The organism is Rhodococcus sp. NBC_00294 (assembly GCF_036163995.1).
In the GTDB taxonomy this organism is placed as follows: domain Bacteria; phylum Actinomycetota; class Actinomycetes; order Mycobacteriales; family Mycobacteriaceae; genus Rhodococcoides.
On the sequence record NZ_CP108043.1, the window covers coordinates 1,437,656 to 1,547,850 of the forward strand.

Below are 110,195 nucleotides of genomic sequence, written 5' to 3' on the forward strand. Positions count from 1 at the left end.
AGCGCGGAGGGCGGCGGTGCGATCGAGGGGGGACGAGGTGGAACGGTCACGGTCTGTCCTGAGGGCGGAAGGTCGACCGCGGCACCCCCGGAACCGCGTGGCCGGTGAGTCCGGACCGAGTGTCGTCTGTCGGCACCGATTCTAGCCCCCGGCGGGCGAGCACCTACCCTCGAATCATGGCACCGACGTACGCAACAGCCGACCGAGTCGATCTCGATGCCCTGCATCGCTTCGTCGCCGAGCGGCATCACGCCACCCTGGTCACCACGAAGCAGTCCGGTGGACTGCAGATCTCACCCGTGACCTGCGGGCTCGACGCGCAGGGGCGCATCGTCGTCTCGACGTACCCGCAGCGCGCGAAGACCGTGAACATCCGTCGGTCCTCGGCCGTCACGCTCTGCATCCACTCCGACGACTGGAACGGCCCCTACGTGCAGATCGACGGCACCGCGGAGGTCATCGACCTGCCCGACTCCGTCGAGCCGCTCGTGGACTACTACCGGGCGATCGCGGGCGAGCACCCCGACTGGGACGAGTACCGGCAGGCGATGGTGTCGCAGGGCAAGTCGATCATCCGGATCGCCATCGACACGTGGGGACCGATCGCGACCGGCGGATTCCCGCCGCCCGCGCAGGATCAGCCGGCCGACGAGTCGAACGGCTGACCCCGGCTCACTCGGCCGCGTCGAGAGCGGTGACGGCCTGGACCACGGCCTCGCAGAACGCGGGGATGTCGTCCGGGTTGCGGCTGGAGATCAGGTTGCCGTCCACGACGACCTCCTCGTCCACCACCGTGCCGCCGGCGTTCCTGATGTCGGTACGCACGCTCGGGTACGAGGTCAGCGTGCGACCGCGTACGACATCGGCCTCGACGAGCGTCCACGGGCCGTGGCAGATCACCCCCACCGGCTTGCCGGAGTTCACGAAGTCGCGGACGAACGACACCGCGTCGGTGTCGAGGCGCAGCGTGTCGGGGTTGGTCGTTCCACCCGGCAGGACCAGCGCGTCGAAGTCGTCGACGGAGGCCTCGGCGACCAACTGGTCGACGGCGAAGGTGTCGGCAGGTTCGGTGTCGTTCTCGAAGGCCTGGATCTCACCGTGGGTCAGCGAGAGCAGCACCGTGGTCGCTCCGGCCTGATCGAGTGCCTCGCGGGGAGCGGTGAGCTCGATCTGCTCGACACCGTCCGTCGCGAGGAACGCCACGGTGCGGCGGGCCGACCCGGAGTCGGTGTTCGGGGTGTCAGTCATCGTGAACCTCTCTCGTTCTCGCCGTGTCGCGGGACGCGATGCGGCTGTCCCGATCTACCCGGCACCCGGTGGTGGGAAACGGCACACCCTCGGCGGGTTGGATCGGCCCGGGCGCGGGTATCTGCCCTTCGACCGGATGGTGAGCACGTCCGATCGAGGCACCGCTGCGTTCACCGAGAGGTGACGCGGGAGAGGGGAACACCAGTGAGCACACCGACAGTGGACGCGGCCGGAGCGGTCGTGCCCGACACCGCCGGCGATGCCGCCGAGGCACCCGTGATGACCTGCCTCTTCGAGCACACCACGGCGGGAATCGTCCTGATGGTCGCTCTGTGCGCCGGGATGGCGGCCTTCGTGGCGGCCGCGGTGAACTCCTTCGCCCTGGGAGCCCTGGTCGGTGTCCTCATGATCGGTATGGCCGGTATGGCCGTGGTGTTGGTTCCGGTCGAGCGCCGGTAACCTCGGAACGGCCCACGCAGACTCACCGAGGGAGGGAACGACAGATGCCCGATTTCACGAGCCCGGAACTTCCCGTCGAGGACGCTCTCGAGCAGGAGCGGGACACGGTGCGGGACGACGACACCGACGCGGTCACGCCCACGGTCGCCGTGACGTACGACGCCTCCGACGCGGACCTGCTCGAGCAGGGTCGCGACGTCCCGCTCGACGACGAGCACGACCGCTAGGCGCCTCTATTCGTCGACGAGTGGGTGGTCGACCGCGTTGAAGCGTGAGGGCGAACCGCCCGCTTCCGCGACACCGTGGATGCCGCCCCACACCATCATGGTGAGGTAGTCGATGAGGTCCGCTGCCGACATCGACCGGTTCGAGATCCACCAGTGCGTGGCCAACTGGACGCCGCCCACGATCCCGTACGACCAGGGCAGCGAGCCGCCCGAGTCCATCTCCATCCGGCGCAGGCGCTCACCGAGCACCGTCGCCAGCAGTTCGGCGATCATGCGCTCCGACTCGGCGACCACGTCGCGGTTCGGCCCCGAGCTGTTCGACATCGCGTACAGGTAGACCTCGGGGTCGTCCGCGACGGTCTCCACGTACGCGGCGACCACCTGGCGGGTGAGGTTGTACTCGTCGAGCTCGACGCTGATCGCGTCATAGATCCGCGGTGCGAGAGTCGTCTCCACATATCGCTCGAGCGTCGCGTTGGTCAGATCGTTCTTGTCGTGGAAGTAGCGGTACAGGACGGTCTTCGAGATACCGATCTCGGTGGCGATCTCGTCCATGCCGATGTTGCGGCCGCGCAGCCGGATGGCGGCGAGAGTGCCGTCCACCAGTTCCTCGCGACGGGCGATCTTGTGCTCGCGCCAGCGTCTCTTGCGGCCGTCCGGCTTGTCCGTGCGGGCGTCGGTCGCGGTGTCGTCGGAATCCGGCTTCACCGTCTCGGCCTTGGCGGAACGGGTTCGCCCGGCCTTCCGGGCCCCGGTCTCGTCGGCGTCCTGGTCGGCGGTGTCCCCGTCGCTCTTCCTCGCTGCCGATCTGCTCGCCACGCGCGTGTACTCCGTCCCGATGTCCGACTGCGCTTCTGGCGCACTCGTGTGCGGCGGCGCATGTCACGTCGCCCACTCCAACAGTAGTGCCCGGCGCCGTCGGACCCGCGTCCGGGCGAGACGTCGTCGCCGGTCGGGGCACGAGTCGCACGCCGACCCTGCACAATGGAGTCGGTGCAGCTCATGACATTCGACGAGGACGTCAAACGACGCGACCTCCGCAAGATGAAGATCGTCGCCACCGGCTTCCTGGTGTTCGCCTCCATCGTCTATCTCTTCTGCCGGTGGCAGGAGTCCCGCGGCGCCGGCGGCTGGGTCGGTTTCGTCCGGGCGGCGTCGGAGGCGGGCATGGTCGGCGCGCTCGCCGACTGGTTCGCCGTCACCGCTCTCTTCAAGCACCCCATGGGTCTGAAGATCCCGCACACCGCGATCATCAAGCGGAAGAAGGACCAGCTCGGCACCAGCCTCGGATCGTTCGTCGGGCAGAACTTCCTCGCCGTCGACGTCGTGTCGCAGAAGGTCGAGTCCGCGCGCATCCCGCTGCGCCTCGGCACCTGGCTCGCCGACCCGGCCCACGCCGACCGTGTCGCGGAGGAGACGGCGACCGTGCTGCGCGGCTTCCTCGACGTGCTCGACGACGAGGACATCCAGCAGGTCATCGACAACACCATCGTCAAGCGCCTCGGTGATCCGCAGTGGGGGCCGCCGATCGGACGCGTCCTGGGCTCGCTGCTCGAGGACAACCGGCAGAAGCCACTGATCGACCTGCTCGCCGAGCGCGCACACGAATGGGCCCAGAACAGCCTGCCGACCATCGACCGGATCGTGTCGAGGGACTCTCCGTCCTGGTCGCCGAAGTTCGTCGATGTGCTTCTCGGAGAACGCATCCACCGCGAACTCGTGGAGTTCACGTGGAAGGTCCGGTCGAACCCGCAGCACGAGTTGCGGCTCGCGGCCGACAAGTTCCTCACCGACTTCGCCGACGACCTGCAGAACGACCCCGACACCATCGCCAAGGCCGAGTCGATCAAGTCGGAGATCATGGGCCGCGACGAGGTCACCGGCCTCGCGGCGGCATCGTGGAAGGTGGCCAAGCGGCTCATCGTCGACTCGGTGGACGACCCGAAGAGCACCCTGCGCGCCAAGATCAGCGAGAACGTGCAGAAGTTCGGGCTCCGCCTGCGCGACGACGACGCGATGCGCGGCAAGGCGGACGGCTGGCTGATGGCCGGCGTGCGCTACATCGTCGAGAACTACACCGACGAGATCACCACCGTCATCACCGACACCGTCGCCCGATGGGACGCCGACGAGGCCAGCCGCAAGATCGAGCTGCAGGTGGGACGGGACCTGCAGTTCATCCGCATCAACGGCACGGTGGTCGGCTCGCTCGCGGGTCTGGCGATCTACTCGATCTCGCACCTGTTGTTCGGGTAGCCGCCGCGGCCGTGCACGGGGTGCGTGAGGTGCCCACCCCTTTCCGCCGACTGGTCGGGGTGCGCAGCGCCGAGCAGGGTGTGTGGCTGGTCGACACCACCACCGCGTGCCCTCGGGTGTGGGTGCTAGCACAGTGCTTGCAATTGCTAGCACCCTTGGTTATCGTCGTTGGCGAGGCGCATTCGACATGAGTCAGGAGTGTTCGAGATGGCATCCGAGGAGAAGGAAGGCGACGACACCACAGTGGTGTCGGCAGCCGGAGATCTCGCCGCCCGCGTCGTCAGCACGGCGACACAGGACATCGGGAGTTTCATTCGGGCACAGCGAGAGTCGGCCCAGGTGTCCCTGCGGCAACTCGCACTCTCCGCCGGCGTCAGCAATCCCTACCTCAGCCAGATCGAGCGGGGCCTGCGCAAGCCGTCGGCAGAGGTTCTGAGTCAGATCGCCAAGGGTCTTCGTGTGTCCTCGGAGGTCCTGTACGTGCAAGCCGGTCTGCTCGAGGAACGGCCGCACAGTCCCATCATCGACGCGGTGCACGGTGACGACTCCATCACGGAGCGTCAGAAGCAGGTGCTCCTCGAGATCTACTACTCGTTCCGCCGCGAGAACGAGACCGGCACCCCCACGCTGCGATCAGAGATCAACCACGAAACGACATCAGGAGATCACACATGACCGACCCGAAGTTCGACACCGTCAAGACCCCGCTGTTCGCCGCCGTCGGCGCCGGTGACGCCGTGGTCCAGGCCGTGGCCGACGTCGTCGCCCAGGTCCGCCACCGCGCCGAGAGCACGCAGGCCGACGTCAACGACCGCGTCGACACCGCCCGCGCCCGCCTCGCCGACCTGCAGGAAGACGTCACCGAGAGCGTCGAGACGCTCCGCGGACGCCTGAACGCGCTGCCGCAGGAGCTGCCGGACGAGATCGCCGATCTCCGCGAGCGTTTCACCCCCGAGGAGCTCCGCAAGGTCGCCGAGGCCTACCTCAAGGTGGCGTCGGACCTCTACACCGCACTCGCCGAGCGCGGCGAGGAGACGGTCGAGCGCATCCGCAAGAACCCGGCGGTCGAGGACGGTCTCGAGCGCGCCAACGCCGTCGCCAACGACGCTGTCGACCTCACCGAGCAGACCCTCGGCACCGTCGCCTCGCAGACCCGCGCCGTCGGTGAGCGCGCCGCAGCCCTCGCGGGCCGCGCGTCCGATCGTGTGCAGGAAGGTGCCGACGAGGCCACCGACGCGATCAAGGAAGGCGCCGAGGACGCCGTCGACAATGTCGACGAGGCTGCCGACGAGCTGAGCGAGAAGATCGACGAGCTCGGCCAGAAGGCGAAGACCGCAGGCCAGAAGGCGTCGGATCGCGCCTCGGGTGCAGCAGGCACGGTCGAGGGCAAGACGCGCAACAACGCGGGCTCGCCCATCAAGAAGACCCCGGCCACGAAGTCGGCTCCCGCCAAGGCCGCCCCGGCCAAGGCCTCGACTCCCGCCCCCGCCAAGAAGGCCACCCCGGCCAAGAAGGCTCCGGCCAAGAAGTCGACCAGCTAGTCGATCGCGACAATTCCGACCCCCGCGCTGACGAAGCGCGGGGGTCGGTGTCGTTTAGGATGACCGCATGCCCATGGCGTACAGCGCGACCAGCGCGATCATGAACATCCTGCAACTCATCGCTCTGGTGGGTGTGGCGTTCGCGCTCTTCCACGCCATCCGCCAGCGCCCCGACGCCTTCACCGCCGCGGACAAGCTGAACAAGCCGGGGTGGGTGGCCATTCTCGCGGTCGCGCTGCTGATCCTGCTCGTCTTCCCGGTGGTGGGCTTCGTCGGCATCATCGCCGTCGTCGCCATCGGTGTGTACCTCGTGGACGTGCGGCCCAAGGTCGACGACATCCAGCGCGGACCGCGCTGGTAGCTACCCCTGGCCGGTGACCGTGAGCCAGAGCAGTGCCGCGTTGAGCGCCACGATCAGGCCGGTGGTGACGACGGCGAGGACCACGGTGGTCCGTGAGTTGATGCGGGCGCCCATCACCGCGCTGCTGGAGGTCATGCGCACCAGCGGGATCAGCGCGAACGGAATGCACAGGCTCAGCACCACCTGACTCAGCACCAGCGCCAGCGTCGGATCGACGCCGATACCCAGGACCACCAGCGCGGGAATCAACGTGACGACGCGGCGCACCTGGATCGGGATCCGCTTCTGCAGCAGTCCCTTCATGATCTCGGCACCGGCGGCGCAGCCCACCGAGGTCGACGCGAGACCCGAGGCGAGCAGGCCGACGGCGAAGATCGCGGCGACCGCGGGCCCGAGATTGTTCTCGATGGCCGCGTGCGCGCCGTCGATGGTGTCGGTGCCCTCCTCGCCGCGGAACGCCGATGCGGCGAGCAGCAGCATGCCGATGTTGACGCTGCCGGCGATGATGAGCGCGAACGTGACGTCCCACTTGGTCGCGCGCAGCAGGCGGTCGAGCTTGCCGGAGTCCTTCTCGACGCCGTGGCGGTCGCGGGCGAGCGCGGAGTGCAGGTAGATGGCGTGCGGCATGACCGTCGCGCCCAGCATGCTGGCCGCGAGCAGGACCGATCCGGAGCCGTCGAACCCCGGTACGAGACCGCCGGCGACACCGCCCGCGTCGATGTCGGTGAACAGCAGGCCGGTGAGGAAGCCGATCGTGATGATGGCGAGCATGCCGATGACGACGAACTCGAAGGTGCGCTGACCCCGCCGTGACTGGACGGCCAGGATCACCATCGACACGACGCCGGTGATGAGACCGCCGACGAAGAGCGGAACGCCGAACAGGAGGTTGAGCGCGATGGCGCCGCCGATCACCTCGGCGAGGTCCGTCGCGATCGCCACGGCCTCGGCCTGCACCCAGAACGCCCGGCGGGGCCAGGGACGCATGCGGTCGCCGAGCATCTCCGGCAGTGATCGTCCGGAGACCAGGCCCAGCTTGGCCGAGAGGTACTGGATCAGTACCGCCATCGCATTGGCGGCCACGAGTACCCACACGAGGAGGTAGCCGTAGCGCGCGCCCGCGGTGAGATTCGCGGCGACGTTGCCCGGGTCGACGTAGGCGATGGCGGCGACGAACGCGGGGCCGAGCAGCGTGAACAGCCGGACGGGAGTGATGCCTCCGGATGTGGGTGGACGAGTTCCGATGCGGTCGACCATGACGGAAGTGTAGGGCACCCGGCGCGATCGTGTTCGCCGGGCCGTACCAATAAGTTAGGGCACCCGCATCATGTCTCGTCGTCCACCCATTCGAGCAGGTCACCCGGCTGGCACTCCAGCACCCGGCACATGGTCTCCAGGGTGCTGAACCGCACCGCGCGGGCCCGCCCGTTCTTGAGTACGGCGACGTTGGCGGGGGTCAGTCCGACGCGCTCGGCGAACTCGCCGACGCTCATCTTGCGCTTGGCCAGCTCCACGTCGATGCGGACGACGATGGGCATCAGATGACGCCCTCGAGGTCGGCGCGCAGGTCGCTCGCCTTCCGCAGCAGGGCACGCATGACCATCATCAGCAGTGCGGCGACGCCGACGATCATGCAGAGCAGGAACAGCAGGAGCACGGGCCCCGGATCGTCCGCGCGGAACCCGACGACGAGGAACACGACACCGAGCGACACACCGGCGGCCACGATCGCGCGGACGATCGCGTCGACCCACACGAACGCGGCACCGGAGAAGATGCGATCCCGGCGGACGAGAGTGAGCAGCTTCCAGGTGGCGATGACGACGATCTGCACGCACACCACCCAGAAGATGGTGAGCGCGGTGAGGGGCCATCGGAGGTACGCGGATTCCGGGTTCTCGCGGGCCATGTGCGCGAACTGTCCCGGCAGCGACATGACCTGGAACAGGACGAGCAGGGCGAACAGGCCGGCGAGGAACACCCTGAGTGTTGCGACGACGCGTCTTTCCGTGATCATGCATCGAGTATCGGTCAGGATCTATCGAAAATCAATAGGTACTGGTGCGGGAGGGCGGCAGGGTTAAGGTCTGAGGGTGCCGGACTCCCCACTCGACGATGCTCGCTCGCGTGATCCCCGGGATCTCCGCCGAGTCGGCCTGACCGAGTACCGGATCGACGACCTCGCCAGGGAAGCCGGCGTGAGCGTCCGCAACGTGCGCGTCTATCAGGACCGCGGTCTGCTCCCGCCCCCGCGCAAGGTGGGTCGGACGGGCTGGTACGACGAGTCGCACCTCGCTCGGCTGCAGATGATCTCGCGCATGCTCGACCGTGGCTACACCTTCGTCACCATCAGCGAACTCCTCACCGCGGCGCAGTACGGACTCCGCGTCGAGGACGTCCTGGGCACCGAGGATCCCGACGGCGCCGCCAACGTCGACCACCCGGCGCGGCTGACCCGCGACGAGATCGACACCATGTTCGACGGACGGATCAGCGACGACGATCTGACGCGTGCCGAAGCGCTCGACGTCTTCTCCCGCGACGGGGACGGCTACCGCATCGAGAACCCCGCCCTGGTCCGCGCGGCCAAGGTGCTGTTCGACGCGGGTCTCGCGCTGCCGGACATCCTGTCCCGCACCGAGCGCGTCCACCAGGACCTGACGAGCGTGTCCCAGCAGTTCGTGCGTCTGGTGGTCGACAGGTTCGTTCCGGGCGGCGCCGATCCGTTCACGCTCGACCCCAGCGAGCTCTCGGCCATGGCGGACCTCATCACCACCCTGCGTCCGCTGGCAAGCCGTGCCGTGCAGGCGCTCTTCTCCGAGACCATGGACGCCGAGATCGTGCACGCGATGGAGAAGGCGCTCAGCGGCGACGCCGCCACAGCGTTCAGCGGCGACGCCGCCACGGCGGACACCGACGACAGTGACGGCAACGGCGCGAGCACCAGCTCGAGCAGCAGGACAGGAGACCGATGAACACTCGTGGTGCAGTGGTGACCGCTGCCGTGGCCGCGGTCGCGGTGGCCGGTGCAGCCTGGATCCGGGCGACTCGACGGGCGTCACCGCCCTCGGCGCGGATGGCGGACACCGATGTACTGCTGGCGCGTCCGGAGCTCACCCCACGGGTGCGCACGGTCGTCGCCGAGGACGGTGCCGCGCTGCACGTGCGCGAGTACGGCGACCCGGACGCCGCCCCGATCGTCCTCAGTCACGGATGGACCTGCTCCGCCGACTTCTGGGCGCCGCAGATCAACGACCTCGCCGGACGGTACCGCGTCGTCGTGTACGACCAGCGCGGGCACGGAGCCAGTGAGGTGGGGACCCGGCCACTCGGTGCCGACGTCCTGGGGGACGACCTCGCCGCGGTGCTCGACGCGACGGTCGACTCGGACACCAAGGCCGTCGTCGCCGGACACAGCATGGGCGGCATGTCCGTGATGAGTTGGGCGGCACAGTATCCCGCGCAGGTGCGCCACTACGTGAAGGCGATATTGCTGGCCAACACGGCCACCGACAGTCTGGTCCGCGAGACCACTGTCATCCCGTTGCCACCCGGTGTCGCTCAGGTGCCGGCGCGGGTGGCGTCGAGCGTGCTCGGATCGGCACTGCCCATCCCGTCGAGTCCGTTCTCCGCTCGTGCTCTGAAGTACGTGACGATGGGCGCCGAGTCCACTCCGGCGCAGGTGGCGTTCTGCGAACGCATCGTGCGCGAGTGCTCCCCTCGAACGCGGGGCATGTGGGGATCGGCGCTGTCCGCGTTGGACATTCACGACGCGCTGGAGAACATCGACGTCCCGACGTCGGTGATCGTCGGTACTCGCGACCGCCTGACGCCGCCGGTGCACGCCCGCAAGCTCGCCGATCGACTCTCCCGCGCCGGAGTGCTAGGCCGGTTCCTCGAACTCGACGGTGTCGGACACATGAGCTCGGTGGAATCGATCGCGGAGTTCGACGCCGAGCTGGTCCGGCTGGCGGAGCTGCCGGCATGAGCGACGACACCAGAGGGGACGCCTACACCGAGCGGCTGCGCGAGCTGCAGGGTGCGCGGTGGAAACGCGTTCTGCGCGTGCAGGCTCCGTACCAGTGGAACATCCGACGCCATCTCGCTGGGCGGCGCGTTCTCGACGTCGGCTGCGGGATCGGCCGGAATCTGCGCAACCTTCCCGCGGGTAGCGTCGGTGTCGATCACAACGTCGCGTCCGTCGAGTTCTGCCGCTCGCAGGGCATGACCGCGTACACACCCGAGGAGTTCCACGCCCTCGGCGACACGGGCTTCGACGGCATGCTCATGGCCCACCTGCTCGAGCACCTGCCGCCGGGCGCGGAGGGTGAGGTGCTGACGGAGTACCTGCCGTGTCTGCAGCCGGACTCCGTCGTCATGATCGTGTGCCCACAGGAAGTCGGGTTCGCCAGCGACCCGACGCACACGAGCTGGTTGGACGCCGCCGACCTGCTCGCCCTCTGCGCTGCCGCCGGCATCGAGCGCACGACGTCCGCCTCGTTCCCGTTCCCGCGTCCGGTGGGAAAGCTGTTCGTCTACAACGAGACCGTCGTGGTGGGTCGAACCCCAGCTGCCTGATACGACCAGCCGTCTAGTCGAACACCACGGTCTTGCGGCCGTGCACCAGCACACGGTCCTCGAGGTGCCAGCGCAGTCCGCGCGCGAGCACCATCTTCTCGATGTCCCGGCCCTGACGGACCATGTCGGCGACCGCGTCCGCATGGTCGATGCGGATGACGTCCTGCTCGATGATGGGTCCGGCATCGAGCTCGGCGGTGACGAAGTGGCACGTCGCGCCGATGAGCTTGACCCCTCGTGCGAACGCCTGGTGATACGGCCGGGCGCCGACGAACGACGGCAGGAAGCTGTGGTGGATGTTGATCGCGCGCCCGGACCAGTGCTCGCACAACGACTCCGGCAGCACCTGCATGAAGCGCGCCAGCACCACCGCGTCGGGGGAGTAGCCGTCGACGAGGTCGCGGAGCGCGTCGAAGGAGGGCCCGCGCTCGCTGGGGTCCTCGGGGAACGGAACATGGTGGAACTGCACACCGTGTGCGCGCGTGACGGATTCGAGATCGGGGTGGTTGCCGATGACCGCTTCGATGGTCGCCGGCAGTTCTCCGCCGGCGGCGCGCCCGAGCAGATCGTGGAGGCAGTGTCCCTCCTTGCTCACCAGGAGCACGACCTTCTTGCGCTCTCCGGAATCGTGCAGCGACCACTCGGATTCCGGGCCGATCTCCGCGGCGACCGCCGCGAACCGTGCGCGCAGCTCGTCGACTCCGATGTCGATCGACGAGGCCGCGACGGCCTGACGGGTGAAGAACCAGCCACTGTCCGCGTCGGCGTGATAGGCGGCCTCGACGATCGAGCCCCCGAGATCGGCCAGGAAGGTCGAGATGCGCGCGACGATGCCCGTGCGGTCGGGGCAGCCCAGGGTGAGGACGTAGCGGCGAGAGTCGGAGCGTGGAGATTCGGGCGGCATGGGCGCCATTGTCTCACTGACACCCGTCCCTTCCTGACCGATCCCGACCGGCCTCCGTCTGGAAAGGTGGAGCGCATGACAACCCTCACGCGCACCGACGTCGCCCGCATGGTCGATCACACTCTGCTCAAGCCCGAGGCGACGGTCGCCGACGTCCGGGCGCTCGTCGCGGAGGCGAAGGATCTGGGCGTCCTCGCGGTCTGCGTGTCGCCGTCGATGCTCCCGGTTCGTGACACGGGTGACCTGGTGGTCGCCGCGGTGGCGGGGTTCCCGTCCGGAAAGCACCACTCGTTGATCAAGGGTTCGGAGGCGCGTCTGGCGGTGCAGCACGGGGCGCGCGAGGTCGACATGGTGATCGACGTCGGCGCCGCGGTGGAGGGTGACTTCAACGCCGTCCTGGCGGACATCATCACCGTCCGGGAGGCGATGGGCGAGAACGCCGTCCTGAAGGTGATCATCGAGTCGGCGGCGCTGCTCGCGTCGGCGGACGGGGAGCGCGCGGTGATCGAGTGCTGCCGGGCGGCGGAGCGGGCCGGCGCGAACTACGTCAAGACGTCCACGGGGTTCCATCCCGCGGGTGGAGCGTCGACGGAGGCAGTGAGTCTGATGGCCCGCACCGTCGGTGGCCGCCTGGGTGTCAAGGCGTCGGGCGGCATCCGCGATGCGGACACCGCCCGAGCGATGATCGAGGCCGGCGCCACCCGACTGGGCCTGTCCGGGACCCGCAGCGTGTTGGACGGCTTCGCCGACTAGCAGGTGACCTGCTGCTGACCGCCCTGCGCGGCGGGGATCGTGTACTGGCCGCCGCTGAGGGTCATGTGGATCCCGGTGTCGGTCACCTCGAGGGCGTCCGGCGTCATGCCGAGCGGGTACGCCTGCAGGCTGTCCGTGAGCACCGAGACGACGCTGTCCGCGAGGTCGGTGGGAATGCCGATGCCGAGGATCGACGCGTCCGTGGTCTGGACCTCGATCGTGTCGCCCTGCACCACGGGCTTCACGGTGAGTTCCGCGAGTCCACCGACGATGGCGAACTTCAGCGTTCCGGCGGCGGGATCGCTGGTCACACCGGACACGACGCTGCCGACGCCCTGCTCCTGCAGGGTCGCGAGGATGCCGCCGGTCGACCACGTGACGTCGGCCGAACTGCTGCCGATCTGACCGGACGTGGTGTCCGTGGAGGTGAGGTCGACGTCGTTCACGGTCGCCTGGACCTGCATGTCCTGTGCGGGCCCGAACTTCGTGTCGTCGCTCGAGATGTCGACGGACGAGAACTTCTCGGTCGCGAGGGAGAACAGGACGGGCTGCAGGCCGAGGCCGACGTCGATCTGTGAGCCGAGTTCGCTCTCGAACTGGGTCGTGAGGCAGTTCTCGACGCGGTTGCGGGCATAGAACTCGCCGCCGACGAGTGCCGCGATGACGACGATGACCAGCACTCCGGCGATGAGAGGCACCCGGGAGCGTCGTCTGGGTGCGGTGTCGTGAGTCATGAGAGACAGTGTGGACGACATCTCTGAGGTTCCTCTGTGGACCGGCCGATCGGGTGCACGGCGACAGCGCCATTTCTCTGTGACGCGTGACACAAACACGTAGGCTCTTCGAGCATGGCGGGCGACGATGTGGCGGAACGTCTGGACGGCGTGGTCGCCGAACAGGACGGGTACTTCACCGCAGCTCACGCGCTCGATGCCGGGTATCTGCCGTCCGAGATCGAGGCGCACGTCGCCGACGGATCCTGGACGCGGGTCGAGACCGATCTGCTGCGGTTGTCGGACTGGCCGAGCCACGATCTCGAGGAGTACTCGAAGTGGTGCGTGTGGCTGGGCGCCACCGCGGTGATCTCCCACCAGAGTGCGGCCGAGTTGCACGGCATGGGCAGCCTGCACCCGCAGTTCGTCCACGTCCGGGTCAGCGGGACGGCGCGAGCGCACGACCAGCGCCTCGCGATCCATCGGGGACGCCTGACGGGCGCGGATATCGAGCTCTCCGGTGCCTTCCGCATGACCACGCCGGTCCGCACCGTGCTGGATCTCGCGGCGGGCGGCATCTCGCAGTTCACCCTCGACGAAGTGGTCGCCGACGGTCTGGTGCTCGGACGACTGGTCGTCGACGATCTCTTCGAGCAGGCTGTGGAGTGCGGTGACCGGGTGGCCGAGCGGGTGGAGACGGCGCTGCGCTGAGAGGATGTTCCCCTCATGCGCACGCTGCTGATCGACAACTACGACTCGTTCACCCACAACCTGGCCCAGTACCTGGAGCAGGTGTCCGGCACCGCCCCCATCGTCGTGCACAACGACGTCCCGTGGTCCTCCCTCCCGCTGGACCGGGTGGACGCCGTCGTCGTCTCGCCAGGCCCGGGCCGCCCGAGTCGCCCGGCCGACATGGGCGTCAGCAGCAGGGTGATCCGGGACGGTGGTCTGCCGCTTCTCGGGGTGTGTCTGGGGCATCAGGGCATCGCGGACAGCTGTGGTGGCGTCGTCGATCTGGCACCCGAGCCCATGCACGGCCGGATGTCCGACGTGCGGCACGACGGCACCGATCTCTTCGCCGGCCTGCCGTCGCCCCTGCGCGTGGTGCGGTATCACTCCCTCACCGTCACGGCCCTGCCCGACGAGCTCGAGGCGACGGCGTGGACCGACGACGGGGTGATGATGGCGCTGCGTCATCGGTCACGGCCGCTGTGGGGAGTGCAGTTCCATCCCGAGTCGATCGGCACGGAACGTGGACTGCAGGTGATCGCCAACTTTCTCGACCTCGCGCGGGACGCCCGCCCGAGCACCCACACCTCCGCGCCGACCGTGGCGCCGCGTGACCCGGTCGTGCGCGACCCCCGCTACCGGGTGCTCGTGCGCCGTCTCGACGTTCTGCCGGACCCCGAGGAGGTGGCGCGCCCACTCCGCGGACGGTCCACGTTCTGGCTCGACTCGAGCGCCGAGCTCGACGGAAGTGCTCGGTTCTCCTACCTCGGACCCGGTGACGGCCCACTGGCGGAGGACGTGTCGTACGACGTCGCCACCTCGTGCGTGACGACGACGACCGCCGACGGCACGACCGAGGAGACGGTCACGTCGTTCCTCGACCACCTCGGGGAACAGATCGCGGCGCGGGCCGTCGACCGGGTGCCCGCGGTGCCGTTCGACTTCGCCCTCGGCTACGTCGGTCACCTCGGCTACGAACTCAAGGCCGAGACGGGCGGAGCGGCGGCGCATGCGTCGCCGACGGCCGATGCGCGAATGATGTTCGCGGACAGGCTCATCGCGCTCGACCACCGCGATCGGTGCACCTATCTGCTCACCCTCACACTCGTCGGTGGCGACGACACCGCGGCGCTCGGATGGTTGAACGAGACCGCTGCGGCCGTGACCGCGATGCCCCGCTCGGAGCGCGGTCGCCCGGCCGTGTCCGACACCCCCCTCGGCGCGCTGCCGTCGGTGATCGACACCCGGCACGACGACGGGGCGTATCGCGCGGCGATCGCGGACTGCCTGGAGCAGATCACGATGGGGGAGAGCTACGAGATCTGTCTGACCAACGAGATGAGCGTGCCGTTCGACGGCGACGCCGCCGACCTCTACCTCGCGGTGCGGCGCGCCAGTCCCGCCCCGTACGCGGCGTTCCTGCGTTTCCCCGGGCTGGCGATACTCAGCGCGTCACCGGAGCGCTTCCTGCGGATCACGGCGTCGGGCGTCGTGGACTCCAAGCCCATCAAGGGAACTCGGGCTCGCGGGCGCTCGCCGGCGGAGGACGCGGCCGCGCGCCTCGACCTGGCGACGAGCGAGAAGGACCGCGCCGAGAACATCATGATCGTCGATCTGGTCCGCAACGACCTGAATCAGGTGTGCGTGCCCGGGTCGGTGCACGTGCCGGTGCTCTTCGACGTGGAGAGCCACACCCATGTGCACCAACTGGTCTCGACGGTCGAGGGTCGGGTGCGCCCGGGGCTCTCGGCCGTCGACTGTGTGCGCGCGGCGTTCCCGGGCGGATCGATGACCGGCGCCCCGAAGCGCCGCACGATGGAGATCATCGACCGCCTCGAGGGCGGGCCGCGCGGCGTGTACTCCGGTGCGCTGGGCTGGTTCTCGCTCACCGGCGCGGCGGACCTGTCCATCGTCATCCGGACCGTGGTGCTCGCGGACGGCCGGGCGTCGGTGGGAGCGGGCGGCGCCGTCGTCTCGCTGTCCGACCCGCAGGACGAGGTGGACGAGATGCACCTCAAGGCCGACGCGCTACTGCGTGTCCTCGGCGGGAGCGACGGCCGACCACGGTAACGCGAGCACGTTGTCCCGCAGTCGTCGGCGCGGCACGGTGACCGGAAGTCCCTGCGCCGCCAGGGCTGTCAGCGCCGCACGCCACCGCACGCGGGGTCCGAACGGTGCCAGCGGCGCCGCCACGTCCCACGCCCGATCGGCCGCCCGCAGCACCTCGTGCACGCGCTCGCCCGCGACGTTGCGGTGGATCAGGACCTTCGGCAGCCGCTCCGCGATGTCCGACGGCCGCTCCACCGTGAACGGATCCCACGCGATGGTCAGACTGCGCGGTCCCGACGCGTCCACGGTGACCCACGTGGCCCGACGCCCCAGTTCGTCGCACGTGCCGTCGACGAGGAGGCCGCCGTCCGCGAGAGCGGAGGTGATGCGTGCCCACGCACCCGGTACCGCGTCCTCGGGATACTGACGCAGCACGTTGAACGCGCGCACCAGGTGTGGCCGCAGTCCTGCGAGTTCGAAGCCGCCGCGGCGGAAGGAGACACCGTCCCGATCGGGGACGACGCGGGACGGCTCGATCTCCAGCCCGACGACGGCGACGTCCGCACGGACGGTGCGCAGTCGCGCGGCCAACTCCAGAGTGGTGACCGGACTGGCGCCGTAGCCCAGGTCGACGACCAGGGGACGCGCCGCGCCGCAGAGCAACGCTCGGACGTCGGGATCGTGCACCAGTCGGCGATCACTGCGCCGCAGCCGGTTGATGTTGGTCGTCCCGCGAGTGACCACACCCTCCGGACCGATCCGGGAGATCACAGTGCCCAGCAGTTCGTTCCGCTCATCCCGACCGGCCTCCGGCCCACCCGCCGGTCAGGCGTTCTTCGTGAGCCAGTCGTGCGTGACCTCGCCCTCGCCCCGCCACAGATCGACGAGGTTGACGAGCATCAACTGTTCGAGCTTGCCGCCGATGAAGGGGATGTACACCTTGGCCTCGGACGTGGTGCGCAACGTGGAGCCGGCCTCGGTGGCGAAGAGGGACGTCGTGCCGGTGAGGCTGCCCGGGCCGGCGGGAATCGACGCGTCGTACTTCCCGGCGGTGGTCTCCGAGTACGCGTCGTGATGGATGTTGCGAGTGATGACCATGTCCTTCTTCATCACCGCCTGCGCGACGTCGGGCAGCGTGTCGCGCGGAATGATGTGCCGCATGACCACGTCGACACCGTCTGCCGTGACCTCGAAGCGCGTGAGCTCGTTCTCCGAGTACTTGCGCAGCTCCTCGATCACCGCGTCCCAGTAGTCACGCGTCGTCAGCGCCCCGTACACCTGCTCTGTGGTGAACGGGAGACGAGCCGAGTAGTTCATGCGACGTGCCATGGTCGATGAGGTTACCGGTGAGTCAGAGGTGCTCCGGCGCCCAGGTGTCGGTGAACTCCTGCTCGGCGTCGATCAGCGCGAGAACCTGCTCGATGACGGCCTGCTCGATCTTGCCGCCGAAGATCGGCACCTTGACCTCGGCCTGACCCGTCGCCGTCAGGCTCGAGGCGGAGCCCTTCGAGCGCAGTGCCAGGGTGCCCGTGATGGACGCCGGGGCGCCCTCGACCTTGGCCTCGAATGTGCCCGAGGCACCCTGCGCGTCGAGGGAACCCCACGACTCGGTCCGGTGGATGATCAGATCGCCCGGGCGGATGCTGGTGATGGCGCCGGGCAGGAACTCCTCCGCGATGGCCTGGGTCATCGACACCGACACCGTGCGGCTGTCCGCGTCGTCGCCTGCGACGGTCACGTCGTTCAGCTGTGCCTTGGGGCCGCCGACGGCCTCGAGCCGATCGGTCCAGTACTGCTCGGTGGTGAGGGCGGCGTGGACGTCGGACGCGGCGAGCGTGGACGGGACCGTGTGATCGAACCTGCGTGGCATGAGCTGAGATTAACTCTGTGCGGCGCGCTCGGACCGCAGCGGGTGGCCCTTCGACGTGAGGCACTTGCCCGTCTCGAGGTTCCAGTCCCAGCCGTGCAGATTGCACGTGAGCGTGTTCCCCTCGATCACTCCGAACTTCGACAGATCCGCCTTGAGGTGCGGGCACCGTCGCTGTATCTCCCAGCCGTCCTTGACGATGGTCGCCGTGTCGTCGTGCGCCTCGGCGAACCAGCCGTCCGCGTAAGCGATGCGCTCGTCGGTGAGGCACTTGAAGAACGTGTACAGGAACTCGTTGTAGCCACCGACCCGCTTCGCGCGGAACCGCGTCGACAGGAAGATCGAGTTGACCCAGTCGGACTCGCCGTCCCGCAGCACCGTGCGGACCAGCTCGGCCGGGATCTCGAACGTGTAGCGGAACTTCTCGTCCTGGATCGGTTCGCGGACGATCCGCTTCGGGAAGTCGAGCACGACCCTGTCGGCAGCCACCGGAGGTCGACCGGCCTCCGGCCTGCCCGTCAGATTCAGCTCCACCGGGTAGCCGATGCCGTCGGAGATCTGGTCGGTCTGCGCCATGATCGGCTCGAACAGTGCGCGCAACGGCCCTAGCAGCGGCTCGCCCGCCGCGGTCGCCCACGATGCCTTCTCGGCCGCGATGACGTCGGCCTGGCGCTGCGCGTACGCCTCGATGTAGTCGGCCTTGCCGGTGGTGAAGATGGCCTCCACCTCGTCGGTGGGCAGCGGGTGCGCCAGCTCGTTCAGTTCGGAACCCGAGAAGTCCGCCGTGGTTCCCGGCATCATCAGCAGGCCCTTGTCGTGGCCGTGGCGGCGCATCTGGTCGAGGAACACCATCTGGTCGGGGAAGATGTTCGCCGGATCGCCGTAGACGTCGTTGAGCGAGCGCAGCTCGTCGTCGAGGAAGCACGGGGGACCTGCGGACGGAATGACCCACGTGGCGCCGACCTGCTCGATGTACTGCCGACACCGGTCCATCTGACGCTGCCGCTTCTGCGTCCCGAACGCGTCCTTGGCGCGCTGCGGCATGTCGTAGACCATCGGGTACCAGATGGCGCCGGAGTACTGCAGCATATGGACGTCGATGTGGCCGAAGGCTTCGGTCATCATGTCCAGGTCGACCGGCCGGGCGTCGTTCATGTTGAACGCGGTGGTCTCACCGTCGCTCACCACCAGACCCGAGTCGCCGATGGGTCCGTCGGCAGGAGCGCGCAGCGCCACGATCATGACGTCGAGGTCGCCCTTGGGGCCGGACACCGTGTGCTTGACCGAGTCGGTCGTCTCGAAGAACGTGGTGAAACCGAGCTTCTCCAGCTCCGTGCGCAGGTCCGGCACCGGGTAGTCGGGGAGCAGCACGACCGCGTCCTTGTTGACGTGCTTCGCCAGGTGCTTCGGATCGAAGTGGTCTTTGTGCAGATGCGAGACGTACAGGTAGTCGCAGTTGCCGAGCTCGTCCCAGTCGAGCTGGGAGTTGTCGGGGAACGGGAACCACGACGTGAAGTACGCCGGGTTGACCCACGGATCGCACAGGATGGACCCCGCAGACGTCTGGATGTGAAATCCCGCGTGTCCGACACTGGTGACCTGCACGTGAATCCTCCCGAAATATGGAACCTGGTTCGGTGACCATGGTAGGCGTGCACACCCGGTGCTCACGACGAGGCGGGGGCAGCGCCGGGTAGCGTTCACCCCCGTGACGAGCAGTCCCCTCCAGTCCGCGACGGCTCCGGAGACCGGCGATCCCGGCTCCGTGACGGCCGCGCACCGCCCCGTGTCCTTCGCCGACCTCACCACGATCCACGTCGGTGGCCCCGTCGGACGTCTCGTCGAGGCGACCACCTCGCAGGAGCTCGTCGACGCCGTACGCAGCGCCGACGCGGCCGGAACTCCGGTGCTCGTCATCGGCGGCGGCTCGAACCTGCTGGTCGGAGACGACGGTTTCGACGGCACCGTCGTCCGCGTCGCGACGTCCGGGCTCCGGGTCGAGGGCACCAGGATGCACGTGGACGCCGGAGTCGAGTGGGATCTGGTCGTCCGCACCGCGCTCGATCACGGGCTCGCCGGCATCGAGGCACTCTCCGGCATCCCGGGCAGCACCGGCGGAACGCCCGTGCAGAACGTCGGCGCGTACGGCGCCTCCACCTCGGACTGGCTCGAGTCGGTGACGGTGCTCGACCGGGAGAGCGGGGAGGTCGAGGTGTGGGACAACGCACGCTGCGGCTTCGGCTCGCACCGGTCGTCGGCCTTCAAGTACACCGATCGCTACGTCGTGGTGGATGTCACGTTCGCGCTCCGACGCAGCGACGAGTCGGCGCCGGTGCGCTACGCGGCGCTCGCCGAGCGGCTCGGCGTGCGCATCGGAGAGAGCGTCTCGGCGCGCGAGGTGCGCGATGCCGTGATCGCTCTGCGGACCGATCGCGGCATGGTGTGGGACGAGGCGGAGCACGACTCGTGGAGTGTCGGGTCCTTCTTCCTGAACCCGATCGTGTCGTCCGTACCGCCCGAGGCGCTCGGATCGCCGCAGTTCACGGACCCGAAGGGCATCAAGCTCAGTGCTGCCTGGCTCATCGAGCACGCCGGGTTCTCCCGCGGGTACGGCGAGCGCGTCGGCACCGGACGGGCCACCCTCTCCACCCGCCACGTCCTGGCCGTCACCAACCGGGGCGGCGCGAGTGCAGCGGACGTCACCGCCCTCGCGTCGCACGTGCGCGCGGGTGTGCAGGAGAAGTACGGAATCACGCTGATCCCCGAGTGCCGCCTGGTGAACTGCACGCTCGACTGATCGGTCTGTTGCCACAGGTAACGTCGTCCCCGTGAAGATGCAGGGGAGAACACCGTACGCAGCCGTCCTGGCCGTGCTGGCACTCGTGATCGCGCTGGTCGCGGGGTGCTCCGGCACACCCGGGTCCTCGGAGAGCGCCGCGCCGACCACCGAGGCCGCGCCCGTGGCGGCGGTGACCTACGCACCGGCGGCCGGTGCGACCGACGTCTCACCCACCGCTCCGATCTCCGTCTCGGTCGCGAACGGCACCTTCGAGGCCGTGTCGCTCACCACCGCCGACGGCCGCGCCGTCGCGGGAACGCTGGACCCGGCGAAGACGACGTTCACCGTCACCGAGCCCCTCGGGTACGACGCGGTCTACACGTGGGCAGGGACGGCAGTCGGCAGCGACGGCAAGCCGGTGCCGGTCGAGGGCACTCTCGGCACGGTGGCACCGCAGTCGATCACGTCGGTCTCCACCAACATCGGTGACGGCCAGGAGGTCGGTGTCGCGGCGCCGATCATCCTGAAGTTCGACGACGCGATCGTCGACAAGAAGGCGGTCGAGAAGGCGCTGACGGTGACCACGAACCCGCCGACGGCCGGCTCGTGGGCCTGGCTGCCCGACGACGGCGGGTCCCGCGTGCACTGGCGTCCGCAGAACTACTGGGCCCCCGGCACCACCGTCGACGTGTCGGCGAAGCTCTACGGCGTGAACTACGGCGGCGGCGCCTACGGCGACTCGGACGTCACGGTGAACTTCACCATCGGTCGGAGCCAGGTCGTCGTCGCCGATGCGACCAGCCACCGCATGCAGGTGGTCCGCGACGGCCAGACCGTCATGGACATCCCGGTGAGTTACGGCGAGGGCAACGAGGACCGCAACGTCACGCGCAGCGGCATCCACGTCGTCACCGAGAAGTACGAGGACTTCCTGATGTCCAACCCGCCGTACTACGAGAACGTGCGGGAACGGTGGGCCACCCGCATCTCGAACAACGGCGAGTTCATCCACGCCAACCCGCTGACCACGGGAGTGCAGGGCTCGTCCAACGTGACCAACGGCTGTATCAACCTCTCCACCGAGGACGCGCAGACGTACTTCCAGATGGCCGTCTACGGTGACCCCGTCGAGGTCACCGGCACGCGCATCGATCTCTCGGCGGCGGACGGCGACATCTACGACTGGGCGATCGACTGGCCCACATGGCAGAGCATGAGCGCCCTGACTGCCGCGTGAGAGTCGGACTGCCGCGTGAGAATCAGGTCCGACGGCTGAAACGGCCGTTCGGGGCCTGATCGCGCGGGCGCACGACGATGGTGTCGAGGTTCACGTGCGAGGGGCGGGACGCCACGAAGCCGATGACCTCGGCGATGTCGGCGGCCACCAACGGGTCGATGCCCTCGTAGACCTTCGCGGCCTTGTCCTCGTCCCCGTCGAAGCGGACGAGAGAGAATTCCGTCTCCACCGCGCCCGGAGCGATCTCGGTCAGACGGACGGGCGTGCCCAGCAGTTCGCCGCGGAGCGTCCGGTGCAGCACGCCCTGTGCGTGCTTGGCCGTGGTGTATCCGGCGCCGTTGTCGTACGTCTCGAACGCGGCGATGGACGTGATGGTCACGACGAGACCGTTGCCGGACTCGATCAGTTTGGGTAGCAGCGCCTTGGTCATGCGCAGCGTGCCGACGACGTTGGTCTCCCACATCCACTGCCAGTCGTCGAGGTCCGCCTCGAGGATCGGGGCGAGGCCCTTCGCGCCGCCCGCGTTGTTCACCAGGACGTCCACACGCGGCAGCACCGAGGTGAAGGCCGCGACGGAGTCCTCGTCGGTCACGTCGAGGGCGAGGGCGGTGCCGTCGATCTCCTCGGCCAGTGCCTCGAGGCGGTCGACGCGGCGGGCGCCCACGACCACGTGATAGCCGCCGGCGGCGAGTGTCCGCGCGGTGGCGGCGCCGATCCCGGAGCTGGCTCCGGTGACGACGGCGGTGGGGCGGTCGGTCTGGGTCGACGGTGTCGTCGGAACGCTGGTCATGGGAACCAGGCTAGATCGCGTCAGCTCGCGATCGCGCTGTAGCCCGACGCGTCGCCGGCGACGACGCGCGAGTACTCGCCCTGCACGCTGACGGGAACGTCGCCCGCGAGGGTGATGCGCTCGAGGCGGCGGTACTGATCGTCGTAGTCGGAGACGGCGTAGTGCTGGGTCGACCGGTTGTCCCAGATGGCGATGTCGCCGAGCTCCCACGACCACCGGATGGTGTTCTCCAGGCGGGTCACCCGGTCCTGCAGCAGCTCGAAGAGTGCGCGGAACTCCTTGGAGGAGAGGCCCGGGAACGACTTGGCGAAGTGGCCCAGCAGGATCGCGCGCTTCCCCGTCTCGGGATGCACGCGCACCACGGGATGCTCGACCTCGAAGTACTCGCTGCGGAACTCCGCGCGGTAGCGCTCGGCCGTCGACGTGACGGACTTCTCGGCAGCGGTCGCCGCGTAGTCGTAGATGTTGGTGTGCACGGCCCACAGCGACTCCGCGAGGGCCTTCATCGCGGGCGGCAGCTGCTCGTAGCCGGCGGTCGCCGACGCCCAGGTGGTGGTGCCGCCGTACGGGGGCAGGTGCACGGCCCGCAGGATCGACGCCTTCGGCACGCGGTCGACGAACGTCACGTCCGTGTGCCAGCTGTCCGCCTTGTCGTACGTGGAATCGATGGCGAGAGTGCGGGTTCCGCGCGACCGGACCGTGGGGTGCGGGGTGGTGGGGATCCCGAGCCGCTCGGCGAACGCGTACTGCACCTTCTCGTCCACGTGATGCTGGCCGCGGAAGAACACGACCTCGTGCTCGAGCAGCGCCTCGTTGATCTCGTGCACGATCTCGTCCGGGAGATCGCCGCCGATCCGCACGTCGTCGATGCGTGCGCCGATGTTGGCGCCCAGTTTCACGGTCTTCATGGGCTCACTGTGATGCCGAAGTCGCAGGTTGTCCACCCTTCGAATCACCTCGAGCGAAAGAGGCGATTCTGCAGCGCGGCGACATCGGTGCTACTTTTCGGTCATGGCACCAGCGAGGAAGTCCGCACCGCGGGTCACGTATGTGACCGCCGCGCTCGGTTCCCGTCTGCCTCTCGCTCGCGAACTCTGTTGTCGACGCGGTCTCTCACGAGTCTGATCGCGCGTCGACGGACGACCTCCATGTGAGGTCTGACGATCGGGTGTGACCGGCCTCGTTCCCAGGCTCCCGGCCCATCCGTCTCGCTCTCGAGGGATTCCCATGTCTGCCCCCACCGTTCTCGCCCAGAGTTCTGCTCCTCGTCCGCCGGGTTCCGCCACGCGGTCCCCGTACGGACGTCCCCACCGGCCGAGGCCGGCGCGCGTCGTCGCGCCCGAACTGCGCGTCAGCGACACTCCGGCCGCCGTCGTCCTGCGCGCCGTGGTGCAGCGCGGCCCCGTGTCGCGCGACGTCATCGTCTCGGCCACCGGCATCAGCACCGCCACCGTCAACCGCCACGTCAGTGCGCTCATCGCCGCAGGGCTGCTGCGTGAGCGTGCCGATCTGTCCACGTCCGGCGCCGTCGGGCGTCCCCGCGTTCCGGTGGAGGTGGACCACGAGGGGCAGTGCACCCTCGGGGTGCACATCGGCGCGACCACCACGCGCGTCGTCGCCGTCGACCTGCGCGGCACCGTGCTCGGCGGCGTCGAGATCGCCACACCCTCCGGCCCGCACGCCGGCGCACTGCGCTCCATCGCGGAGAGTGCCGCGTCCTTCGCCGCACGGTGGCACCGGCGCCGCATCCTGTTCGTGGGTGTCGCCATCGGTGGCCGCGTGAACGTGCAGAAGGGCACCGTCGATCACCCTCGCCTCGCCTGGTCCGACGCCCCGGTGGGCGCGGTCCTGGGCGAGCGGCTCGGTGCCGTGGTGGCCGTGGCGCCCCACGTCGAGGCGATGGCAGCGTCGGAGTTGCTGCTCGCGACGGAGTCGGCCCCCGAGGATGCGGGAAGGCCGGAGGCCGGTGGGTCTGTCGGCGGCCGGCCGGGTACGTCGCTGTACTTCTATGCGCGGGAGATGACGGGGTTGGCGCTGACCATCGACGGTCGGGTGCACACCCCCGCGGGCGGCCCGGGGTCGATCGCTCATCTACCGACCGGCTCGGACGCCGTGTGCGACTGCGGGCGTACGGGATGCCTCGAGGCGACCGTGAGCGATCGGGCCGTCGTGGCCGCGGCGCAGCGCGCCGGACTGCTGGACGAGTCGGAGCGTTCCATCGCTGCGGTGTACCTGGCGGCGCGCACGGGTTCCACTGTGGCACAGGGACTTCTGAATGACCGCGCCGATGCGCTGGGTCGCGCACTGGCGTTGGTGCACGATGTCGTCAACCCCGACAGCGTGCAGGTGGGCGGTCAGGCGTTCACCGCGTATCCGGCGGCGATGGAGCGCGTCGAGGCCGCGTTCGAGTCCTCCAGTTCGGTCGCGACGTCGCGGCGAGTGCGGGTCACCAGCTTCGGCAAGCGCGTGCAGGACCACGCTGCGGCGGCGGTGTCCCTCGGCTCGCTCTACGCCGATCCCGTGGTGACGATGCGGAAGATCGACGCTCAGCGCTGATCGCACGGGGAATACTGCGGACATGACAGCACCCGATCTCCGGTTCTACTTCGACCCGGTGTGCCCGTTCGCCTGGATGACCAGCAGGTGGGTCCGCCTCGTCCAGGCGCAACGGGACTACACCGTCGACTGGAGTTTCATCTCCCTGCGACAACTCAACGCGCACATCGACTACGCGACGCACTTCCCGCCGGAGTACGAGGCGGGACACACTGCGGGACTCCGGCTGCTCCGGGCTGCCGCGAGCGTGCGGGCCGAGCACGGCCGGGAGGCGATGGGCCCGCTGTACGCCGCGCTCGGCGCGCGGATCTTCGATGCAAAACCGGTGCCCGACGAGGCCGGTGCTCACGCGCACCGCGGAACGGCCGAGTTCCTCGCACCGATCCTCGCCGGCCTCGGGCTGCCCGAGCATCACGTCCGGGCACTGGACGACACGTCGTTCGACGAGGAGATCCAGGCGTCGACCGACGAGGCGCTGTCGCTCACGGGCAAGGACGTCGGAACACCGATCATCCACGTCGAGCCGCCCGAGGGCGTGGCATTCTTCGGCCCGGTCATCAGCCGGCTCCCGTCGGACGACGACGCGGTCGAGTTGTGGGACCACGTCGTGGGACTGGCACGGTTCCCGGGCTTCGCGGAACTGAAGCGCAGTCTGCGGGAGCTACCCCAGCTGCGGGCTCTCGGTGTGAGCGAGGACGAGGCGGGCGTGCAGCAGGACTGGCACGGCGGTAGTCGGCGCCGGAAGAAGTAGCTACCGCGTCGGCGCGGGGTACTTCGCGAGGTACTTCTTCCGCTTCGCGGGCTGGATGTTGGAGCGCCGGAGGTCGCCGTCGTAGTGCGCGACCACGCGCTTGTCCATCAGCGCCCGCCACAGGAACGGGAAGTACGACACGAGGATCAGGGGCGCGTAACCCGCTGGGAGCTGCGGAGATTCGGGCATGCTCCGCAGCACCTGGTACCGGCGCGTGGGGTTGGCGTGATGGTCGCTGTGTCGCTGCAGGTGGTAGAGGAAGATGTCGGAGACGGCGTAGTCGCTGTTCCAGCTGTGTTCCGGAGTGCAGCGCTCGTAGCGTCCGTTCTCCTTGGTGCGCCGCAGCAGCCCGTAGTGCTCGAGGTAGTTGACGGCCTCGAGCAGCGAGATCCCGTACACCGCCTGCAGAACCAGGAACGGCAGCAGTTCGACACCGAACACGCCGACCAGCGCACCCCACAGGGCGAGGCTCATGAGCCAGGCGGTGAGATTCGCGTTCGAGAAGGAGAAGGTGCGCTTCCCGGTGCGGTGCAGACGATCACGCTCGAGTGCCCACCCGGAACGGAATCCGCCGAGAACGCTGCGGGGGTAGAACTGCCACAGGGTCTCACCGAGACGCGAGCTCGCCGGATCCTCCGGAGTGGCGACCCGGACGTGATGCCCGCGATTGTGTTCGACGTAGAAGTGCCCGTAGAAGCTCTGCGCGAGCACGATGCGCGAGAGCCACTGTTCGTACTCGACCCTCTTGTGACCGAGCTCGTGGGCCGTGTTGATGCCGATGCCGCCGACGAGTCCGATGGTCAGCGCCACGCCGATCTTCGAGGCGAGTGACAGGCCGTTCTCGAGCCCGAGCCACGAGAGGTCGTCGGCCGTCAGTAGATGGGACGACAGCCCGATGCCGAAGAACTGCATGGGGATGTAGGCGTAGACGCAGCCGCGATACCAGAAGTCGGCCTCGAGAGACTCGACCAGATCCTCGGGCGGATTCTCGTCGAACGGGACGACGATGCGATCCGCGATGGGGACCACGACGTAGAGGAACAGGGGACCCGACCACCACGCGACCTGTGACACTCCCGGTGCCCACCACTGCAGTCCGAAGACGATGCCCACGGAGATGAGCGGAAGCATCGGAGCGATGAGAGCCCACGGCCAGTAGTACCGGTTGAGGTCACGCCATTCGCCCGTCTTCGGCGAGATGGAGCGCTGGTGTGTTTCGGTCACGACGGAACTTTACCGACGAGTCGACGCTGCTCAGGCCGCTGCACGAGCCCTTCTGACATCCCACAACGTGCGCCCAATATGTTGGTGGCATGGCAATACGAGAGGCGCTCGGGCGCGACGGAACATCCCTGGTCTACCGCGTCACGGGAGACGTCTCGGCTCGACCGTTGGTGCTGCTGCACGGCTGGGCCCAGACCGGAGCCTGCTGGGGCGACGACCTCCTCGCCGACCTGTCCGAGCGGTACCGCGTCATCGCGGTGGACCTGCGCGGGCACGGCATGTCCGGTGCCCCCGACGTCGGTTACGACCGGTCCGCGCTGTGGGCCGGGGACGTGCACGCCGTTCTCGAGCAGGAGGGCATCCGCTCGGGTGCGGTCCTGCTGGGCTGGTCCTACGGCGGTCTGGTGCTGTGCGACTACCTGTCGGTGTACGGCACCGGTGCGGTGGCGGGTGTCGTGTTCGTCGCGGCGATCACCGCGATCGGTCCGGACCGACCCGGCGGCGCCGTCGGCACGGCGATGCGTGCGGCGATCCCCGGCGCGATGAGCGAGGACTCGCGCGTGGCCATCAGGGCGCTCGCGAGTTTCGGCAACGCCCTCACCGGACCCGGCGAAGGACACGGCGCCGCAGCTCAGGCACTGTTCGGCGCCAGCCTGGCGACGCGTCCACGCGTGCGGTCCGCGGTGTTCCGGCGCGACGTGGGACACGACGAGACGCTGGCGGCGCTGGACGTCCCCACCCTGGTGATGCACGGCACGGCGGACACGGTGGTGGACGTCGGCGCGGGTCGGCACACCGCCTCCGTCGTGCCCGGTGCGTCGACCTCGTGGTGGGAGGGCGTCGATCACGGTCCGTTCGTCGCGGACCCGGCCCGCTTCCTGTCCGAGCTGGCGGGTTTCGTCGACTCTCTGGGTTAGTCCACACACGTGATGCATGTCAGAACGGTGGGGGGTCGTCGGTGTCGGCGACTTCGCGGGCCCGTCGGTTGCGGTTGCGTTCGTTCCTCCGGCGGGCATGTTTGTCCGCCAGACGTGTGCGGCGTCTGCTGGGGGGAGTGCGGGGCGGACTCGGTGGTGGAGGATCGGGCGTCTCGAAGGTGACGTCGGCGAGTCCGGGGTGGATGTCGTATCCGTTGTGCGCCGGCCCCGGGACGACGAGGCCCTCGGGCGTGGTGACGGTGGAGACGACGCGTCCCGTGTCGTCCTCGGTGTACTGATCGTCGACGAAGTCGCCGAACGTCTTCAAGTTGTGGTGGAACCTGCATTTGCCGCCGAGGTTGACGTCGGTCGTCTGGCCGCCGCCGTCGGGATTCTCATGGTCGTGCTCCGCGATGTGGTCGAGATCGCCGGTCCACACCCCACGGTTGCAGCCGGGCCAGGTGCAGTACTGGTCGCGAATGCGCACGAACGTGTCGAGGGCGCTGGAGGGGCGGTACGGATCGGTGGGCTGTGATGCGGGGTTGGTGGTCGAGACGGGGCGGATAACGGCGTCGGCACGATCGGCGAGGTCGGCGACGTGGTCGGGCGAGATGACGCCGTGGCCGACGAGGAAACCTGGATTGCCGTCGGCGGCGGTGTCGCCGGCCATGGTGGTGGAGTCTGTGACGACGTGCACGATGAATGACGTGAGCAGGCCGTCCTCACCGGTCCACCCGGGCGCGGAGCAGTCCGGATCGTCGCACTGGCACTCGTACGCTGTGCGGGTGGCGAGGGCGAACAGGGCGTCGCTGGAACGGGCGCCCTTGCTGCGAGGATCCTTGCGACACACGCGTCCGGCCAACTCCTCCACCGCGGCAGCGACGACGACGGCATTGTCGGCTGTCATGGTTGCGCCCAGGTATGCCATGCCGTCGGGTCCCGCGTCGATCCAGAAGCTGCGGTTGTTCTCGGCGAGCACACGTCGTTCCCTGACGGCGTCGGGATCGTGGCGGTAGACGATGCGGTCGATCATGTCCCGCATGCGTTTGTCCGACCACGAGCCGCGTCGCTGTAGGGCCGCGGCGATCTCGGTGTCGACTTCCCGCACGTACGTGGTGCCGTCGACGAGGTCGGTTCGGCCGATGATGGTGTGGACGTGTTTGGGGGCGATGAGGCCGTCGCGGAGGCACTCGGCTACGCGGGGAAGCCGGTCTCGGAGTGCAATTGCGCGGGTCAGGATGCCTTCTCCGGCACCCTGGCTGACGGACAGGACGGCCGAGATGCGGGCGGCGCAGTGAGTCGTCGCATCCATCCGGCGGTGATCGGACATCTCGTGAGGAACGACGAGTTGAGTGTGCAGTTCCGCTGCGGCCCGGTATCGGGTCCATTCGAGATAGGACAGTCCGGCCGAGGCGTAGGACATCGTGGACAGGAGGGTGTTCACGGGTGCGTCGAGGAGCGTTCCGGGTAGGCCCATGGCCTCCGGATCCTGCGTCGCCCACCCCTGTTCGAACATGTGTGCGAAGTTAGCAGGGTCCTCCGACATGTTTCCATGACTCCCGCGGGGCAGTGGCGTACGTGTTCCCGGCGCTGTGAATGTCGGCGGGTTCCCGCGCATGTGTCGGCACGCTCGTAGGGGGATGGCCGGGTAGGCGGGGGCCTGCGGCGCAATCGGACAGGGCACACTGGGTGTGTGGTCCGCCGTCACAGCCCGCATCGGGTAGCCGTGTTGTCGCTGCACACGTCTCCGCTGGCGCAGCCCGGCACGGGGGACGCGGGCGGCATGAACGTGTACGTCCTGCAGACCGCCGTGCAGATGGCGGCGCGCGGAGTCGAGGTGGAGATCTTCACCCGGGCCACGTCCTCCCGTGACGAACCCGTGGTCGAGGCCGCGCCCGGCGTACTGGTGCGCAGCATCGCGGCCGGCCCGTTCGAGGGTCTCGACAAGCACGACCTGCCCACCCAGCTCTGCGCCTTCGCCGCGGGCGTCCTGCGCGAGGAGGCACGGCACGAGCCGGGCCACTACGACATGATCCACTCGCACTACTGGTTGTCGGGGCAGGTCGGCTGGCTCGCCCGCGACCGGTGGAAGGTCCCCCTGGTGCACACCGCGCACACGCTCGCCGCGGTGAAGAACCTGTCGGTGGCGGCGGGGGACAAGCCGGAACCGGCGGCCCGCCGCATCGGTGAGAAGCAGGTCGTCGAGGAAGCCGATCGGCTCACGGCCAACACCCTCGACGAGGCCCGGGCCCTCGTCGATCTGTACGACGCGGCCGAGGACAAGATCGACGTCGTCGCGCCGGGAGCGGACCTGAGCATGTTCCGGCCGGGCGATCGCGCCGCCGCTCGACGCTCCCTGGGGCTGGACGCCGACGACCCTCTCGTGACGTTCGTGGGACGGATCCAACCTCTCAAGGCGCCGGACGTCCTCGTCGCGGCCGTCGCCGAGATCCACCGGCGGGACCCGTCGTCGCGCGTGCGCGTGCTGGTGGTCGGTGGCCCGTCGGGCACCGGTCTGGAACGGCCCGACTCCCTCATCGAGCTGAGTCGCCGGCTGGGCATCGAGGATCGGGTGACGTTCCTCCCGCCGCAACCTCCGGACAGGCTGGCGGACGTCTACCGCGCGTCGGATCTCGTTGCGGTGCCCAGTTATTCGGAGTCCTTCGGTCTCGTGGCCATCGAGGCCCAGGCGTGCGGTGTCCCGGTGGTCGCCGCGGACGTCGGGGGCCTCGGTGTGGCCGTGCGGGACGGGGAGACCGGCGTGCTGGTGCAGGGCCACGATCCGGCCGACTGGGCCACCGCGGTGCAGTCGTTGCTCGCCGACGACCGTCTGCGCACCGTGATGGCGTCGAATGCCTCACGACATGCGGAGAACTTCTCGTGGGAACACACCTCGGACGCGTTGCTGGACACCTACGCCCGCGCGGCGTGGAGATTCGGCCGTACCGCGGGTGTCGAGAGACCGACGGGTGAGTTCTCGCCTCGCAGACCCCGTGGTCTGTGGCGACTACGACGGACAGGACCGGTGAGAGCGCTGTGACGACGACCGACCAGGTGACGGAACTGATCGACTCGGTGTTGGCCGACCGGGAGTTGGACTACTCCCGGGCCACCGACACGCAGTTCGTCGTGGACCTTCCCGGTGAGAAGAAGCTCAAGACCTCGACGATGCTGACGGTCGGCAACCACGGCGTGCGCATCGAGGCCTTCGTGTGCCGCAAGCCCGACGAGAACTTCGAGGGCGTGTACCGATACCTGTTGCGGCGCAACCGCCGTCTGTACGGAGTGCACTACACGATCGACAAGATCGGTGACATCTACCTCGTCGGCAAGATGTCGACGCACGCGGTCACGGGAGACGAGATCGACCGCATCCTCGGGCAGGTGCTCGAGGCGGCCGACGGCGATTTCAACGTGCTGCTCGAACTGGGCTTCGCCGAGTCCATCCGCCGCGAGTGGGCGTGGCGCGTCTCGCGCGGCGAGTCGCTGAACAACCTGAAGGCGTTCGAGCATCTGGTGAACGGCAGGCCGGACGACGGGCCCACGTCCTGGGTGCAGCCGGCGGACCGAGCGGACGACGACGACCGGGACTGATTCGGACACCGTGCAGGTAGGCTCCTTCGTGTGATGGCTGTCACCCGGAATGTCCGAAGGATGTTTATGTGACCACCCGACACATTAAGGTTGCCTTTCTGTCGTCCCTGCTGTGCCGATGAGGAGTTCCATGAGTTTCCGCAGCCCGTACCCCGACGTCGAGATTCCCGAGCAGAGCGTCTACGAGTTCCTCTTCGGTGACCTCACCGAGGACGACCTCGCGCGCCCCGCCCTGATCGACGGCCCCAGCGGCGCCGTCACCGACTACCGCACTCTCGTCGGTCAGATCAACGGTGTCGCAGGCGCACTCGCCTCGCGCGGAGTGAAGGTCGGCGACGTGGTCGCGGTGCACTCGCCCAACGTGCCGGCGTTCGCGTCGGTGTTCCACGGCATCCTGCGCGCCGGTGCGATCGCCACGACGATCAATGCTCTGTACAACGCCGAGGACATCGCGAAGCAGCTCACGGACTCGTCCGCGACCATGATCTTCACGGTCTCGCCGCTGCTCCCGCAGGCGAAGGCCGCTGCGGAGCAGGTCGGCCTGTCGGCCGATCGCATCGTCGTGCTCGACGGCGCGGAGGGCCACGAGTCGCTGCGTGACCTCCTCACCGAGGGTGCACAGGCGCCCGACGTCAGCTTCGACCCGTCGACCCACCTCGCGGTGCTGCCCTACTCCTCGGGCACCACGGGACGGCCGAAGGGCGTCATGCTCACGCACCGCAACCTGGTGGCCAACGTGTCGCAGATCGAGCCGCGCATGGGCGCGAACCGGGACGACGTCCTGCTCGCCGTGCTGCCGTTCTTCCACATCTACGGCATGACCGTGCTGCTCAACCTCGGCCTCAAGGTGCGCGCGTCGCTGGTCACGATGCCGCGCTTCGATCTCGAACAGTTCCTGAGCCTCACCACCGAGAAGAAGATCACCTACCTCTTCATCGCGCCGCCCGTCGCCGTCGCACTGGCCAAGCACCCGATGGTGGACCAGTACGACATCTCCAGCGTGCGAATGGTGTTCTCCGGTGCCGCCGCCCTCGACGAGAACCTGGGCAACGCCGTCGCGAAGCGACTGAAGACCAAGGTGCGTCAGGGTTACGGCATGAGCGAGCTGAGCCCCGTCTCGCACGCCATCCCGTTCGACGGTGACGACATGCCGCTGAGCAGCTGCGGCACCGCCGTCGCCAACTCGGAGAACAAGCTCGTCGATCCGGCCACCGGCGAGGAGGTGGCCTACCCGGGGCCCGGCTCGGACAAGGTCAGCGAGCCCGGTGAGCTGTGGATCAAGGGCCCGAACGTCATGGCCGGATACCTGAACAACGACGCTGCGACGGCCGAGACGCTCGACGCCGACGGGTATCTGCACACCGGCGACATCGCCGTCGTCGACGGTCGTGGGTGCGTCAGCATCGTGGACCGGCTCAAGGAGCTGATCAAGTACAAGGGCTACCAGGTGCCGCCCGCCGAGCTCGAGTCGCTGCTGCTCACGCACCCGCAGATCGCCGACGCGGCCGTCATCGGCGTGCTCGACGACGAGGGCGAAGAGGTACCGAAGGCGTTCGTCGTGCTGCAGCAGGGCGCCGAGCTCACCGAGGACGACGTCATGACGTTCGTGTCCGAGAAGGTGTCGCCGCACAAGAAGGTTCGCCGCGTGCAGTTCATCGACACGGTGCCGAAGTCGGCGTCCGGCAAGATCCTGCGCAAGGATCTGCGGGCGGCCGAGCCTGCCGCCGGCTGACACTCCCTGTACCACCCGAACACCCTCTCCAGCGTGCTGGAGAGGGTGTTCGCGTCATGTGAGGGGTGTGGGGGCACTCGGGGTGGTACTCATGAGCCCACGGTAGTAATAGAGGATGGACACGATCACCGTCGATACACCCCAGGGCCAGGTGCGCGGTCGCACCGACAACGGCATCGCCTCGTTCCTCGGAGTTCCCTATGCCGAGGCGCCGTTCGGACCGCACCGATTCCAGGCGCCGACCGCGCCGCCGCGGTGGTCCGGCACGCGCGACGCCCTCGAGCACGGCGCCACCGTCCCGAAGGTCGGGTACCGGCCGCCCACCAGCGAGATTCTCAGCGAGCCCGTGGTGCCCGGCGAGGAGTGCCTGAACGTCGCCGTGTACTCGCCGGACGTCGCCGGCTCCGCGCCCGTGTTCGTGTGGATCCACGGCGGCGCCTTCGTGAACGGCAGCAACGCAGTACCCGCCTACGACGGCACCGCCTTCGCGCGGGACGGCGTCGTCGCCGTGGTGATCAACTACCGGCTCGGCGTGGACGGCTTCGCGCAGATCGAGGGTGCTCCCGCCAATCGTGGTCTGCTGGACCAGGTCGCGGCGCTCGAATGGGTCCGGGACCACATCGCGTCGTACGGCGGCGATCCGGCGCGGGTGACCGTCGCGGGAGAGTCCGCGGGTGCCATGAGCGTCGGCACGCTGCTGTCGATGCCCCGCGCCGAGGGGCTGTTCCACCGCGCGGTCCTGCAGAGCGGCGCCGGCCATCACGTCATCTCGGCGGAGACCGCGGGCACCGTCTCGGCCGCGCTGGCGTCGGCCCTCGGCGTTCCGGCGACGGTGGAGGGGCTCGGCTCGGTACCCGTCGACGCCCTCGTCGACGCCCAGCGCACCCTGTCCGATCGCATCGCCGCGGAGGCGTCGAGCGGCGCGTGGGGTGAGGTGGCACTGAACATGATGGCGTTCGAGCCGTGCATCGACGGTGATGTCGTTCCTGCGCTGCCGTATTCGCGCATCGCCGACGGTGCGGGCGCCGACGTCGAACTCCTGCTCGGCACCACCAGTGAGGAGCACGCGTTCTTCCTCGTGCCCGCCGGCATCGTTCCGCACATCACCGAGGACTACCTGCGGACGGTGCTCGCCGGGTATCGACTGGACCCGTCGGTGCTGGACACGTACCGCGATCGGTATCCGGACGCCTCGCCTGGTGAACTCATGATCGCGGTCATGACCGACTGGTTCTTCCGCATCCCCGCCGTGCGCGTCGCCGAGGCGCACCCGGCCCACGTCTACGAGTTCACCTGGCGCTCGCCGCTGTTCGAGGGGAACCTCGGCGCGTGCCACGCGCTCGAGATCCCGTTCGTCTTCGACGTGCTGGGCAAGCCCGAGACCGCTCGCATCACGGGGCCGAACCCGCCGCAGGCGGTCGCCGACGAGATGCACCGTGCCTGGGTCGACTTCGTGCGCGACGGCGATCCCGGCTGGGCGCAGTACGGGTCCGAGCGCACGGTGAAGATGTTCGGGACGGAGTCGGCCGTGGTGAACGACCCGCGGCCCGACACCCGCACGGTGTGGGACGGTACGCGCTAGCCGGTGAAGGGCGGGACGAACTCGCAGGGCACGGGTCGCGGGTGCGCGGGGTCGAGAGCGTTCAGCACGAACGCCGCGGCCCTCGGCGACCCGACGATGCCGGCATGCTCGGAGAAGTCGACGTCGCACGTGTCCTGTACGACGATGTTGGTCGCGTTCGGAGCCTCGACGTAGCCGTCCGTGTACGGGACCACCACCTCGTCGTACCGGGTCATGATGTTCGTGTACGTGATGCCCGGCGCGTAGCGATACGACGCGTCGGGCCACGCGAACTGCGACGGGCCCGACCCCTTCCACAGCGGGGCCAGCGAGACGTACCTGTCGATGTCGTCCGCTCCGCCGAGCACCTGCGCGTAGTAGTTGGGCAGCACCGTGCCCTGCGAGTGTCCGACGATGTCGACCTTCTCGGCGCCCGTCTCGGACAGCACCTCGTCGACGAATGCCGCGAACTGCGCTCCCTTCTCGGGAACCGGCCCGAGGCCACCGATCGCGCTGATCGGCCACGCACCCGGCAGCGCACCGTACGTCGGAGCGAAGACGCAGTACCCCTCGTTCTTCAGCAGCGGCGCGTACACGCCCCACCCTGTCTGCTGCCCGGTCCCCGTGCCGTGCACCAGGATCACCGGATTCGGGTGCTCCGCCGTCGGCGCGCACGAGAAGTCGTTGGTTCCGGGCAGCGATCCGCCCGGGTTCGCGATCTCCGCCGGGAAGCCACTGAAGAAGTTGTAGTCGACGGGCAGCGGATCGGCCGTGGCGGTCGGCGCGCACGCGAGCCACGCGCACGCCGCCAGCGCCACTGTCCAGCGGGTTCTCATCAGCAGAGGCTAGCGGTCACGCCGGTTCGGCTCGGCGGAAGCGCAGTTCCCGCTGCGCACCCCGCACGACCTGCGGCGCGCCCGACCGGTCGTCCCGCCGACGGCATCGTGAGAAACTGGGCGGCATGAGCATCGGAACCCTGATCCTTCTCCGCCACGGCGAGAGCGAGTGGAACGCGTCCAACCAGTTCACCGGATGGCAGGACGTGCGCCTGACCGCCAAGGGTGAGGCGGAGGGGAAGCGTGCCGGCGAGCTGCTCAAGGAGGCCGGTGTGCTTCCCGACGTGCTGTACACCTCGCTTCTGCGTCGCGCCATCAGCACCGCGAACCTCGCGCTCGACGCGGCCGATCGGCACTGGATCCCGGTCGTCCGCGACTGGCGTCTGAACGAGCGGCACTACGGCGCACTGCAGGGTCTCGACAAGGCGGCGACCAAGGAGAAGTACGGCGACGAGCAGTTCATGCTGTGGCGTCGTAGCTACGACACCCCGCCGCCCCCCATCGAGGTCGGCTCCGAGTACAGCCAGGACGCCGATCCGCGCTACGCCGATCTCGACAGCGTGCCGCTGACCGAGTGCCTGAAGGACGTCGTCGAACGCTTCGTTCCGTACTACGAGGACGTCATCGTCCCCGAGCTGCGGGCAGGGAAGACGGTCATGATCGCCGCCCACGGCAACTCGCTGCGCGCCCTGGTCAAGTACCTCGACGGCATCTCCGACGCGGACATCGCGGGGCTCAACATCCCCACCGGCATCCCGCTGCAGTACGACCTCACGGAGTCGGGCGACAAGCTCGTTCCCACCGTGCCGGGCGGCACCTACCTCGACCCGGAGGCCGCTGCGGCCGGAGCCGCGGCAGTGGCGAACCAGGGCAAGAAGTAACGACTCGATGAACGCGGTGCGAACGTGCGCCGGACGTGCGGTGACGGCCGGAAAACCCGGCCCACCGTGCGTCGGTGCACGGTCGTGTGACCGTACGATCGGCCCGTGACCACTCCGACCGTCGTACTGATCGCCGCCGTCGCGGCGTTCGGTGGGTACCTCGTCGGTGGAGTGCTGATCCCGTATCTGAACTCCCGCCACGTCCTGCGTCAGACCCGCGACAACGGGCTGACGATGTCCCAGGTCCTCGACCTCATCGTGCTGGCCGCGCACAGCGGTATCGCCGTCGTCGACCAGTTCCACGACGTCGTGCTGTTCAATCCGCGCGCCGAGGAGCTCGGTCTCGTCCGCGGTCGGTCGCTCGACGATCGGGCCTGGAAGGCCGCCACCAGGGTCCTCGAGACCGGTGACCACGTCGAGGTCGACCTCACGGTTCTCGACGCCCGCGGGCGCGCCGGCATCGCCGTGAAGGGGCACGCGCAGCTGCTCTCCCAGGAGGATCGCCGGTTCGTCGTCCTGTTCGCCGACGACGACTCCGAGCAGGTCCGCATGGAGGCCACGCGGCGGGACTTCGTCGCGAACGTCAGCCACGAACTCAAGACCCCCGTCGGCGCCATCAGCCTGCTGGCCGAGGCGCTGCTGCAGTCGCGCGACGATCCCGAGTCGGTCCAGCGATTCGGTGAGCGGATGCTCGACGAGTCCACGCGCCTGGGCAACATGGTCAGCGAACTCATCTCGCTGTCCCGTCTGCAGGGTGCCGAGAAGCTCCCCGATCTCGACGTCGTCGACGTCGACACCGTGGTCAAGAGCGCGCTCTCGCGTTCGGCTCTCAAGGCCGAGGCCACGGGCATCGTCGTCACGACGGACCGACCGAGCGGACTCGAGGTGCTCGGTGATCAGACCCTGCTGGTCACCGCACTGTCCAACCTCGTCGAGAACGCCATCGCGTACTCCCCGAAGGGGTCTCCCGTGTCGGTGACGCGGTCCCTGCGTGACGACGATGCGACGGGCCCACAGAGCATGGTGGCCTTCTCGGTCACCGACCGCGGCATCGGCATCGCCAAGGAGGACCAGGAGCGCGTGTTCGAGCGCTTCTTCCGCGTCGACAAGGCGCGGTCGCGGGCCACCGGCGGTACCGGTCTGGGACTGGCCATCGCCAAGCACGTCGCCGCCAACCACAACGGCCGCATCGAGCTGTGGAGCAAGCCCGGGACGGGCTCGACCTTCACGCTCCTCATTCCTGCTCACATCGAAGACGACGGCGAGCCGTCATGACCGAGAAGGACACCCCATGACGAGCGTGCTCATCGTCGAAGACGAAGAATCGTTGGCCGACCCGCTGGCGTTCCTGCTCCGCAAGGAAGGGTTCGACGCGACCGTCGTCGGCGACGGCCCCTCCGCCCTCGCCGAGTTCGATCGCGTGGGAGCGGACATCGTCCTGCTCGACCTCATGCTGCCGGGCATGAGCGGCACCGACGTGTGCAAGCACCTGCGCAGCCGCTCCGGTGTGCCGGTCATCATGGTCACCGCGCGCGACAGCGAGATCGACAAGGTGGTCGGACTCGAACTGGGTGCCGACGACTACGTCACCAAGCCGTACTCGTCCCGTGAACTCATCGCGCGCATCCGTGCGGTCCTGCGCCGTGGATCCGACACCGAGGAGATCGACGACAACAGCATCCTCGAGGCCGGACCGGTACGCATGGACGTGGAGCGCCACGTCGTCATGGTCGGCGGGCAGCAGATCACGTTGCCGCTCAAGGAGTTCGACCTGCTCGAGTACCTCCTGCGCAACTCTGGCCGAGTCCTTACCCGCGGGCAGCTGATCGACCGGGTCTGGGGCGCCGACTACGTGGGCGACACCAAGACTCTCGACGTGCACGTCAAGCGTCTGCGTTCGAAGATCGAGGCCGACCCGGCCAAGCCGGTGCACCTCGTGACCGTCCGCGGGCTGGGGTACAAGCTCGAGGAGTGAGGCCGTTCGGTTTCGGCGAGTACGTCGAAAGTGTCGCTGCGGATCCGTTGATCACGACACTTTCGGCGTATTCGCGGACATCAGGCGGCAAGTAGCCGGCGGACACGACCGACCAGGACATCAGGTTCGCGCCGCACATCGTCCGACGTGATCTGCAGGACGCGCCAGCCTTCATCAGCGAGCAGCGCAAGACGGGCCTTGTCGCGTCGCACACTCTCGGGTGTTCCGTGGAATTCGTCGCCGTCGTATTCCACCGCGAATCGTCGTGCTGGCCAAGCGAGGTCGAGATAGAAGATGCCGAGTCCGTGCATCACGGGCCACTGCAACTCGGGTGCCGGAAGGTGGCCGTCGTGCAGCACCAGGCGAGTCTCCGACTCCATCGGTGAGCCGGATCTTCGGTCGACGAGCGGTGCGAGGCGGCGGACCTCGACGATGCCCCGCCGCCCCCGTTGCGCATCGACTGCTCGTTCCAGCGATCCGGGTCCGCAGCCCACCCGGGCCGCGGCGTCGAGAACGGCGAGCGCGCGACCAGGGGCACGTTGCCGTGCGACCTCGACAGCAGTCCAGGCCGGCTCCACGACCAATCGGGTGCCGATCTCCACCAGTGGTGCACCCCGTCGCTGGTGCACCACCACCCCTGGTCTGCTCTCGATGCGCCGATCGTCCGGCTCCACCACATGTAATTGCTGCGTCTGGTCGAGGTCGAAACCGTGTATCGCCGCCGCCGTGTCCATGGATGCGGCGACCCGCGTTCCGAGCTCGATGCTCAGAGCGTCGAGTCGCGCCGAGACAGGGAGCGTTCCGACCGCGTACAGCCCGTGCCGTACGCGGGTCAGCTGACGAGTGTGCACCAGCCACCGCACGCGGCTCGGGGACATGCGTCGGAGGAGATCGGTCGTGTGCAGGAAGCCGCCGTTGGCTCTCATTGCGTCGACGAGTGTGGGGTCCATGGCGCAGACCGTCACGAGCTGCACCGACAGGCGCCGCGTCGATCGAGCAACTCGCCAGTGCCGTGGGGATGACGGGGTGCCTGTGGATGAAGCTTGACCAAGCCCCGGCGAGTACGTCGAAAGTGCTGCGGCGAGCGCCGAGATCACGGCACTTTCGACGTACCCGCGGGGCATCGATGGGACTACGTGCGCTGAGCCTCGCGGGTCGCGGGGTGCACGGCGATCAACCCCAAGCCTTGTCGACGACGGCACAGGGCGGCGAGTTCGGTGTAGACGTCCTTGCCGAGCAGCTCCGTCAGCTCTGGCGCGTACGACTGCCAGACCGCCTTCGAGCCGACGTGTGCGTCGGGGGAGGCGGTGCAGTACCAACTGAGGTCGGCGCCGCCCTCACCCCAGCCGCGTCGGTCGTACTCGCCGACGACGGTCTGCAGGATCTCGACACCGTCGGGGCGCGTCACCCAGTCCTGGGTGCGGCGGATGGGCAGCTGCCAGCAGACGTCGGGCTTCACCTCGAGGGGTTCGACGCCGGTGCGCAGCGCCATCCGGTGCAGTGCGCACCCGATGCCGCCCTCGAAGCCCGGTCGGTTGAGGAAGATGCACGCACCCTTGTACTTGCGGGTGCGTAGCGCCTGCTCGCCCTCGAGGTCGTCGACCTCCACGAAGCCCTTCTTGCCGTGCCCCTTGTCGAAGAACTGCCAGTCGTCCGGCGTGAGCATCTCGACGGAGGCGACGAGCTTGGCGTGGTCGTCGTCGTCCGACAGGAACGCCCCGTGCGAGCAGCACCCGTCGTCGGGCCGATCGGGGACCGTTCCCTGGCACGCGGGGGTTCCGAAGACGCACGTCCAACTCGACAGCAACCACGTCAGATCCGCGCGGACGACGTGCTCGGGGTTGGTCGGATCGACGAACTCGACCCACTCGCGCGGGAAGTCCGGCGCCACCTCGGGTGCGGGATCGAGTTTGTGGGTCGCCGCGGGTTCCAGCACGTCCGCGGGCCGTCCGGTGGCCTCGCCCGACCGCCGTCCGGCCTCGTCGCCCACGCTCGTCGTCTGCTTTGCGGCCCGGCCGGCCTCCGGCCTACCCGCCTTCTCAGCACGTGTCACAAGCCACGACGCTAGACCCAGTACGGTGTTCCCTGTGCGGTTAGGGGTGCTCGACGTCGGAAGCAACACGGTTCATCTGCTCGTGGTCGACGCTCACCGCGGCGGTCACCCGACACCGATGAGCTCCACCAAGGCTGCCCTGCGCCTGGCGGAGAACACCGACGACGCCGGTGACATCACCCAGTCCGGCTCCGATCGACTGGTGCGGACGGTCGCCGACTTCTCGTCGATCGCCACATCGTCGGGCTGCGGCGAGCTCATGGCGTTCGCCACGTCGGCCGTCCGCGACGCCCGCAACTCGACCGCCGTGCTGAACCGAGTGCGTGACGAGACCGGCGTGAGCCTGCAGGTTCTCTCCGGCGAGGACGAGTCGCGACTGACGTTCCTGGCCGTGCGTCGGTGGTACGGCTGGAGTGCCGGGCGCATTCTCGACCTCGACATCGGCGGCGGATCCCTCGAGCTCAGCACCGGGATCGACGAGAACCCGGACGTGGCGATGTCGCTTCCCCTCGGGGCCGGCCGACTGACGCGCGACTGGCTGGCCGAGGATCCTCCCGGCAAGCGGCGAGTCGCCGTGCTGCGTGACTGGCTCGACGCGGAACTCGTCGAACCGGCGAAGAAGCTGCTCGAGCCGGGGCTGCCCGACCGGGCGGTGGGAACGTCGAAGACCTTCCGCTCGTTGGCTCGATTGACCGGTGCCGCTCCGTCGGCTGCCGGCCCCCGTGTCGTCAGGACCCTGACGGCCGACGGCCTGCGTCAGGTCATCTCGTTCATCTCGAGGATGACCTCGGCGGACCGTGCAGAATTGGAAGGCGTGAGCGCGGATCGATCACGACAGATGGTGGCCGGAGCATTGGTCGCCGAGGCGAGCATGCGCGCGCTGTCGATCGATTCGTTGGAGATCTGTCCGTGGGCGCTGCGTGAGGGATTGATCCTGCGCAAGCTGGACACGGAGACGTTCGGCGATGTGGTGGAGACTCGAGAGACATGAGTGACGACAACAACGGAAGTGGCGCGGCCGACACCGGACAGGTGTCGGTGGCGGAACTGCTCGCGCGCAACGGCGCCAAGGTGGACACGCAGTCCGGTGGCGGTCGACGTCGACGCGGCATGGCCGGCGGTATCTCCGTCGCCGAGCTGACCGGCGAGATCCCGATCGTCCGCGACGAGACCCCGGCCGAGGCGCCCGACGACGAGACCGACGCGTCGCCCGAGACCGAGTCGCCACAGGACCAGCCGCAGCAGGCCGAGGCCGACGAGTCGACCCGCGACGCCGAGCCCGAGCGGCCCGCCCCGGCACCCGAGCCCACACGGACCACGCCCCGGATCGACGACCGCCGCCGTGAGCAGCAGGCCCGCCCGACCCCCGCGTTCGGTGCCGCCCGATCCGCTCGGCCCGAACCCGCGCTGTTCTCCGGCGCTCCGTCCGTGGCGGTCGACCGCCTGCGTTCCTCCACCGAGGAGCGCGCGCTCGCACCCGAGCGGCCGGCGCAGGAGCGTCCCGCCTCCGATCGACCCGGCACTCCTGAGCAGCAGCGGTCGACGCCGGCCGAGCCGGAGGTCGACGCCGACGAGGTCACGGCCGAGAACGACGCGGTGACCACGATCGTCCCGGCAGTGACCGAGGATTCCGAGACCCCGGACACGATCGCCACCGACACGGCCGACGACGCCGATCTCGCGACCCCCACCGATGCGGAACCCGTCGAGGACGCACCGGTGGCGCCGTCGAAGTCCCGCAGCCCGGTCAAGCAGTGGTTGTCGCTGATCGGCCAGGGCATCGTGGCTATCGTGCTCGGCGCGCTCCTGTTCAAGGGGTTCGAGCGACTGTGGGAGATGCTGCCCTGGGTCGCCCTGGTCCTCGCGTTCTTCGTTATCGTCGGACTCGTGGCCGTGGTGCGTGTGCTGCGCCGCACCGACGACATCGTGTCGATCCTGCTGGCGGTGGTCGTGGGCGGATTCGTCACTCTGGGCCCGCTGGCCTTCATGCTCAGCACCACGTGACGACGCCCGGTCGCCGGCACGTTCCGGTGGGGTTGTCCACGGCCTCGGTCTATCCGCAGAACACCGAGTCCGCGTTCCGCTTCGCCGCAGAGCTCGGCTTCGACGGGATCGAGCTCATGGTGTGGGCCGAGCCGATCAGCCAGGACGTCGGTGCGATCAAGCAGCTCAGCCGCGCGTACGGCGTTCCGGTTCTGGCGCTGCACGCACCGTGCCTGCTGATCACCCAGCGGGTGTGGGGTTCGGATCCGGTCTCGAAGCTGGTGCGCTCGGTCCACGCTGCCGAGGCGCTCGGCGCGTCCACCGTGGTGGTGCACCCGCCGTTCCGGTGGCAACGCATCTACGCCGACGGTTTTCCCGACCAGGTCGCCGAGCTCGAGTCCGACAACGAGGGCATGGTCGTCGCCGTCGAGAACATGTTCCCGATGCGCGCGGACCGGCTCTTCGGTGCAGGCACCGGCTCGGTGAAACGGCTCGAGAAGCGCGGCGGGAAGCCGGGCATCGGGTTCACCGCGTTCGCGCCGTCCTACGACCCGACCGACGTGGGCCACCAGCACTACACGCTGGACTTCTCGCACACCGCGACGTCCGGGCTCGATGCCGTGGCGCTGTCCGAGCGCATGGGCGCCGGGCTCAAGCATCTGCATCTCGCGGACGGCCGCGGCGCCTCCGTCGACGAACACCTCGTGCCCGGCGACGGCACGCAGCCGGTCGCGGAGGTCTGCCAGGCGCTGGTCGCGCGAGGCTTCGACGGTCAGGCCGTGCTCGAGATCAACACCCAGAACGCGCGGACCGCCACCGAGCGGTCGGCCGCACTCGAACGATCGTTGGCGTTCGCCCGGCAGCACCTCTGACGTCCCTCACCTCTGAAGTCCGCACCTCTGAAGCCCGCACCCTCGGAAGTTCGCACCTGGGATAGTCGCACTATCCACTGTGGTCTAGAGTTCGACCGGTGCGCATGTCCGAGCTGGTCGAACGGTCCGGGGTCCCGCGACCCACGATCAAGTTCTACCTCCGCGAAGGGCTCCTCATGCCCGGGGTCGGCGCGGCGACGGTCTCCGAGTACACCGACGAGCACCTCGACCGCCTCCGGTTGATCAAGGCCCTGACCGGCGCCTCCCTTCCTCTCGGACGGATCAGGACGGTGCTCGCGGCCCTCGACGAGGCGACCGGCGACGTCCATCCCGCGATGAGCCGGGCACTCGGTGCGCTCCCGCCCTACCTCGACGACGCGGGGCAGGACGGAGTCGACCCGGGTCCGGCGCCGCGTACCTCGCGGATCCTGGAACGGCTCGGCCACGCCGCCGCCGATCTCCCGACCGACAGTTCGGCAGCTCGTCAGCTCGACCACTCCCTCGCCGCCGCCGACGCTGCGGGCGTCCCCCTCTCCGACGACGACGTCGTCGCGTACGCCCGTGCCGTGCGCGTGATCGCGGAGGGGGAGTGGGCGCGGGTGCTCGACCACACCGAGCCACGCGACGCCGTGCGCTTCGCCGTCCTCGGGACGGTGCTCTACGAACCGGTGGTCACCGCCCTGCGCCGCCTCGCGCACCACGATCTCGCCCAGCAGCACTTCGCCCCGACCGGCCTTCCCGACCGACTCACCCGGCCGGCCTCCGGCCTTCCCGACCACTTCACCCGGCCGACCTCCGGCCTTCCCGACCGGCCCCACCCGACGACAGATTCGAGCGACCAGTGACCGACGCCCCGTTCCGCACCCTCACCACACTCGATCGCACCGACACGGATCTGTTCGAGGGCAGCATCGACCCGACGTGGACCATCGGCCCCAAGGTGCACGGCGGCGCCATGATGAGTGTCTGTGCCGCGGCCGCCACTCAGCGTCTCGCTCTGGACGACGACCCGATCGAGCTCACTCCGCTCGCAGTCAGCGCCAGCTACCTCGCGGCGCCCGACCCCGGCCCGGTGACGGTCGAGACGACGGTGCTCAAGCGTGGTCGGCGCGTGGTGCACGTCGACGCGGTGTTGCTGCAGAACGGTCGTCCCGCGGTGCGGAGCGTGGTCACGCTCGGCACGCCGGACAGCGGAGCGCCCGTCCACCAGGAGCACGAGTCGTCCCTGGCGTCGGTCCTCGACATGGCCGTCGAGCCGCCGGACTCGGCTGCTCGAGTGGCGCCCGGTCACCCGATGGCGGACGTCGTCCACGTCGCCACGGGCTGCGACATGCGTCTCGATCCCACCGCCGCGCACTTCCTGACCGGCGCGCAGGGGTCGGCGGAGATCCGCATGTGGGTCCGGCCGCGGCCCGACGACGAGAACGATCCCGTCACCGCGGCGCTGTTCGCCATCATGGCCGGCGACATCTGCCCGCCCGTGACGATGAATCGCGGCCTCTTCGGCTGGGCTCCGACGGTCCAGCTCACGACGTACCTGCGTCACACCCCGGCACCCGGCTGGCTGCGCGTGAAGTCGTCGAGCACCGTGCTCGGCGGTTCCTGGTTCGAGGAGGACCACACCATCGTCGACTCCACCGGTGCCGTGGTGGTGCAGAGCCGACAGCTGGCCATGGTGCCGCTCGCGACCTGAGCCCGACCGAGGGACCGCGACACCCTGCCGATCGCCACCCGCGGCATGGCACGCTGAGCGCATGACGAGAATTGCGGTGATCGGCGGCGGCCGGATCGGTGAGGCGTTGATCGCAGGACTGATCGAGGGCGGGTTGCCCACCGGCAACGTGGTGCTGGCGGAGAAGTACCCGGCACGCGCGGACGCGGTGGCCACCCAGTTCGGCATTCGGACCACCAGCGTGATCGACGCGATCGAGGGCGCCGACGTCATCGTCGTCGCGGTGAAGCCCGACGACGTGGACTCGGTGATCACCCAGATGTCCAAGGCCGAGCTCAACGGGGAGCGCGAGCAGATCATCGTCACGATGGCCGCCGGCGTCACCGCGTCGCGCTACGAGCCGAAGCTGCCCGCGGGCATCCCGATCGTCCGTGTCATGCCCAACACCCCGATGTTGGTGGGCGAGGCGATGAGCGTGCTGGCCCCCGGCCGCCATGCCCGCTCGGAGCACATCGAGACGGTGCGCAAGCTCCTCGGCACCGTCGGGAAGACGGCCGTCGTGTCCGAGGACAAGATCGACGCGGTCACCGCCGTCTCCGGATCCGGACCCGCCTACTTCTTCCTCATGGCCGAGGCCATGATCGACGCCGCCGTGGGTCTAGGACTGCCTCGAGACACCGCCACGACACTGGTCGTCCAGACGATGGTGGGCTCCGCGGCGATGCTCGATCGCTCGGACGAGTCACCGCAGGAGCTCCGCGCCGGTGTGACGTCTCCCGGCGGCACCACGGCCGCGGCCATCGCCCAGTTGGAGCGAAAGGGCTTCCGAGCTGCGCTTCTCGACGCGATCGACGCCGCCAAGGCGCGGGGAACGGCTCTCGGTTCACCGGTCGAATAAATATTGGTCCCCCCACCCGTCGCTTTTGTCACTCGAGTCCCGCTAAGCTCGCTGCAGCACGTGCGTGTCTGTTCTGCCGGAGGGGAAGCCGGCAGCGCGGGCGTGCCGGAGGTATGTGGATTTATGGAATCCGTCAACAAGCCGTCCGGGTCGAGCAAGAGCTCGTCCCACGACGGCCAACCGGCTGTGGCCGGAACCCAGTTCCTCACGGTGGCAGAAGTTGCCTCACTGATGAGGGTGTCCAAGATGACCGTGTACCGCCTGGTGCACGGTGGCGAACTGCCCGCCGTTCGTGTGGGCCGTTCGTTCCGAGTGCATGCGAAGGCGGTGCACGACTACCTGGAGACGTCCTACTTCGACGCAGGCTGACGCACGCCTCGTCCCGTCTGTTCCACGTGGAACGGTGCATGCCCGGGGAAGGGCATCGGCACGGTTCACCGGAATCGGACGGTTCGGGTGTGCGCCGCTGCTGCGGAGGCCGGTCGAGGGTGGTCGTGTGAGCTGGGTATGATGGGGCTGAGTCGCGTGAGCGCGCAGTCCCGTCACTGCCGTGTCCGCCGACGACCGAACAGCACCAGCAGCGGTATCAGCAGTGCAGCTGTACAGAGACGAAAGAACGCGAGGACACCCGCATGGGTTCAGTGATCAAGAAGCGTCGCAAGCGCATGTCGAAGAAGAAGCACCGCAAGCTGCTTCGCCGCACCCGCGTTCAGCGCAGGAAATTGGGTAAGTGATCCGCTAGGGATCGCGACGACTTCCGCCCGTGAGGATCGAGTTTCGACCGTCCTCGCGGGCGTTGTCGTATCCGGTCCCGCGGGTGTCGCGTGCCGGTTCTTCTCGTGCCGGAGCGCGCACGCGGGGTTCGTGACACCATGGCGTGTGCGGCGCCGCGCGAGCGGTGGCCACGGGAGAAACCGAGGGGGTCTGGTGAGCTCTGACGACACCGGGCGCGACGCTCCACGCGTCGTGCTCGTCACGGGAGCGAGCCGATTCCTGGGCGGATACCTCACCATGCGACTGGCGCAGAACCCGTCGATCGAGCGGGTCGTCGCCGTCGATGCCGTGGCACCCACCAAGGACATGATCCGGCGGATGGGTCGCGCCGAATTCGTGCGGGCGGACATCCGTAACCCGTTGATCGGCAAGGTCATCCGCAGCGCGGGCGTCGACACCGTCGTGCACGCGTCGCTGCTGTCCCGGCCGCCCAGCGGCGGTGGCCGCACGGTGATGAAGGACCTCAACGTGCTCGGGGCGATGCAGCTGTTCGCCGTCTGCCAGAAGTCGCCGACGGTGCGGCACGTGGTGCTGCGCTCGTCGACGGCGGTGTACGGCTGCAGTGCGAAGGATCCGGCGCAGTTCACCGAGGAGATGGGTGCGCGGTCACGTCCGCAGGGCGGCTTCGCCCGCGACGCCATCGAGACCGAGGGCTACGCCCGTGGGCTGGGCCGTCGTCGTCCGGACATCGACGTCAGCATCCTGCGCAACGCCCCCATGATCGGACCCCGGTTGAACGGATCCGTCTCGCGCTACCTCACCTCGCCGGTCACACCGTCGATCCTCGGTCGCGATGCGCGCATGCAGTTGCTGCACGAGGAGGACGCGCTCTCCGCACTCGAACGCGCCACGTTGGCCGGCCCCGCGGGCACCTTCAACATCGCGGCCGACGGCATCATCATGCTGTCGCAGGCCATCCGCCGAGCCGGCCGCGTGGAGCTGCCGGTGCCCATGGCCCTGTTCCGCACCACCGGCAAGGCGGTGATGGGATCGCTGATGCGCGACTTCTCGGCGGAGCAGCTCGACTACTTCAACTTCGGATGCGGGGTGGACACCACCCGGATGAAGAACGTCCTCGGATTCACCCCACGGTGGACCACCGTGCAGGCGTTCGACGACTTCGTGCGCGGGGTCGCGCTGACGCCGGTGATCCGGCGTGAATGGGTCGACGCGATCGAGAATCGTGTCATCGGACTGTTGGGCGGTGCGACCTCCGGGGCGCACCCGTCGCCCGTGTCGTTGCCGGCCGGAGCGGGAAGGTGACCGACGTGGCCAAAGTGATTCCGCTGCACGGTAAGTCGTTCGATCGCCTCCGGCAGTCCACGCCCGACGGTGGGCCCCGCGCCGGCAGCGACCCGGCGGACGTCCGCGGTCGGCACCCCTCGTCCTATGCGTCCCCGTCGCCCTCGCCCTCGATGATGCCGAGTGTCGAGGTGCCGACGCCTCTGGTCGTGCCCGAGACGGCAGCACCGCATGCGACGCCGGACGTCGGCGAGTTCCCGTCGGCCGTCGAGTCGGTACGGCGTGCTCTCGTCGACCGTGTCGCCGGGGGAGCGGACTTCCTGCGGACGCGCCTGTCGGGCGACTACGAGGTCGACGAGTTCGGTTACGACCCCCACTTCGCCGATTCCGTCTGGCTTCCGGCGTTGCGACCGCTGTTCGAGAAGTGGTTCCGCGTCGAGGTGCGCGGGATCGAGAACGTGCCCGCCGAGGGCGGCGCCCTGGTGGTCTCGAACCACGCGGGTGTCATCCCGATCGACGGACTCATGGCCTCGGTCGCGATGCGGGATCACCACCCGCAGCACCGCGCGCTGCGCATGCTCGCCGCGGACCTCGCGTTCGAGACCCCGCTGGTCGGCAGCATCGCGCGCCGCGCCGGCCACACCCTGGCCTGCCAACCCGACGCCGAGCGACTACTGCGTGGCGGCGAGGTCGTGGCGGTGTTCCCGGAAGGGTTCAAGGGCATCGGCAAGCCGTTCAGTGAGCGCTACAAGCTGCAGCGCTTCGGCCGCGGTGGCTTCGTCTCCGCCGCGCTGCGCACCCAGACGCCCATCATCCCGTGCTCGATCGTCGGGTCCGAGGAGATCTACCCGAAGATCGGTGACCTGACGACGCTCGCACGCGTCCTCGGCATGCCGTACTTCCCGGTCACGCCGCTGTTCCCGCACTTCGGTCCGCTGGGTCTCGTCCCGCTGCCGTCGAAGTGGTACATCGAGTTCGGCGAGCCCATCGAGACCACGTCTTACGAGCCGTCCGCCGCCGACGACCCGATGGAACTGTTCGAGGTCACCGACCGCGTGCGCGAGACGATCCAGCAGACGCTCTACCGGCTGCTGACCCGTCGCCGGAACGTCTTCCTCGGCTAGAGGGCGTCGGCGATCAGCTCGTCGACGATCTGTGCGGAGAGCGTCACCAGCGGGAGTCCGCCGCCGGGGTGCGACGATCCACCGACCAGGAACAGGCCGGGGATCGGCGAGCGATTGGCCGGGCGCAGGAACGCGGCCGTCGCCCCGTTGGACGACGTTCCGTAGATGGACCCGCCCGGAGTCATGGTGCGGCGCATCAGATCTGCCGGCGAGATGATCTCCCGCCACAGCACCCGCTCGCGCACGTCCACTCCGCGCTCCGCCATGACGTCGAGGATGCGGTCGGCGTAGCCCTCCGACAGTTCGGGAGCGTCCCAGTCGACCAGTGCCGAGGAACCGGTGCCGTGTCGCGCGGCGTTCACCAGGACGAACCAGGCCTCGGTGTCGTCGTCCGGGCGCAGAGCCGGATCGTCGGGGGCGCTGACGTAGACGGTCGGGGCGTGGGCGGGGTGCGCCGGCCGCGTGCGGGTGCCGAAGACGGCGTCGAACTCGGCGTCGTAGTCGTCCGGGAACAGCACCCGGTGGTGCGGGGTGTCGGCGTCGCGGCCCCGCAGAGCCAGCAGGATCACGAAGCCGGACAGGCTCGCGGTGGTCGCGTCGAGGCGCCGCCGGGCGAGCGCGGTGCGCCGCGTGGCGGGGACCAGAGACCGGTAGACCTGCTCGGCATCGGCGTTCGCGACGACGATGTCGGCCGCGACGGGTCCGTGTGTGGTGTCGACGCCGGTGGTGCGTCCGTTCTCGACGCGCACGCCGGTCACCGTGACACCCGTGCGGATCTCCGCTCCGAGCGATGTCGCGCGGTCGGCGATGGCCTCGGCGATGCGGTGCAGCCCACCGGGAACGTGCCACGATCCCCAGCGCTGCTCGACGTGCGGCACCGTGGCGAGGGCCGCCGGGGCGCGCCGCGGATCCGAGCCGGTGTAGGTGGCGTAGCGGTCGAGCATCATCGCGAGTCGCGGATCGGTGAGGTACTGCCGACCCAGATCACGCAACGATGACCACGGGCTGATGGTGCGGAGGTCGCCCACCCGTCGCGACAACGACACCAGTTCGCGGGGGCCGATGGGCGATTCGAGGAACGCCTCGTGGGTGGCGTCCCAGATCTGCTCGGCACGCTCGGAGAACCGGGACCACTGCGCACCGACACCGGCTCCGAGCGCCGAGTCCAGAGCGGCGGGGATCTCCTCCGCGCGACCGGGCATGTCCAGCTCGGTGCCGTCGGGAAAGCGGTAGCGACACGCGACCGGGAGCCGGTCGAACGTGAGGTCCGACGGCCCACCGGTCTGCGCGAAGAGATCGTCGAACACGTGCGGCATGGTGACCAGTGACGGCCCGGTGTCGAACGAGAAGCCGTCCCGCCGGACGATGCCGAGCTTCCCGCCCAGATCGTGCGACTGCTCGAGCACGACGGTCTCGACACCGCGGTGGGCCAGGCGGGCGGCCGTGGCGAGTCCGCCGACACCCGCACCGATGACGACTGCTCTCACAGGTAGGCCGGAGGCCGGTCGCGTGGCGGGTAGGCCGGAGGCCGGTCGGTTCATACGTTGCGTCGGCCGAGCACCGCGGCGACGCCGCCGCCGACGGCACCGAGTGCGAGAGCGGTGGGGACGCCGATCTTGGCGGCCTTGCGGCCGGTGCGGAAGTCGCGGATCTCCCACCCGCGGTTCTTCGCGAGCTCGCGCAGGTCCGCGTCGGGATTGACCGCGACGGCCGTCCCGACGAGGGACAGCATCGGCACGTCGTTGTGGCTGTCGGAGTAGGCGGTGCAGCGTCGCAGGTCGAGGCCCTCGCGCACGGCGAGGGTCCGCACGGCGTGGGCCTTGCCGCGACCGTGCAGGATGTCGCCGACGAGGCGCCCGGTGAAGACACCGTCCTTGCTCTCGGCGACGGTGCCCAACGCGCCGGTCAGGCCGAGGCGTTTGGCGATGATGGACGCCAGCTCCACCGGGGTGGCGGTGACGAGCCACACCTGCTGGCCGGCGTCGAGGTGCATCTGCGCGAGAGCACGGGTGCCGGCCCAGATGCGGTCGGCGATGATCTCGTCGAAGATCTCCTCGCCGAGCCGCACGATCTCCGCGGTCGAGCGGCCCTCGACGAAGGACAGTGCCTTCTCGCGGCCGGTGCTGACGTCGCCCAGGTTCTCCTTGCCGGACACGCGGAACTTGATCTGCTGCCAGGCGAACTCGGAGACGTCCTTGGACGTGAAGTACTTGCGGGCCGCGAGCCCGCGGGCGAAGTGGATGATCGACGCGCCCTGCACCATCGTGTTGTCGACGTCGAAGAACGCGGCGGCAGTGAGATCACGCGGAACCGTACTGACGTGGTCGTCGGCGGCCTCGGCGCTCTCGGCCTGCAGCGCGATGGCGGCATCGGCGCTCGCCTCGCCGGCGAGCTTGGCGCGGATCTGGGCGGCGGTGGGGCCGAGGGGATTGCGGATCCGTCGACGGACCTGCTTCTCGGCCGCCTCCGGGTCGACGAGTCGACGTTCCCGCGACTCGTCCATCACCTCGGGCGACTCGGTGAGTTCCGAATCGGGCGTGACAGCAGCATGTGCGTCGTCCGGATCATGCTGATCGGGCACGGTGCACCTCCCCACCTCGACCGGTCGTCCCACGGGCGCGGGCCGTCCCGGTCCTGCCGATCCACCCTAACCGCGTGCGCGAGGCGGTGAGACACTCGACTCATGACCAGCCCGGTACGCACCGTGACGTTGCTGACACGCGCCGGATGCGGGGCGTGCGACGCCGCCCTGCGCGTGCTCGTTCCCCTGTGTGCGGAGTACGGCGTGGCCTGCGAGTCGGTCGACGTCGACGCGGTGGCCGCGCAGGACCCTGACCTGCGGGCGGAGTACGGGGACCGGCTGCCGGTGGTGCTGCTGGACGGCCGCGAACACAGCTACTGGGACGTCGACGTGCCCCGGCTGCGGCGCGATCTGGAGAACTGACCCGGGCCGCTCGTCACCGTCGGTGCGCGCGGCCGTCGGATCGCCGGGCGCGGGATCGTACTACACGGGTCGGCGACTTTGTTCATCCCTCCACGAGAGGTTACCGTGGAGAGAAGAAAGGGGTCGGCGACGAACCCTGCGTCACAGGTACCACGGTCCTGTGCGTGGCCCGCCGATCCTCGGATGACCGTGGAGACCGCATGCTTGTCATCAGGCGTGCCGTCGGACGAGGAGCCTTCGACGTGACCTCACAACGCCGCCTGCCCGGCGTCGGTATCGCGCGCTCCGGCGCCGTGTCCGACTCCGGCCGCGACGGTGGTGCTGTGTCTCGTGACGGTGGTGCGGTCTCTCGCGCTGTGCCCCAGGCTACGGTCACCCGATTCGCGGGGTATCTCCGGGTACTGAGTTCGCTGACCGACACCCGAGTGATGATCGTCTCGAGCGAGGACCTCGCGACGGCCGCCGGGGTCGGTTCGGCCACGCTGCGCAAGGACCTCTCGTTCCTCGGCCCGATGGGTGTTCGCGGAGTGGGATACGACGTCGCTCGCCTGCGGGCGCGCATCGAGCTGGCGCTCGGTCTGGATCGCGGTCACCGCGTCGTGCTGGTGGGCACCGGCAACCTCGGCACCGCACTGGTCGGGTACGACGGGTTCAGTCGTCGCGGTTTCACGATGGTCGCCCTGTTCGACAGCGATCCGGCCGTCGTGGGCCGCGAGATCACCGTCGGCAACGCCGACGACGGTTACTCGCAGCTCACCGTTCTGCACGTCGATCGGCTGGTCGAGGTCGCCGCCGAGCTCGGCGCCACCGTCGGCGTCGTAGCCACGCCGGACGCTGCCGCCCAGTCCGCCGTCGACGCCCTCGTCGAGGCCGACATCGACTGCATCCTCAGTTTCGCGTCCACCGATCCGGTGACCCCCCCGCACGTCGATCTCCGCCGCGTCGATCTCGCCGTGGAGCTGCAGGTCCTCTCGTTCGCGAACGCCCACAAGGCACCGCGCATCCGTCCCGCCCGCCCGGTCTGTCGTGATCCCCGGACGGTCACCCCCGCTAGTAGAAACGGATCGGTGATAGCACCGTGAGTGTCCTTCTCCTCGGGATTTCGCATCGAAGCGCTCCCGTCTCGGTGCTCGAACGTATCGCTGTCAGCGACACGGAACGCCCGAAACTGACCGACGAGATCATGATGTCGCCGCATGTCTCCGAGGTCATGATCGTCTCGACGTGCAACCGCGTCGAGGTGTACGCGGTGGTCGACGCCTTCCACGGCGCTCTGACCGATCTCGGTGCACTGTTGTCCGAGCACTCCGGTCTCGAGCTCGCCGAGCTCACGAAGTACGCCTACGTGCGCTACAGCGAGGCCGCGGCCGAGCACCTGTTCGCCGTCGCCGGCGGACTCGACTCGATGGTGATCGGTGAGCAGCAGATCCTCGGGCAGATCCGTGCCGCCTACGCGGCGTCGGACGCTCAGCAGGCATCGGGCCGCGCGCTCCACGAGCTGGCGCAGCAGGCGCTGCGCGTGGGCAAGAAGGTCCACTCCGAGACGGGCATCGACAAGGCGGGAGCCTCCGTGGTCTCCGTCGCGCTCGATCGCGCCTCCGACGTGCTCGGTGGTCTCGCGGGTAAGAAGGCCGTCGTGCTCGGCGCCGGCGCGATGGGCGGTCTCTCCGTCGCTCATCTGACGCGCACCGGCATCGGCAGCATCGCGGTCGCCAACCGCACCCAGAGCCGCGCGCAGCACCTTTCCGAGACCGCGGCCGCGGGCGGCGTGACGTCGTGCGCGATCACACTCGACCAGCTCTCCGCGACGGTGGCGGACGCCGACATCCTCGTCACCTGTACCGGTGCGGTGGGTGCCGTCGTGACCATCGCCGACGCCCACCGTGCGCTCGCCCAGCGCGACACGCAGGCTCGCCCGCTGGTGATATGCGATCTGGGCCTGCCTCGCGACGTCGAGCACGCCGTCGCCGGCCTGCCCGGCGTGACCGTCCTGGACATGGAGTCGCTTCAGCACGATCCCGCGGCCGGCGCCGCGGCGTCCGACGAGCGTGCGGCCCGCGACATCGTGGCCGCCGAGCTCGCCTCCTACCTGTCCGGACAGCGCCTCGCCGAGGTCACCCCGACCGTCACGGCGCTGCGTCAGAGGGCCGCCGAGGTCGTCGAGTCGGAGCTCATGCGGCTCGACTCACGACTGCCCGATCTGGCCGACCCGCAGCGCGACGAGGTGGCCCGCACCGTGCGCCGCGTCGTCGACAAGCTGCTGCACGCGCCCACCGTGCGCGTGAAGCAGCTGGCCACCACGCCGGGCGGCGACTCCTACGCCGAGGCGCTCCGGGAGCTCTTCGAGCTCTCGCCGAGCACGGTTCAGGCCGTCGCGTCGCCGATGGAGGTCGCCACCGCCGTCGACACGGACAATCCCACCGCCGCCCTCGCGGACGACTTCACCCTCTCCCACGAGCGGGGTACGGAATGATCGCGAACGCCGCTGCGCTGGGTGATCGCGTGGTGCGTATCGGTACCCGCGGCAGCCTGCTCGCCACGACGCAGGCCGAGACCGTCCGCGCTGCCATCACGGCCGCCGGTGTCCGCACCGAGCTGGTCGTCGTGACCACCGCGGGCGACAAGTCGGCCGCACCGGTGCAGGAGATCGGCGTGGGCGTATTCACCGCCGCCCTCCGGGAAGCATTGGCGGACAAGACCATCGACGTCGCCGTGCACTCCTACAAGGATCTTCCGACGGCGGAGGACGAGCGTTTCACCATCGGCGCGATCCCGCAGCGCGAGGACGCGCGTGACGCCCTGGTGGCGCGCGACGGACTGGTGCTCGGCGAACTGCCCGCCGGTTCCACCGTCGGCACGTCCGCACCGCGGCGTATCGCCCAGCTGCGCGCACTCGGCCTCGGCCTGGACGTGCAGCCTCTGCGTGGCAACCTCGACACCCGCATCGGCAAGGTCACCAGGGGTGAGCTCGACGCCGTCGTCGTGGCCCGTGCCGGACTGGCGCGGATCGACCGTCTGGACGTCGTCACCGAGGCTCTCGAGCCGGTGCAGTTCCTGCCGGCTCCCGCTCAGGGGGCACTCGCAGTGGAGTGCCGCTCCGACGACCACGATCTGGCCTCCGTGCTCGCGACCCTCGACGATCCCGCGGCCCGCGCCTCGGTGACGGCGGAGCGGGCCCTGCTCGCCGAGCTCGAGGCCGGCTGCACCGCTCCGGTCGGGGCCATCGCCGAGGTCGTCGAGTCCATCGACGAGGACGGCCGAGTCTTCGAGGAACTGTCCCTGCGCGGCTGCGCCGCGGCGGTGGACGGCTCCGACGTGATCCGAGCCTCCGCAGTGGGGCCCGTCGACGACGCCGACGGCATCGGCCGCCGTGTCGCCCGTGAACTTCTCGAACTCGGCGCCCGAGACCTGGTCGCCGTCACCGAGCCCTCCAGTTCGTCCACCGCCGCCTCGACCCAGAGACCGGGCGGTACCGAGAAAGGCGAGTCGATCGATGCGTGAGCAGAGGGCGCTGAGCGTCGTCGGGACCGCGAGCCGACACAGACGTGGCGGCCTGCCCGGGCGACGCGTGACACCCCGTCCGGGACGGTACGAGCGCATCGCCACATCGCGGTTGATCCCCAAGCGGGGTCCCGCCACCGAGATCGAGATCCGCTTCCGCGACAAGTACGCGGAACAGACTGCACTGGAGAACGAATCATGAGCCGAGTCCGCAAGAACACCCCGGGACGGATCCTGTTCGTGGGCTCCGGACCGGGCGACCCGGCCCTGCTCACCGTCCGGGCGAGGGACGCGCTGGCGATCGCCGAGATGGCCTTCACCGATCCCGACGTCGACAAGGGTGTCATCGCCCTGGTGGGCACCGCAGTCCCGGCCGACGCCGAGACGGGCGAGAACGGCGTGGACGTGCGTCCGGCGCTCGGCGAGCCCGCCGAGGTGGCCAAGACGCTGGTCGCCGAGGCGAAGAACGGCCACGACGTGGTGCGGCTCGTCTCGGGTGACCCGCTGACCACAGACTCCGTCATCGCCGAGGTCACCGCCGTGGCGCGGACCCAGGTGCAGTTCGAGGTCGTTCCCGGCCTTCCCGCGGGGTCCGCGGTGCCGAGCTATGCCGGCATGGCACTGGGCTCCGAGCACACCGAGGCGGACGTCCGGGGCGACGTCGACTGGGCGTCGCTCGCCGCGGCACCCGGACCGCTCGTCCTGCACGCGACGTCCGGCCACCTCGCCGAGACCGCCAGCGCGCTCGTCGAGCACGGCCTGGCCCCGCAGACGCCTGTCGCCATCACCGTCCGCGGTACGACGCGTCAGCAGCGCACCGTCGAGGCGACACTCGCGACGCTGAACGACGCGGGATCCGAGCTCGTGGGATCACTCATCGTCACGGTCGGCAAGGTCGTCTCGCAGCGCAGCCGGATGTCCTGGTGGGAGAGCCGCGCGCTGTACGGCTGGACCGTCCTCGTGCCCCGCACCAAGGACCAGGCCGGCGAGATGAGCGAGCGCCTGGTGACGCACGGCGCCATCCCCATCGAGGTGCCGACCATCGCCGTCGAGCCGCCGCGCAGCCCCGCTCAGATGGAGCGCTCGGTCAAGGGCCTCGTGGACGGCCGCTACCAGTGGGTCGTCTTCACCTCCACCAACGCGGTGCGCGCGGTGTGGGAGAAGTTCGAGGAGTTCGGACTCGACGCTCGCGCGTTCTCCGGCGTCAAGATCGCCTGCGTCGGCGAAGCGACGGCCGAGAAGGTCCGCTCGTTCGGCATCAACCCCGAGCTCGTCCCGTCCGGCGAGCAGAGTTCCACCGGGCTGCTCGAGGACTTCCCGCCGTACGACGAGGTCTTCGACCCCGTCAACCGGGTCCTGCTGCCGCGCGCCGACATCGCGACCGAGACTCTCGCCGAGGGCCTCCGCGAGCGCGGCTGGGAGATCGACGACGTCACCGCGTACCGCACGGTGCGCGCTGCGCCGCCGGCCGCCGAGACCCGCGAGATGATCAAGACCGGCGGCTTCGACGCCGTGTGCTTCACGTCGAGCTCCACCGTGCGCAACCTCGTCGGCATCGCCGGCAAGCCGCACGCGCGCACCCTCGTGGCGTGCATCGGACCGAAGACCGCCGAGACGGCCGTCGAGTTCGGCCTGCGTGTCGACGTGCAGCCCGAGACGGCTCAGGTCGGACCGCTGGTCGAGGCACTGGCCGAGCACGCTGCACGACTGCGCGCCGAGGGTGCACTGCCGCCTCCGCGCAAGAAGTCTCGTAGGCGCTGACCCGCCCGTGCGCCCTTTGCGCATCCAGGGATACGCAAAGGGCGCACGGCCGAACGAAGTGAGGGTTCCGTGTTCCCCGTAGACCGTCCCCGGCGACTGCGTCGTACCCCAGCCATCCGCCGGTTGGTGGCGGAGACGTCGCTCGAACCGCGGCACCTGGTGCTGCCGATGTTCGTGGCCGACGGCCTCGATGCCCCGCGCGAGATCAGCTCCATGCCGGGCGTCGTCCAGCACACCCTGGACTCGCTGTCCGCCGCTGCCGACGAGGCCGTGCGGGCCGGAGTCGGCGGTCTGATGCTCTTCGGGGTTCCGCGTCCGGAGGACAAGGACGGACAGGGGTCGATGGCCTCGGATCCCGACGGCATCCTGAACACAGGTCTGCGTCGGCTCCGAGACGACCTCGGCGACAGCACCGTCCTGATGGCGGACACGTGCCTCGACGAGTTCACCGACCACGGTCACTGCGGTGTCCTCGCCGCGGACGGCAGCGTCGACAACGACGCGACGCTGGTGCGCTACGTGGACATGGCTGTGGCGCAGGCGGAATCGGGCGCTCACCTGCTCGGTCCGAGCGGCATGATGGACGGGCAGATCGGCGCGATCCGCGAGGGCCTCGACACCGCCGGATTCGCCGACGTGGGCCAGCTGGCCTACACGGCGAAGTACGCGTCGGCTTTCTACGGCCCGTTCCGCGAGGCCGTCGGGTCGACGTTGCGCGGCGATCGCCGGACCTATCAGCAGGATTCGGCCAATCGGCGCGAGTCGATGCGCGAACTCGACCTCGACATCGCCGAGGGTGCCGACATGGTGATGGTGAAGCCCGCGATGAGCTACCTCGACATCCTGCGCGACGTGGCCGACGCGTCGCCCGTGCCCGTCGCCGCCTATCAGATTTCGGGGGAGTACGCGATGATCACCGCCGCCGCGCAGAACGGGTGGATCGACCGCGACGCGGCGATCATGGAGTCCGTCACCAGTATTCGCCGAGCCGGCGCCGACATCGTCCTCACCTACTGGGCCACCGAGATCGCGACGCGGCTGTGAACGACCAGCGCCCGGGCGGCAACCCGGAGGACCCTCGCCACGACCCCCACGATCCGCAGGGTCAGCCGCAGTGGGGTCAGCAGCCGCAGTGGGGTCAGCAGCCGCAGTGGGGTCAGCAGCCGCAGGGCAGCTGGCACCCCGAGGGTCTGCCCCCGAGCGCGATGCAGCCGATGCGGTCACCGGAGAACAGCGAGGCGCCGGTCGACATCGAGACGGCGCGCCACCTGTGGTTCGGCGTGATCGGCATCGGTCTGCTCTCGATGCTCATCGGGCTCTACTCCCTGTTCACCGATCGTGACGCCTTTCTCGACGCGTTCCTGACGGACCTCGAGGCGCAGGACCCGTCGTTGGCACTGCCGCCCGAGACCGCGGACACCGTGCTCGTCGTGGCCATGGTGTTGTCGTTGATCGTCGGGGTGCTGATCGCTGGGCTCGTCCTCCTGGTGGTGCGGAAGATGCGGGCCGGGAAACTCTGGGCGCGCGCGGTTCTCACGGCGATCGGCGTGGTCATCGTCGTCACCACGATTCCCACGCTGTTCGGCCTCGGTTCCGGAGGCGCGATCGCCCTGGTCACCGCGGTGCTCGGGATCCTGCAGGCCGTCGCGGCCGCGGGTGCGGTGTATCTGATGCATCGACGCGAGTCGTCGGAGTACTTCCTCTCCCGGAGATCACCGCGCTGACCTGCGACACGCCGTGACAGATGTGACCTGAGTTACAGAAGTGGCGTTATGGTTCTGACGATCGGACACACCCTGATCGGAGGATCTTCATGACCCCACGACAGACGGTCGGGCACGACGCCAACGACCGCCGCAACCCTCTCGCCGAGGTGTTCGCCCTGCTGCTCCTGACGTCTGCCGTGGTGGTGGTCGTCCTCGTCGTCGCCAGCGGCTTCTCGGGCGCCTGAGACGCCCGTCCTGCCTGGTCAGGCTGTCTTTTTGCGTCAAACATCGATCGGTGTATCGTGACCACTGTCACAAGCATTCTGATCAGTACGGAGACAGTGTTGCCCGCCGATTTCTCCTCCACCTCCGCCGGTTCCACGGCGCCTCGCACTCGTATGCAGACCGTCGAGTGCAGCAGTGGCCGACGTGAGTTGTGGTTGCTCGCCATCGTGCTGATCACGGGCATCCTCATGGCTGCCGCAGTGCTTCTGCCGGCCGTCCTCACCTGATCGAGAGACGCCTGGACTCCACCGTGTGGAGGCGTCTTGGCAGGATGGTCGAGTGAACGTCGAGAAGCCCGAGCCCGCGTCGCCCCCCCGTCCCCGGATCGTCACCGTCGCGTTCGCGGTGTGGGTTCTCGGGGCCGTCCTCGTCGTGCTGCTCGGCCTCATCTCGCTGACGTTCCCGGCCGACTCGCTGCGGACCCAGCTGACCGAGACCGGGGGCGAGCCGGATGCCGTGGAGAGCGTCATCACGGTGCTGCGCACGGTCGGTGTCCTCGAGATCATCGTCGGACTGGCCATCGGATTCCTCGCGGGGCCCGCGTGTCGACGCGGCGATCCGCGGTTCCGCCGGGCACTGACGGTCCTGTCGATCGTCTTCGGGCTGGTGCTCCTGGGCTCGGTGACCGTCGGCTTCGCCATCGTGCCCCTGTTGGCGACGCTCGGGGCGATCCTCTTCTTCGTGGCCTGCGTGCTCGTGTACCGACCGTCCGCGGCGCCGTGGTTCGCGGCACCGGAGGCCCCGTGAGCGACGAGACGGAACCGGTGATCTTCGCCGAGTACGGCGCGAAGTGGCGCGCCCTGGCCTGGGGGCCGATCTTCTGTCTCATCGCTCTCGGCGTCGAGATCTACACGGGACCCGTCGTGCACTACGTGGCGCTCGTCGTGATCGCGCTGGTTCTCATGGCCTTCACCTACGTGCAGATCGTGGCCGCCCGTCGGCACGCCACGGTGATCCTGACGCCGACGACGCTGAGCCAGGGCACGGAGAACGTAGCCATCGCGGACATCCTCGAGGTGTACCCGGAGCCCGACTACGACGCCAACGGGAACACCCTGGAGAAGTGGCAGGCCGCGCGAGTGCTGGGGGAGCTGTCCGGGGTGCCGCGAAAGCGGACCGGCGTCGGCCTGAAGCTGCGGGGCAACGGCCTGGTCCAGGCGTGGGCGAAGGACGACGAGACGCTCCGCGAGGAACTGCTCGCACTCGTGGCGCCCGCCACCGACGCGGAGCCCGACGCGTGATGCGCCGGTTCGCTCCGGTGGTGGTCGCGGTCGTCCTCGCCGTCGTGGCCGTGGTTCTGTGGGTGCAGTCGAGGACCACGACCACCGTGACCGAGCAGTTCCCCACCACGTCGTCGTTCGAGGGGTTCTCGGTCACGTACGACTCGACCCGTGTCGCGGGGCCGTGGGCGGCTCTCTCCGTGGTCGCGGCGGCCGTCGCGGTGTACCTGGTGATGCGCGTCGTACGGCGGCGCTGACCTCTACCCGTTACCCCCTGGGGGTACTCTGGACGCATGAGCAGTTTCGATCAGGACGACCTCCTCAAGCGCCTGCGCCGCATCGAGGGACAGGTGGCCGGCATCTCTCGCATGGTGGCCGACGACCGGTACTGCATCGACGTGTTGACGCAGGTCTCGGCCGTCACCAAGGCGCTGCAGTCCGTGTCGCTGAAGTTGCTGGACGCTCACCTCGCGGGCTGCGTCGTGGACGCGGCCCGCGAGGGCGGACCCGAAGCGGACGCGAAGGTCAGGGAGGCGTCCGAGGCGATCGCTCGCCTCGTCCGTTCCTGAGCCCCGCCCCCGGCGAGTACGCCCACACTGTCGTTGTGGAGCACTGAATCACGACAGAATGGGCGTACTCGCGAGGGGGCCGAAGGGGTGCCGGCCTAGTCGGCGGTGACGGATTCCTTCACTTCACCCGGCTCGTCGTCGGCGAGCATCGCCGCACCGAGCAGCGCCTCGGGAACGCCGAACGCATCGATCAGCGTGTGGGCGTGCGGGCGCAGCGTGCGGCAGCGCTCGTTGATCCCGCGCGTGACGGCCTTCGAGCGCTCCGTGGAGATGTAGCGGTGCTCGATGAACCAGGCCTTGTCGGCGTCGATCGTGGTGAGCGCGTAGAGGTCGCACACCTCGCCGAGCAGTTCCTTGGCGTCGTCGTCCTCGCAGTTGTCGATGCCGGCGACGAACGCCTCGAGCACCACGCGATCGACGTGCGCCGTGGCCGCGTGCAGGATGTGGTCCTGCACCGCGTTGAACGCGTCGAACTGGCTCATCTTCTTGGACAACCCGTTCAGACGCTTCGCGGCCGTGGAGATGAGGTACTCCTCGCGCTCCTCGAACATCGAGATCTGGGTGCCGCGGTTGAAGAGGCTGCCCTCCTCCTCGTTGTCCTGACGGGAGTCGACGAGGGTCTGGATGATGGGCGCCGCCGCCGTGCGCTTCTTCACCACGTCGCCGACCGTGCCGGCGGCGAACTTCACCCAGTCGGCCGCACCGAACGAGCGGACCTCGTGGGCGTACGCGGTGAGCAGCTCCTTCGCGACGAGCTGCGTGAGCACCACGTTGTCGCCCTCGAAGGTGGTGAAGACGTCCGAGTCCGCCTTGAGCGCGATGAGTCGGTTCTCCGCGAGGTAGCCCGCGCCGCCGCAGGCCTCGCGGGACTCCTGGATCGCCTTCGTCGCGTGCCAGGTGTTCGCTGCCTTCAGGCCGGCCGCGCGCGACTCGAGTTCCCGCTGCTCGGTGGCGTCGGGGTCCTCGGCGCTCTGGATGTCGTGCATCTTCGAGACGAGCTCGTTCTGCGCGAACTGCAGCGCGTACGACTTGGCGATGAGCGGGAACAGCCGACGCTGGTGGACGAGGTAGTCCATGATCGTGACCTCGTCGTCGGTCCCGGGCGCGCTGAACTGCTTGCGCTGCAGCGCGTACTTCGTCGCGATGGTCAGCGCGACGCGCGCCGCGGCGCCCGCCGAACCGCCCACGGTGATGCGGCCGCGGATGAGGGTGCCCAGCATGGTGAAGAAGCGCCGGTTCGGGTTGTCGATGTCCGAGGAGTAGCTGCCGTCGGCCGCGACGTCCGCGATCTTGTTGAGCATGTTCTCGCGCGGGATGCGGACGTGGTCGAACATGATGCGGCCGTTGTCCACGCCGGGCAGGCCGCCCTTGTAGCCGATGTCGAACGTGGTGACGCCGGGGAGGTCGCTGCCGAAGTTCTCGTCGCGGATCTGGACGACGAAGCAGTGCACGCCCTTGCTCTCGGGCTCCTCACCCGGTCCGGCGGTGATCAGCTGCGCGAACACGGCGGCGTACTTCGCCGACTCGGCGGCGCCGCCGATGTAGTCCTTGCGCGAGGACTTGTCCGGCGTGTGGATCACGAATTCCTGCGTCTCGCGGTCGTACGTCGCGGTGGTGCCGATCGACTGCACGTCGCTGCCGTGGCCGGTCTCCGACATCGCGAAACAGCCGAGCGTCTCGAGATCGATCAGGGGCTTGATGAACTCCTTGTGGTGCTTCTCGGTGCCGAGGTTCTCGATCGCGCCACCGAAGAGGCCCCACTGCACGCCGGCTTTCACCATGAGTGACAGATCCGACATGGCGAGCATCTCGATCATCGTGACGGCGGCGCCGATGTCGCCCGTGCCGCCGACTTCCTTGGCGAAGCCGGACTCGGCGGCGCCGGCCGCGGCGAGCACACGCAACTGCTCGAAGGCCTTGGTCCGCGCGATCGCGGTGTTGGGTGTGTAGTGCGGTGCGAACTCGTGACGCGCGAGCTGCTCGCGCGTCTGGTTCCGTACGTCGCGCCACCGTCCGTCGAGAGTCCTGCGCAGGTGATTCGCCAGCTGAGCAGCGTTGTCGGAGGACGTGCCGGTGTCAGTGGTGCCGGTCTCGGTAGTGGTCATACTCGACGGTAACCAAAACTCGAGGTGCCCGGGAGGGACTTGTCAGCGCGGCCACAGAAATTCACGCCACACCGCGCGAATCTTGCGAAACATCACACTCGTGGCGTCCATCGACGCAGCCTGCGGGGTCGACGGGGCGTAGGGGCCGTCGCGGAAGAGCGAGGCGCCGTTGTCCGCAATGGCGCGCGACATGATCGAGCTGAAGCCGTCGCACTGCTCGACGAGGTGCTCGCGGAACCCCTCCGGCCAGGCCAGTCGGGATCCCGGGTGCCGGTCGGGCTCGTGTGGTGCCGTCATGGCAGAAGGATATGCCCGGTGTAACACAGATTTAACACTTTCGACCAAGTCGATTCTCGTCGATCGTGCCCTCCCTGCAGCCGACTACCGTGTCGCTGTGCTGATTCGCGACGCCGTGCCCGCCGACCTGCCCGAGATCCTCACCGTGCACAACGCCGCCATCGCGGACACGACCGCGATCTGGGACGAGGAGCAGGTGGGACTCGCGGACCGGCAGGCCTGGTTCGACCAGCGCACCGGCGCCGGCCTGCCGATCCTCGCCGCCGAGATCGACGGGCGGGTCGCGGGCTACGCGTCCTACGGGCCGTTCCGTCCGAAGTCCGGCTACCGGCACACCGTCGAGAACTCCGTGTACGTCGCCGACGGCTTCCATCGGCGCGGCGTCGCGACCGCGTTGATGGCGGAACTGATCGAGCGCGCCCGCCGTGGGGACGTCCACGCGATCGTCGCGGGAATCGAGTCCTCGAACACCACCTCGATCGCCCTGCACGCGAAGTTCGGCTTCACGGTGGTGGGTGTCATGCCGCAGGTCGGCGTCAAGTTCGGGCGGTGGCTCGACCTGACCTGGATGCAGCTCCTGATCGAGGCGTGAGACAGCCGGTGTGAGACTGCTCCTTATCAGAAAGAGCACTCCGCGTCCTGTGAAACACTGGAGGGCGTGACTCCTTCGAGCGGAACCGACACCGGCGTCCCCACCGCCCGATCCGCAGAACTCTTCGCACGCGCGTCCGCCGTCATCCCCGGTGGCGTGAACTCGCCCGTGCGGGCCTTCCACTCCGTGGGCGGAACCCCGCGGTTCATGGCCGAGGCCAGCGGATACACCCTGCGTGACGCCGACGGCAACAACTACGTCGACCTCATCTCCTCGTGGGGACCGATGATTCTCGGTCACGCCCACCCGGCCGTGGTCGAGGCGGTGCAGAAGGCGGCCTCCACGGGACTGTCCTTCGGCGCACCCACGCTCGGCGAGATCGAGTTGGCGGAGGAGATCGTGCGCCGCGTCGATCCCGTCGACGAGGTACGCCTGGTGAATTCGGGCACAGAGGCGACCATGAGTGCGGTGCGTCTGGCCCGCGGGTTCACCGGTCGCAGCAAGATCGTCAAGTTCTCCGGCTGCTACCACGGCCATGTCGACGCCCTGCTCGCCGACGCCGGCTCGGGCGTCGCCACCCTCGGGCTGCCGACCTCGCCCGGCGTGACGGGTGCGCAGGCGGCCGACACCATCGTCGTTCCCTACAACGACCTCGATGCGGTCGCGAAGGCGTTCGCCGACCACCCGGGTCAGATCGCGTGCGTCATCACCGAGGCCGCGGCGGGCAACATGGGTGCGGTGGCGCCGCAGCCCGGCTTCAACGAGGGTCTGCAGCGTCTGACCCGTGCGCACGACGCACTGCTGATCATGGACGAGGTCATGACAGGCTTCCGCGTCAGCGCGTCGGGGTGGTACGGCGTCGACGGCATCGCCGGTGACCTCTACACCTTCGGCAAGGTCATGAGCGGCGGCCTGCCCGCGGCCGCGTTCGGTGGCCGGTCCGACATCATGAGCTACCTCGCCCCCGCGGGCCCCGTCTACCAGGCCGGCACCCTGTCGGGTAACCCCGTCGCGGTCGCCGCCGGTCTGGCGACGCTGCGCGCGGCGGACGCCGACGTCTACGCGGCACTCGACGCGAACTCCACCCGTCTGGGCGGCATCCTCGGTGACGCGCTCACCGCGGCGGGCGTCCCGCACCGCGTGCAGTACGCCGCCAACATGGTCAGCGTCTTCTTCTCCGAGGAACCGGTGATCGACTACGCGGGCGCCAAGGCGGCCGCCACCTGGCGCTTCCCCGCGTTCTTCCACGCGCTCCTGAGCCGCGGCGTGTACCCGCCGCCGAGCGCGTTCGAGGCCTGGTTCGTCTCCGCGGCGCTCGACGACCGCGCGTTCGAGATCATCGAGGCGGCCGCTCCCCACGCCGCCGCCGCAGCAGCCGAGCAGAAAGCACCGTCATGACCGAGTCGTCCCCGACCGACCCGACAAACAGCGACGCGTCCGGTATCGACACTTCCGGGCACCCGCACGCCGACACCCGCACGATCGTGCACGTGATGCGGCACGGCGAGGTGCACAACCCCAAGGGAATCCTCTACGGGCGCCTCCCGAACTTCCGGTTGTCGGTGAACGGTCAGGCCCAGGCGCGCACGGTGGCGAACGTGCTCGCCGGGCACGACGTCACGCACGTCGTCGCCTCCCCGTTGCAGCGCGCCCAGGAGACGGCGGCGCCCATCGCGTCGGCGTTCGGGCTCACCATCGAGACGGACGAGAACCTCATCGAGGCCGGGAACGACTTCGAGGGTCTGAAGGTCGCCGTCGGAGACGGTGCGCTGCGCCGGCCCCGCCACTGGCTCAAGCTGCGTGACCCGTTCACCCCCTCGTGGGGCGAGCCCTACCTGCAGATCGCCCACCGGATGTTGGCTGCCGTCAACGCGGCTCGCGTCGCGGCCGTGGGCCACGAGGCCGTGTGCGTGAGTCATCAGCTGCCCGTGTGGACCCTGCGTCGCTTCCTGCAGGGCGACCGGTTGTGGCACGACCCCCGCAACCGCCAGTGCGGCCTCGCGTCGCTCACCTCGCTGATCTACGAGGGCGACACCCTCGTCGACATCGTCTACTCCGAGCCCGCAGGGGCGTCGGACCCCCTCCAGACCGGCGCATGAGACCCGCCCGCCTGCTCGCGCCGCTGCTCGTGGCCGCCACCGTTCTCACCGGGTGCGCCACGGGTACCGACGCCGTGGCACAGGGTGGGACCTTCGAGTTCGTCTCACCCGGCGGCAAGACGTCGATCTTCTACGACCCGCCCGCCGACCGCGGCACCGTGGGGAACCTCTCCGGACCCGACCTCATGACCGAGGGCACGACGACGTCGCTGTCCGACTACGAGGGCCAGGTCGTCGTCCTCAACATCTGGGGTCAGTGGTGTGGCCCCTGCCGCGGTGAGGCCGACGATCTCGAGCAGGTCTTCGAGGCGACGAAGGACCAGGGTGTGCAGTTCCTGGGCATCAACGTGCGCGACAACCAGCAGGACAAGGCGCAGGACTTCGTCATAGACAACAACGTGACGTACCCGTCCATCTACGACCCGCCGCTGCGCACCCTCCTCGCTCTCGGATCGAACTACCCGACCACCGTCATCCCGACCACGATCGTGCTCGACCGTGAGCACCGCGTCGCCGCGGTGTTCCTGACGGAGCTTCTCGCGAGCGACCTGCAGCCCGTGGTCGAGCGCATCGCAGCCGAGCCACTCGACGTGTCCGATGGGTGAGGCGTTCCAGTCGGCTGCCGCGTCGGGGCCGCTGTTCCTGGCTCTCGGTGCCTGCCTGCTCGCCGGTCTGGTGTCCTTCGCATCGCCCTGCGTCGTCCCCCTGGTTCCGGGTTACCTGTCCTACCTGGCCGGAGTCGTCGGAGCGGACTCCCCGTCCGTCACCGCCGACGAGGCGGCCACCAAGACTCTGGTGCGGGGTCGCAGCCGCGTCGCCGGTGCCGCGGCCCTCTTCGTTCTCGGATTCACCGTGGTGTTCGTCCTGGCCACGGCCTCGGTCTTCGGCGCCATCTCCGTGCTGTCGGTGAACCGCGAGATCCTGCAGCGTGTGGGCGGCGTCGTCACCATCGCGATGGGTCTCGTCTTCCTCGGTCTGATCCCCGCCCTGCAGCGCGACACGCGCTTCGAACCGCGCCGCGTCGGCAGCATCCTCGGGGCACCGCTGCTCGGTGGCGTGTTCGCGCTCGGATGGACCCCGTGTCTCGGACCCACGCTGGCGGGCGTCATCTCGCTGACGGCCGGCACCGAGGGCACCACCGCGGCGCGCGGTGTGGTGCTGATCGTCGCCTACTGCCTGGGACTGGGACTGCCCTTCGTCGTTCTGGCGTTCGGCTCCGTCAGCGCGTTGCGCGGCGTCGGATGGCTGCGCCGCAACGCCCGTGCCATCCAGGTGTTCGGCGGTCTGATGCTGGTGGCTGTCGGCATCGCCCTGGTGACCGGCGCCTGGGACCTGTTCGTCAGCTGGATCCGCGACGGAGCGGTGACCAGCGTGACCCTGCCGATCTAGTGGACGAGAAAGAGATATGAGCACTGACCTGTCGGCCCGCCCGGACGCCGAGGCGCGCCCGCCGCGGCAGTCTCCGGCGGGGCGCGTCGTCGCCGCAGTCCGGAACACCTGGCGCGGCCTGACCTCGATGCGCACGGCACTCGTGCTCCTTTTCCTCCTCGCCCTGGCCGCGATCCCGGGTGCGCTGCTGCCGCAGCGCAGCCTCAACTCGGGGAAGGTGGACCAGTACATCGCGGACCGCCCGTCCCTCGGGCCCGTCATGGACCGGCTGGAGTTGTTCGACGTCTTCGGCAGCTTCTGGTTCACGGCGATCTACGTCCTGCTGTTCGTCTCGCTCGTCGGCTGCATCCTGCCGCGCTGCGTCGACCACGCCCGCGCGTTGCGCACCCCGCCGGTCGCCACCCCGCGCAACCTGGGGCGGCTGCCCCACCACCTGCGCACCGAGGTCGACACGGCACCCGACGTTCTCCTCGACGAGATCGACGGCCGGATGCGCGGCTGGCGGAAGATGCGGCGCACCGAGGAGAGCGGCGCCTTGACGCTGTCCGCGGAGAAGGGGTACCTGCGCGAGGCGGGCAACCTGGTGTTCCACCTGTCGCTCGTCGGTCTGCTCGTGGCCATCGCCGTCGGGAAGCTCTTCAGCTACGAGGGCAACGTCGTCGTCATCGCCAACGACGGCCCGGGCATCTGCACCACCTCGCCCGCCCAGTTCGACTCGTTCCGCGCCGGCAACAGCGAGGACGGCACGGGCATGACCCCGCTCTGCGTGCGGGTGAAGAACTTCACGGCCGACTACCTCGAGAACGGGCAGGCAGAGCAGTTCACGTCCGACATCGAGTACCAGGCCGGCGACGACCTGGTCACGAACACCTGGCGCCCGGACACCCTGCAGGTCAACCATCCGCTGCGAGTCGCCGGTGACCGCGTCTACCTGCAGGGACACGGATACGCGCCGACGTTCACGGTGACGTTCCCCAACGGAGAGACCCGTACCGAGACGGTCCAGTGGGAGCCGACGGACGGCACCACGTTCCTCTCCAGCGGAGTGCACCGCTTCGATCCGCCCGGCGGTCTGTACCCGGATCCCGATGTCCGCCGCCAGAACCAGATCGCCATCGAGGGGCTGTTCGCGCCCACCGCGTTCTTCCACGGCTCGCTGTTGTCGTCGAGCTTCCCCGCCCCGAACGATCCGGCGGTGGCCGTCAACATCTACAAGGGCGACACCGGCCTCGACACCGGTAATCCACAGTCGCTGTTCTCGCTGAGCCAGGTGCTGGTGGAGCAGGGCCGGCTGGTGAAGCAGGATCGCGTCAACCTGACACCGGGGGAGTCGACGACGCTGTCCGACGGCACGCAGGTGCGATTCGACGGTGCCGAGGAATTCGTCAACCTGCAGGTCTCGCACGACCCCGCGCAGACGTGGGTGCTGGTGTTCGCGCTGTCGATGATGGCCGGTCTGCTGGTGTCCCTGGTGATCAAGCGCCGTCGCATCTGGGTCCGCGTGAGCACGGACGACGACCGACGACGTACCGTAGTAGAAGTGGGCGGACTCGCCCGGACCGATCAGGCCGGCTGGGGTGACGAGTTCGACCGCCTCACCGCGCGGGTGCTCGACCGACCCGACGCCGATGACGTACCGACCTCGAACAACAGGGAGTGACCATGCCGATCGACGCCACACTCGCGCAGTTCAGCGACTGGTCCTTCCGGTCGGCGTTCGGTGTCTACCTGCTCGCGGCGGTGTTCCTCATCGCCCAGTACGCCACGCAGACCGTCACGGCTGCGGAGCAGAAGTCCGAGCGGCAGCTCGTCGCGGCGGGCAAGGCGCCCGTGCGGCCCACCGGTCCCGGTCGGATCGAGGAGGCGCCCCGGCGTCCCGCGTCCGAGCGCTACGGCGGCATGGGCTACGCGCTGGTGGTGCTCGGTCTGCTGCTCACGGTCACGTCGATCGTGCTGCGCGGATTCGCCACCGACCGGTTCCCGCTCGGCAACATGTACGAGTTCGTGACGATGGCCACGGCCGCCGCGACGGCGACCTCGATCATCGCGCTGCGGAAGATGCGCCCGACGCTGATCTTCGTGGTCGTCCCGGTCATGATCCTGATGTTCCTCGCGGCGACGGTCCTCTACGCCGACGCGGCCCCCGTGGTTCCGGCCCTGCGCTCGTACTGGTTGCCGATCCACGTGACCATCGTCAGCATCGGCAGCGGAATCTTCCTGGTGGCCGGCGTCGCGTCGCTGCTGTTCCTGCTGCGGATGCGCTTCCCCGCCACGGAGGACGGCGCGAACACGGGTGCACTCGCCCGGTTCGCCCAGCGTCTTCCGGACGCCCGCACGCTCGACCGCCTGGCCTACAAGACCACGATCATCGGCTTCCCGCTGTTCGGCGCCGGCGTCATCCTCGGTGCGATCTGGGCCGAGGCCGCGTGGGGACGCTTCTGGGGCTGGGATCCCAAGGAGACGGTGTCCTTCATCGCGTGGGTCGTCTACGCGGCGTACCTGCACGCACGGGCGACGTCGGGCTGGCGGAACACCCGCGCGGCGTGGATCAACGTCGCGGGCTTCGTCGCCATGCTGTTCAATCTCTTCATCATCAACATGGTCGTCTCCGGTCTGCACTCGTACGCGGGTCTGAACTGACCGTCGGCTCGACATGACCGCCGGGGGGAATCGGTGACGGACGATCGTTGGGACGGGTGGTCGCCCGGCCCGCAGGACGACGGGCGGATCCCGTCCGCGTCGACGCCGACGGATCCGGCGATCCAGCAGGTGCCTGCCTCGCCGATGCAACCGCCCACGGCGCACGACCTCTCGACGTCACGGCTGCTGCGGACCTCGCCGCCCCCACCGACGGGCGGCTGGCGCCGCACGCTCTTCGACGTCACCGGTGGCCGGGTGAACGTGGGCAACAGCGCCAAGGAGCAGCGGCGGCTCGCGTTGATCCGTCAGGTCGGCAACCCGTTGCACGGGTGTCATCGCATCGCGATCCTGAGCCTCAAGGGAGGCGTCGGGAAGACCACGGTGGCGGCGGCGCTGGGATCGACGTTCTCGTCGGTCCGGGGCGACCGTGTGATCGCCGTGGACGCGAACCCCGACCGCGGAACGCTGAGCTCCCGGGTTCCGCTGGAGACCGAGAAGACGGTGCGCGACCTGCTGAAGGATGCCCGCGACATCGACAAGTACAGCGCGGTCCGCGACTTCACGTCCCAGAATCACCACCGGCTCGAAGTGCTGGCGTCGGAGTCCGATCCGGCCATGTCGGAGGCGTTCGACGCGTACGACTACGAGACCACGGTGGCCGTGCTGGAGCGGTTCTACAACATCGTGCTGACCGACTGCGGAACGGGACTTCTGCACTCGGCGATGCGGGCGATCCTGCGCAGCGCCGACGGGCTGGTGATCGTGAGCAGCGGATCGGTGGACGGTGCGCGGAGTGCATCGGCGACGATGGACTGGCTCGACGCGCACGGTTACCGGCATCTGGTGGAGCAGTCGTTGACAGTGGTCAACATGGTGCGGCCCGGGTCGAAGGTCATCGACGTCTCGAAGATCGTCGACCACTTCGGTCAGCGATGTCGCGCCGTGCGGGTGATCCCGTACGACGACCATCTCGCTCAGGGGGCGGAGGTCGACCTCGACGCTCTCGCGCCGGCGACGCGCACGGCGCTTCTCGAGACGGCAGCAGCGATGACCGCCGAGTTCCCGCCCCACGTCACGCGGTGACGGTCGTCCGCTGCACCGCACCGCACCGCGTGACGCGACTCAGTCGACGGAACCGGGGGTTCCCGCATCGGGACGCTCGGGACCGTTGCCACGATCACGTGCAGGGTTGTTCCTGATCTTCCACAGGAACTCCGGGTCGTCGTCCGGTCCGGTGACGCGTCCTCTGGGTGCCCCGGTCTCGGGGCCGAAAGACTTCCAGAGGAGCACGATCACGACCACGAGCCCGATCAGAGCCAGAACATAGATCATCACGCACCTCCACTACCGAGCGTAGTCGTGGCGGAGCGCCGGGGCACTCGAGTCGAGCTCGCAAGATCCTGAGAATCTGCTCGCACGCACTGGTGTCCGACACGAACACCGCGAGTGGCGACCGATGGTCGACTCGGTGACGAGTGGGTGGCGCTCAAGGGGTGACGCGTGATCAGCGGTGCGCCTCGGTGGTGAGCGAGGTCAGGAGCTGCATGACCTCGGACTCGCGGAAGCGACGGTGGCCGCCGGGAGTGCGGAGCGATCCGAGCCGGCCGGCGTGGGCCCAGCGCGTGACGGTCTTCGGATCGACATGGAAGAGTGCGGCCACCTGGCCGGGGGTGAGCAGGTTCTCCTGCGTGGGGGTGTAAGCCGGTGCACTCATCGCGATCCTCCAGGGACACAGTCTTCATCTCGGTCGAATGCGGCTGTATGTCCGCATCCGTTGCCCATGGTGGCACCGAGACCCCCGGGTACTCGACTCTTCTAATGTTGGTAAAGGGGAGGTAATGGACAAATCGGATACGTCGAACGGCTCCGGTAATCTGTGTCCATGACCGATCCCATCCCCACCGGCAGCACCCCGAGCGGGTCGGCGAAGGGCCGACTGGTCCGCGATCTCGGCCTCTACACCGCCGCCCGGCTCGGTCTCATCGCTGTGGTCGCGGCCGTCATCTACTTCGGTGCCGCGCTGGTCGGGGTGACCGTGCCGCTGCTGATCGCCATGGTGTTCGCCCTGGTCGTCGCGTTCCCCCTGTCGCTCGTGCTCTTCAAGGGACTGCGCCGACGCGTCAACGAGGACATCGCCGCCGTCGACGAGAAGCGTCGCCGCGACCGCGAGGATCTGCACTCACGCCTGCGCGGAGAGTGACCGTGCGGCGAGTGCGCGGGCCAGGTGGTCGCGCTGCTCGATCACGCACCGTCGCAGAGCCGCGGGTACGTCCGGGTGACCCGAGAGCCAGCGATCGGCGTCCTCGCTGTGGGCCGCCGACGGGAAGAGCCCGATGACGAGTCGTCGAGCGATCTCGATGCTCCGCTCCCGCCAGAAGGTCTCCAGCAGGGCGTAGTACTGCTCGTCGAAGCGCTCGATCAGCGTGCGTGACGGTCCGGCGGTGAAGCCGCGGATCAGCGCCCCCACCCGCTCGTTGCTCAGGGCGTCCGAACCGGTCAGGGCGGCCCAGGTCGCCTCCTTCACCGACGCGACGGGCTGCGCCGCCACCGCGGCGGCGTACTGCACCTCACCGGCCCCCGTGCGGTCGGACTCGAGCACCGTCGCCAGCTCGGCCTCGTCGGTGTGACCGGTCGCCGACAGGGCGAACCACAGGCCCCAGCGCTGCTCGGCGTCCAGTTCGAGACCGTCGACGGAGTCCTCGCCGGAGAGCAACGCGCGCACCCTTCCGGCGTGCGACGGGTCGTGTGACGCCGCGGCCGAGAACGCCCGGAACCACTCGAGCTGCGCGTCCGACCCGGCCGGCGCCCCGGCGAGCTGCTCGGCCGTCGTCGCGGTCCACCGCTGCCGGACACCGTCCCGGTCCGCGGCGTAGTGCTCCACCGCGACCGCGGTGTCCGCGAGAATCGATCCGAGCACGGCCGGATGCGACTCGGTGGGTGCGAAGCGGACGGCGAGATCGACGTACGTCTGCGCAGGCAGTTCGGCATCGCGCGTCGCGTTCCACCAGGACGACCACACCAGCGCGCGGCGCAGGTCGTCGGGGATGCGGTCCAGCGACTGCATCGTCGATTCCATCGACCGCGCGTCCAGGCGCACCTTCGCGTACGTGAGATCGCCGTCGTTCGGCAGGATCACCGCGGCATCGGGCAGCGCGAGCGGTGTCTCCGCGTCGGTGATGTGCACCGAGATCGGTTCCGCATCGACGAGGTGGCCGTTCTCGTCCGGCGACAGGCACGCGATGTCCAACCGCTGAGGACGCGGATCCGTCTGCGTGAGAACACCTCTGGTGCGGTCGTACAGCACGGTCGACACGCCGGTGGTCTCGAGCCAGGCGGCCGACCAGTCGTCGAGCGACCGACCGGCCGGTGCTGCCAGGGCGTCGAGCAGGTCGCGCAGGGTGGCCGTCCCGAAGGCCCGAGCGCGGAAGTACGCGCGGGCGCCCTCGAAGAAGGCCTCGTCACCGACGAAGGCCCCGAGTTGTTTGATCACGCTGGCGCCCTTGGCGTAGGTGATGCCGTCGAAGTTGAGCTTGGCCGCCTCGAGGTCGACGATGTCGGCGACGACGGGGTGGGTGGTCGGGAGCTGGTCCTGCGAGTAGGCCCAGGCCTTGCGGCGCAGGGCGAACGACACCCACGCGTCGGTGAACCGGGTGGCCGCGACCGAGGCGTACGCGCCCAGGTAGTCGGCGAGGGACTCCTTGAGCCACAGGTCGTCCCACCACTGCATGGTCACCAGATCGCCGAACCACATGTGCGCCATCTCGTGCAGGATCGTGTTCGCGCGCCGGGCGTACTGCGCTCGGGTGGCCGCGCTGCGGAACACGTACGACTCCGTGAACGTGACGCAGCCTGGGTTCTCCATGGCGCCGAGGTTGTACTCGGGCACGAACACCTGGTCGTACTTCCCGAAGGGGTAGGGGAACTCGAACGCATCGTGGAAGAAGTCGAGCCCGGCGCGCGTGACGTCGAAGATGTCGTCGTGGTCGAGGTGCTCGCCGAGCGACGCACGGCACCACGCGCCGAGTTCGATGGTGAGGTCGCCGCGGCGGTACTCCGACGTGGCGCGGTGGTACGGGCCCGCGACGACGGCCGTGATGTACGTGGAGATCGGCTGCGTGGCGGCGAAGACACGGGTGGACGACCCTGCGTCGTCGGTGGTGGTCTCCTCCACCCGCTCGTTCGACAGCACCGTCCACTCGTCCGGTGCGCTCACCCGGAAGACGAACGGTCCCTTGAGGTCCGGCTGCTCGAAGTTCACGAAGACGCGCCGCGCGTCGGCGGGCTCGTACTGCGTGTAGAGGTAGGTCTCGCCGTCCGCCGGATCGACGAATCGGTGCAGGCCCTCACCGGTGCGGCTGTACCAGCCGCGGGCGTGGATGCGCACGGTGTTGTGGCTCCCGAGATCACGCAGCAGCACCCGCGCACCGTCGTACTGCACCTCCTGTTCGTGGTCGTTGACGATCACGCGGTCCACGCCGGCACCGAGGAAGTCCATCCACGTCGACGACGCGGTGGCCGCGAAGCTCACGGTGGTGACGGTGCCGAACTCGGCTCGGGTCCGTGCCTCGGTCAGGTCCAGCGCCACGTCGTATCGCACGTCGGACACCACCCGGGCGCGGTCGGCGGTCTCGGCGCGGGTCAGGTTCGCGGTACTCACACCTTCATGCAACACCACCGGAGGCGCGGCTCGCGACACACCACCGTCGCGGCGACCCGTGCCATCATGGGGCGCATGATTCTGGTGCTCAGATTGATCGTCACGGCGTTCGCGATCTGGCTGGCGGCGTCCTGGGTGGACGGCATCTCGATCGCGAGTTCGGGGCGCGGGCAGGGCTGGGACCTGGTGGTGCTGATCGGGATCGCCGCCGTGTTCACCGTGATCAACGCCTTGGTCAAGCCGATCGTGCAGTTGTTGTCGCTGCCCCTCATCGTGCTGACCCTCGGGCTGTTCCTGTTGGTGATCAACGCGTTGATGCTGCTGCTCACCGCCGCCATCACCGAGAGCACCGGGTACGGGCTCACCGTCGACGGTTTCGGGTCCGCCTTCTGGGGCGCGGTGATAGTGTCCATCGTCAACTGGGTTCTCGGTGGACTGGTGCCGGACCGGCGATCGGCGCGCCGCTGAGGCTGCCGCCGACCGCGGTCAGTCCAGCCGCGCCACGAATGCCGTGATGGTCTCGCGAAGCTTGCCGACGCGCTCCTCGACCGGGGTGTCGTCGCGGTACTGCCGTCCCAGCGTCGGGGTCTTGATCCGCCGCGCGTACAGGGAGCAGGCCAGATCCGAGCACAGGTAGGTGCCGACGGTGTTGCCGCGGCGGCCGGACTCACCGGTCTTGCGGGCCACCATCAGCGTGACGCCGCCGTTCTGATGCCCGGTGGTGCAGATGCTGCACATCTGAGATCGGCGAGAACTGCTCTCCGAACGCAGGGCGACTCCGACGAGCCGATCCGCGGTCGGCACGACGAGGAAGCTGCGGCCCGGATACGCGGGGTCGCTCCAGCCGAGGAAGTCCAGGTCGTCCCACGGGCGACGGTCCAGATCGGTGGGGACCGGGATGCGCTTCGCCTCGCCCTTCGAGCAGTTGACGAACGATGCCCGGATCTCGGGTTCGGTCACGGGGTCCATGGGACGACCGTAGAGGGAGATCATGACCGTCGGCAACGGAATTATCCGTCGCGCGGCGACTATCCGAGCAGCAGGCCGACGGTGGTCGCCACCGCCCAGACGAGCATCGCGAGACCCGAGTCGCGCAGCGCCGGAATGAGCGCGAGGCCCTGCTGCCGGGTGCGGACGGGGGCGTTGGCACGCCAGGCCAACGGGAAGGCGACGACGCCCAGCACGGCCCACGGCGAGTGCAGGAGCAGCAGCAGGCTGACGAGGAACGGCACGCCGAGCAGCGCGGCGTGCAGACCGCGGCTCCGGGCGTCACCCAGCCGGACCGCGAGGGTGAGCTTGCCCGCCTCGGTGTCGGTGGGAATGTCGCGGATGTTGTTGGCCACCAGGACGGCGCTCGAGAAGCAGCCCATCGCGACGGCGCTCGCGAGTCCCACGAGGTCGACGCGATCGGTGAGCACGAACTGGGTGCCGAGCACGGCGACGAGGCCGAAGAAGACGAAGACGGCGATCTCTCCGAGGCCGCTGTAGCCGTAGGGCTTCGATCCGCCCGTGTAGTACCAGGCTCCCGCGATGCACACGACACCGACGAGAACCAGCCACCAGGCCGTCGTCAGGGCGAGGACGAGACCCGCGACGGCAGCGAGTGCGAAGCACGCCACGGCCGCGCCGCGGACGGCCGACGGCGTCGCCAGCCGGGAGCCGACGAGGCGGATCGGTCCGACGCGGTCGTCGTCGGTTCCGCGGATGCCGTCGGAGTAGTCGTTGGAGAAGTTCACGCCGACGATGAGGGCGACCGACACGAGCAGTGCCACCGGGGCCTTCCACCACGTCACGTCGCCGGCCGCCGCTGCCGCACCCGCCGCGGCCACGACCGGTGCGATCGCGTTCGGAAGTGTGCGCGGCCGTGCGCCTTCGAGCCACTGGGATGCTGTCGCCATGTGTGGATCATTGCCTACGCATGCCGATGCGGCCCCGCGCGGTCGTGTTGTGAGGCCCACCGCTCCCGGCGTACACTCCGGATGCGCCCTCGACCTCGGGGGTTTCTCACAGGCTTGTCGCCGTCGGCCGTGAACGTGGCACACGAATGCGGAACCGGTCCTTCGATCGGTTCACCTGTCGCACCCCGGGGATGAACGATGGACGACATCACCAGTTCCACGATCGACGACGCCGTCGCGGCCATGACGGACGTCGAACTCGACCGCGCCATCCGCGCGCTCACACTGCGTCAGCGGTCCCTGCTGCTCGGCGGTGACCTCGACACGGCCTGGGCGGTCACCGAGGATCTCGAGCGCTGCCTCGCGGCCCGGTGCGGTATGCCGCGAACCTGACACGCTCGAGCCCGAGAAGAGGCTCAGCTGGACCGTCTGCGCGGCCCACGACCCGGGTATCCGGTGTCGGTGGGCGGGACGGGATCGTCCTCGTCGGAGAATCCGACCGGTTGGAATTCCACCATCAGGAAGCGTTGTCCCGGAACACGTGTCGCCCGTAGGTCGACGACTGTCCACCCGCCGTCGACACGGCGCAGTCGCACGCCGGGGATCTCGGTGCGATGGTCCGCCCACTCGTGCATCCGGCGATAGGCCGACACGATGCGCGCGATGTCCGAGGGGTGCGGGGTGTCGCGCTGATCGACCTGCCCCTTCCACAGGATGTTCTCCACCGGATCTGTCAGCCACCGCACTACGCGCACGCGCTCGGTGTCGATGAGTGCGATCGCGGTGGGGGAGTTGCGCGTCAGCGACCGCAGCGCGAACGCCTCGACCGACGGTCCGGCCACCACGAGTTCGTCCGCGCGGAGCGAGATCGCCAACGCGTGCGACACGGTGTCGACGTACCGGCTGGCGTCGTCGGCGGACGAGGTGTCGAGCACCGTCCGCACCGCATTGCGCAGGGGCCGGGCACCGCGCGGGGTACGCAGCGCCACGGTGCCGTCCCAGCGGGTTCCGGGTTCCGCGTCGAGCAGTGCGACGAGGAGATACATCGCGCTGTCGGCGTCGTCCGCGTGGTCGAACAGCTCGAATGCCGGTGCGGCGAGCTTCGATGCCGGCTCCCGGCCCGTGACGCCGGCGATGCCGGGCGTGAACGCGAACTGTCGACGTGACGAGGACCAGTCGTAGCCGACGACGAGGGGCGGCGGTGCGTCGGAATCGTCACCGGCGTACAGCATCACACCGTGGACGGCCTTCCGGGGACCCGGTACCGCGACGGCCCGCAGCGGACCGTTCAGTCCCGGCACGGTCTCGGCCGCGTCCTCGCCGCTGGTCGCGACGAACGCGGTCATCGCACGCGCCGCGTCCGCGATGCGCTTGCTGCCGACCGCGCGGGAGAGCGCCGTCCAGTCCTTCGCCCGACCGTCCTTGGCGACGACGGTCCCCACGGGACCGGCATCGCCGTCGGGCGGTTCGGCGAGTGTCTCCACGACGATCCAGCCGTCGTGCGCGTCGGGAGCTGCTCCCGTCGCCTGCCTCGCCATCGTCACTGTCCTCCGAACCCACGAACAACCAAGCCCCCGACCCGGATGTACCGGGAGGACCTTACTCACCGTCACGGTCTCGGGCGGCTCGCCCCTCGGCGTGCGGGGGAAGATGTCATTCGGTCGGACTACACGCGACCAGCGTCGTTCGCGCGGCCGCGCGGTCCACCTTGCCCGGGCCGCGGGCCGGGAGCGCGTCCACGAACAGCACCTGCCGGGGTGCCGCGGCAGGGCCGAGCGCGTCGGCGACGGCCGCCCGGAGAGACTCCGGCGACAGCTCGACACCGGGCCGCAGCACCACCAGTGCGCCCACCCGTTCGCCCAGGCGCGGATCGGGAACGCCGACCACGACGCACTCGGCGACCCCGTCGATCCCCGCGACGGCGTCTTCCACCACTCGCGGTACGACGGTGAGTCCGCCCGTGGTGATGGCGTCGTCGGCCCTCCCGAGAATCTGCAGACGGTCGCCCTGCAGGCGTCCGAGATCATCGGTGCGGAACCACCCCGCCTCGGCGAACGCCGGGTGATCAGGCATTCCGCGGTAACCGTTCGCCAGTGTGGGTCCGCCGAGGCGCACCCGGCCGTCCGCCTCGAGGCCGACGGTCACGCCGTCCAGGGGAACGCCGTCGTAGACGCACCCGCCGCAGGTCTCGCTCATCCCGTAGGTGCGGACCACGGTGATCCCCGCAGCGAGTGCGCGGTCGAGCACGGGAGCCGGGGTCGCGGCCCCGCCGAGCAGAACGGCGTCGAGGGACGCGAGCGCCGCGACGGCGTCCGGACGATCGAGCGCCTTCACCATCTGGGTGGGGACGAGGGAGGTGTAGCGCCGGGGCCCGCTCATCGACGCGACCGCGCGGACGAGGTGCGCGGGGTCGAATCCCGTCGACACGTCCACCACCGCGGGTTCGTGGCCGGCGGCGAGGGAGCGCAGCACCACCTGCATCCCGGCGATGTGATGGGCCGGCAGCGCGAGCAACCACTGTCCCGGCCCACCCAGCCGGGCATGGGTGGCGGCGGCGCTGGCCCGGAGTGCGGCCGCCCCGAGCAGGGCCCCCTTCGGGATTCCCGTCGACCCGGACGTCGCGAGCACCATCGCGGTACCCGGCTCCGCGGGAGTGCCCGGTGACAGCGCGTCGGCGAGGCGTCGACGCTCACGATCGTCGTCGGCGGGGACCGGCAGGACCGGCACGGCGGTACCGTCGAGCACGGCGCGCAGTCGCGGCAGCAGACCCAGCACCGCGTCTCCGCTGGGCACCGGGAGGACGGTCAGATCAGCCACGGCGTTGCGGATGGTCGGGCGGAACCTCGACCACGACGATGCGTGTGCCGTCGGGGTCGGCGATCCACATCTCCGTCAGTCCCCAGGGCTCGGTCTGCGGAGCCCGCACGACTTCGACGCCCGCCGCCTCGAGCTCGGCGCGTGCCGCCTCGACGTCACGCACCTGCAGCAGGATCGTCGCCATCGCACCCGCCGTCGGCTCGCCGTCAGCTGTCGACCGGCCTCCGGCCTGCCCGTGTCCGGCCACCTCGATTAGCGACTGCCCCGCGAAGAACACCACGCCACCGGGATACTCGCGGAAGATGCCGAGCCGCAACCGGTCCCGATAGAAGCTCAGGGTCTCGTCGACGTTTCTCGGCCGCAGGATGATCCGGCTCGCCAGCACCTCCATCGTCGGTCGCCTCTCAGAAGTACCAGGGGTAGGGAGACCAGTCCGGCTCACGCTTCTCGAGGAACGAGTCGCGACCCTCCACGGCCTCGTCGGTCATGTAGGCCAACCGCGTCGCCTCGCCCGCGAACAGCTGCTGCCCCACCAGCCCGTCGTCCTGAAGATTGAACGCGTACTTGAGCATTCGCTGCGCCTGCGGGGACTTGCCGTTGATCGTGCGCCCCCACTCGATGGCGACGGTCTCGAGGTCGGCGTGATCGACCACCTTGTTCACAGCACCCATCCGGTGCATGTCCTCGGCGGTGTAGGTGTCACCGAGGAAGAAGATCTCGCGAGCGAACTTCTGCCCCACCATCTTCGCCAGGTACGCGCTGCCGTATCCGCCGTCGAAGCTGCCCACGTCGGCGTCGGTCTGCTTGAAGCGGGCGTGTTCCCGGCTCGCCAGAGTCAGGTCGCAGACCACGTGCAGGCTGTGTCCGCCGCCCGCGGCCCACCCGTTGACGAGGCAGATCACGACCTTGGGCATCGTGCGGATCAGGCGCTGCACCTCGAGGATGTGGAGGCGTCCCGCGCGCGCCCGGTCCACGGTCTCGGCCGTGTCGCCGCTGGCGTACTGGTAGCCGGACCGCCCCCGGATGCGCTGGTCGCCGCCGGAACAGAAGGCCCACCCGCCGTCCTTCTCGCTGGGCCCGTTGCCCGTGAGGAGGACGGCGCCGACGTCGGAGGTCATCCGGGCGTGGTCGAGCGTGCGGTACAGCTCGTCGACGGTGCCGGGGCGGAAGGCGTTGCGCACCTCGGGGCGATCGAACGCGATGCGCACGGTGCCGTCGGTGACGTGGCGGTGGTAGGTGATGTCCACCAGGTCCTCGAAGCCGGGGACCGCGGTCCACTGCTCGGGCTGGAACGGCGAGGTCTGATCGGTCACCCTCGACAGCCTAACGACGGACCGAATCGGACTCCGCGTTACCGTCGTCCGATGACCGACGATTCCCCCCACGGCGGATTCCCGAAGTTCACCAGGGCCACGCCGCCGCCGGACTACGGCCGGTTGATCGAGGCGTTGCGCACCGTCCAGGACCTCGCGGTGTCCACGGACCTGCCGGACGACCAGCTCGCCCTGGCCGCCGACCAGGCGGAGAAACTCGCTGCGACCATGGCGCCGTACGTGGTGCCGGAGGGTCTGTCACCGGCGGGCCGCGCGCTGGAGCTCCCGGGCCGCGGCAGTCTGCTGATGCTGCCGTGGACCATCGAGAAGTACGGCGCCGAGGGCGTTCGGTCCACCGGTGTGTTCCGCCGGTTCCATCTCGGCGGCAACGGCGCAGCCCACGGCGGCACGCTGCCGTTGCTGTTCGACGACCTCTTCGGGCTGATCCAGCACGCGTACGGCCGCCCGATCAGCCGCACCGCCTTCCTGCACATCGACTACCGCGCCGTGACCCCGTTGAACGAGCAGCTCGTCGCCGAGGGGCACGTGACGAAGGTCGAGGGCCGCAAGACGTTCATCGAGGCCCGGTTGACCAAGCAGGACGGCACGCTCGTCGCCGAGAGCAACGCCCTCATGGTGCAGTTGCTCCCCGGCCAGCAGTGACGGCGGCACCCGCTCCCGGGCTCGACGAGATCGTCGCGTCGGCCCACGTGCTGTCGCTGCCCATGCGCACCCGGTTCCGCGGCATCACGACGCGGGAGGTACTGGTGTTCTCCGGACCCGCCGGATGGGGCGAGTTCGGCGCCTTCCCCGAGTACGACGACGCCGAGGCGTCGGCATGGCTGCGTGCCGGCATCGAGATGGCCTGGCAGGGCGCGCCCGATCCGGTGCGGGACCACGTCGAGGTCAACGCCACCGTGCCCGCGGTGCCCGCCGCCGAGGTGCCCGCCGTGCTCGCGCGCTATCCCGGCACGCGCACGGCGAAGGTCAAGGTCGCCGAGAAGGGCCAGACCCTCGACGACGACGTCGCACGAGTCGAGGCGGTCCGGGCGCTCGTCCCCACCGTGCGTGTCGACGCCAACGGGGGCTGGACGGTCGACGAGGCCGAGACGGCCCTGCGCGCCCTCACCGAGAACGGTGACCTCGAGTACGCGGAGCAGCCCTGCGCGACGGTCGAGGAACTCGCCGAGGTGCGCAGACGCGTGCGCGGAGTGTCGATCGCCGCCGACGAGAGCATCCGGCGAGCCGAGGACCCGCTGCGCGTGGTGCGGGCCGGGGCCGCCGACGTGGCCGTCGTCAAGGTGCCGCCGCTGGGCGGGGTGCGGGCGGTGCTGCGGCTCGCCGAGGAATTGGCGCAGTACGGCGTCCCCGTGGTCGTGTCGAGCGCCCTCGACTCGGCGATCGGCATGTCGGCGGGACTCGCTGCGGCGGCGGCCCTGCCGTCGAGTGCCGCGTGCGGCCTGGGCACCGGCGCACTGTTCGTCACCGACGTGGCCGAGCCGCGAGCACTCGTCGACGGTCGGCTGCGGGTCGACACCGTCGTCCCCGATGCGGATCGACTCCGCGAGCTCGCCGCCCCGGACGATCGGCGGACGTGGTGGCTGGAGCGTCTCGCCCGGTGCCATCCCCTCGCTCTGTTGTAGGGTCGCGCCGACCAGAAACCTTCTCCGAGAACGGCGTTTGCGCCCGACTCCAAACGACAGGATTGTTTTCCGTGGCATCACTGCAGACCACCCTCCTCGACGAGAACACCGCACCGGCCGTGCGCGCGGACGTCCGCGCGCTGATCGACGCCGAGGTCTCCGACAAGAAGGGCGCCTCCGGCCTGGCGGTCAAGGGCGGATACGGCGCCGTGAAGAAGGTGAGCCCCAGCGTCGTCGACGATGCGGTCGCCAAGCTGTGGCCGAGCTTCGTCGAGAAGCTCGACCCGTTCTGGCAGCGGTACGAGGCCGCGCCGACCGGCACGTTCGGTGAGTTCCTCGCCGCGAACGGTGACGAGGCGTCCGACGCGCTCCTGTCCGTCACCGACGAGCGCATCGACGAGACCAGCAAGTCGACCATCAAGAAGGCGTACTCCTCGCTCCGCCCGTCGGCGAAGAAGAACGTCACCGAGGCTCTCCCGCGCGTCGGCGCCCTGGTGCAGAAGTACGCAGCCTGACCCCTGTGCGCCTTTCGCGTATCCCCGGATGCGCGAAAGGCGCACGGAGGGCCGGATCGTCGATGATGGAGCCATGACTCCACGCAACGATCTCGCAGCCCTCACCAGTGGACGCAACTTCTGGAGCACCGAGCAGCAGGACGGGCTCCCGGCGATCACACTGACCGACGGCCCGCACGGCGTGCGGATGCAGGCGAGCGACAGCGACATGTTCTCCGGACGACCCGCGACGTGCTTCCCGCCGGCCACCGCCACCGCGAGTACCTGGGATCCCGACCTGCTGCGGCGGATGGGAGAGGCGCTGGCCACCGAGGCCCGGTCGATGGACGTGTCCGTCCTGCTGGGCCCCGGCATCAACATCAAGCGCAGCCCGCTCGGCGGCCGCAACTTCGAGTACTTCTCGGAGGACCCGTTGCTCACGGGCACGCTCGCCGCCGCCTACGTGCAGGGCGTGCAGAGCCGGGGCGTCGGCACCTCGCTCAAGCACTTCGCGGTCAACAGCCAGGAGACCGACCGCATGCGCGTGAGCGCCGAGGTGGACGAACGCACCCTGCGCGAGATCTACCTCCGGGCGTTCCAGCGTGTGGTGGAGCAGGCGCAGCCGTGGACCGTCATGTGCTCCTACAACCGCATCAACGGCGTCCACGCCTCGCGGAACCGGTGGCTCCTGACGGACGTGCTGCGCGGCGAGTGGGGTTTCGAGGGCGCCGTCGTGTCCGACTGGGGCGCCGTCGTGGACCGGGTCGACTCGATCGCCGCGGGCCTCGACCTGACGATGCCCGGACCCGACGCTGCCGGTGACCAGCGGGTCGCCGACGCGGCGGAGTCCGGTGCGCTCGATCCGGGCACTCTCGAGACTGCGGCGGCGCGCGTGCGCGCACTGATCGAGCGCGCGCAGGACGCGAGCGGTTCCGTGGACGTCGATCACGATGCCCACCATGCGCTGGCCCGAGAGATCGCGAGTCGGGCGATCGTCCTGCTGAAGAACGACGGTCTGCTGCCGCTCGAGCCGGGTTCCGGATCGATCGCCGTGCTCGGCGAGATCGCCCGCACCCCGCGTTACCAGGGCGGCGGTAGTTCGCAGATCACCCCGACCCGGTTGGACGACGCGCTGTCGGCGATCACCGCTGCCGCGCAGGGTGAGGTGGCGTTCGCGCCCGGGTACGACGCCGACCACGCGTCGACCGAGCAGACCGGCGCCGACGACGGACTGCTGAACGAGGCCGTCGAGCTCGCTCGCACGCACGACATCGCCCTCGTCTTCGTCGGCAACGATCCCGAGACCGAGGGCATGGACCGCACCACGCTGGCGCTGCCGGAAGGCCACCTGGCCCTGGTCGAGCGAGTGCGCGCGGTGAACGAGAACACCGTGGTGGTGCTGTCGAACGGCGGCGTGGTCCTGACGTCTCCGTGGGACACCGACGTCCCCGCGATCCTCGAGACGTGGCTGCTGGGACAGGCCGGCGGCGGAGCGATCGCCGACGTGCTGTTCGGCGTCGTGAACCCGTCGGGACGGCTCGCCGAGACCGTTCCGCTCCGGCTCGAGGACCACCCGTCCTACCTGGACTTCCCCGGTGAGCACGGGGTCGTCCGCTACGGCGAGGGCATCCACGTGGGCTACCGCGGCTTCGATGCGCGCGAGACCGACGTGTCGTACCCCTTCGGGTGGGGCCTGTCGTACACGACGTTCGAGTACGGCGACGTGACCGCGACGGTGGGGGAGCACGGCATCGACGTCACGGTGCCGGTGACCAACACCGGGGACCGGGACGGCCGGGAGGTCGTGCAGATCTACGTGTCCGCGCCCGACGAGGACGCGCACCGTGTTCCGCGTGAGCTCGCGGCGTTCGAGTCGGTCGAGATCGCCGCGGGTGCGACCGAGACCGTGACTCTCACCGTCCGGCGTGCCGACCTGGCGTACTGGGACACCCGGGTGTCGTCCTGGATCGTGGCGCCGGGCGAGTACGTCGTGGCCGCGGCGGCATCGTCGCGCGATCTCCGGAGCGTCGCGATCGTCTCCGTGACGGGCGACGACGTCCGCCTGCCGTTGACGGCCGAGTCGACCGTCACCGAGTGGCTGGACGATCCGCGCGGCGGTGACCTGCTGCGGGCGGCCATCCAGGACGGCGACGGACCGTCGGTGGCACAGGCGATGATGGGCAATCCGGAGACGGCAGTCTTCCTGTCGAGCGTCCCGCTCGCCCGCATGGTGGCCTTCGGCGACGGAACCCTGACACCCGATGTCGTCGCGCGGCTCGTGCAGGACGCGAACGGCTAGCCGCGCCCGCGTGCCCGGGTGAACAGCGGGACCACCAGCAGCATCATGAACACCCGGAGCACCTGGGCCGCCACGACGAAGGTCACGTTCACGCTGCTCGCCGCCGCCAGCGCGAGCACCGCGTAGATACCGCCCGGCGTCGTGGCGAGGTAGGCCTCGTACGGGGTGATACCGGTGGTGCCCACCAGGATCAGGCCGAGCAGCGCGCAGCCCACCGCGATGGCGATGATCAGCAGTACTGCCCACGGGATGATGCGGCCGATGGACTTCAGGCTGTCGAGGGTGAACTGCAGGCCTGCCTGCCACCCGATGACGATGTAGACGAGCTGGAGCGCCAGGATCGGCACGCCGGCGTCGCCCGTCCACCCCAGCAGGTCCGCGGCACCGGAGATCAGCAGCGGTCCGAGCAGGGCGGGTGCTGGCAGGCGGATCAGTCGGCCCAGCGGGATGCCCACCAGCAGGCACACCGCGATGAAGAGCGCGTCCGTCCAGAGCGGGGCGGAGGCGGTGTCGAGTGATCCGCCCTGTCCGGTGTCCGCCGAGAAGACCACCGTGGCGACGAACGGTAGCGACGCGGTGACCAGCAGCACCCGGACGTACTGCACCACGGCGACCACCCGCTCGTCGCCGCCCAGATCACGGGCGATCGCGACCATGCCGGACGCACCCCCGGCCACGAGTGCGAGGGCGCCGGTGGTGGCGTCGAGGTCACGATGCAGTCCGAGGAGAGCGCCGGCCGCGATGGACAGCACCAGGGTGCCGAGCGAGACGACCACCACCCAGATCCAGTCGGACCCCAGCGAGGACATCGTGTCCCGATCGAGCAGGGTGCCGATCTCGACGCCGAGCACGGCCTGCGCGCCCATCGACGCGGTGCGCGGAACCTTCCCCGGGCCCCACCCGCACAACGCGAACACCGTCGCCACGGCGAGCGCGACGAACAGAGCAGCCGACGGCACCCCGACGCGATCCGCCAGCACGGCCACGACGGCCGTGACCAGCGCCAGTGCCACCCAGCGGGCAGCGCGGGACCGGTCGACGGCCGGACTCAAGGCCTGTCGGGGCGCTGGATTCGTCGCACGGCCGGGGGCATGCCCCACTCGTCGCGGCCGAGCCGGCTCAGCGGTGCGAGGGCGCCGAAGTCGGGCAACCCGTCCTCCGCGAGGAACTCCGGACGCACCGTGATCATCGTGACCGCGCCCATGACGACGAACGAGTTGCCCACCTCGACCACCTGATGGAGCGTCGCCTCGATCGAGAGCGGGGACGCGACGACGCGCGGCGGGCGGACGGTCTCACTGGGCTCGCTCTCGAGGTCGACCGCGGTGTACTCGCTCACCGAGGCGTCGTAGTTCGCGGACGTCTGATTGATCTGCTCGAACAACGACTCGGTGGCGAGGTTGACGACGAACTCGCCCGTCTCCTCGATGTTCCGCAGGCTGTCCTTGCGGCCGACCGACGTGAACTGCACCACGGCGGGTGCGCTGGAGGAGACGGAGAAGAAGCTGTACGGCGCCAGGTTCGGCACGCCGTCCGTGGAGACCGTCGACACCCACGCGATGGGTCTGGGCACCACTGACGTGGTGAGAAGCTTGTAGTAGTCGCCGGCGTCCATGGTCTGCGGATCGAAGTGTGTGCGCACCGGTTCATCGTGCCAGGGCCACGCGCGCCCTGGAGGCCGGCCGATCATTCAGGCAGGTCCGGCATCTGTGACACTCTGAAATGGTGAACCCGTCCACGTCTCAAGCCGCCGTCGTCGTCGACGAGATGATTCGCGGCGGCGTCCAGGACGTCGTGCTGTGCCCCGGATCGCGTAACGCGCCGCTCGCGTTTGCGCTCGAGGCCGCCGACCGCGCCGGTCGCGTCCGCTTGCACATGCGCATCGACGAGCGCACCGCCGGCTTCCTCGCCATCGGACTGGCCGTGTCCGGCCGCCGACCCGTTCCTGTCGTGATGACGTCCGGCACCGCCGTCGCCAATCTCGGACCCGCCGTGCTCGAGGCCAACTACGCCCGCATTCCGCTGGTCGTGCTCAGCGCCAACCGCCCCTACGAGATGCTCGGCACCGGCGCCAACCAGACGGTCGAGCAACTCGGCCTGTTCGCGGGTCAGGTGCGCGCGACCATCAGCCTCGGTCTCGCCGAGGAGTCCGACCAGGTCAACAGCCAGTGGCGGTCGGCAGTGTGCCGCGTCCTGGCTGCCGCACGCGGTACGCGCTCGGGCAACGCCGGCCCGGTCCACTTCGACATGCCGCTGCGCGAGCCCCTCACGCCCGACCTGGCCGACTCCCGCCCCGCCCCGGAGGGACGTCCCGACGGCTCCCCGTGGACCACCACGCAGTACGCGACGCTCGACGTTCCGGTGGACCTGGACCTCTCGGTGGACACAGTCGTCATCTCCGGACACGGCGCCGCCTATCGGCCGGAACTCGCCGGGCTGCCGACGGTCGCCGAGCCGACCGCGCCCCTGCACGGCCACCCGCTCAACCCGCTCGCGCTCGGTGCGCTGTCGCCGCGCCAGGCCATCATCACCGGGCGTCCCACGCTGCATCGTCAGGTCTCGAAGGTGCTGGCCGATCCGGCCGTCTCCGTCATCGCTCTCACCACCGGACCCCGCTGGCCCGACGTCTCGGGCAACGTCGTGGCGACCGGAACGCGCGCGCTGGTCACCGGGACACCGTCACCCGAGTGGCTGCGTCGCTGTGCCGACGCCTCGGAGTCGGCCGATGCCGCGGTCCGCGGGCAGCTCGACTCGCTCTCGATTCCAACGGGTCTGCACGTCGCCGCCGCCGTGTCGTCGGCACGTCGGCCGGGTGACCTGCTCGTGCTCGGCGCCTCCAACCCGGTGCGCGACATGGCACTGGTCGGCTACCCGGCGGAGGACGTCCGGGTGCTGTCCAATCGCGGTGTGGCGGGCATCGACGGCACCGTCTCCACCGCGGTGGGCGCTGCGCTGGCACACGACGGCCGCACCATCGCGTTGATGGGGGACCTGACGTTCGTGCACGACGCGTCCGGACTGCTCATCGGCACCGGGGAGCCCCGACCGCGGGACCTCACCATCGTCGTCGCGAACGACGACGGTGGCGGCATCTTCGAACTGCTCGAGCAGGGTGATCCCCAGTACGCGGGCGTCTTCGAGCGCGTGTTCGGCACTCCGCACGGCATGGACCTCGCGGCGCTGTGTGCCGCCTACCGGATCCCGCACCGGCGGGTCGATCCCGACGAGCTCGCGAAGCTGCTCACGGGTCACGCCGAGGGCACCCGGGTGCTCGAGGTGACCACCGATCGGTCCGGTCTACGCGATCTGCACGCCTCGATCCGCGCTGCCCTCTAGGCCCTGTCGGCGAGGTACTCCCGGGCCTGCTTGCTCTCGGAGTGCACCATCTTGCCGATCATCTCGGTGACCATGCCCTCGATCTTGCCGCCGACGAACGGGACCTTCACCTCGGCCGTCCCCTTCAGGGTCAGGCGCGATCCGGCGCCGTGAGGCACCAGTTCGAACGTTCCGCGCACCTTCGAGGTCAAGCCCGTCGATCCGCCTTCGAGCGTGCCGTTCGCACGGTCGCCTTCGAGCGGTCCCCAGCTGTCCTTGCGCGTGATCACCAGGTCGCCGCGAATCACCTTCCGGACGAACCCCGGCAGCACGGACGCGCCGACCCCCTCGGAGATCACCACGTCGAAGCCGCCGTCGGGCCGGTGCGAGTACTCCACGCTGGCCCGGTCGGAGACCTCCTTGGTTCGCTTGTCCCACAACGCTTCGTCCGTCAAGGCGGAGTGCGCCTGCGCCGGTGTCACGTCGAAGTCCTCGGTGTAACTGAATTTCCGCCCCATGGCGGGAGACGTTACTCGGCGTACCGCTGCCGACGTCCTGCGTGGTGCGGTCGCTAGCCTGTCCTGGTGAACCCCGTCGTCCCGAGTCCGGCCGGTGCCGAGATGTCCGGTGGCGACATGCCTGCTGTCGAGAACTCCGAGGCGGACGAGGCCCCCGTGCGGCGCCGCTCGCGCGTTCCCACCGTTCTCCTGGTGATCGCCACCGTCGTTTCGGTGCTCGCGGTCCTGTTGGTGCTCGCGGCGTGGCGCAACGACCACACCATCTCCTCGGACGAGGGCGTCGCCACGGCCGAGGTGCTGTCGGCCGGACGTCTGCGCTCGGCGGTGAGCTTCGTGACTCCCGACGGCGAGATGCACAATCCCAAGCTCGGAGTGCTGTACCCGACCAACCTCGTCGCCGGTCAGCGCATCGACGTCGAGTACTCCCGCAGCGATCCCGACCTGGTGCGGGTCGCCGGCCGCGACGCCTCGGTGGCCGTCGTGCCCGCGCTCTCCGTCATCGTCGTCACGTGGCTGATCGCCGGCCCGTCGATCCTCTACCTGCGGCGCCGCGACGCGCGCGTCTGACCCGGTACCGGAGGGTTCGCCCGGGGTTCGCCCGCTGGTCACGTCGCCCTCGCATCGCGGTCGTCGCGGCGCGGAACAGTCCACGGTGTGCGCATAGCCGTGGTCGCCGAATCGTTCCTGCCTCACGTCAACGGTGTCACCAACTCGATTCTCCGTGTGCTCGAGCATGCGGAGTCCGCAGGTCACGACGCCATGATCGTCGCGCCGGACACGCCGGCCGGGGTGCCCGCGGCACCGACCTCACACGGCTCGTTCCCGGTTCTGCGAGTGCCGTCGGTGATGGTCCCCAAGGTGAGTTCGCTGCCCGTCGGCGTGCCGAGCCCCGGTATGACCGCCGCGCTGCGCTCGTTCGCGCCCGACGTGGTGCACCTGGCATCGCCGTTCTCGCTCGGTGCCGGTGGCCTCGCGGCCGCGCGGAGGCTGGACGTCCCGGCCGTCGCCGTCTATCAGACCGATGTCGCCGGGTTCGCCGAGAGTTACGGTCTCGGGTTGACCTCGCGTGCCTGCTGGGCGTGGACCCGCCGGATCCACAAGGGCAGTGCCCGCACCCTCGCACCGTCGACGTCGGCGATGGACGCACTCGCCGCGCACGGCATCCCCCGCGTGCATCGCTGGGGTCGGGGAGTGGACACCGTGCGCTTCGCGCCGTCGTCGCGGAACGCGGAGCGTCGTGCGCAGTGGGACGCGGGCGACGCGCTGGTGGTGGGCTTCGTCGGCCGGTTGGCACCGGAGAAGCACGTGGAACGCCTCGCGGTACTCGAGCGGACACCGGGCGTGCGTGTGGTGATCGTCGGTGACGGTCCGGAGCGCGCGCGGCTCGAGGCGCTCATGCCGTCCGCGGTGTTCACCGGTCAGCTGGGCGGGCAGGCCCTGTCGGAGGCCTACGCGTCCTTCGACGTGTTCGCGCACCCCGGTGAGCACGAGACGTTCTGCCAGACCGTCCAGGAGGCGCTCGCGAGCGGTGTCCCCGTGATCGGACCCGACGCCGGCGGTCCCCGCGATCTGGTGAGCCACTGCCGCAACGGGTACCTGCTGCCCGTGGATCGGTACGAGGAGTTGCTGCCGAGCGCCGTGCAGGCCCTCGCCGACCCCACCACGCGTGCGAGGTTCGCCACGTCCGCGCGCAAGTCCGTCCTGCATCGCACCTGGCCCGCGCTGTGCAGCCAGTTGATCGGCCACTACGAGGCGGTCATCGGCACCTCGGACGTCGGACGGCGGACGACGGCGGCCTAGGTGAGTGCGCGGCCCACGTACTGTTCAGGTGTGGCAGCACACGGCTCCAGAGCGCAACTGGACAAGCAACCGCACGACGTCGCGTCCATGTTCGACGGAGTCGCGAAGCGGTACGACCTGACCAACACCGTCCTGTCCTTCGGGCAGGACCGCGGCTGGCGGCGCGCGACGCGCGACGCGCTCGCGCTGAAGCCCGGGGAAGCGGTGCTCGATCTCGCGGCCGGGACCGGAGTGTCCACGGAGGAACTCGGCCGGTCCGGCGCCTGGTGCGTCGCCACCGACTTCTCCAAGGGCATGCTCCGCGCGGGCCTCTCGCGCGGCGTCCCGATGATCGCGGGCGACGCGATGCACCTGCCGTACGGCGACGACGTGTTCGACGCCGCCACCATCTCGTTCGGTCTCCGCAATGTGGCCGATCACAACGCCGGCCTCGCCGAGATCCTGCGGGTGGTCCGGCCCGGCGGACGGTTGGTGGTGTGCGAGTTCTCCACACCGGTCTTCCCGGCGTTCCGCACCGTCTACATGGAGTACCTGATGAAGGCGCTCCCGGCCGTGGCCCGCACCGTCAGCAGCAATCCCGACGCCTACGTCTACCTGGCGGAATCCATTCGCGCCTGGCCGGACCAGGCGGAGCTCGCGCGGCGCATGCAGTCCGCGGGATGGGGCCGCGTGCAGTGGCGCAATCTCACGGGCGGCATCGTCACCTTGCACAGCGCCGTGAAACCGGTGTACTGAAAGATACGGAGAACGCACCTATCGGTGTTCGTACCGTGTCCGGATACGGCATGATCTGCGCATGCCCGTACCGGATTGGCTGCCCTATGCCACCCTCGCTGCCTCGGCCGTCGCCGCCGGCGGGGCCGGTTGGGCCGTCAGCACCACGCGCATGCACCTCACCAGGGAGACGCGCCGCGCACGCGAGCTGCGTACCATCCGCGCCGAGCTGACCCACGATTCCGGTCGCCAGGCCGTCGAGACGTCGCTGATACGCGACCAGGTCACCGAGCGCTACCAGGAGTTGTCGGTCGCGCTGACCACCTTCCAGCGGGTCTGGATCGACGCCGTTCGCCGCCGGACCGCCCCCGACGCGACCGCACTGCCGCCGAGTGCCGACGACCTGCAGGCCGACGTCGACGCCGCCTATCAGGAACTGCTGCGCATCTCGACGATCACCGTCGTCGTGGCCCGCCAGCGCGTCGCGCCGCTGCTCGAGATGCTCATGTCGCTCGATCTCCGGGTGCTGGTGCCCTACTCCACGACGGGCGCGATGCCGGGTCCGGCCGTCGAGCGGCTGAACCGTGAGCACGGGTTCCTGATCGAGATCCAGCGTCTGCTGCGCGACGCCATGCGCGCCGACCTCGGTCTGCTCGACGCCAACGACCTGGGCCTGTTGATCATGGACACCAAGCGCGTCGTCGACACCCTCTCGCCGGACCGCCGGTCGATCGGCTTCGGCGCCACCGAGCGCCGCATGGTGGAGTACCTGGCCGAGTTCGGGGTGCGGGTACTGGCGGGCGGCAACGAGCGCGACTACACGATGGAAGCGGACCGTTTCGCGTTCTACCAGGCCAAGGACCCGGCGCTCGCCGGCGCCGTCGAGGCCATCCTGGCGCTGTACGGAGCCGAACTGTCCCTCGCCGTCCACGCCGGACTCGACGAGCAGGCACGGCTCCCCGTGCTGCAACGCGTCGTGGCGTCTCTCGAGTGCGGCTTCCGCGATCGTGACGGGATACTCCTGCCGGACGGCACCACCGTGTACGCCTTCCGACCGGGACGCTGACCGGGCCCGGCTCCCGAGGCAGCCGGGCACTCTCAGGAGAACGGTGGCCGGTCGTCCACCTTCAGCGACGTCGATCCCGCGGCCCGCCAGGCGCGCGCGACCACGTCGCGATCCTCGTCGGTGATGAGGTTGCCCATCACCCGCACGGCGACGGTCATGATCGCGCGCGACCGCATGCCGATCGGCCCCGTGGCGGGCAGGAACCGCGGCACCGTCAGCAGTCCCGCGAGGCGACGAGCGACCGAGAAGCTCTGCCCGTAGTGCTCGCGGAGCACCGCCGGCCACACCTGCGTCAGGTCTGCGCCGTCCAGGTGTTCGGCTATCAGTCGACCACCCTCGAGTCCGTAGTCGATGCCCTCACCGTTGAGCGGATTCACGCAGGCCGCCGCATCGCCGACGAGCGCCCAGTTGGGGCCCGCCACGTCCGACACCGCGCCGCCCATCGGCAGCAGGGCGGACTGCACGCGCCGCACGCCGCCGCTCAGGCCCCACTCGGACTCCCGTTGTGACGCATAGAGATTCAGGAGAGGTCGCAGCGCGCCGGCAGCCGGGCGCTTCGAGGTGGCGAGCGTCCCCACCCCCACGTTCACCTCGCCGGTGCCCTCGTCGTTCACGCCCAGCGGGAACACCCACCCGTAGCCGGCCTGCAGGGTGCCCTCCTCGTCGCGGAGCTCGAGGTGCGAGGTGATCCACTCGTCCTCACTGCGGTCACTCGTGACGTACGCCCGTGCCGCGACCCCGAAGGCGGTGTCGCGGTGCCACGTACGGCCGAGGATCTTGCCGAGCGGCGAGCGCACCCCGTCCGCCACGATCAGCGTGCGACAGGCCACGGCGACAGGGCCGTCGGCGGTGTCGAACATCACCTCGGTGACCCGCCCGCTCACCAGCACCGCATCGACGGCCTTGGCGTTCTCCATCATCACCGCGCCGTCGTCGACGGCCACCCGGCGGATCCGGTCGTCCAACTCGGTACGCGGTACCGCGGAACCGATGTCGGGGAGGGAGCCACCCGGCCACGGCAGCGTGAGTTCCTGACCGAATCCGGTGAGGCGTAGGCCACGATTGATCGCCCGCGAGCGCACCCAGTCACCGAGTCCCAGCTCGTCGAGCTCGGCCACGGCACGCGGCGTGAGTCCGTCACCGCAGGTCTTGTCGCGCGGGAACGTGGCGGCGTCCGCGAGAATCGTGTCGTGACCAGCTCGTACGGACCAGGCCGCGGCGGCGCTGCCCGCGGGTCCCGCTCCGACGACGAGAACGTCGGTCACGCGTCGAGTTCCCGGTGTCACACCCTGTGCGCGTCCATCCGTCATCGTTCCATCTTGCAGGCACGATAGGTTGGAGGCAGACGCGGCGCCGAGGCCCGGAGCCGCGCGAGGTGTTCGACGACGAGAAATGGGTGCGAGCGCGGTGACCGAGACGAGTGCGAGTGGGGCCACCGTGGTGGCGGGCGTGGATCTCGGGAACGCGGAGTTCGCGGAGATCGTGCGCGCGGCGATGGCCGAGGTCGAGAGCCTGCTCGTGACCGAGCTGTCCGACGGTGAGGACTTCCTCACCGAGGCGGCGCTGCACCTCGCCAAGGCCGGCGGCAAGCGGTTCCGCCCGCTGTTCACCATTCTCACCGGTCAGCTCGGCCCCAAGGCGTCCAGTCCGGACATCGTCACCGCGGCCACCGTGCTCGAGATGGTGCACCTCGCGACGCTGTATCACGACGACGTCATGGACGAGGCCGCCATGCGCCGCGGCGTGGAGTCCGCCAATGCGCGCTGGGGCAACAGCGTCGCCATCCTCGCGGGCGACTACCTCTTCGCACACGCGTCGCGCCTGGTCTCGACGCTGGGCCCCTCCGCCGTGCGTACGATCGCCGAGACGTTCGCCGCGCTGGTCACGGGCCAGATGCGCGAGACGATCGGCAGCAAGCCCGATCAGGATCCGGTCGATCACTACCTCACCACGGTGTGGGAGAAGACGGGTTCGCTGATCGCGACGAGCGGTCGCTTCGGCGGCACGTTCTCCGGGGGCGACGACGAGCACATCGAGCGGCTCGAGCGTCTCGGCGACGCGGTGGGCACCGCGTTCCAGATCTCCGACGACATCATCGACATCTCGTCCGCCGCGTCGGACTCCGGCAAGACGCCGGGTACCGACCTGCGCGAGGGCGTCCACACGCTGCCCGTGCTGTTCGCGCTGCGCGACGAGGGTGCGGACGGCGACCGGCTCCGCCACCTGCTGCGCGGCCCCATCACCGACGACGCGGACGTGGCCGAGGCGTTGACTCTGCTGGGTCGTTCGCCGGGCATGGCCAAGGCACGCGAGACGCTCGACACCTACGCCCAGCGGGCGCGCACCGAGCTGGACGCTCTGCCACAGGGCCCGGCCAACGACGCGCTGCGCAAGCTGGTCGAGTACACGGTCGCCCGCATCAGCTGACGGGAACTACCCGCGTCACCTCGGTCGTTGTTCGTGCAGGAAGCACTGCGGCGAGAGGATCGGCGACACACGATGAAGTTCGCGAACGGCATGAAGACGTTCGGCCTGATGGTCGGGATGTCGGCTCTGATCGTCTTCATCGGCGCTCTGTTCCAGAACTCGACCATCCTGGTGGTCGCGGTCGTCCTGGCCGTCGGCATGAACGGGTACGCCTACTTCAACAGCGACAAGCTGGCGCTGAAGTCGATGCACGCCCAGCCGATCACCGAGGTCGAGTACCCGCGCATCTTCGCGATCGTCCGCGAGCTGGCCACCGCGGCGCATCAGCCCATGCCGCGGCTCTACATCAGCCCCACCAACGCCCCCAACGCGTTCGCCACGGGACGCAACCCGCGCAACGCCGCGGTGTGTTGCACCAGCGGCATCCTGGCGCTGCTGAACGAGCGTGAGCTGCGCGCGGTCCTCGGCCACGAGCTCTCGCACGTCTACAACCGCGACATCCTCATCTCGTCCGTGGCGGGCGCCATGGCGGCCGTGGTGTCCGGACTCGCGAACTTCGCGTTCTTCGCGAACGTCTTCGGCGGGCGCGGGAACGGGCAGGGCGCCAACCCGCTGGCCCTGCTGCTGGTGTCGATGCTCGGACCGATCGCGGCGTCCCTGGTGAAGCTGGCCGTGTCGCGCTCGCGGGAGTACCAGGCGGACCAGTCGGGTGCCGAGCTCACCGGCGACCCCCTGGCGCTGGCCTCCGCGCTCCGCAAGCTGCAGAGCGGCACCCAGGCCGCCCCGCTGCCCCCCGAGCCGCGCCTCACGGCCCAGTCGCACCTGATGATCGCCAACCCGTTCCGGGCGGGTGACCGGGCGAGCAAGCTGTTCTCCACGCACCCGCCGATGGAGGAGCGCATCGCCCGCCTCGAGCGCATGGCGGGGCCCTACCGCTGAGTCAGCGGTAGTTGACGAACTGCAGGGCGATGCCGAAGTCCTCGCCCTTGAGCAGCTGCTGAACGGCCTGGAGGTCGTCACGCTTCTTGCTGCTCACCCGCAGTTCCTCGCCCTGGATCTGCGCCTTGACGCCCTTGGGGCCCTCGTCGCGGATCTTCTTCGAGATCTTCTTGGCGTTCTCGGTGGTGATGCCCTGCACCAGCGTGCCGGTGATCTTGTAGGTCTTGCCCGACTGCACGGGATCGCCGGCGTCGAAGGCCTTGAGCGAGATGTCGCGTCGGATGAGCTTCTCCTTGAAGACGTCCAAGGCGGCCTTCGCGCGTTCCTCGGCCTCGGCGGTGATGACGATGGCCTCGTCTCCGGACCACTCGATGCTCGCGCCGGTGCCGCGGAAGTCGAAGCGGGTCGACAGCTCCTTGCCGGCCTGGTTCAGAGCGTTGTCGACCTCCTGGCGGTCCACCTTGCTCACGACGTCGAACGACGAATCAGCCACTGACAACACTCCTTCGTGCGTGATCGGTACGGTGCCGACGGTAGCGTGTCCAGCCGGTTTGCCATCGAGGGGTGCGGTCGTTGTATTCTGCGTATCGCACCTGGAGCGGTCACTCGACGAGTGTCCGGCGCCATGGAGCATCCCGGCAGATTGCCCGAGCGGCCAATGGGAGCGGACTGTAAATCCGTCGGCTTATGCCTACGTAGGTTCGAATCCTACATCTGCCACACCCGACGAGACCCCGGCGAGAATCCTCGCCGGGGTCTCGTCGTCGGGGTGGGGGCAGGCGGCATGCGAAACGCCGCGTGCAACTCGTTCACCAGGCAATTTGGCGAGCGGTCTGACCCCTGTGTAATGTCTTCGAAGGCTTCGACGTGCACCTCGTGTGCGCCGATCCTGCCCCCTTAGCTCAGTCGGTAGAGCGTTTCCATGGTAAGGAAAAGGTCAACGGTTCGATTCCGTTAGGGGGCTCGCGGGACCGAGCGCCGGCCGGCGTCCGGCACCGAGGCGGTGTAGCTCAGTCGGTAGAGCAAACGACTCATAATCGTTGTGTCGCCGGTTCAAGTCCGGCCATCGCTACTCGACAGAGGACTCCGCCGCTGCTGCGCGCAGTGGGGTCCGGTATTCATGACCGACGCAGCACCCGTATCGCGCTCTACCCGAAAGCAGGCATCGACGTGGCCTCCTCCACTGACGTTCGGCCCAAGATCACCTTGGCGTGCGAGGTGTGCAAGCACCGTAACTACATCACCAAGAAGAATCGCCGCAACGATCCCGATCGCCTCGAGATCAAGAAGTTCTGCCCGAACTGCGGAACTCATCGCGCGCACCGCGAATCTCGCTGATCATTCGCACAGCAGCGCTGCCCCGGCACAGTCGCCGTGGCAGCGCTGACGTGTGTCCAGGTGCCGGTGACCCAGTCGGCTCGGCGCCGTCCGTCTCGAACTCGCCCGACAGAGCCGTCCGGACTGTCTCTCGTCCCACGCTCGGGTGTCCCGTGGTGAGTTCCACATCATTCTCGGGGGAGTCGACGACGTGACAGTCACCGCAACCGCAACCGACCGGGGCGACACGCCTGCCGTCGACCCGGCGGTGCACACCGCCAGCATGGTCGGGCATCACTACCGCATGCCCGACTTCTACGAGATCGGGCGCGAGAAGGTGCGCGAGTACTCACGGGCCGTGCAGAACGATCATCCCGCGCACTCCTCGGAGGACGCCGCGGCCGAGCTCGGGTACGAGCATCTCGTCGCACCGGCCACTTTCATCTCGGTCGTCGGCATCATCGCGCAGAAGGCCATGTTCGACGAGGTCATCACCGGGTACGACCTGTCGCAGATCATGCAGGCGGATCAGCGTCTCGAGTTCCACCGTCCGATCGTGGCGGGGGACCGCCTGACCGTCGACGTGAGCCTGGAGTCCTTCCGCCAGATGGGTGGAAGCGACATCATCATCACGAAGAACATGGTCACGGACGAGGCCGGCGAGGACGTCATGACGTCCTGGACGACACTCGTGGCGAAGACCGGCGGCGGTTCCGATCAGGACGCGCTGGAGATGGCGAAAGGTGTCATGAAACATGACTCGTAAGCAGTTCGACCAGGTCACCGTCGGCGACGACCTTCCCGAGCGCACCTACGAGCTCACCCGCGGTGACCTCGTGAACTACTCGGGCGTCTCCGGCGACCCGAACCCGATCCACTGGAGTGATCCGGTCGCGCGCACGCTCGCCGGACTCTCGGACGTCGTCGCCCACGGCATGCTCACCATGGGACTCGGCGCCGGTTTCGTCACCGACTGGTCGGGTGATCCGGGCGCCATCACCGAGTACAACGTGCGCTTCACCAGCCCCGTGCTGGTCAAGGAGACCGAGCCGGCCAAGGTCGACTTCACGGGTCGCATCAAGTCGGTCGATGCGGACACCCGCAAGGCCGTCGTCGCCATCACCGCGAAGTACGAGGGCAAGAAGATCTTCGGTCGCGCCGTCGCGACCGTCCAGCTCGCGTGATCCGGCTCTCCGATCGCCGACTCGAGTCAGCGATTTCGGGGGCGTCCGTGAGTGCAGTACACTGAGATCTCCGGGGTCGTACAGCGCTGTGCGCTGTCCGTCGCCGGTACGACCGGATTTCGATCCGGCCGAAGGGGCGTAGCTCAATTGGTAGAGCAACGGTCTCCAAAACCGTAGGTTGCAGGTTCAAGTCCTGTCGCCCCTGCCACGTTCGAAAGCGGTGCTTCGGACAGTGGTCATGCAGAGCATTCGAGTGCAGACACCCTGCCGACGACCGAGAGGAACGACGTGAGCGATCAGCGCGGCGCGCGCGACAGCAGCTCCGACGGTTCCGAGGATCTCGGTGCGGACGATGCTGTCGTCGCCGACGATGCTGCTGCCGCCCACGATGCCGCCGGGTCGAGCCGGCCCTCCGGCAAGCGCGCAGCCCGCCGGACCCGGTCCGCTGACGATGGTCCATCGCTGATCAAGGACGGTGCCAGGACCACCGCGGGCAAGTCCGTCGCCACCGCCTCTCGCGTCGAGGGCCGCACCCGCGCCGAAGCGACGCCGAAGATGAACATCTTCAAGCGGCTCCGCAAGTTTCTGCGCGAGGTCGTCGCCGAGCTGCGCAAGGTCATCTGGCCCAACCGCAAGCAGATGGTCACCTACACCGCTGTGGTGTTGGTGTTCGTGACGTTCATGGTGGCCTACATCAGTGGGCTGGACCTGGCGTTCATCAGGGGAGTGCAGTGGCTGTTCGGCTGACGCCGGACACACAGGTCCGCACGACCACCCCGAGTACGACCGGAACGATTACAGGAAGCGAGTGCCTTTCGTGAGCACGCCCCATAACGACGCCACCGAAGTGGCCGCCTACGACGCTCAGGTCGAGGCGACCAAGCAGGGCCTCGAAGCGGAGCAGGCCGCACAGGACCGCGAGACCGACGAGGCCATCGCGGCCGACGTCGCTGCCGCCACCGGTGACACCGACGAGTCGGAGACCGTCGACGCCGATGCGGACGCCGTCGTCGCCGACGACGCTCCCATCGACGCGGAGCCGGTCGACCCCGTCGCCGAGATGAAGGCTGCGCTGCGGCGCGCCCCCGGCGACTGGTACGTCATCCACTCGTACGCCGGATACGAGAACAAGGTGAAGACCAACCTCGAGACCCGCGTCCAGAACCTCGACGTCGGTGACTACATCTTCCAGGTGGAAGTTCCCACCGAGGAGGTCACCGAGATCAAGAACGGCCAGCGCAAGCAGGTCAACCGCAAGGTGCTGCCGGGCTACATCCTGGTGCGCATGGAACTGAACGACGAGTCCTGGGGTGCTGTCCGCAACACTCCCGGTGTCACCGGCTTCGTCGGCGCCACGTCGCGCCCGTCCCCGTTGACCATCAACGAGGTCGTCAAGTTCCTCATGCCGCAGGAGGACAAGAAGAAGGCCACCGCGGGCGCCACCACCGGTGCCGAGGGTGCGGGCGAGACGTCGTCGAAGCCGACCATCGAGGTCGACTTCGAGGTCGGCGAGTCCGTCACCGTCATGGACGGCCCCTTCGCCACGCTTCCCGCCAGCATCAGCGAGGTCAACGCCGAGCAGCAGAAGCTCAAGGTGCTGGTGTCCATCTTCGGCCGCGAGACTCCGGTCGAGCTGGGCTTCACCCAGGTCGCGAAGATCTAGGGCGCTCAGAACCCCCCACAACTTGCAGGCAGTACCGCAAGACATCCGAGAACCACGCAACAACCTAGGAATCACAGATGCCCCCCAAGAAGAAGAAGCTAGCCGGGATCATCAAGCTTCAGATCCAGGCCGGTCAGGCCAACCCGGCACCGCCCGTGGGCCCCGCCCTCGGTCAGCACGGCGTCAACATCATGGAGTTCTGCAAGGCGTACAACGCCGCGACCGAGTCGCAGCGTGGCAACGTCGTGCCGGTGGAGATCTCGGTCTACGAGGACCGGACCTTCGACTTCAAGCTGAAGACCCCGCCTGCCGCCAAGCTGCTGCTCAAGGCAGCCGGCGTCGCCAAGGGTTCGGGCGAGCCGCACAAGACCAAGGTCGCCACGGTGACCATGGACCAGGTGCGCGAGATCGCCAAGACCAAGGCCGAGGATCTGAACGCCAACGACATCGACCAGGCCGCGAAGATCATCGCCGGCACTGCTCGCTCGATGGGTATCACGGTCGAAGGCTGAGCCACCGGCTCACCAGCTCCACAGCATCACGTGGGAGAGCCGGCCAGGCTCGTCAACCACGCTCCGAACAACGAACGGACATCATCATGGCAAAGCGCAGCAAGGCCTACGAGGCCGCAGCAGCGAAGATCGATCAGGACCAGCTCTACTCGCCGCTCTCGGCGGCGAAGCTGGCCAAGGACACCGCGTCGAGCAAGTTCGATCCGACCGTCGAGGTCGCGATGCGCCTCGGCGTCGATCCCCGCAAGGCGGACCAGATGGTGCGCGGCACCGTCAACCTGCCCCACGGCACCGGTAAGACCGCCCGCGTCATCGTCTTCGCCGCAGGCGCGAAGGCCGACGAGGCCGTCGCCGCCGGTGCGGACGAGGTCGGCGCAGAGGACCTGATCGAGCGGATCCAGGGCGGATGGCTGGAGTTCGACGCAGCGATCGCCACCCCTGACCAGATGGCCAAGGTCGGCCGCATCGCCCGCGTTCTCGGACCGCGTGGCCTGATGCCGAACCCGAAGACGGGCACGGTCACCAACGACGTGACCAAGGCCGTCGGCGACATCAAGGGCGGCAAGATCAACTTCCGCGTCGACAAGCAGGCCAACCTGCACTTCGTCATCGGCAAGGCGTCGTTCGACGACGCCAAGCTGGTGGAGAACTACGGCGCAGCCCTGGACGAGATCCTGCGTGCGAAGCCGTCGTCGGCCAAGGGCCGTTACGTCAAGAAGATCACGGTCTCGACCACCACCGGACCGGGCATCCCGGTGGACCCGAACCGTACTCGGAACCTCCTCGAGGACGACGCGACCGCCTGAGTCACTCGCAGCACCGAAGAAGGCCGGCACCACGTGAGGGTGCCGGCCTTCGTCGCGTTCTCAGGCCTTGGCGACGTTCGTGAGAATCGTGTCGACCACGCGGTCCACCAGGGCGTTCGGGATGTCGTGCGCCATGCCGTCGACGAGCACCAGCTCGGATCCGACCACGTGGCGCGCGATGGCCTTCCCGCCGGCGGGACGCACGAGGGGATCCGCCGTGCCGTGGATGACGACCGTCGGCGCCGTGATCCGCTTCGTGTACTTCGCGAGGCTCCCGGTTCCGGTGATCGCCGCGAGCTGACGGACGATGCCGGCCGGGTAGTAGCCGCGGTCGTACGCCTCGGTCGCGTCGGCGACACGTTCGTCCCGCGTGGTGGGGAACTGCTTGCTGCCGATCGTTTGGAACGTCGTCGCCTGGTGTTCGATGATCTGCTCGCGCGTCGCGTTCTTGGGCGGCGGCTTGAGCAGCGGCGCGAGCGCGCGGACGTCCGGCGGCGGCAGGAACGCCTCGTTGGTGCTGGAGAAGAGGATGGAGACCGAGCGGATGCGCTCCGGGTGCGACCCCGCGACCACCTGCGTGATCATGCCGCCCATCGAGGCGCCGACGATGTGGGCCGACTCGATGCCCAGGTGGTCGAGCAGGCCGACGGTGTCCTCGGCCATGTCCACCACCGTGTACGGAACCGAGCTCGACTGCCCGAGTTCGTGGCGGACCAGTCGCAGCAGGATGTTCCCCGTGACGCGCTGCCCGTCGAGCTTGCCCGAGAGTCCGATGTCTCGGTTGTCGAAGCGGATCACGCGATAGCCGGCGTTGATCAGCTTGCGGCAGAACGGCATCGACCACGTGAGCAGCTGGCAGCCGAGTCCCATGACGAGCAGGATCGGCGGGTTCTCGATGTCGCCCATGTCCTCGTAGGCGATGTCGACCGCGCCGACCGAGGCGGTGCCGGTACGGACCTCGACCTCGACCTCGGTCTCGGAACGGCCGGTCTCGGGTGTGCCTGTCATACGTGGATCTCCTTACCAGCCGGGCTCACCGAGCAGCGGCAACGTGATGAAACTGGGGTCCGTCGGGTCGAGGTCGACGTCCTGCGCTCGCCATCGGGTGCGGAGGCGATCGGGCAGGATCGGCACGAATCGAGGCGCGTCGGCCGCGAAGATGTCGAGTCGCAGGCGGTGTCCGGGGTGCAGGACCGCCTCGGTCGAGAGTAGTTCGATGTCGAGGACGATCGGTTCGCCGGGGACCACGGGGAGCAGTGACTCGCGCGTGAGCGGGTGGTGGGCCACCAGGTAGTCACCCGACTCGGTGCGGATGCTCTCCTCGTCGTCGATCGCGCGGCGCGACGCCAGCAGCGCACCGTTGGTGAGCACGGTGGGAGTGCCGTCTGGAGCGACGTCGCACAGCATCACGGCCCACATCGACTCGCGGGCGCGCGCGACGGTGCGGACGTGGACGTTGGCGGGGCCCGAGTAGACGACGGTGGTCATGACGGGAGGCGTCGTGAACGTGAGCGCGTCACCCTCCGCGAAGCGGTTGTCGTAGGTGAAGCCGCCGCCGAGAACGGCCGGAACACCGGCCAGCACCTGCGTGGTGTCGCGGGAGACGACGGTGCGGAACCCGGGCTTCACCGTCAGACGGGCCGTGTCGGTCGGCGCCTCGAAGTGCAGGGACCCGTCGTGCCGACTGTGCGACGCGGTACCGGACGAGTCGGCGCTCAGGTAGAGGCGCCGAGCCACGGCGGCGGGCGCGGGGAATCGGCCGTGCGCTTCCCACCCGCCGCCCTGCTGACGCAGCGTGACCGGTCCGTAGCGGTCGATACCGTTGTCGATGCCGCGCAGCCACTTGTCGAACCAGGCGCGTTCGAGCACGTCGAGTCGCGGCGGGAACCCGGGTTCACCGAAGCCGATCCCGGGGTTGCCGTGGTACCCGTCGCCCACCAGAAGTTGCTTGCGCCCGCGTTCGACGGTGAGTCGGTTGTACATGTCGGGTGCCGCGCCGCCGAAGATGTCGTGCCAGCAGCCGTAGAGGAACGTGGGGACCGCGATGTCCTCGATGGTGGGATCGATGGTGTCGAAGGACGGGTCGTCGTAGATGCGCGGGTCCGAACCGGTGAGGAACCCGTTCACCAGATTGCTGATGTTCGTGGCGGGGGACCGTACGCGATCCGCGAGCCAGCCGACTCCGCCGCGTCGCAGGATCTGTACTGCCGGAACCCATTTGAGGGTGTTCACGGCGGTGAGCCACAGGGGGATGAAGAGCGACGGTGCGCCGCCGGTGGCGAAGATCTCGCGGACGATGTCCTCGGATCCCTCGACGGCGAACACGGCGTCCGGTCCCGCGCTGCCCGCGGCGGCGGCCTGCAGGGAGTTGATGGCGGAGTAGGAGATGCCGGCCATGCCGACGCGCCCGTCGCACCACGCCGACGCCCGGATCCACTCGAGGATCTCCAGGGTGTCGAGTTGTTCACGCGGGCCGAGGGTGTCCCACACGCCGGACGAGGAACCGGTGCCGCGCGCGTCGATGATGACCTGCACGTAGCCGCTACGGACGAGATGGCGGTTCACGGTGAGCAGATCCGCCGCACCGCCCGCGACGACGCGGGTGATCTCGGAGATGCCGTCGAACGGGGTTCCCGAGAGGTCGACGGAGCGGGACACGCGACGCAGCGCCGGCCCGAGCACGGGTGCTGCGAGGAGTGCGTCGATCGAGTCGAGCAGGACCGAGTTGTACGGGGTGATGTTCAGGACGACGGGGAAGCGAGAGGAGACGGATCGTCCACTCGCGTGAGCAGGGGACACGACGATGGCGCGGAGAACGGCTCCGTCCGTCATCGTGACGGCGGCGCCGCGGTCGATGTGCACACGGGGGAACTCGGGAGCGGACTCCACGAGTTCTGCCCATGCTCGGCCGTCGGCGCCGCCGGTGGGATCACGGTGGAAGGGCGAGACGACGTGCTCGGGTTGCACCAGTGCATGGGCCGATGTCGTCGTCATGAACGTCGAGTCAACCTCATTGCTGTGACACGCGGTACACAACACGCCATTCCCGGCCCTTCGACAACGACGAGGGCACGTCGTCGTTCGATGTCACCAGGTGAGTGCGCTGCTACTTGCCGCCCTCGGGGGTTCCCTCGCTGTCGCTGAAGAAGGCCCACTCGCCGTCGTGCTCCACTTCGAGACGCCAGCCGAGCTCGGCGTCGTCGGACTTGCTCTCCTTGAACCAGGTGTGGGCGTCGGTGGAGTTGGGGATCTCCTTGGTGGCGACGACGGATCCGGTGGGGTCGAGTACGCGATAATTGGCCATGAGCACCGTGTTCCCTCGGGAGAGCACCTCTCAAACCGAGGGGGCTCCGCCCCCGTGCGCCCTTTGCGTACCCGGGGATGCGCACAAGGCGCACAGGGGCGTAGCCCTTTTGGTGTCTCCGGCGGCCCCGGGGTACTCTTCTCTTCGGACACCGTGCGGTCGCGTCTGCGATCGTGCGATGTTCACCTGATCTGTTCCACCCAAGACCGTTGGTCATCGTGGTCTCCGAAGAGGTTCGCCTCGTCGGAGATGGCGATTGAAGGTCCGGCCGAGCCGGCGACCCACGCAGGAGGACGAGGACCAGGGATACGTGTTGCTGACTCTCTCCGAGTCGCGCCGCCCGCATTCCGACGCCCCGTGTGCCCTGCACCGGGGCGTTTCTGCTTGTTCGGGCCGGGCCGACTCGACGCAACGAGAGGAGGCGAAGTATGGCAAAGGCTGAGAAGGTATCCGCGGTCGCGGAGATCTCCGAGCAGTTCAAGGGCGCCACGGCGGCCGTCGTCACGGAATACCGTGGCTTGTCGGTCACCCGTCTGACGGAGCTCCGTCGGGCCCTCGGTACCGGAGCTACGTACTCCGTCGCCAAGAACACCCTGGTCAAGCGTGCCGCAGCTGATGCGGGCATCGAAGGCCTCGACGACTTGTTCGTCGGTCCGACCGCCATCGCATTCATCGATGGTGAGCCGGTCGACGCTGCCAAGGCGATCAAGCAGTTCGCCAAGGACAACAAGGCGCTCGTCATCAAGGGCGGCTACATGGACGGCCGCGCGCTGTCCGTGGACGAGGTCAACAGGATCGCGGATCTCGAATCCCGCGAGGTCCTGCTGGCCAAGCTCGCCGGCGCGATGAAGGGCAACCTGGCAAAGGCCGCAGGCCTGTTCAACGCTCCCGCCTCGCAGGTCGCGCGTCTCGCGGCTGCGCTGCAGGAGAAGAAGGCTGCAGAAGAGGGCGCCTCTGCGCCGGAAGCCGCAGCTGCCGACTAGCTGATCCGCAAGGACTGCACACCACCCCGTGCGGCCGGCCTCCGGCCTGCACGCAATCTCCTGTCCCCGGATCGGCGACAAGGACTTACAGAGAGGACCGCCACCATGGCGAAGCTCAGCACCGAAGAATTGCTCGACCAGTTCAAGGAGCTCACCCTCCTCGAGCTCTCCGAGTTCGTGAAGGCATTCGAGGAGACCTTCGAGGTCACCGCAGCTGCCCCCGTCGCCGTTGCTGCCGCAGGCGGAGCAGCTGCTCCCGCCGAGGCCGCTGAGGAGCAGGACGAGTTCGACGTCGTCCTCGAGGGCGCCGGCGACAAGAAGATCCAGGTCATCAAGGTCGTCCGTGAGGTCGTCTCCGGCCTGGGCCTGAAGGAAGCCAAGGACCTCGTCGAGAGCGCTCCGAAGGCCATCCTGGAGAAGGTGGACAAGGCTTCGGCCGACGCCGCCAAGGAGAAGCTCGAAGCTGCCGGCGCGAAGATCTCCATCAAGTGATCTAGCCCCACAGCGCAGAAGCGGCCGTACCCCTCGGGGTGCGGCCGCTTTTCTCGTGTCTGGCGACGGTGCGCGGAGTCAGCCCACGGTGGGCAGTGCGGCGCGGGCGAGAAGGTCTCCACCCACAGCCCGGATCTCGATCTCCGCGACGTCGGGACGAAGCACCGCGGCGTTCATGCGGCAGTCGATGGTCACGGAGCTGCCGAGGAAGCTGCCCGAGGAACGATCCGCGCCGGTGCGGTCCACCAGAACCACCTCGAACGCTTCGTCGACCGGGACACCCTGCATGTCCAGGACCGTCTCGGTGCCCCACGTGTGAGCAACCAGGCCGCCGTCGACAGTGACGCCGGGACTCGACGCGGTGAAGTCGATCGCCTCGAACGCGCCCAGCTCGCCCGGTGGTCCCTCGACCTCGGGGGCCGCGATCGTGCTGTCGGCGGGCGTCTCGCCACCCCCGGTGCCGACCGTCTGCACACCGAGCACCGCCGCGACGCCCACCGCGATTCCGGCGACAGCTGCAGCGGCCGGGACGAGGCGACCGGGCGCAGACGGTCTGACGATGCGTCGTCGGAGCAGGTCACCGGGTTGCGCATCGACCCAGGTCAGTCCCGCTGCCGACCCCAGCGACGCGACCGTCTCGCGCATCTCACGGATCTCGTCGGCGACCGAGGTGTCCTCGGCCTCCAGAATGCGAAGCTCGCGCCGCTCGGCGTCGGTCAGGTCGCCGGCCACCGCAGCCGCGATCAACTCCTCTCGTCGCGGATGTCCCGGAGTCATCAGGTCTCCTGACCGTCGAAGTGAACGCGCAGGGCGCGCAGTGCGTAGTACGCGCGGGTGCGCAGGGTGCCGATCGCGACGCCGGTGCCGGCCGACAGCTCCGTGTAGGACAGGCCGGTCAGGTGGATGGCCACCACCACCTGTCGATGTTCGGGGGACAGGGTGGCCAGACCCTCCACCACCCGCATCCGGGTCAGGACGTGATCGCTTCGATCGGGTTCCACGGCGTCGCCTTCCGCGACGGGGGAGGACGCGACCAGCGGAGTACGGCCTCGCGACCGCTGAGCATCCGCGACGACGTTGCGTGCGATGGCGAAGAGCCAGGTCCGAGTTCCACCCCGGGACTCGTCGAACCTGTCCCGCGCTCGCCACGCACGTACGAAGGTCTCCTGCACGCAGTCCTCGGCGGCGACACGATCGTGCAACACATTCACGGCGAAACCCAGCAGCGACGACGCGTGGGCGTCGTAGGCGGCCGTGAGATCGAACGTCCCGCTCTCGCGCGACCGGAAGATCGCCAGCGTCTGCCCCCTCGATGTCGGGGGAGGGGTGTACCCCGCCGGTGCCCGTGCAGGACGAACCCTACTCACCGTCGACGCCGCTCCGACCTCCATGGTGGGTGTACGTCGAGAAGTGCGACGACGTTCGACCGTGGTGAACGTTTCGGTCATTCCGGACGTATCCCCTCTCGAAGGACGTCCGCGCATCCCGATCGGAAGGTACGACCACCATGACGACACGCACTGCACGAGGAACGATCATCGTTGCGGGAGGCGCCGCGGCGTTCCTCGCGCTCACCGCTGCTCCCGCGGCAGCAGAGACGCCGGTCGGCGAACCGTCGTCGTTCACCAGTGCCTTCACGGCCATGGCGACTCCGGACCAGGTCCTGAACGCGGACGGCGTCGCGACGCCGGGTGAGCCCGGCGCGACCGGAACGTTCACGTTCCGCATCAACTCGGACGAGAACATCATCTGCTACGACATCACCCTCGAGGGCGTCACCGGCGACTACATGTCGCCGGCGAAGACGGCGACGCACATCCATCAGGCAGCAGTGGGTGCCGCCGGCCCGCCGCGCATCGCGTTCCCGAACCCGTCCCCGGTCGGCGACGGACCTCGCACCAGCAGCGGCTGCCTGCAGGGGCCGTTCACGACCGGCGTGATGGCGAACGGTGCCGACACCGGAACGAACTTCGACCTCGCGGCCATCGAGGCGAACGCCGCCGGGTTCGCCGCGGACAGTCACACCACCGCCTTCGCCGCCGGCGCGGTGCGCGGACAGCTGACCCCGATTCCCGTCGGCGGTGTGGAGACGGGCGCCGGTGGATCCGTCACCGACAGTTCGACCGCGACCGTCGCGGGTGCCGGTGCCGCCGTTCTGGGCGTGGCGGCCCTCGTCGGGCTGGGCGTCGCCCGTCGGCGGAACTCCTGATCGACCGACGCGGATGAGATGGTCGACGCGCGCGAGTGCGTTCCTCCTGGTGGGGCTGGTGGTCGCCTGCGCGCGACCACCGGCCGTACCGCCCACCGAGACAGCGGTGTCCGTCACGTCTCCCGCTGCCGCGACCGTGTCCGAGACGGGACCTCTCGTCCCGGCGCGGGTGTCGGCACCCGAGATGGGTCTGGACGAACCGTTGATCGAGCTGGGTCTGAACCCGGACAACACCATGGCGGTTCCCGAGGACCACGACGACGTCGGCTGGTTCACCGGCGGCGGGCGGCCCGGGCGTCCCGGTGCGGCCGATCAGGTCGGACCCACGGTGCTGGCCGGTCACGTCGACTCGACCACGGGTCCCTCCGTGTTCTTCCGACTCCGCGACCTCGTGGTGGGAGACGACGTCACGGTCACCACGACAGAGGGCATCGAGGCCAGGTACCGGGTGACGGACATCGGCGACTACGCGAAATCCGAGTTCCCGACGGCGCGCGTGTTCGGCGCCGTCCCGCGCGACGAGATCCGACTGATCACGTGTGCCGGAGTGTTCGACGACGACGCCGGGTCCTACGAGAACAACCTCGTCGTCTTCGGCACCCGCGTGGGGTGATGCGACACCTCAGGCGAGGGAGAAGTTCTCGCCGCGGTGATAGGCCGCGAGGGACGACTCGGTCTCGCGGATCGACGGCGGGTGGAACGCGAACGCCGACACGACGGACTGCAGGTACGCGATGTCCGGGTCGGTGATGAACGCGATGCCGCCCAGTGCTGTCACGGCGGCATCGACCGCGCGCCGTAGTGCGCCTCGAAGCGCAATGCGGCAGAACAACAGTCGAGCCGAGATGTCGGCGCCGCGCTCACCCGAGTCCATCGCTGCGGCGACGGCCTCGAGGCCCGCGATCGCCGCTTCGAGTTCGGCGGCCGCCGAGGTGTAGACGCTGTCGCTGACCTTCGGGTGTCCCACGAGACGCTCCACGAGCGCGGTGGCCGCGCCGATGTACCCGGCGGAGGCGAGGATGCCGAACCACAGGAACCCGGTGAGCTCGTGCATGCCCTCCGGATCGTCCAGCGCGCCGACCATGGTCAGCGACACCGGCACGCGCACGTCCTCGAGGACGACCTCCTCGCTCTCCGCACCCGCGAGAACGGGCGTCGTCCAGAACGGACGCACCGAGACACCGGGCATCGACGCGGGGATGAGGGCGACCGCCTTGCGTGTCTTGCCGCCCTTCTTCTCGCGTGTCGCGACGCTGGCGGCGAGGAAGTCCATCGAGGCCGACAGACTGCACGGCTTCTTGCTGCCGTTGACGACGTAGTCGCCGTCGTCGTAGTAGGCGTCCACGGACGGCACCAGCGTGCTGCCCACGCCCTCCGCGAAGCCGGACGCGATGATCGACTTCTGTTCGATGAGGCCGGCGACGAGCGGCAGCTCCTCCTCGGGACCCGCCATGGCGATCTCGATGATCGTGGCGATCGACAGGTGGTGCATCGTGACGGCGGCGGCGAGCGACGGGGAGGCCGCGCCGATGGCCCGGTGGACGCGCAGTGCCTCGACGGCGGTCGCGCCGAGTCCGCCGA

At 69.1% G+C, this 110,195-nt stretch carries 125 protein-coding genes and 4 tRNA genes (2 of these 129 running past the window's edge); 86 read left to right on the forward strand and 43 right to left on the reverse strand.

The annotated features are described in order from the left end of the window. Positions 1-50, reverse strand: partial view of a sensor domain-containing diguanylate cyclase gene (locus OHB23_RS06835; RefSeq protein WP_328811172.1) — the 5' end (the start) only. 982 nt of this gene lie to the left of the window's left edge; only the first 50 of its 1,032 coding nucleotides appear in the window; the start codon lies at positions 48-50; its stop codon lies off the left edge, out of view. A gap of 126 nt (positions 51-176) precedes the next feature. Here OHB23_RS06835 and OHB23_RS06840 point away from each other — a divergent pair, with 126 nt between their 5' ends. Continuing rightward, a complete protein-coding gene (locus OHB23_RS06840; RefSeq protein WP_328811173.1) occupies positions 177-665 on the forward strand; it encodes a PPOX class F420-dependent oxidoreductase in 489 nt (162 codons plus the stop codon). A 7-nt stretch (positions 666-672) separates the two neighbouring features. Here the strand turns inward: OHB23_RS06840 and OHB23_RS06845 are convergent, their stop codons facing one another. Next, positions 673-1,248, reverse strand: coding sequence for a type 1 glutamine amidotransferase domain-containing protein (locus OHB23_RS06845; RefSeq protein ID WP_155957057.1), 576 nt, complete (start codon positions 1,246-1,248; stop codon positions 673-675). Positions 1,249-1,452: 204 nt separating this feature from the next. Here OHB23_RS06845 and OHB23_RS06850 point away from each other — a divergent pair, with 204 nt between their 5' ends. Both OHB23_RS06850 and OHB23_RS06855 read left to right on the forward strand, forming a co-directional pair. Then, positions 1,453-1,707 (forward strand): hypothetical protein, encoded by a 255-nt coding sequence (locus OHB23_RS06850; protein WP_155957058.1) that lies wholly within the window; start codon positions 1,453-1,455, stop codon positions 1,705-1,707. Between the two features lie 44 nt (positions 1,708-1,751). Next, positions 1,752-1,934, forward strand: coding sequence for a hypothetical protein (locus tag OHB23_RS06855; RefSeq protein ID WP_328811174.1), 183 nt, complete (start codon positions 1,752-1,754; stop codon positions 1,932-1,934). Positions 1,935-1,940: 6 nt separating this feature from the next. On the opposite strand, the gene OHB23_RS06860 is transcribed toward OHB23_RS06855, so the two are convergent. Next, positions 1,941-2,642, reverse strand: coding sequence for a TetR/AcrR family transcriptional regulator (locus tag OHB23_RS06860; RefSeq protein WP_027506322.1), 702 nt, complete (start codon positions 2,640-2,642; stop codon positions 1,941-1,943). Between the two features lie 276 nt (positions 2,643-2,918). On the opposite strand from OHB23_RS06860, the gene OHB23_RS06865 reads away from it, so the two are divergent. From OHB23_RS06865 to OHB23_RS06880, 4 genes are all read left to right on the forward strand, one after another. Next, on the forward strand, positions 2,919-4,190 hold the full coding sequence (locus tag OHB23_RS06865) for a DUF445 domain-containing protein (protein WP_027506323.1): 1,272 nt from the start codon (positions 2,919-2,921) through the stop codon (positions 4,188-4,190). 207 nt (positions 4,191-4,397) lie between these two features. Continuing rightward, on the forward strand, positions 4,398-4,865 hold the full coding sequence (locus OHB23_RS06870; RefSeq protein ID WP_037186255.1) for a helix-turn-helix domain-containing protein: 468 nt from the start codon (positions 4,398-4,400) through the stop codon (positions 4,863-4,865). After that, a complete protein-coding gene (locus OHB23_RS06875) occupies positions 4,862-5,731 on the forward strand; it encodes a heparin-binding hemagglutinin (RefSeq protein ID WP_307091161.1) in 870 nt (289 codons plus the stop codon). The genes OHB23_RS06870 and OHB23_RS06875 overlap by 4 nt, the downstream gene beginning before the upstream one ends. Positions 5,732-5,798: 67 nt before the next feature. Further along, complete coding sequence (locus OHB23_RS06880; RefSeq protein WP_027506325.1) at positions 5,799-6,092, forward strand: DUF2516 family protein; 294 nt, start codon at positions 5,799-5,801, stop codon at positions 6,090-6,092. Here OHB23_RS06880 and OHB23_RS06885 read toward each other — a convergent pair whose 3' ends face one another. From OHB23_RS06885 to OHB23_RS06895, 3 genes are all read right to left on the reverse strand, one after another. Next, entirely contained in the window at positions 6,093-7,349 is a 1,257-nt protein-coding gene (locus OHB23_RS06885; protein WP_051613478.1) for an Nramp family divalent metal transporter, read from the reverse strand. A 68-nt stretch (positions 7,350-7,417) separates the two neighbouring features. Next, on the reverse strand, positions 7,418-7,630 hold the full coding sequence (locus OHB23_RS06890; protein WP_027506327.1) for a helix-turn-helix domain-containing protein: 213 nt from the start codon (positions 7,628-7,630) through the stop codon (positions 7,418-7,420). After that, positions 7,630-8,109: a DUF2975 domain-containing protein gene (locus OHB23_RS06895; RefSeq protein WP_027506328.1), complete on the reverse strand. Its 480-nt coding sequence runs from the start codon at positions 8,107-8,109 to the stop codon at positions 7,630-7,632. The genes OHB23_RS06890 and OHB23_RS06895 overlap by 1 nt, the downstream gene beginning before the upstream one ends. A gap of 76 nt (positions 8,110-8,185) precedes the next feature. On the opposite strand from OHB23_RS06895, the gene OHB23_RS06900 reads away from it, so the two are divergent. From OHB23_RS06900 to OHB23_RS06910, 3 genes are read left to right on the forward strand one after another with little or no spacing between them, the layout of a single operon-like run. Next, complete coding sequence (locus OHB23_RS06900) at positions 8,186-9,067, forward strand: MerR family transcriptional regulator (RefSeq protein WP_328811175.1); 882 nt, start codon at positions 8,186-8,188, stop codon at positions 9,065-9,067. Further along, a complete protein-coding gene (locus tag OHB23_RS06905; protein ID WP_442973023.1) occupies positions 9,064-10,080 on the forward strand; it encodes an alpha/beta fold hydrolase in 1,017 nt (338 codons plus the stop codon). Before OHB23_RS06900 ends, OHB23_RS06905 begins: the two co-directional genes overlap by 4 nt. Next, positions 10,077-10,670, forward strand: coding sequence for a class I SAM-dependent methyltransferase (locus OHB23_RS06910; RefSeq protein ID WP_204869089.1), 594 nt, complete (start codon positions 10,077-10,079; stop codon positions 10,668-10,670). Before OHB23_RS06905 ends, OHB23_RS06910 begins: the two co-directional genes overlap by 4 nt. Before the next feature lie 13 nt (positions 10,671-10,683). On the opposite strand, the gene purU is transcribed toward OHB23_RS06910, so the two are convergent. Beyond that, the gene (gene purU / locus OHB23_RS06915) at positions 10,684-11,574 is read right to left on the reverse strand and encodes a formyltetrahydrofolate deformylase (protein ID WP_027506331.1); all 891 of its coding nucleotides are present in this window, start codon (positions 11,572-11,574) and stop codon (positions 10,684-10,686) included. A 75-nt stretch (positions 11,575-11,649) separates the two neighbouring features. Between purU and deoC the strand changes: the two genes are divergently transcribed. Further along, complete coding sequence (gene deoC, locus OHB23_RS06920; RefSeq protein ID WP_222646261.1) at positions 11,650-12,327, forward strand: deoxyribose-phosphate aldolase; 678 nt, start codon at positions 11,650-11,652, stop codon at positions 12,325-12,327. On the opposite strand, the gene OHB23_RS06925 is transcribed toward deoC, so the two are convergent. Then, the gene (locus OHB23_RS06925; protein ID WP_027506333.1) at positions 12,324-13,061 is read right to left on the reverse strand and encodes an LmeA family phospholipid-binding protein; all 738 of its coding nucleotides are present in this window, start codon (positions 13,059-13,061) and stop codon (positions 12,324-12,326) included. The two genes, deoC and OHB23_RS06925, sit on opposite strands and share 4 nt — an antisense overlap. A gap of 114 nt (positions 13,062-13,175) precedes the next feature. Between OHB23_RS06925 and OHB23_RS06930 the strand changes: the two genes are divergently transcribed. After that, positions 13,176-13,751, forward strand: a complete 576-nt coding sequence (locus OHB23_RS06930; protein WP_222631959.1) for a type IV toxin-antitoxin system AbiEi family antitoxin domain-containing protein — start codon at positions 13,176-13,178, stop codon at positions 13,749-13,751. Between the two features lie 15 nt (positions 13,752-13,766). After that, positions 13,767-15,839 carry an aminodeoxychorismate synthase component I gene (gene pabB, locus OHB23_RS06935; RefSeq protein WP_328811176.1) on the forward strand — a complete coding sequence of 691 codons (2,073 nt, stop codon included), beginning with the start codon at positions 13,767-13,769 and terminating at the stop codon, positions 15,837-15,839. On the opposite strand, the gene OHB23_RS06940 is transcribed toward pabB, so the two are convergent. The 4 genes from OHB23_RS06940 to OHB23_RS06955 are packed head-to-tail and all read right to left on the reverse strand — an operon-like array spanning position 15,798 to position 19,290. Then, positions 15,798-16,589: a class I SAM-dependent methyltransferase gene (locus OHB23_RS06940; RefSeq protein ID WP_442973024.1), complete on the reverse strand. Its 792-nt coding sequence runs from the start codon at positions 16,587-16,589 to the stop codon at positions 15,798-15,800. The two genes, pabB and OHB23_RS06940, sit on opposite strands and share 42 nt — an antisense overlap. 54 nt (positions 16,590-16,643) lie before the next feature. Then, on the reverse strand, positions 16,644-17,147 hold the full coding sequence (locus OHB23_RS06945) for a DUF2505 domain-containing protein (protein WP_027506337.1): 504 nt from the start codon (positions 17,145-17,147) through the stop codon (positions 16,644-16,646). A 22-nt stretch (positions 17,148-17,169) separates the two neighbouring features. Continuing rightward, complete coding sequence (locus tag OHB23_RS06950) at positions 17,170-17,688, reverse strand: DUF2505 domain-containing protein (RefSeq protein WP_056441577.1); 519 nt, start codon at positions 17,686-17,688, stop codon at positions 17,170-17,172. A gap of 9 nt (positions 17,689-17,697) precedes the next feature. Continuing rightward, positions 17,698-19,290: an MBL fold metallo-hydrolase gene (locus OHB23_RS06955; protein WP_285184315.1), complete on the reverse strand. Its 1,593-nt coding sequence runs from the start codon at positions 19,288-19,290 to the stop codon at positions 17,698-17,700. Between the two features lie 103 nt (positions 19,291-19,393). Here OHB23_RS06955 and OHB23_RS06960 point away from each other — a divergent pair, with 103 nt between their 5' ends. Together OHB23_RS06960 and OHB23_RS06965 are read left to right on the forward strand one after the other, a co-directional pair. After that, positions 19,394-20,482: a UDP-N-acetylmuramate dehydrogenase gene (locus OHB23_RS06960; RefSeq protein WP_307091176.1), complete on the forward strand. Its 1,089-nt coding sequence runs from the start codon at positions 19,394-19,396 to the stop codon at positions 20,480-20,482. 37 nt (positions 20,483-20,519) lie between these two features. Next, the gene (locus tag OHB23_RS06965; RefSeq protein ID WP_037186261.1) at positions 20,520-21,701 is read left to right on the forward strand and encodes a L,D-transpeptidase; all 1,182 of its coding nucleotides are present in this window, start codon (positions 20,520-20,522) and stop codon (positions 21,699-21,701) included. A gap of 22 nt (positions 21,702-21,723) precedes the next feature. Here the strand turns inward: OHB23_RS06965 and OHB23_RS06970 are convergent, their stop codons facing one another. Both OHB23_RS06970 and OHB23_RS06975 read right to left on the reverse strand, forming a co-directional pair. Continuing rightward, on the reverse strand, positions 21,724-22,491 hold the full coding sequence (locus OHB23_RS06970; protein WP_328811177.1) for an SDR family NAD(P)-dependent oxidoreductase: 768 nt from the start codon (positions 22,489-22,491) through the stop codon (positions 21,724-21,726). A 20-nt stretch (positions 22,492-22,511) separates the two neighbouring features. Further along, positions 22,512-23,399 carry a TauD/TfdA dioxygenase family protein gene (locus OHB23_RS06975; RefSeq protein ID WP_307091179.1) on the reverse strand — a complete coding sequence of 296 codons (888 nt, stop codon included), beginning with the start codon at positions 23,397-23,399 and terminating at the stop codon, positions 22,512-22,514. A 319-nt stretch (positions 23,400-23,718) separates the two neighbouring features. Here OHB23_RS06975 and OHB23_RS06980 point away from each other — a divergent pair, with 319 nt between their 5' ends. Further along, complete coding sequence (locus OHB23_RS06980; RefSeq protein ID WP_328811178.1) at positions 23,719-25,047, forward strand: ROK family transcriptional regulator; 1,329 nt, start codon at positions 23,719-23,721, stop codon at positions 25,045-25,047. 22 nt (positions 25,048-25,069) lie between these two features. Then, positions 25,070-25,798: a mycothiol-dependent nitroreductase Rv2466c family protein gene (locus OHB23_RS06985; RefSeq protein ID WP_328811179.1), complete on the forward strand. Its 729-nt coding sequence runs from the start codon at positions 25,070-25,072 to the stop codon at positions 25,796-25,798. On the opposite strand, the gene OHB23_RS06990 is transcribed toward OHB23_RS06985, so the two are convergent. Then, positions 25,799-27,022, reverse strand: a complete 1,224-nt coding sequence (locus OHB23_RS06990; protein WP_328811180.1) for an alkane 1-monooxygenase — start codon at positions 27,020-27,022, stop codon at positions 25,799-25,801. Positions 27,023-27,111: 89 nt separating this feature from the next. Between OHB23_RS06990 and OHB23_RS06995 the strand changes: the two genes are divergently transcribed. Next, positions 27,112-27,939 (forward strand): alpha/beta fold hydrolase, encoded by an 828-nt coding sequence (locus OHB23_RS06995; protein ID WP_307108227.1) that lies wholly within the window; start codon positions 27,112-27,114, stop codon positions 27,937-27,939. 19 nt (positions 27,940-27,958) lie between these two features. Here OHB23_RS06995 and OHB23_RS07000 read toward each other — a convergent pair whose 3' ends face one another. Then, positions 27,959-29,455 carry a DUF222 domain-containing protein gene (locus OHB23_RS07000; RefSeq protein WP_328811181.1) on the reverse strand — a complete coding sequence of 499 codons (1,497 nt, stop codon included), beginning with the start codon at positions 29,453-29,455 and terminating at the stop codon, positions 27,959-27,961. A gap of 177 nt (positions 29,456-29,632) precedes the next feature. Here OHB23_RS07000 and mshA point away from each other — a divergent pair, with 177 nt between their 5' ends. The 4 genes from mshA to OHB23_RS07020 all read left to right on the forward strand — a co-directional run bounded on the left by mshA (position 29,633) and on the right by OHB23_RS07020 (position 34,847). After that, positions 29,633-30,979, forward strand: coding sequence for a D-inositol-3-phosphate glycosyltransferase (mshA, locus tag OHB23_RS07005; RefSeq protein WP_222631922.1), 1,347 nt, complete (start codon positions 29,633-29,635; stop codon positions 30,977-30,979). Further along, positions 30,976-31,533, forward strand: a complete 558-nt coding sequence (locus OHB23_RS07010) for a YbjN domain-containing protein (protein ID WP_037186136.1) — start codon at positions 30,976-30,978, stop codon at positions 31,531-31,533. Before mshA ends, OHB23_RS07010 begins: the two co-directional genes overlap by 4 nt. A 130-nt stretch (positions 31,534-31,663) precedes the next feature. Then, positions 31,664-33,265 (forward strand): AMP-binding protein, encoded by a 1,602-nt coding sequence (locus tag OHB23_RS07015; protein ID WP_328811182.1) that lies wholly within the window; start codon positions 31,664-31,666, stop codon positions 33,263-33,265. A gap of 115 nt (positions 33,266-33,380) precedes the next feature. After that, positions 33,381-34,847 (forward strand): carboxylesterase/lipase family protein, encoded by a 1,467-nt coding sequence (locus OHB23_RS07020; RefSeq protein ID WP_328811183.1) that lies wholly within the window; start codon positions 33,381-33,383, stop codon positions 34,845-34,847. Here OHB23_RS07020 and OHB23_RS07025 read toward each other — a convergent pair. Then, the gene (locus OHB23_RS07025) at positions 34,844-35,662 is read right to left on the reverse strand and encodes an esterase/lipase family protein (protein ID WP_328811184.1); all 819 of its coding nucleotides are present in this window, start codon (positions 35,660-35,662) and stop codon (positions 34,844-34,846) included. The genes OHB23_RS07020 and OHB23_RS07025 overlap by 4 nt on opposite strands. Positions 35,663-35,787: 125 nt before the next feature. On the opposite strand from OHB23_RS07025, the gene OHB23_RS07030 reads away from it, so the two are divergent. From OHB23_RS07030 to OHB23_RS07040, 3 genes are all read left to right on the forward strand, one after another. Then, a complete protein-coding gene (locus OHB23_RS07030; RefSeq protein ID WP_328811185.1) occupies positions 35,788-36,543 on the forward strand; it encodes a phosphoglyceromutase in 756 nt (251 codons plus the stop codon). A 105-nt stretch (positions 36,544-36,648) separates the two neighbouring features. Beyond that, the gene (locus OHB23_RS07035) at positions 36,649-37,818 is read left to right on the forward strand and encodes a sensor histidine kinase (protein WP_027504493.1); all 1,170 of its coding nucleotides are present in this window, start codon (positions 36,649-36,651) and stop codon (positions 37,816-37,818) included. A 16-nt stretch (positions 37,819-37,834) separates the two neighbouring features. Next, positions 37,835-38,518 carry a response regulator transcription factor gene (locus OHB23_RS07040; protein WP_042576719.1) on the forward strand — a complete coding sequence of 228 codons (684 nt, stop codon included), beginning with the start codon at positions 37,835-37,837 and terminating at the stop codon, positions 38,516-38,518. An 80-nt stretch (positions 38,519-38,598) separates the two neighbouring features. Here OHB23_RS07040 and OHB23_RS07045 read toward each other — a convergent pair whose 3' ends face one another. Both OHB23_RS07045 and OHB23_RS07050 read right to left on the reverse strand, forming a co-directional pair. Continuing rightward, on the reverse strand, positions 38,599-39,468 hold the full coding sequence (locus OHB23_RS07045) for a DUF559 domain-containing protein (protein ID WP_328811186.1): 870 nt from the start codon (positions 39,466-39,468) through the stop codon (positions 38,599-38,601). Between the two features lie 182 nt (positions 39,469-39,650). Further along, on the reverse strand, positions 39,651-40,451 hold the full coding sequence (locus OHB23_RS07050) for a hypothetical protein (RefSeq protein WP_027504496.1): 801 nt from the start codon (positions 40,449-40,451) through the stop codon (positions 39,651-39,653). 154 nt (positions 40,452-40,605) lie between these two features. On the opposite strand from OHB23_RS07050, the gene OHB23_RS07055 reads away from it, so the two are divergent. From OHB23_RS07055 to OHB23_RS07100, 10 genes are all read left to right on the forward strand, one after another. Then, positions 40,606-41,562: a Ppx/GppA phosphatase family protein gene (locus OHB23_RS07055; protein WP_027504497.1), complete on the forward strand. Its 957-nt coding sequence runs from the start codon at positions 40,606-40,608 to the stop codon at positions 41,560-41,562. Beyond that, a complete protein-coding gene (locus OHB23_RS07060) occupies positions 41,559-42,575 on the forward strand; it encodes a hypothetical protein (RefSeq protein ID WP_328811187.1) in 1,017 nt (338 codons plus the stop codon). Before OHB23_RS07055 ends, OHB23_RS07060 begins: the two co-directional genes overlap by 4 nt. Beyond that, on the forward strand, positions 42,572-43,426 hold the full coding sequence (locus OHB23_RS07065) for a sugar phosphate isomerase/epimerase family protein (RefSeq protein ID WP_231476212.1): 855 nt from the start codon (positions 42,572-42,574) through the stop codon (positions 43,424-43,426). Before OHB23_RS07060 ends, OHB23_RS07065 begins: the two co-directional genes overlap by 4 nt. A 104-nt stretch (positions 43,427-43,530) precedes the next feature. After that, positions 43,531-44,271, forward strand: a complete 741-nt coding sequence (locus OHB23_RS07070; protein WP_328811601.1) for a MerR family transcriptional regulator — start codon at positions 43,531-43,533, stop codon at positions 44,269-44,271. Further along, positions 44,268-45,119: a thioesterase family protein gene (locus tag OHB23_RS07075; protein ID WP_027504500.1), complete on the forward strand. Its 852-nt coding sequence runs from the start codon at positions 44,268-44,270 to the stop codon at positions 45,117-45,119. Before OHB23_RS07070 ends, OHB23_RS07075 begins: the two co-directional genes overlap by 4 nt. Positions 45,120-45,180: 61 nt before the next feature. Then, on the forward strand, positions 45,181-45,996 hold the full coding sequence (gene proC, locus OHB23_RS07080; RefSeq protein ID WP_056441616.1) for a pyrroline-5-carboxylate reductase: 816 nt from the start codon (positions 45,181-45,183) through the stop codon (positions 45,994-45,996). Between the two features lie 123 nt (positions 45,997-46,119). Further along, positions 46,120-46,365, forward strand: coding sequence for a helix-turn-helix domain-containing protein (locus tag OHB23_RS07085; protein WP_027504502.1), 246 nt, complete (start codon positions 46,120-46,122; stop codon positions 46,363-46,365). Between the two features lie 263 nt (positions 46,366-46,628). Continuing rightward, a complete protein-coding gene (locus OHB23_RS07090) occupies positions 46,629-46,730 on the forward strand; it encodes a 30S ribosomal protein bS22 (protein ID WP_003402602.1) in 102 nt (33 codons plus the stop codon). Between the two features lie 193 nt (positions 46,731-46,923). Beyond that, the gene (locus OHB23_RS07095; RefSeq protein WP_155956935.1) at positions 46,924-48,033 is read left to right on the forward strand and encodes an NAD-dependent epimerase/dehydratase family protein; all 1,110 of its coding nucleotides are present in this window, start codon (positions 46,924-46,926) and stop codon (positions 48,031-48,033) included. Next, complete coding sequence (locus tag OHB23_RS07100) at positions 48,030-49,136, forward strand: lysophospholipid acyltransferase family protein (RefSeq protein WP_027504503.1); 1,107 nt, start codon at positions 48,030-48,032, stop codon at positions 49,134-49,136. Before OHB23_RS07095 ends, OHB23_RS07100 begins: the two co-directional genes overlap by 4 nt. Here OHB23_RS07100 and OHB23_RS07105 read toward each other — a convergent pair. Continuing rightward, positions 49,133-50,623 carry a phytoene desaturase family protein gene (locus OHB23_RS07105; protein ID WP_328811188.1) on the reverse strand — a complete coding sequence of 497 codons (1,491 nt, stop codon included), beginning with the start codon at positions 50,621-50,623 and terminating at the stop codon, positions 49,133-49,135. The two genes, OHB23_RS07100 and OHB23_RS07105, sit on opposite strands and share 4 nt — an antisense overlap. Positions 50,624-50,673: 50 nt before the next feature. Next, the gene (locus OHB23_RS07110; protein ID WP_222631034.1) at positions 50,674-51,639 is read right to left on the reverse strand and encodes an HAD family hydrolase; all 966 of its coding nucleotides are present in this window, start codon (positions 51,637-51,639) and stop codon (positions 50,674-50,676) included. A 180-nt stretch (positions 51,640-51,819) separates the two neighbouring features. On the opposite strand from OHB23_RS07110, the gene OHB23_RS07115 reads away from it, so the two are divergent. From OHB23_RS07115 to OHB23_RS07180, 14 genes are all read left to right on the forward strand, one after another. Next, the gene (locus OHB23_RS07115) at positions 51,820-52,080 is read left to right on the forward strand and encodes a glutaredoxin family protein (protein ID WP_027504505.1); all 261 of its coding nucleotides are present in this window, start codon (positions 51,820-51,822) and stop codon (positions 52,078-52,080) included. 200 nt (positions 52,081-52,280) lie between these two features. Beyond that, a complete protein-coding gene (locus OHB23_RS07120) occupies positions 52,281-53,162 on the forward strand; it encodes a redox-sensing transcriptional repressor Rex (protein WP_328811189.1) in 882 nt (293 codons plus the stop codon). Next, positions 53,159-54,553 carry a glutamyl-tRNA reductase gene (locus OHB23_RS07125; protein WP_328811190.1) on the forward strand — a complete coding sequence of 465 codons (1,395 nt, stop codon included), beginning with the start codon at positions 53,159-53,161 and terminating at the stop codon, positions 54,551-54,553. The genes OHB23_RS07120 and OHB23_RS07125 overlap by 4 nt, the downstream gene beginning before the upstream one ends. A gap of 29 nt (positions 54,554-54,582) precedes the next feature. Next, positions 54,583-55,581, forward strand: a complete 999-nt coding sequence (gene hemC / locus OHB23_RS07130) for a hydroxymethylbilane synthase (protein WP_328811602.1) — start codon at positions 54,583-54,585, stop codon at positions 55,579-55,581. After that, on the forward strand, positions 55,574-55,783 hold the full coding sequence (locus OHB23_RS07135) for a hypothetical protein (protein ID WP_155956936.1): 210 nt from the start codon (positions 55,574-55,576) through the stop codon (positions 55,781-55,783). The genes hemC and OHB23_RS07135 overlap by 8 nt, the downstream gene beginning before the upstream one ends. Further along, positions 55,780-57,342 (forward strand): uroporphyrinogen-III synthase, encoded by a 1,563-nt coding sequence (locus OHB23_RS07140; RefSeq protein ID WP_027504509.1) that lies wholly within the window; start codon positions 55,780-55,782, stop codon positions 57,340-57,342. The genes OHB23_RS07135 and OHB23_RS07140 overlap by 4 nt, the downstream gene beginning before the upstream one ends. Positions 57,343-57,411: 69 nt before the next feature. Then, complete coding sequence (gene hemB, locus OHB23_RS07145) at positions 57,412-58,386, forward strand: porphobilinogen synthase (protein WP_027504510.1); 975 nt, start codon at positions 57,412-57,414, stop codon at positions 58,384-58,386. Then, positions 58,383-59,066, forward strand: coding sequence for a DUF5336 domain-containing protein (locus OHB23_RS07150; protein WP_328811191.1), 684 nt, complete (start codon positions 58,383-58,385; stop codon positions 59,064-59,066). The genes hemB and OHB23_RS07150 overlap by 4 nt, the downstream gene beginning before the upstream one ends. An 89-nt stretch (positions 59,067-59,155) precedes the next feature. Then, positions 59,156-59,293 (forward strand): hypothetical protein, encoded by a 138-nt coding sequence (locus tag OHB23_RS07155; protein ID WP_155956937.1) that lies wholly within the window; start codon positions 59,156-59,158, stop codon positions 59,291-59,293. Positions 59,294-59,350: 57 nt separating this feature from the next. Beyond that, on the forward strand, positions 59,351-59,560 hold the full coding sequence (locus tag OHB23_RS07160) for a hypothetical protein (protein ID WP_027504511.1): 210 nt from the start codon (positions 59,351-59,353) through the stop codon (positions 59,558-59,560). Positions 59,561-59,612: 52 nt separating this feature from the next. Then, positions 59,613-60,080, forward strand: a complete 468-nt coding sequence (locus tag OHB23_RS07165; protein ID WP_328811192.1) for a hypothetical protein — start codon at positions 59,613-59,615, stop codon at positions 60,078-60,080. Further along, positions 60,077-60,574, forward strand: coding sequence for a hypothetical protein (locus OHB23_RS07170; RefSeq protein WP_027504513.1), 498 nt, complete (start codon positions 60,077-60,079; stop codon positions 60,572-60,574). Before OHB23_RS07165 ends, OHB23_RS07170 begins: the two co-directional genes overlap by 4 nt. Next, on the forward strand, positions 60,571-60,810 hold the full coding sequence (locus tag OHB23_RS07175; RefSeq protein WP_156380452.1) for a hypothetical protein: 240 nt from the start codon (positions 60,571-60,573) through the stop codon (positions 60,808-60,810). Before OHB23_RS07170 ends, OHB23_RS07175 begins: the two co-directional genes overlap by 4 nt. A gap of 36 nt (positions 60,811-60,846) precedes the next feature. After that, a complete protein-coding gene (locus OHB23_RS07180) occupies positions 60,847-61,122 on the forward strand; it encodes a metal-sensitive transcriptional regulator (RefSeq protein WP_027504515.1) in 276 nt (91 codons plus the stop codon). Positions 61,123-61,217: 95 nt separating this feature from the next. Here OHB23_RS07180 and OHB23_RS07185 read toward each other — a convergent pair whose 3' ends face one another. Beyond that, a complete protein-coding gene (locus OHB23_RS07185; protein ID WP_082544307.1) occupies positions 61,218-63,227 on the reverse strand; it encodes an acyl-CoA dehydrogenase family protein in 2,010 nt (669 codons plus the stop codon). 42 nt (positions 63,228-63,269) lie between these two features. After that, entirely contained in the window at positions 63,270-63,524 is a 255-nt protein-coding gene (locus OHB23_RS07190) for a hypothetical protein (protein WP_056441640.1), read from the reverse strand. Positions 63,525-63,621: 97 nt separating this feature from the next. Between OHB23_RS07190 and OHB23_RS07195 the strand changes: the two genes are divergently transcribed. The 8 genes from OHB23_RS07195 to OHB23_RS07230 all read left to right on the forward strand — a co-directional run bounded on the left by OHB23_RS07195 (position 63,622) and on the right by OHB23_RS07230 (position 71,327). Beyond that, positions 63,622-64,116, forward strand: a complete 495-nt coding sequence (locus tag OHB23_RS07195; protein WP_328811193.1) for a GNAT family N-acetyltransferase — start codon at positions 63,622-63,624, stop codon at positions 64,114-64,116. 66 nt (positions 64,117-64,182) lie between these two features. Further along, positions 64,183-65,514, forward strand: coding sequence for a glutamate-1-semialdehyde 2,1-aminomutase (gene hemL, locus OHB23_RS07200; protein WP_328811194.1), 1,332 nt, complete (start codon positions 64,183-64,185; stop codon positions 65,512-65,514). Between the two features lie 95 nt (positions 65,515-65,609). Beyond that, positions 65,610-66,215: a histidine phosphatase family protein gene (locus OHB23_RS07205; RefSeq protein WP_051613157.1), complete on the forward strand. Its 606-nt coding sequence runs from the start codon at positions 65,610-65,612 to the stop codon at positions 66,213-66,215. Next, positions 66,212-66,820, forward strand: a complete 609-nt coding sequence (locus OHB23_RS07210) for a TlpA disulfide reductase family protein (RefSeq protein ID WP_222638080.1) — start codon at positions 66,212-66,214, stop codon at positions 66,818-66,820. Before OHB23_RS07205 ends, OHB23_RS07210 begins: the two co-directional genes overlap by 4 nt. Continuing rightward, positions 66,813-67,604, forward strand: coding sequence for a cytochrome c biogenesis CcdA family protein (locus tag OHB23_RS07215; RefSeq protein ID WP_027504522.1), 792 nt, complete (start codon positions 66,813-66,815; stop codon positions 67,602-67,604). Before OHB23_RS07210 ends, OHB23_RS07215 begins: the two co-directional genes overlap by 8 nt. 16 nt (positions 67,605-67,620) lie before the next feature. Next, positions 67,621-69,264, forward strand: a complete 1,644-nt coding sequence (gene resB, locus OHB23_RS07220) for a cytochrome c biogenesis protein ResB (protein ID WP_328811195.1) — start codon at positions 67,621-67,623, stop codon at positions 69,262-69,264. Between the two features lie 2 nt (positions 69,265-69,266). Continuing rightward, the gene (gene ccsB / locus OHB23_RS07225; RefSeq protein ID WP_056441651.1) at positions 69,267-70,244 is read left to right on the forward strand and encodes a c-type cytochrome biogenesis protein CcsB; all 978 of its coding nucleotides are present in this window, start codon (positions 69,267-69,269) and stop codon (positions 70,242-70,244) included. Positions 70,245-70,277: 33 nt separating this feature from the next. Next, positions 70,278-71,327 (forward strand): MinD/ParA family ATP-binding protein, encoded by a 1,050-nt coding sequence (locus OHB23_RS07230; protein ID WP_051613086.1) that lies wholly within the window; start codon positions 70,278-70,280, stop codon positions 71,325-71,327. A 39-nt stretch (positions 71,328-71,366) separates the two neighbouring features. On the opposite strand, the gene OHB23_RS07235 is transcribed toward OHB23_RS07230, so the two are convergent. Then, positions 71,367-71,576, reverse strand: coding sequence for a hypothetical protein (locus OHB23_RS07235; protein ID WP_027504525.1), 210 nt, complete (start codon positions 71,574-71,576; stop codon positions 71,367-71,369). Between the two features lie 172 nt (positions 71,577-71,748). Continuing rightward, positions 71,749-71,958 carry a BldC family transcriptional regulator gene (locus tag OHB23_RS07240; protein ID WP_042574081.1) on the reverse strand — a complete coding sequence of 70 codons (210 nt, stop codon included), beginning with the start codon at positions 71,956-71,958 and terminating at the stop codon, positions 71,749-71,751. Between the two features lie 168 nt (positions 71,959-72,126). Here OHB23_RS07240 and OHB23_RS07245 point away from each other — a divergent pair, with 168 nt between their 5' ends. Continuing rightward, a complete protein-coding gene (locus OHB23_RS07245) occupies positions 72,127-72,444 on the forward strand; it encodes a DUF4229 domain-containing protein (protein WP_027504527.1) in 318 nt (105 codons plus the stop codon). Here OHB23_RS07245 and pepN read toward each other — a convergent pair. After that, complete coding sequence (pepN, locus tag OHB23_RS07250; RefSeq protein ID WP_328811196.1) at positions 72,424-74,901, reverse strand: aminopeptidase N; 2,478 nt, start codon at positions 74,899-74,901, stop codon at positions 72,424-72,426. The genes OHB23_RS07245 and pepN overlap by 21 nt on opposite strands. Positions 74,902-74,976: 75 nt before the next feature. Here pepN and OHB23_RS07255 point away from each other — a divergent pair, with 75 nt between their 5' ends. Beyond that, entirely contained in the window at positions 74,977-75,369 is a 393-nt protein-coding gene (locus tag OHB23_RS07255; protein WP_027504529.1) for a phage holin family protein, read from the forward strand. Positions 75,370-75,387: 18 nt separating this feature from the next. On the opposite strand, the gene OHB23_RS07260 is transcribed toward OHB23_RS07255, so the two are convergent. Together OHB23_RS07260 and OHB23_RS07265 are read right to left on the reverse strand one after the other, a co-directional pair. Continuing rightward, positions 75,388-75,870: an FBP domain-containing protein gene (locus OHB23_RS07260; protein ID WP_027504530.1), complete on the reverse strand. Its 483-nt coding sequence runs from the start codon at positions 75,868-75,870 to the stop codon at positions 75,388-75,390. A 59-nt stretch (positions 75,871-75,929) separates the two neighbouring features. After that, positions 75,930-76,799, reverse strand: coding sequence for a 1,4-dihydroxy-2-naphthoate polyprenyltransferase (locus OHB23_RS07265; protein ID WP_328811197.1), 870 nt, complete (start codon positions 76,797-76,799; stop codon positions 75,930-75,932). A 198-nt stretch (positions 76,800-76,997) separates the two neighbouring features. Here OHB23_RS07265 and OHB23_RS07270 point away from each other — a divergent pair, with 198 nt between their 5' ends. Then, positions 76,998-77,192, forward strand: coding sequence for a hypothetical protein (locus OHB23_RS07270; RefSeq protein ID WP_037184696.1), 195 nt, complete (start codon positions 76,998-77,000; stop codon positions 77,190-77,192). Positions 77,193-77,215: 23 nt separating this feature from the next. Here OHB23_RS07270 and OHB23_RS07275 read toward each other — a convergent pair whose 3' ends face one another. From OHB23_RS07275 to OHB23_RS07290, 4 genes are all read right to left on the reverse strand, one after another. After that, on the reverse strand, positions 77,216-78,337 hold the full coding sequence (locus tag OHB23_RS07275; protein WP_222638085.1) for a GAF domain-containing protein: 1,122 nt from the start codon (positions 78,335-78,337) through the stop codon (positions 77,216-77,218). Between the two features lie 115 nt (positions 78,338-78,452). Further along, entirely contained in the window at positions 78,453-79,616 is a 1,164-nt protein-coding gene (gene menE / locus OHB23_RS07280; RefSeq protein ID WP_328811198.1) for an o-succinylbenzoate--CoA ligase, read from the reverse strand. Next, positions 79,609-80,007 carry a VOC family protein gene (locus tag OHB23_RS07285; RefSeq protein ID WP_328811199.1) on the reverse strand — a complete coding sequence of 133 codons (399 nt, stop codon included), beginning with the start codon at positions 80,005-80,007 and terminating at the stop codon, positions 79,609-79,611. Before OHB23_RS07285 ends, menE begins: the two co-directional genes overlap by 8 nt. A gap of 13 nt (positions 80,008-80,020) precedes the next feature. Next, positions 80,021-80,929, reverse strand: coding sequence for a 1,4-dihydroxy-2-naphthoyl-CoA synthase (locus OHB23_RS07290; RefSeq protein ID WP_373425200.1), 909 nt, complete (start codon positions 80,927-80,929; stop codon positions 80,021-80,023). A gap of 51 nt (positions 80,930-80,980) precedes the next feature. On the opposite strand from OHB23_RS07290, the gene OHB23_RS07295 reads away from it, so the two are divergent. The 4 genes from OHB23_RS07295 to OHB23_RS07310 all read left to right on the forward strand — a co-directional run bounded on the left by OHB23_RS07295 (position 80,981) and on the right by OHB23_RS07310 (position 85,365). Continuing rightward, on the forward strand, positions 80,981-81,592 hold the full coding sequence (locus OHB23_RS07295) for a PaaI family thioesterase (RefSeq protein WP_027504536.1): 612 nt from the start codon (positions 80,981-80,983) through the stop codon (positions 81,590-81,592). After that, entirely contained in the window at positions 81,589-82,572 is a 984-nt protein-coding gene (locus OHB23_RS07300) for an o-succinylbenzoate synthase (RefSeq protein WP_285184338.1), read from the forward strand. The genes OHB23_RS07295 and OHB23_RS07300 overlap by 4 nt, the downstream gene beginning before the upstream one ends. A gap of 71 nt (positions 82,573-82,643) precedes the next feature. Then, a complete protein-coding gene (locus OHB23_RS07305) occupies positions 82,644-83,087 on the forward strand; it encodes a DUF6918 family protein (protein WP_442973025.1) in 444 nt (147 codons plus the stop codon). 73 nt (positions 83,088-83,160) lie between these two features. Next, positions 83,161-85,365, forward strand: a complete 2,205-nt coding sequence (locus OHB23_RS07310) for a glycoside hydrolase family 3 C-terminal domain-containing protein (RefSeq protein ID WP_328811201.1) — start codon at positions 83,161-83,163, stop codon at positions 85,363-85,365. Here OHB23_RS07310 and OHB23_RS07315 read toward each other — a convergent pair. Together OHB23_RS07315 and OHB23_RS07320 are read right to left on the reverse strand one after the other, a co-directional pair. Continuing rightward, the gene (locus tag OHB23_RS07315; protein ID WP_328811202.1) at positions 85,362-86,417 is read right to left on the reverse strand and encodes an AbrB family transcriptional regulator; all 1,056 of its coding nucleotides are present in this window, start codon (positions 86,415-86,417) and stop codon (positions 85,362-85,364) included. The genes OHB23_RS07310 and OHB23_RS07315 overlap by 4 nt on opposite strands. Continuing rightward, the gene (locus OHB23_RS07320) at positions 86,414-87,007 is read right to left on the reverse strand and encodes a flavin reductase family protein (protein WP_442973026.1); all 594 of its coding nucleotides are present in this window, start codon (positions 87,005-87,007) and stop codon (positions 86,414-86,416) included. Before OHB23_RS07320 ends, OHB23_RS07315 begins: the two co-directional genes overlap by 4 nt. Positions 87,008-87,090: 83 nt before the next feature. Here OHB23_RS07320 and menD point away from each other — a divergent pair, with 83 nt between their 5' ends. Further along, the gene (gene menD / locus OHB23_RS07325) at positions 87,091-88,701 is read left to right on the forward strand and encodes a 2-succinyl-5-enolpyruvyl-6-hydroxy-3-cyclohexene-1-carboxylic-acid synthase (protein ID WP_328811604.1); all 1,611 of its coding nucleotides are present in this window, start codon (positions 87,091-87,093) and stop codon (positions 88,699-88,701) included. Here menD and OHB23_RS07330 read toward each other — a convergent pair. Next, a complete protein-coding gene (locus OHB23_RS07330) occupies positions 88,698-89,198 on the reverse strand; it encodes a DUF2505 domain-containing protein (RefSeq protein WP_307108246.1) in 501 nt (166 codons plus the stop codon). The two genes, menD and OHB23_RS07330, sit on opposite strands and share 4 nt — an antisense overlap. 117 nt (positions 89,199-89,315) lie before the next feature. Here OHB23_RS07330 and OHB23_RS07335 point away from each other — a divergent pair, with 117 nt between their 5' ends. From OHB23_RS07335 to OHB23_RS07350, 4 genes are all read left to right on the forward strand, one after another. Next, positions 89,316-89,765 carry a DUF3592 domain-containing protein gene (locus OHB23_RS07335; protein ID WP_051613160.1) on the forward strand — a complete coding sequence of 150 codons (450 nt, stop codon included), beginning with the start codon at positions 89,316-89,318 and terminating at the stop codon, positions 89,763-89,765. 87 nt (positions 89,766-89,852) lie between these two features. After that, a complete protein-coding gene (locus tag OHB23_RS07340; protein ID WP_027504545.1) occupies positions 89,853-90,998 on the forward strand; it encodes a glycosyltransferase family 4 protein in 1,146 nt (381 codons plus the stop codon). Between the two features lie 30 nt (positions 90,999-91,028). Next, positions 91,029-91,733, forward strand: coding sequence for a demethylmenaquinone methyltransferase (locus OHB23_RS07345; protein ID WP_027504546.1), 705 nt, complete (start codon positions 91,029-91,031; stop codon positions 91,731-91,733). Between the two features lie 61 nt (positions 91,734-91,794). Then, complete coding sequence (locus OHB23_RS07350; RefSeq protein ID WP_328811203.1) at positions 91,795-92,778, forward strand: hypothetical protein; 984 nt, start codon at positions 91,795-91,797, stop codon at positions 92,776-92,778. A gap of 32 nt (positions 92,779-92,810) precedes the next feature. Here the strand turns inward: OHB23_RS07350 and OHB23_RS07355 are convergent, their stop codons facing one another. Further along, entirely contained in the window at positions 92,811-94,088 is a 1,278-nt protein-coding gene (locus OHB23_RS07355) for a geranylgeranyl reductase family protein (RefSeq protein WP_051613089.1), read from the reverse strand. An 82-nt stretch (positions 94,089-94,170) separates the two neighbouring features. On the opposite strand from OHB23_RS07355, the gene OHB23_RS07360 reads away from it, so the two are divergent. After that, the gene (locus OHB23_RS07360; protein ID WP_051613090.1) at positions 94,171-95,205 is read left to right on the forward strand and encodes a polyprenyl synthetase family protein; all 1,035 of its coding nucleotides are present in this window, start codon (positions 94,171-94,173) and stop codon (positions 95,203-95,205) included. A gap of 72 nt (positions 95,206-95,277) precedes the next feature. Then, positions 95,278-96,144, forward strand: coding sequence for a zinc metalloprotease HtpX (htpX, locus tag OHB23_RS07365; RefSeq protein WP_027504550.1), 867 nt, complete (start codon positions 95,278-95,280; stop codon positions 96,142-96,144). 1 nt (position 96,145) lies between these two features. On the opposite strand, the gene OHB23_RS07370 is transcribed toward htpX, so the two are convergent. Then, positions 96,146-96,637 (reverse strand): YajQ family cyclic di-GMP-binding protein, encoded by a 492-nt coding sequence (locus OHB23_RS07370; RefSeq protein ID WP_056441678.1) that lies wholly within the window; start codon positions 96,635-96,637, stop codon positions 96,146-96,148. 144 nt (positions 96,638-96,781) lie between these two features. On the opposite strand from OHB23_RS07370, the gene OHB23_RS07375 reads away from it, so the two are divergent. From OHB23_RS07375 to rplA, 11 genes are all read left to right on the forward strand, one after another. Next, positions 96,782-96,864 (forward strand) — tRNA-Tyr (locus OHB23_RS07375). A gap of 171 nt (positions 96,865-97,035) precedes the next feature. Then, positions 97,036-97,108: transfer RNA gene (locus OHB23_RS07380), tRNA-Thr, on the forward strand. Positions 97,109-97,143: 35 nt separating this feature from the next. Continuing rightward, a tRNA-Met gene (locus OHB23_RS07385) sits at positions 97,144-97,216 on the forward strand. Between the two features lie 98 nt (positions 97,217-97,314). Then, the gene (rpmG, locus tag OHB23_RS07390; protein ID WP_027504552.1) at positions 97,315-97,482 is read left to right on the forward strand and encodes a 50S ribosomal protein L33; all 168 of its coding nucleotides are present in this window, start codon (positions 97,315-97,317) and stop codon (positions 97,480-97,482) included. A gap of 190 nt (positions 97,483-97,672) precedes the next feature. Beyond that, positions 97,673-98,227, forward strand: a complete 555-nt coding sequence (gene hadA, locus OHB23_RS07395) for a (3R)-hydroxyacyl-ACP dehydratase subunit HadA (RefSeq protein ID WP_051613161.1) — start codon at positions 97,673-97,675, stop codon at positions 98,225-98,227. After that, positions 98,217-98,645: a (3R)-hydroxyacyl-ACP dehydratase subunit HadB gene (gene hadB, locus OHB23_RS07400; RefSeq protein ID WP_027504553.1), complete on the forward strand. Its 429-nt coding sequence runs from the start codon at positions 98,217-98,219 to the stop codon at positions 98,643-98,645. The genes hadA and hadB overlap by 11 nt, the downstream gene beginning before the upstream one ends. A 132-nt stretch (positions 98,646-98,777) precedes the next feature. Beyond that, positions 98,778-98,853 (forward strand) — tRNA-Trp (locus tag OHB23_RS07405). A gap of 80 nt (positions 98,854-98,933) precedes the next feature. After that, on the forward strand, positions 98,934-99,392 hold the full coding sequence (gene secE / locus OHB23_RS07410) for a preprotein translocase subunit SecE (protein WP_222631847.1): 459 nt from the start codon (positions 98,934-98,936) through the stop codon (positions 99,390-99,392). A gap of 70 nt (positions 99,393-99,462) precedes the next feature. Further along, positions 99,463-100,308 carry a transcription termination/antitermination protein NusG gene (nusG, locus tag OHB23_RS07415; protein ID WP_056442340.1) on the forward strand — a complete coding sequence of 282 codons (846 nt, stop codon included), beginning with the start codon at positions 99,463-99,465 and terminating at the stop codon, positions 100,306-100,308. Between the two features lie 77 nt (positions 100,309-100,385). Next, the gene (gene rplK, locus OHB23_RS07420) at positions 100,386-100,820 is read left to right on the forward strand and encodes a 50S ribosomal protein L11 (protein ID WP_027504556.1); all 435 of its coding nucleotides are present in this window, start codon (positions 100,386-100,388) and stop codon (positions 100,818-100,820) included. Between the two features lie 86 nt (positions 100,821-100,906). Beyond that, positions 100,907-101,626, forward strand: a complete 720-nt coding sequence (rplA, locus tag OHB23_RS07425; RefSeq protein ID WP_027504557.1) for a 50S ribosomal protein L1 — start codon at positions 100,907-100,909, stop codon at positions 101,624-101,626. Positions 101,627-101,686: 60 nt separating this feature from the next. Here rplA and OHB23_RS07430 read toward each other — a convergent pair whose 3' ends face one another. The 3 genes from OHB23_RS07430 to OHB23_RS07440 all read right to left on the reverse strand — a co-directional run bounded on the left by OHB23_RS07430 (position 101,687) and on the right by OHB23_RS07440 (position 104,930). After that, a complete protein-coding gene (locus OHB23_RS07430) occupies positions 101,687-102,532 on the reverse strand; it encodes an alpha/beta fold hydrolase (RefSeq protein ID WP_051613162.1) in 846 nt (281 codons plus the stop codon). Between the two features lie 114 nt (positions 102,533-102,646). Next, complete coding sequence (locus OHB23_RS07435; RefSeq protein ID WP_328811205.1) at positions 102,647-104,620, reverse strand: CocE/NonD family hydrolase; 1,974 nt, start codon at positions 104,618-104,620, stop codon at positions 102,647-102,649. A 112-nt stretch (positions 104,621-104,732) separates the two neighbouring features. Next, positions 104,733-104,930: a hypothetical protein gene (locus OHB23_RS07440; protein WP_027504559.1), complete on the reverse strand. Its 198-nt coding sequence runs from the start codon at positions 104,928-104,930 to the stop codon at positions 104,733-104,735. Between the two features lie 428 nt (positions 104,931-105,358). On the opposite strand from OHB23_RS07440, the gene rplJ reads away from it, so the two are divergent. Next, positions 105,359-105,913 carry a 50S ribosomal protein L10 gene (rplJ, locus tag OHB23_RS07445; protein ID WP_027504560.1) on the forward strand — a complete coding sequence of 185 codons (555 nt, stop codon included), beginning with the start codon at positions 105,359-105,361 and terminating at the stop codon, positions 105,911-105,913. A gap of 105 nt (positions 105,914-106,018) precedes the next feature. Beyond that, positions 106,019-106,405, forward strand: coding sequence for a 50S ribosomal protein L7/L12 (rplL, locus tag OHB23_RS07450; protein ID WP_027504561.1), 387 nt, complete (start codon positions 106,019-106,021; stop codon positions 106,403-106,405). A gap of 78 nt (positions 106,406-106,483) precedes the next feature. On the opposite strand, the gene OHB23_RS07455 is transcribed toward rplL, so the two are convergent. Together OHB23_RS07455 and OHB23_RS07460 are read right to left on the reverse strand one after the other, a co-directional pair. Continuing rightward, a complete protein-coding gene (locus OHB23_RS07455; RefSeq protein ID WP_328811206.1) occupies positions 106,484-107,182 on the reverse strand; it encodes a hypothetical protein in 699 nt (232 codons plus the stop codon). Further along, the gene (locus OHB23_RS07460; protein WP_328811207.1) at positions 107,182-107,853 is read right to left on the reverse strand and encodes a sigma-70 family RNA polymerase sigma factor; all 672 of its coding nucleotides are present in this window, start codon (positions 107,851-107,853) and stop codon (positions 107,182-107,184) included. Before OHB23_RS07460 ends, OHB23_RS07455 begins: the two co-directional genes overlap by 1 nt. A 59-nt stretch (positions 107,854-107,912) precedes the next feature. Here OHB23_RS07460 and OHB23_RS07465 point away from each other — a divergent pair, with 59 nt between their 5' ends. Beyond that, a complete protein-coding gene (locus tag OHB23_RS07465; protein ID WP_027504563.1) occupies positions 107,913-108,614 on the forward strand; it encodes a CHRD domain-containing protein in 702 nt (233 codons plus the stop codon). Between the two features lie 13 nt (positions 108,615-108,627). After that, on the forward strand, positions 108,628-109,227 hold the full coding sequence (locus OHB23_RS07470; protein ID WP_051613091.1) for a class F sortase: 600 nt from the start codon (positions 108,628-108,630) through the stop codon (positions 109,225-109,227). A gap of 9 nt (positions 109,228-109,236) precedes the next feature. Here OHB23_RS07470 and OHB23_RS07475 read toward each other — a convergent pair whose 3' ends face one another. Then, positions 109,237-110,195: the 3' portion of an acyl-CoA dehydrogenase family protein gene (locus OHB23_RS07475; RefSeq protein ID WP_231476216.1), read on the reverse strand. 217 nt of this gene lie beyond the right edge of the window; only the last 959 of its 1,176 coding nucleotides appear in the window; its start codon lies off the right edge, out of view — the gene reads right to left on this strand; it ends in the stop codon at positions 109,237-109,239.

What these genes read in the sequence shown, in the direction of transcription:
- OHB23_RS06840 (WP_328811173.1), top strand. Translation starts at nt 177, where the DNA reads ATGGCACCGACGTACGCAACAGCCGACCGAGTCGATCTCGATGCCCTG.
- OHB23_RS06845 (WP_155957057.1), bottom strand. Translation starts at nt 1,248, where the DNA reads ATGACTGACACCCCGAACACCGACTCCGGGTCGGCCCGCCGCACCGTG.
- OHB23_RS06855 (WP_328811174.1), top strand. Translation starts at nt 1,752, where the DNA reads ATGCCCGATTTCACGAGCCCGGAACTTCCCGTCGAGGACGCTCTCGAG.
- OHB23_RS06865 (WP_027506323.1), top strand. Translation starts at nt 2,919, where the DNA reads ATGGAGTCGGTGCAGCTCATGACATTCGACGAGGACGTCAAACGACGC.
- OHB23_RS06870 (WP_037186255.1), top strand. Translation starts at nt 4,398, where the DNA reads ATGGCATCCGAGGAGAAGGAAGGCGACGACACCACAGTGGTGTCGGCA.
- OHB23_RS06875 (WP_307091161.1), top strand. Translation starts at nt 4,862, where the DNA reads ATGACCGACCCGAAGTTCGACACCGTCAAGACCCCGCTGTTCGCCGCC.
- OHB23_RS06880 (WP_027506325.1), top strand. Translation starts at nt 5,799, where the DNA reads ATGCCCATGGCGTACAGCGCGACCAGCGCGATCATGAACATCCTGCAA.
- OHB23_RS06885 (WP_051613478.1), bottom strand. Translation starts at nt 7,349, where the DNA reads ATGGTCGACCGCATCGGAACTCGTCCACCCACATCCGGAGGCATCACT.
- OHB23_RS06890 (WP_027506327.1), bottom strand. Translation starts at nt 7,630, where the DNA reads ATGCCCATCGTCGTCCGCATCGACGTGGAGCTGGCCAAGCGCAAGATG.
- OHB23_RS06895 (WP_027506328.1), bottom strand. Translation starts at nt 8,109, where the DNA reads ATGATCACGGAAAGACGCGTCGTCGCAACACTCAGGGTGTTCCTCGCC.
- OHB23_RS06905 (WP_442973023.1), top strand. Translation starts at nt 9,064, where the DNA reads ATGAACACTCGTGGTGCAGTGGTGACCGCTGCCGTGGCCGCGGTCGCG.
- OHB23_RS06910 (WP_204869089.1), top strand. Translation starts at nt 10,077, where the DNA reads ATGAGCGACGACACCAGAGGGGACGCCTACACCGAGCGGCTGCGCGAG.
- purU (WP_027506331.1), bottom strand. Translation starts at nt 11,574, where the DNA reads ATGCCGCCCGAATCTCCACGCTCCGACTCTCGCCGCTACGTCCTCACC.
- deoC (WP_222646261.1), top strand. Translation starts at nt 11,650, where the DNA reads ATGACAACCCTCACGCGCACCGACGTCGCCCGCATGGTCGATCACACT.
- OHB23_RS06925 (WP_027506333.1), bottom strand. Translation starts at nt 13,061, where the DNA reads ATGACTCACGACACCGCACCCAGACGACGCTCCCGGGTGCCTCTCATC.
- OHB23_RS06930 (WP_222631959.1), top strand. Translation starts at nt 13,176, where the DNA reads ATGGCGGGCGACGATGTGGCGGAACGTCTGGACGGCGTGGTCGCCGAA.
- pabB (WP_328811176.1), top strand. Translation starts at nt 13,767, where the DNA reads ATGCGCACGCTGCTGATCGACAACTACGACTCGTTCACCCACAACCTG.
- OHB23_RS06945 (WP_027506337.1), bottom strand. Translation starts at nt 17,147, where the DNA reads ATGGCACGTCGCATGAACTACTCGGCTCGTCTCCCGTTCACCACAGAG.
- OHB23_RS06950 (WP_056441577.1), bottom strand. Translation starts at nt 17,688, where the DNA reads ATGCCACGCAGGTTCGATCACACGGTCCCGTCCACGCTCGCCGCGTCC.
- OHB23_RS06965 (WP_037186261.1), top strand. Translation starts at nt 20,520, where the DNA reads ATGCAGGGGAGAACACCGTACGCAGCCGTCCTGGCCGTGCTGGCACTC.
- OHB23_RS06970 (WP_328811177.1), bottom strand. Translation starts at nt 22,491, where the DNA reads ATGACCAGCGTTCCGACGACACCGTCGACCCAGACCGACCGCCCCACC.
- OHB23_RS06975 (WP_307091179.1), bottom strand. Translation starts at nt 23,399, where the DNA reads ATGAAGACCGTGAAACTGGGCGCCAACATCGGCGCACGCATCGACGAC.
- OHB23_RS06980 (WP_328811178.1), top strand. Translation starts at nt 23,719, where the DNA reads ATGTCTGCCCCCACCGTTCTCGCCCAGAGTTCTGCTCCTCGTCCGCCG.
- OHB23_RS06985 (WP_328811179.1), top strand. Translation starts at nt 25,070, where the DNA reads ATGACAGCACCCGATCTCCGGTTCTACTTCGACCCGGTGTGCCCGTTC.
- OHB23_RS06995 (WP_307108227.1), top strand. Translation starts at nt 27,112, where the DNA reads ATGGCAATACGAGAGGCGCTCGGGCGCGACGGAACATCCCTGGTCTAC.
- OHB23_RS07000 (WP_328811181.1), bottom strand. Translation starts at nt 29,455, where the DNA reads ATGTTCGAACAGGGGTGGGCGACGCAGGATCCGGAGGCCATGGGCCTA.
- OHB23_RS07015 (WP_328811182.1), top strand. Translation starts at nt 31,664, where the DNA reads ATGAGTTTCCGCAGCCCGTACCCCGACGTCGAGATTCCCGAGCAGAGC.
- OHB23_RS07020 (WP_328811183.1), top strand. Translation starts at nt 33,381, where the DNA reads ATGGACACGATCACCGTCGATACACCCCAGGGCCAGGTGCGCGGTCGC.
- OHB23_RS07025 (WP_328811184.1), bottom strand. Translation starts at nt 35,662, where the DNA reads ATGAGAACCCGCTGGACAGTGGCGCTGGCGGCGTGCGCGTGGCTCGCG.
- OHB23_RS07030 (WP_328811185.1), top strand. Translation starts at nt 35,788, where the DNA reads ATGAGCATCGGAACCCTGATCCTTCTCCGCCACGGCGAGAGCGAGTGG.
- OHB23_RS07040 (WP_042576719.1), top strand. Translation starts at nt 37,835, where the DNA reads ATGACGAGCGTGCTCATCGTCGAAGACGAAGAATCGTTGGCCGACCCG.
- OHB23_RS07045 (WP_328811186.1), bottom strand. Translation starts at nt 39,468, where the DNA reads ATGGACCCCACACTCGTCGACGCAATGAGAGCCAACGGCGGCTTCCTG.
- OHB23_RS07060 (WP_328811187.1), top strand. Translation starts at nt 41,559, where the DNA reads ATGAGTGACGACAACAACGGAAGTGGCGCGGCCGACACCGGACAGGTG.
- OHB23_RS07070 (WP_328811601.1), top strand. Translation starts at nt 43,531, where the DNA reads ATGTCCGAGCTGGTCGAACGGTCCGGGGTCCCGCGACCCACGATCAAG.
- proC (WP_056441616.1), top strand. Translation starts at nt 45,181, where the DNA reads ATGACGAGAATTGCGGTGATCGGCGGCGGCCGGATCGGTGAGGCGTTG.
- OHB23_RS07085 (WP_027504502.1), top strand. Translation starts at nt 46,120, where the DNA reads ATGGAATCCGTCAACAAGCCGTCCGGGTCGAGCAAGAGCTCGTCCCAC.
- OHB23_RS07090 (WP_003402602.1), top strand. Translation starts at nt 46,629, where the DNA reads ATGGGTTCAGTGATCAAGAAGCGTCGCAAGCGCATGTCGAAGAAGAAG.
- OHB23_RS07110 (WP_222631034.1), bottom strand. Translation starts at nt 51,639, where the DNA reads ATGGACGAGTCGCGGGAACGTCGACTCGTCGACCCGGAGGCGGCCGAG.
- OHB23_RS07115 (WP_027504505.1), top strand. Translation starts at nt 51,820, where the DNA reads ATGACCAGCCCGGTACGCACCGTGACGTTGCTGACACGCGCCGGATGC.
- OHB23_RS07120 (WP_328811189.1), top strand. Translation starts at nt 52,281, where the DNA reads ATGCTTGTCATCAGGCGTGCCGTCGGACGAGGAGCCTTCGACGTGACC.
- OHB23_RS07135 (WP_155956936.1), top strand. Translation starts at nt 55,574, where the DNA reads ATGCGTGAGCAGAGGGCGCTGAGCGTCGTCGGGACCGCGAGCCGACAC.
- OHB23_RS07140 (WP_027504509.1), top strand. Translation starts at nt 55,780, where the DNA reads ATGAGCCGAGTCCGCAAGAACACCCCGGGACGGATCCTGTTCGTGGGC.
- OHB23_RS07155 (WP_155956937.1), top strand. Translation starts at nt 59,156, where the DNA reads ATGACCCCACGACAGACGGTCGGGCACGACGCCAACGACCGCCGCAAC.
- OHB23_RS07180 (WP_027504515.1), top strand. Translation starts at nt 60,847, where the DNA reads ATGAGCAGTTTCGATCAGGACGACCTCCTCAAGCGCCTGCGCCGCATC.
- OHB23_RS07185 (WP_082544307.1), bottom strand. Translation starts at nt 63,227, where the DNA reads ATGACCACTACCGAGACCGGCACCACTGACACCGGCACGTCCTCCGAC.
- OHB23_RS07190 (WP_056441640.1), bottom strand. Translation starts at nt 63,524, where the DNA reads ATGACGGCACCACACGAGCCCGACCGGCACCCGGGATCCCGACTGGCC.
- OHB23_RS07205 (WP_051613157.1), top strand. Translation starts at nt 65,610, where the DNA reads ATGCGGCACGGCGAGGTGCACAACCCCAAGGGAATCCTCTACGGGCGC.
- OHB23_RS07210 (WP_222638080.1), top strand. Translation starts at nt 66,212, where the DNA reads ATGAGACCCGCCCGCCTGCTCGCGCCGCTGCTCGTGGCCGCCACCGTT.
- OHB23_RS07215 (WP_027504522.1), top strand. Translation starts at nt 66,813, where the DNA reads ATGGGTGAGGCGTTCCAGTCGGCTGCCGCGTCGGGGCCGCTGTTCCTG.
- resB (WP_328811195.1), top strand. Translation starts at nt 67,621, where the DNA reads ATGAGCACTGACCTGTCGGCCCGCCCGGACGCCGAGGCGCGCCCGCCG.
- ccsB (WP_056441651.1), top strand. Translation starts at nt 69,267, where the DNA reads ATGCCGATCGACGCCACACTCGCGCAGTTCAGCGACTGGTCCTTCCGG.
- OHB23_RS07235 (WP_027504525.1), bottom strand. Translation starts at nt 71,576, where the DNA reads ATGATCTATGTTCTGGCTCTGATCGGGCTCGTGGTCGTGATCGTGCTC.
- OHB23_RS07240 (WP_042574081.1), bottom strand. Translation starts at nt 71,958, where the DNA reads ATGAGTGCACCGGCTTACACCCCCACGCAGGAGAACCTGCTCACCCCC.
- OHB23_RS07245 (WP_027504527.1), top strand. Translation starts at nt 72,127, where the DNA reads ATGACCGATCCCATCCCCACCGGCAGCACCCCGAGCGGGTCGGCGAAG.
- OHB23_RS07255 (WP_027504529.1), top strand. Translation starts at nt 74,977, where the DNA reads ATGATTCTGGTGCTCAGATTGATCGTCACGGCGTTCGCGATCTGGCTG.
- OHB23_RS07260 (WP_027504530.1), bottom strand. Translation starts at nt 75,870, where the DNA reads ATGGACCCCGTGACCGAACCCGAGATCCGGGCATCGTTCGTCAACTGC.
- OHB23_RS07265 (WP_328811197.1), bottom strand. Translation starts at nt 76,799, where the DNA reads ATGGCGACAGCATCCCAGTGGCTCGAAGGCGCACGGCCGCGCACACTT.
- OHB23_RS07270 (WP_037184696.1), top strand. Translation starts at nt 76,998, where the DNA reads ATGGACGACATCACCAGTTCCACGATCGACGACGCCGTCGCGGCCATG.
- OHB23_RS07275 (WP_222638085.1), bottom strand. Translation starts at nt 78,337, where the DNA reads ATGGCGAGGCAGGCGACGGGAGCAGCTCCCGACGCGCACGACGGCTGG.
- OHB23_RS07285 (WP_328811199.1), bottom strand. Translation starts at nt 80,007, where the DNA reads ATGGAGGTGCTGGCGAGCCGGATCATCCTGCGGCCGAGAAACGTCGAC.
- OHB23_RS07295 (WP_027504536.1), top strand. Translation starts at nt 80,981, where the DNA reads ATGACCGACGATTCCCCCCACGGCGGATTCCCGAAGTTCACCAGGGCC.
- OHB23_RS07310 (WP_328811201.1), top strand. Translation starts at nt 83,161, where the DNA reads ATGACTCCACGCAACGATCTCGCAGCCCTCACCAGTGGACGCAACTTC.
- OHB23_RS07330 (WP_307108246.1), bottom strand. Translation starts at nt 89,198, where the DNA reads ATGGGGCGGAAATTCAGTTACACCGAGGACTTCGACGTGACACCGGCG.
- OHB23_RS07335 (WP_051613160.1), top strand. Translation starts at nt 89,316, where the DNA reads ATGCCTGCTGTCGAGAACTCCGAGGCGGACGAGGCCCCCGTGCGGCGC.
- OHB23_RS07350 (WP_328811203.1), top strand. Translation starts at nt 91,795, where the DNA reads ATGCCCGTACCGGATTGGCTGCCCTATGCCACCCTCGCTGCCTCGGCC.
- OHB23_RS07355 (WP_051613089.1), bottom strand. Translation starts at nt 94,088, where the DNA reads ATGACGGATGGACGCGCACAGGGTGTGACACCGGGAACTCGACGCGTG.
- OHB23_RS07360 (WP_051613090.1), top strand. Translation starts at nt 94,171, where the DNA reads ATGGGTGCGAGCGCGGTGACCGAGACGAGTGCGAGTGGGGCCACCGTG.
- htpX (WP_027504550.1), top strand. Translation starts at nt 95,278, where the DNA reads ATGAAGTTCGCGAACGGCATGAAGACGTTCGGCCTGATGGTCGGGATG.
- hadB (WP_027504553.1), top strand. Translation starts at nt 98,217, where the DNA reads ATGACTCGTAAGCAGTTCGACCAGGTCACCGTCGGCGACGACCTTCCC.
- rplK (WP_027504556.1), top strand. Translation starts at nt 100,386, where the DNA reads ATGCCCCCCAAGAAGAAGAAGCTAGCCGGGATCATCAAGCTTCAGATC.
- rplA (WP_027504557.1), top strand. Translation starts at nt 100,907, where the DNA reads ATGGCAAAGCGCAGCAAGGCCTACGAGGCCGCAGCAGCGAAGATCGAT.
- OHB23_RS07430 (WP_051613162.1), bottom strand. Translation starts at nt 102,532, where the DNA reads ATGGGCGACATCGAGAACCCGCCGATCCTGCTCGTCATGGGACTCGGC.
- OHB23_RS07435 (WP_328811205.1), bottom strand. Translation starts at nt 104,620, where the DNA reads ATGACGACGACATCGGCCCATGCACTGGTGCAACCCGAGCACGTCGTC.
- OHB23_RS07440 (WP_027504559.1), bottom strand. Translation starts at nt 104,930, where the DNA reads ATGGCCAATTATCGCGTACTCGACCCCACCGGATCCGTCGTCGCCACC.
- rplJ (WP_027504560.1), top strand. Translation starts at nt 105,359, where the DNA reads ATGGCAAAGGCTGAGAAGGTATCCGCGGTCGCGGAGATCTCCGAGCAG.
- rplL (WP_027504561.1), top strand. Translation starts at nt 106,019, where the DNA reads ATGGCGAAGCTCAGCACCGAAGAATTGCTCGACCAGTTCAAGGAGCTC.
- OHB23_RS07455 (WP_328811206.1), bottom strand. Translation starts at nt 107,182, where the DNA reads ATGACTCCGGGACATCCGCGACGAGAGGAGTTGATCGCGGCTGCGGTG.
- OHB23_RS07460 (WP_328811207.1), bottom strand. Translation starts at nt 107,853, where the DNA reads ATGACCGAAACGTTCACCACGGTCGAACGTCGTCGCACTTCTCGACGT.
- OHB23_RS07465 (WP_027504563.1), top strand. Translation starts at nt 107,913, where the DNA reads ATGACGACACGCACTGCACGAGGAACGATCATCGTTGCGGGAGGCGCC.
- OHB23_RS07470 (WP_051613091.1), top strand. Translation starts at nt 108,628, where the DNA reads ATGAGATGGTCGACGCGCGCGAGTGCGTTCCTCCTGGTGGGGCTGGTG.